This is a genomic window from Neoroseomonas soli (assembly GCF_018129065.1).
In the GTDB taxonomy this organism is placed as follows: domain Bacteria; phylum Pseudomonadota; class Alphaproteobacteria; order Acetobacterales; family Acetobacteraceae; genus Neoroseomonas; species Neoroseomonas soli.
In genome coordinates this window covers 1-108305 of record NZ_JAAEDM010000006.1, presented here as the reverse complement: position 1 = coordinate 108305, position 108305 = coordinate 1, and the positions used below count along the sequence as shown (strand labels likewise).

General features: G+C 70.7%; 117 protein-coding genes and 3 tRNA genes (1 of these 120 running past the window's edge). 46 read left to right on the top strand and 74 right to left on the bottom strand.

The genetic code is table 11. The annotated features are described in order from the left end of the window. The 22 genes from rplX to rplK all read right to left on the bottom strand — a co-directional run. Positions 1 to 133, bottom strand: the start of a protein-coding gene (gene rplX / locus GXW76_RS04135) for a 50S ribosomal protein L24 (protein ID WP_211846706.1). 188 nt of this gene lie to the left of the window's left edge; 133 of the gene's 321 nt are visible here — the first part of the coding sequence; the start codon lies at positions 131 to 133; its stop codon lies beyond the left edge, outside the window. Between the two features lie 2 nt (positions 134 to 135). Continuing rightward, positions 136 to 504 (bottom strand): 50S ribosomal protein L14, encoded by a 369-nt coding sequence (gene rplN, locus GXW76_RS04130; RefSeq protein ID WP_211860717.1) that lies wholly within the window; start codon positions 502 to 504, stop codon positions 136 to 138. A 3-nt stretch (positions 505 to 507) separates the two neighbouring features. After that, positions 508 to 786, bottom strand: a complete 279-nt coding sequence (rpsQ, locus tag GXW76_RS04125) for a 30S ribosomal protein S17 (RefSeq protein ID WP_211860716.1) — start codon at positions 784 to 786, stop codon at positions 508 to 510. A gap of 16 nt (positions 787 to 802) precedes the next feature. Next, the gene (gene rpmC / locus GXW76_RS04120) at positions 803 to 1018 is read right to left on the bottom strand and encodes a 50S ribosomal protein L29 (RefSeq protein WP_211860715.1); all 216 of its coding nucleotides are present in this window, start codon (positions 1016 to 1018) and stop codon (positions 803 to 805) included. 1 nt (position 1019) lies between these two features. Next, on the bottom strand, positions 1020 to 1439 hold the full coding sequence (gene rplP / locus GXW76_RS04115; RefSeq protein WP_211860714.1) for a 50S ribosomal protein L16: 420 nt from the start codon (positions 1437 to 1439) through the stop codon (positions 1020 to 1022). A 12-nt stretch (positions 1440 to 1451) separates the two neighbouring features. After that, the gene (rpsC, locus tag GXW76_RS04110) at positions 1452 to 2129 is read right to left on the bottom strand and encodes a 30S ribosomal protein S3 (RefSeq protein WP_211860713.1); all 678 of its coding nucleotides are present in this window, start codon (positions 2127 to 2129) and stop codon (positions 1452 to 1454) included. A gap of 1 nt (position 2130) precedes the next feature. Beyond that, the gene (gene rplV / locus GXW76_RS04105) at positions 2131 to 2532 is read right to left on the bottom strand and encodes a 50S ribosomal protein L22 (protein WP_211860712.1); all 402 of its coding nucleotides are present in this window, start codon (positions 2530 to 2532) and stop codon (positions 2131 to 2133) included. A gap of 4 nt (positions 2533 to 2536) precedes the next feature. Continuing rightward, positions 2537 to 2815: a 30S ribosomal protein S19 gene (gene rpsS / locus GXW76_RS04100; RefSeq protein ID WP_198370885.1), complete on the bottom strand. Its 279-nt coding sequence runs from the start codon at positions 2813 to 2815 to the stop codon at positions 2537 to 2539. 5 nt (positions 2816 to 2820) lie between these two features. Beyond that, entirely contained in the window at positions 2821 to 3657 is an 837-nt protein-coding gene (gene rplB, locus GXW76_RS04095; RefSeq protein WP_211860711.1) for a 50S ribosomal protein L2, read from the bottom strand. Positions 3658 to 3660: 3 nt separating this feature from the next. Further along, on the bottom strand, positions 3661 to 3957 hold the full coding sequence (locus tag GXW76_RS04090) for a 50S ribosomal protein L23 (RefSeq protein ID WP_211860751.1): 297 nt from the start codon (positions 3955 to 3957) through the stop codon (positions 3661 to 3663). A gap of 32 nt (positions 3958 to 3989) precedes the next feature. After that, complete coding sequence (rplD, locus tag GXW76_RS04085) at positions 3990 to 4610, bottom strand: 50S ribosomal protein L4 (RefSeq protein ID WP_211860710.1); 621 nt, start codon at positions 4608 to 4610, stop codon at positions 3990 to 3992. An 11-nt stretch (positions 4611 to 4621) separates the two neighbouring features. Beyond that, on the bottom strand, positions 4622 to 5308 hold the full coding sequence (gene rplC / locus GXW76_RS04080; RefSeq protein ID WP_211860709.1) for a 50S ribosomal protein L3: 687 nt from the start codon (positions 5306 to 5308) through the stop codon (positions 4622 to 4624). Positions 5309 to 5336: 28 nt separating this feature from the next. Then, complete coding sequence (gene rpsJ, locus GXW76_RS04075; RefSeq protein WP_137127378.1) at positions 5337 to 5645, bottom strand: 30S ribosomal protein S10; 309 nt, start codon at positions 5643 to 5645, stop codon at positions 5337 to 5339. 23 nt (positions 5646 to 5668) lie between these two features. After that, on the bottom strand, positions 5669 to 6856 hold the full coding sequence (tuf, locus tag GXW76_RS04070) for an elongation factor Tu (protein WP_211860697.1): 1188 nt from the start codon (positions 6854 to 6856) through the stop codon (positions 5669 to 5671). Positions 6857 to 6880: 24 nt separating this feature from the next. Continuing rightward, the gene (rpsG, locus tag GXW76_RS04065) at positions 6881 to 7357 is read right to left on the bottom strand and encodes a 30S ribosomal protein S7 (RefSeq protein WP_211846695.1); all 477 of its coding nucleotides are present in this window, start codon (positions 7355 to 7357) and stop codon (positions 6881 to 6883) included. Between the two features lie 11 nt (positions 7358 to 7368). Beyond that, on the bottom strand, positions 7369 to 7740 hold the full coding sequence (gene rpsL, locus GXW76_RS04060; RefSeq protein ID WP_137127375.1) for a 30S ribosomal protein S12: 372 nt from the start codon (positions 7738 to 7740) through the stop codon (positions 7369 to 7371). Between the two features lie 326 nt (positions 7741 to 8066). After that, on the bottom strand, positions 8067 to 12326 hold the full coding sequence (gene rpoC, locus GXW76_RS04055) for a DNA-directed RNA polymerase subunit beta' (protein WP_211860708.1): 4260 nt from the start codon (positions 12324 to 12326) through the stop codon (positions 8067 to 8069). Positions 12327 to 12405: 79 nt separating this feature from the next. Beyond that, the gene (gene rpoB, locus GXW76_RS04050; protein ID WP_211860707.1) at positions 12406 to 16590 is read right to left on the bottom strand and encodes a DNA-directed RNA polymerase subunit beta; all 4185 of its coding nucleotides are present in this window, start codon (positions 16588 to 16590) and stop codon (positions 12406 to 12408) included. A 191-nt stretch (positions 16591 to 16781) separates the two neighbouring features. Further along, a complete protein-coding gene (gene rplL / locus GXW76_RS04045; RefSeq protein WP_211860706.1) occupies positions 16782 to 17162 on the bottom strand; it encodes a 50S ribosomal protein L7/L12 in 381 nt (126 codons plus the stop codon). Positions 17163 to 17274: 112 nt separating this feature from the next. After that, positions 17275 to 17799: a 50S ribosomal protein L10 gene (gene rplJ, locus GXW76_RS04040; RefSeq protein ID WP_211860705.1), complete on the bottom strand. Its 525-nt coding sequence runs from the start codon at positions 17797 to 17799 to the stop codon at positions 17275 to 17277. A gap of 286 nt (positions 17800 to 18085) precedes the next feature. Beyond that, positions 18086 to 18787, bottom strand: a complete 702-nt coding sequence (gene rplA / locus GXW76_RS04035) for a 50S ribosomal protein L1 (protein ID WP_211860704.1) — start codon at positions 18785 to 18787, stop codon at positions 18086 to 18088. 4 nt (positions 18788 to 18791) lie between these two features. Beyond that, positions 18792 to 19226 (bottom strand): 50S ribosomal protein L11, encoded by a 435-nt coding sequence (gene rplK, locus GXW76_RS04030; protein WP_211860703.1) that lies wholly within the window; start codon positions 19224 to 19226, stop codon positions 18792 to 18794. A gap of 218 nt (positions 19227 to 19444) precedes the next feature. Between rplK and GXW76_RS04025 the strand changes: the two genes are divergently transcribed. Next, positions 19445 to 20284, top strand: coding sequence for a protein-methionine-sulfoxide reductase heme-binding subunit MsrQ (locus GXW76_RS04025; protein WP_211860702.1), 840 nt, complete (start codon positions 19445 to 19447; stop codon positions 20282 to 20284). A gap of 531 nt (positions 20285 to 20815) precedes the next feature. Beyond that, positions 20816 to 21025, top strand: a complete 210-nt coding sequence (locus tag GXW76_RS04015; RefSeq protein ID WP_211860700.1) for a hypothetical protein — start codon at positions 20816 to 20818, stop codon at positions 21023 to 21025. Positions 21026 to 21156: 131 nt separating this feature from the next. Here GXW76_RS04015 and nusG read toward each other — a convergent pair whose 3' ends face one another. From nusG to GXW76_RS03985, 6 genes are all read right to left on the bottom strand, one after another. After that, positions 21157 to 21693: a transcription termination/antitermination protein NusG gene (gene nusG, locus GXW76_RS04010; RefSeq protein WP_211860699.1), complete on the bottom strand. Its 537-nt coding sequence runs from the start codon at positions 21691 to 21693 to the stop codon at positions 21157 to 21159. Positions 21694 to 21706: 13 nt separating this feature from the next. Then, positions 21707 to 21901 carry a preprotein translocase subunit SecE gene (secE, locus tag GXW76_RS04005; protein WP_211860698.1) on the bottom strand — a complete coding sequence of 65 codons (195 nt, stop codon included), beginning with the start codon at positions 21899 to 21901 and terminating at the stop codon, positions 21707 to 21709. Positions 21902 to 21981: 80 nt separating this feature from the next. After that, positions 21982 to 22058 (bottom strand) — tRNA-Trp (locus GXW76_RS04000). Positions 22059 to 22117: 59 nt separating this feature from the next. Further along, a complete protein-coding gene (tuf, locus tag GXW76_RS03995) occupies positions 22118 to 23305 on the bottom strand; it encodes an elongation factor Tu (protein ID WP_211860697.1) in 1188 nt (395 codons plus the stop codon). Between the two features lie 159 nt (positions 23306 to 23464). Further along, positions 23465 to 23538 (bottom strand) — tRNA-Gly (locus tag GXW76_RS03990). Positions 23539 to 23617: 79 nt separating this feature from the next. Next, positions 23618 to 23700 (bottom strand) — tRNA-Tyr (locus tag GXW76_RS03985). Positions 23701 to 24076: 376 nt separating this feature from the next. Here GXW76_RS03985 and rlmB point away from each other — a divergent pair. After that, a complete protein-coding gene (gene rlmB, locus GXW76_RS03980) occupies positions 24077 to 24775 on the top strand; it encodes a 23S rRNA (guanosine(2251)-2'-O)-methyltransferase RlmB (protein WP_338150881.1) in 699 nt (232 codons plus the stop codon). Between the two features lie 240 nt (positions 24776 to 25015). Here rlmB and GXW76_RS03975 read toward each other — a convergent pair whose 3' ends face one another. After that, positions 25016 to 25312: a hypothetical protein gene (locus GXW76_RS03975; protein WP_211860695.1), complete on the bottom strand. Its 297-nt coding sequence runs from the start codon at positions 25310 to 25312 to the stop codon at positions 25016 to 25018. Positions 25313 to 25397: 85 nt separating this feature from the next. Between GXW76_RS03975 and GXW76_RS03970 the strand changes: the two genes are divergently transcribed. Then, a complete protein-coding gene (locus GXW76_RS03970; RefSeq protein ID WP_211860694.1) occupies positions 25398 to 26165 on the top strand; it encodes a 2-keto-4-pentenoate hydratase in 768 nt (255 codons plus the stop codon). A gap of 73 nt (positions 26166 to 26238) precedes the next feature. On the opposite strand, the gene GXW76_RS03965 is transcribed toward GXW76_RS03970, so the two are convergent. The 4 genes from GXW76_RS03965 to GXW76_RS03950 all read right to left on the bottom strand — a co-directional run bounded on the left by GXW76_RS03965 (position 26239) and on the right by GXW76_RS03950 (position 31277). After that, positions 26239 to 26478 carry a hypothetical protein gene (locus GXW76_RS03965; protein WP_211860693.1) on the bottom strand — a complete coding sequence of 80 codons (240 nt, stop codon included), beginning with the start codon at positions 26476 to 26478 and terminating at the stop codon, positions 26239 to 26241. A 105-nt stretch (positions 26479 to 26583) separates the two neighbouring features. Then, on the bottom strand, positions 26584 to 28773 hold the full coding sequence (gene uvrB / locus GXW76_RS03960) for an excinuclease ABC subunit UvrB (protein WP_211860692.1): 2190 nt from the start codon (positions 28771 to 28773) through the stop codon (positions 26584 to 26586). 24 nt (positions 28774 to 28797) lie between these two features. Continuing rightward, positions 28798 to 29685, bottom strand: a complete 888-nt coding sequence (locus GXW76_RS03955; RefSeq protein WP_211860750.1) for an alpha/beta hydrolase — start codon at positions 29683 to 29685, stop codon at positions 28798 to 28800. Next, on the bottom strand, positions 29685 to 31277 hold the full coding sequence (locus tag GXW76_RS03950; RefSeq protein ID WP_211860691.1) for an ABC transporter substrate-binding protein: 1593 nt from the start codon (positions 31275 to 31277) through the stop codon (positions 29685 to 29687). The genes GXW76_RS03955 and GXW76_RS03950 overlap by 1 nt, the downstream gene beginning before the upstream one ends. Before the next feature lie 130 nt (positions 31278 to 31407). Between GXW76_RS03950 and GXW76_RS03945 the strand changes: the two genes are divergently transcribed. Beyond that, positions 31408 to 31755 (top strand): DUF4087 domain-containing protein, encoded by a 348-nt coding sequence (locus GXW76_RS03945; RefSeq protein WP_211860690.1) that lies wholly within the window; start codon positions 31408 to 31410, stop codon positions 31753 to 31755. Positions 31756 to 32179: 424 nt separating this feature from the next. Here GXW76_RS03945 and GXW76_RS03940 read toward each other — a convergent pair whose 3' ends face one another. Further along, a complete protein-coding gene (locus GXW76_RS03940; RefSeq protein ID WP_211860689.1) occupies positions 32180 to 32620 on the bottom strand; it encodes a PaaI family thioesterase in 441 nt (146 codons plus the stop codon). 163 nt (positions 32621 to 32783) lie between these two features. Between GXW76_RS03940 and GXW76_RS03935 the strand changes: the two genes are divergently transcribed. After that, entirely contained in the window at positions 32784 to 34280 is a 1497-nt protein-coding gene (locus GXW76_RS03935; protein ID WP_211860688.1) for a M81 family metallopeptidase, read from the top strand. On the opposite strand, the gene GXW76_RS03930 is transcribed toward GXW76_RS03935, so the two are convergent. Genes GXW76_RS03930 through modA form a run of 5 tightly spaced genes read right to left on the bottom strand, consistent with a single transcriptional unit; the run spans position 34250 to position 38247 of the window. Beyond that, complete coding sequence (locus GXW76_RS03930) at positions 34250 to 35278, bottom strand: MBL fold metallo-hydrolase (RefSeq protein WP_211860687.1); 1029 nt, start codon at positions 35276 to 35278, stop codon at positions 34250 to 34252. The genes GXW76_RS03935 and GXW76_RS03930 overlap by 31 nt on opposite strands. Before the next feature lie 41 nt (positions 35279 to 35319). Next, positions 35320 to 35676 carry a winged helix-turn-helix domain-containing protein gene (locus tag GXW76_RS03925; RefSeq protein ID WP_211860686.1) on the bottom strand — a complete coding sequence of 119 codons (357 nt, stop codon included), beginning with the start codon at positions 35674 to 35676 and terminating at the stop codon, positions 35320 to 35322. Then, positions 35673 to 36779 (bottom strand): molybdenum ABC transporter ATP-binding protein, encoded by a 1107-nt coding sequence (modC, locus tag GXW76_RS03920; protein ID WP_211860685.1) that lies wholly within the window; start codon positions 36777 to 36779, stop codon positions 35673 to 35675. Before modC ends, GXW76_RS03925 begins: the two co-directional genes overlap by 4 nt. Next, the gene (gene modB, locus GXW76_RS03915) at positions 36779 to 37477 is read right to left on the bottom strand and encodes a molybdate ABC transporter permease subunit (RefSeq protein WP_211860684.1); all 699 of its coding nucleotides are present in this window, start codon (positions 37475 to 37477) and stop codon (positions 36779 to 36781) included. Before modB ends, modC begins: the two co-directional genes overlap by 1 nt. Further along, positions 37474 to 38247: a molybdate ABC transporter substrate-binding protein gene (modA, locus tag GXW76_RS03910; RefSeq protein WP_211860683.1), complete on the bottom strand. Its 774-nt coding sequence runs from the start codon at positions 38245 to 38247 to the stop codon at positions 37474 to 37476. The genes modB and modA overlap by 4 nt, the downstream gene beginning before the upstream one ends. Positions 38248 to 38380: 133 nt before the next feature. Here modA and GXW76_RS03905 point away from each other — a divergent pair, with 133 nt between their 5' ends. From GXW76_RS03905 to GXW76_RS03895, 3 genes are all read left to right on the top strand, one after another. After that, on the top strand, positions 38381 to 38836 hold the full coding sequence (locus tag GXW76_RS03905) for an SAM-dependent methyltransferase (protein WP_211860682.1): 456 nt from the start codon (positions 38381 to 38383) through the stop codon (positions 38834 to 38836). Positions 38837 to 38966: 130 nt separating this feature from the next. Next, entirely contained in the window at positions 38967 to 40115 is a 1149-nt protein-coding gene (locus tag GXW76_RS03900; RefSeq protein ID WP_211860681.1) for a molybdopterin-binding protein, read from the top strand. 8 nt (positions 40116 to 40123) lie between these two features. Next, positions 40124 to 42097: a molybdopterin biosynthesis protein gene (locus GXW76_RS03895; protein WP_211860680.1), complete on the top strand. Its 1974-nt coding sequence runs from the start codon at positions 40124 to 40126 to the stop codon at positions 42095 to 42097. Positions 42098 to 42101: 4 nt separating this feature from the next. Here the strand turns inward: GXW76_RS03895 and GXW76_RS03890 are convergent, their stop codons facing one another. From GXW76_RS03890 to GXW76_RS03865, 6 genes are all read right to left on the bottom strand, one after another. Beyond that, complete coding sequence (locus tag GXW76_RS03890) at positions 42102 to 42680, bottom strand: DUF2585 domain-containing protein (protein WP_211860679.1); 579 nt, start codon at positions 42678 to 42680, stop codon at positions 42102 to 42104. Then, entirely contained in the window at positions 42677 to 43810 is a 1134-nt protein-coding gene (locus GXW76_RS03885) for a benzoate/H(+) symporter BenE family transporter (RefSeq protein ID WP_211860678.1), read from the bottom strand. Before GXW76_RS03885 ends, GXW76_RS03890 begins: the two co-directional genes overlap by 4 nt. Further along, positions 43810 to 44178 (bottom strand): helix-turn-helix domain-containing protein, encoded by a 369-nt coding sequence (locus tag GXW76_RS03880; protein ID WP_211860677.1) that lies wholly within the window; start codon positions 44176 to 44178, stop codon positions 43810 to 43812. The genes GXW76_RS03885 and GXW76_RS03880 overlap by 1 nt, the downstream gene beginning before the upstream one ends. 67 nt (positions 44179 to 44245) lie before the next feature. Beyond that, entirely contained in the window at positions 44246 to 44776 is a 531-nt protein-coding gene (locus GXW76_RS03875; protein ID WP_211860676.1) for a Smr/MutS family protein, read from the bottom strand. Between the two features lie 3 nt (positions 44777 to 44779). Further along, entirely contained in the window at positions 44780 to 45535 is a 756-nt protein-coding gene (locus GXW76_RS03870; RefSeq protein ID WP_211860675.1) for a LutC/YkgG family protein, read from the bottom strand. Positions 45536 to 45539: 4 nt separating this feature from the next. After that, complete coding sequence (locus GXW76_RS03865; RefSeq protein ID WP_211860674.1) at positions 45540 to 46967, bottom strand: LutB/LldF family L-lactate oxidation iron-sulfur protein; 1428 nt, start codon at positions 46965 to 46967, stop codon at positions 45540 to 45542. Positions 46968 to 47094: 127 nt separating this feature from the next. Between GXW76_RS03865 and GXW76_RS03860 the strand changes: the two genes are divergently transcribed. From GXW76_RS03860 to GXW76_RS03845, 4 genes are all read left to right on the top strand, one after another. Beyond that, a complete protein-coding gene (locus tag GXW76_RS03860; protein ID WP_211860673.1) occupies positions 47095 to 48330 on the top strand; it encodes an ABC transporter substrate-binding protein in 1236 nt (411 codons plus the stop codon). Further along, positions 48327 to 48692 (top strand): hypothetical protein, encoded by a 366-nt coding sequence (locus GXW76_RS26105; protein ID WP_211860672.1) that lies wholly within the window; start codon positions 48327 to 48329, stop codon positions 48690 to 48692. The genes GXW76_RS03860 and GXW76_RS26105 overlap by 4 nt, the downstream gene beginning before the upstream one ends. Continuing rightward, positions 48689 to 49531 carry an alpha/beta fold hydrolase gene (locus tag GXW76_RS25935; protein ID WP_211860671.1) on the top strand — a complete coding sequence of 281 codons (843 nt, stop codon included), beginning with the start codon at positions 48689 to 48691 and terminating at the stop codon, positions 49529 to 49531. The genes GXW76_RS26105 and GXW76_RS25935 overlap by 4 nt, the downstream gene beginning before the upstream one ends. A 98-nt stretch (positions 49532 to 49629) precedes the next feature. After that, entirely contained in the window at positions 49630 to 50136 is a 507-nt protein-coding gene (locus GXW76_RS03845) for a fasciclin domain-containing protein (protein ID WP_211860670.1), read from the top strand. Between the two features lie 51 nt (positions 50137 to 50187). On the opposite strand, the gene GXW76_RS03840 is transcribed toward GXW76_RS03845, so the two are convergent. Further along, a complete protein-coding gene (locus GXW76_RS03840) occupies positions 50188 to 50784 on the bottom strand; it encodes a hypothetical protein (protein WP_211860669.1) in 597 nt (198 codons plus the stop codon). A gap of 249 nt (positions 50785 to 51033) precedes the next feature. Between GXW76_RS03840 and GXW76_RS03835 the strand changes: the two genes are divergently transcribed. The 4 genes from GXW76_RS03835 to GXW76_RS03820 all read left to right on the top strand — a co-directional run bounded on the left by GXW76_RS03835 (position 51034) and on the right by GXW76_RS03820 (position 54592). Further along, on the top strand, positions 51034 to 51885 hold the full coding sequence (locus tag GXW76_RS03835; protein ID WP_211860668.1) for a SirB1 family protein: 852 nt from the start codon (positions 51034 to 51036) through the stop codon (positions 51883 to 51885). Positions 51886 to 52063: 178 nt separating this feature from the next. Beyond that, positions 52064 to 53032, top strand: a complete 969-nt coding sequence (locus GXW76_RS03830) for a Bug family tripartite tricarboxylate transporter substrate binding protein (RefSeq protein ID WP_211860667.1) — start codon at positions 52064 to 52066, stop codon at positions 53030 to 53032. Positions 53033 to 53090: 58 nt separating this feature from the next. Next, positions 53091 to 53864, top strand: a complete 774-nt coding sequence (locus tag GXW76_RS03825) for a (Fe-S)-binding protein (RefSeq protein WP_211860666.1) — start codon at positions 53091 to 53093, stop codon at positions 53862 to 53864. Beyond that, complete coding sequence (locus GXW76_RS03820) at positions 53861 to 54592, top strand: 2OG-Fe dioxygenase family protein (RefSeq protein ID WP_211860665.1); 732 nt, start codon at positions 53861 to 53863, stop codon at positions 54590 to 54592. The genes GXW76_RS03825 and GXW76_RS03820 overlap by 4 nt, the downstream gene beginning before the upstream one ends. An 89-nt stretch (positions 54593 to 54681) precedes the next feature. On the opposite strand, the gene GXW76_RS03815 is transcribed toward GXW76_RS03820, so the two are convergent. Continuing rightward, complete coding sequence (locus GXW76_RS03815; RefSeq protein ID WP_211860664.1) at positions 54682 to 55464, bottom strand: enoyl-CoA hydratase; 783 nt, start codon at positions 55462 to 55464, stop codon at positions 54682 to 54684. Between the two features lie 294 nt (positions 55465 to 55758). On the opposite strand from GXW76_RS03815, the gene GXW76_RS03810 reads away from it, so the two are divergent. From GXW76_RS03810 to GXW76_RS03775, 8 genes are all read left to right on the top strand, one after another. Continuing rightward, positions 55759 to 57396: a TIGR04028 family ABC transporter substrate-binding protein gene (locus tag GXW76_RS03810; protein ID WP_211860663.1), complete on the top strand. Its 1638-nt coding sequence runs from the start codon at positions 55759 to 55761 to the stop codon at positions 57394 to 57396. Next, a complete protein-coding gene (locus tag GXW76_RS03805) occupies positions 57393 to 58334 on the top strand; it encodes an ABC transporter permease (protein WP_211860662.1) in 942 nt (313 codons plus the stop codon). Before GXW76_RS03810 ends, GXW76_RS03805 begins: the two co-directional genes overlap by 4 nt. Beyond that, entirely contained in the window at positions 58331 to 59164 is an 834-nt protein-coding gene (locus GXW76_RS03800; RefSeq protein WP_211860661.1) for an ABC transporter permease, read from the top strand. Before GXW76_RS03805 ends, GXW76_RS03800 begins: the two co-directional genes overlap by 4 nt. Beyond that, on the top strand, positions 59161 to 60828 hold the full coding sequence (locus GXW76_RS03795; protein WP_211860660.1) for a dipeptide ABC transporter ATP-binding protein: 1668 nt from the start codon (positions 59161 to 59163) through the stop codon (positions 60826 to 60828). The genes GXW76_RS03800 and GXW76_RS03795 overlap by 4 nt, the downstream gene beginning before the upstream one ends. After that, positions 60825 to 61862 carry a putative FMN-dependent luciferase-like monooxygenase gene (locus GXW76_RS03790; protein ID WP_211860659.1) on the top strand — a complete coding sequence of 346 codons (1038 nt, stop codon included), beginning with the start codon at positions 60825 to 60827 and terminating at the stop codon, positions 61860 to 61862. Before GXW76_RS03795 ends, GXW76_RS03790 begins: the two co-directional genes overlap by 4 nt. A 31-nt stretch (positions 61863 to 61893) precedes the next feature. After that, entirely contained in the window at positions 61894 to 62481 is a 588-nt protein-coding gene (locus GXW76_RS03785) for a CMD domain protein (RefSeq protein WP_211860658.1), read from the top strand. 16 nt (positions 62482 to 62497) lie between these two features. Beyond that, positions 62498 to 63091, top strand: a complete 594-nt coding sequence (locus tag GXW76_RS03780) for an alkylhydroperoxidase domain protein (protein ID WP_211860657.1) — start codon at positions 62498 to 62500, stop codon at positions 63089 to 63091. Between the two features lie 61 nt (positions 63092 to 63152). Beyond that, positions 63153 to 63563, top strand: a complete 411-nt coding sequence (locus GXW76_RS03775) for a carboxymuconolactone decarboxylase family protein (protein ID WP_211860656.1) — start codon at positions 63153 to 63155, stop codon at positions 63561 to 63563. A 147-nt stretch (positions 63564 to 63710) separates the two neighbouring features. On the opposite strand, the gene GXW76_RS03770 is transcribed toward GXW76_RS03775, so the two are convergent. Beyond that, the gene (locus GXW76_RS03770) at positions 63711 to 65078 is read right to left on the bottom strand and encodes an ammonium transporter (RefSeq protein ID WP_408904301.1); all 1368 of its coding nucleotides are present in this window, start codon (positions 65076 to 65078) and stop codon (positions 63711 to 63713) included. 11 nt (positions 65079 to 65089) lie between these two features. Further along, entirely contained in the window at positions 65090 to 65428 is a 339-nt protein-coding gene (locus tag GXW76_RS03765) for a P-II family nitrogen regulator (protein ID WP_137125843.1), read from the bottom strand. 183 nt (positions 65429 to 65611) lie between these two features. On the opposite strand from GXW76_RS03765, the gene GXW76_RS03760 reads away from it, so the two are divergent. Continuing rightward, positions 65612 to 66868 (top strand): UbiH/UbiF/VisC/COQ6 family ubiquinone biosynthesis hydroxylase, encoded by a 1257-nt coding sequence (locus GXW76_RS03760; protein WP_211860655.1) that lies wholly within the window; start codon positions 65612 to 65614, stop codon positions 66866 to 66868. 36 nt (positions 66869 to 66904) lie between these two features. Then, on the top strand, positions 66905 to 67318 hold the full coding sequence (locus tag GXW76_RS03755) for a hypothetical protein (protein WP_211860654.1): 414 nt from the start codon (positions 66905 to 66907) through the stop codon (positions 67316 to 67318). Positions 67319 to 67544: 226 nt separating this feature from the next. On the opposite strand, the gene GXW76_RS03750 is transcribed toward GXW76_RS03755, so the two are convergent. The 3 genes from GXW76_RS03750 to GXW76_RS03740 all read right to left on the bottom strand — a co-directional run bounded on the left by GXW76_RS03750 (position 67545) and on the right by GXW76_RS03740 (position 70829). Next, positions 67545 to 68522 (bottom strand): Bug family tripartite tricarboxylate transporter substrate binding protein, encoded by a 978-nt coding sequence (locus GXW76_RS03750; protein ID WP_211860653.1) that lies wholly within the window; start codon positions 68520 to 68522, stop codon positions 67545 to 67547. Between the two features lie 209 nt (positions 68523 to 68731). After that, positions 68732 to 69205: a hypothetical protein gene (locus GXW76_RS03745; RefSeq protein ID WP_211860652.1), complete on the bottom strand. Its 474-nt coding sequence runs from the start codon at positions 69203 to 69205 to the stop codon at positions 68732 to 68734. Between the two features lie 100 nt (positions 69206 to 69305). Next, the gene (locus GXW76_RS03740; protein WP_211860651.1) at positions 69306 to 70829 is read right to left on the bottom strand and encodes a class I adenylate-forming enzyme family protein; all 1524 of its coding nucleotides are present in this window, start codon (positions 70827 to 70829) and stop codon (positions 69306 to 69308) included. Positions 70830 to 70930: 101 nt separating this feature from the next. Between GXW76_RS03740 and GXW76_RS03735 the strand changes: the two genes are divergently transcribed. Beyond that, positions 70931 to 72040, top strand: a complete 1110-nt coding sequence (locus GXW76_RS03735) for an alpha/beta fold hydrolase (protein ID WP_211860650.1) — start codon at positions 70931 to 70933, stop codon at positions 72038 to 72040. 165 nt (positions 72041 to 72205) lie between these two features. Here GXW76_RS03735 and GXW76_RS03730 read toward each other — a convergent pair whose 3' ends face one another. Both GXW76_RS03730 and GXW76_RS03725 read right to left on the bottom strand, forming a co-directional pair. Next, complete coding sequence (locus GXW76_RS03730) at positions 72206 to 72856, bottom strand: trimeric intracellular cation channel family protein (RefSeq protein ID WP_211860649.1); 651 nt, start codon at positions 72854 to 72856, stop codon at positions 72206 to 72208. Positions 72857 to 72870: 14 nt separating this feature from the next. Further along, complete coding sequence (locus GXW76_RS03725; RefSeq protein ID WP_211860648.1) at positions 72871 to 74160, bottom strand: amidohydrolase; 1290 nt, start codon at positions 74158 to 74160, stop codon at positions 72871 to 72873. A gap of 694 nt (positions 74161 to 74854) precedes the next feature. Here GXW76_RS03725 and GXW76_RS03720 point away from each other — a divergent pair. From GXW76_RS03720 to GXW76_RS03710, 3 genes are read left to right on the top strand one after another with little or no spacing between them, the layout of a single operon-like run. Continuing rightward, the gene (locus tag GXW76_RS03720; RefSeq protein ID WP_211860647.1) at positions 74855 to 75205 is read left to right on the top strand and encodes a DMT family protein; all 351 of its coding nucleotides are present in this window, start codon (positions 74855 to 74857) and stop codon (positions 75203 to 75205) included. Positions 75206 to 75220: 15 nt separating this feature from the next. Further along, positions 75221 to 76327, top strand: a complete 1107-nt coding sequence (ald, locus tag GXW76_RS03715) for an alanine dehydrogenase (protein ID WP_211860646.1) — start codon at positions 75221 to 75223, stop codon at positions 76325 to 76327. After that, entirely contained in the window at positions 76324 to 76890 is a 567-nt protein-coding gene (locus GXW76_RS03710; protein WP_211860645.1) for a hypothetical protein, read from the top strand. Before ald ends, GXW76_RS03710 begins: the two co-directional genes overlap by 4 nt. On the opposite strand, the gene GXW76_RS03705 is transcribed toward GXW76_RS03710, so the two are convergent. Then, on the bottom strand, positions 76863 to 77261 hold the full coding sequence (locus tag GXW76_RS03705; RefSeq protein ID WP_211860644.1) for a nuclear transport factor 2 family protein: 399 nt from the start codon (positions 77259 to 77261) through the stop codon (positions 76863 to 76865). The two genes, GXW76_RS03710 and GXW76_RS03705, sit on opposite strands and share 28 nt — an antisense overlap. 72 nt (positions 77262 to 77333) lie before the next feature. On the opposite strand from GXW76_RS03705, the gene GXW76_RS03700 reads away from it, so the two are divergent. After that, positions 77334 to 77795 carry a MarR family winged helix-turn-helix transcriptional regulator gene (locus GXW76_RS03700; protein WP_211860643.1) on the top strand — a complete coding sequence of 154 codons (462 nt, stop codon included), beginning with the start codon at positions 77334 to 77336 and terminating at the stop codon, positions 77793 to 77795. On the opposite strand, the gene GXW76_RS03695 is transcribed toward GXW76_RS03700, so the two are convergent. The 3 genes from GXW76_RS03695 to GXW76_RS03685 all read right to left on the bottom strand — a co-directional run bounded on the left by GXW76_RS03695 (position 77796) and on the right by GXW76_RS03685 (position 80574). After that, on the bottom strand, positions 77796 to 79244 hold the full coding sequence (locus GXW76_RS03695) for an amidohydrolase family protein (protein ID WP_211860642.1): 1449 nt from the start codon (positions 79242 to 79244) through the stop codon (positions 77796 to 77798). 13 nt (positions 79245 to 79257) lie between these two features. Then, a complete protein-coding gene (locus GXW76_RS03690) occupies positions 79258 to 79806 on the bottom strand; it encodes a cytochrome P460 family protein (RefSeq protein ID WP_211860641.1) in 549 nt (182 codons plus the stop codon). A gap of 69 nt (positions 79807 to 79875) precedes the next feature. Then, positions 79876 to 80574 (bottom strand): glutathione S-transferase family protein, encoded by a 699-nt coding sequence (locus tag GXW76_RS03685; protein WP_211860640.1) that lies wholly within the window; start codon positions 80572 to 80574, stop codon positions 79876 to 79878. A 52-nt stretch (positions 80575 to 80626) separates the two neighbouring features. Between GXW76_RS03685 and glpK the strand changes: the two genes are divergently transcribed. The 5 genes from glpK to GXW76_RS03660 are packed head-to-tail and all read left to right on the top strand — an operon-like array spanning position 80627 to position 86705. Then, positions 80627 to 82120 carry a glycerol kinase GlpK gene (gene glpK, locus GXW76_RS03680; RefSeq protein ID WP_211860639.1) on the top strand — a complete coding sequence of 498 codons (1494 nt, stop codon included), beginning with the start codon at positions 80627 to 80629 and terminating at the stop codon, positions 82118 to 82120. 19 nt (positions 82121 to 82139) lie between these two features. Continuing rightward, positions 82140 to 83804, top strand: a complete 1665-nt coding sequence (locus tag GXW76_RS03675) for a Na/Pi cotransporter family protein (protein WP_211860638.1) — start codon at positions 82140 to 82142, stop codon at positions 83802 to 83804. Next, the gene (locus GXW76_RS03670) at positions 83801 to 84979 is read left to right on the top strand and encodes an aminotransferase class V-fold PLP-dependent enzyme (RefSeq protein WP_211860637.1); all 1179 of its coding nucleotides are present in this window, start codon (positions 83801 to 83803) and stop codon (positions 84977 to 84979) included. Before GXW76_RS03675 ends, GXW76_RS03670 begins: the two co-directional genes overlap by 4 nt. Then, the gene (locus GXW76_RS03665; RefSeq protein ID WP_211860636.1) at positions 84976 to 86355 is read left to right on the top strand and encodes an acyclic terpene utilization AtuA family protein; all 1380 of its coding nucleotides are present in this window, start codon (positions 84976 to 84978) and stop codon (positions 86353 to 86355) included. The genes GXW76_RS03670 and GXW76_RS03665 overlap by 4 nt, the downstream gene beginning before the upstream one ends. Further along, complete coding sequence (locus tag GXW76_RS03660; RefSeq protein WP_338150880.1) at positions 86346 to 86705, top strand: AtuA-related protein; 360 nt, start codon at positions 86346 to 86348, stop codon at positions 86703 to 86705. The genes GXW76_RS03665 and GXW76_RS03660 overlap by 10 nt, the downstream gene beginning before the upstream one ends. A gap of 9 nt (positions 86706 to 86714) precedes the next feature. Here the strand turns inward: GXW76_RS03660 and GXW76_RS03655 are convergent, their stop codons facing one another. Next, on the bottom strand, positions 86715 to 87665 hold the full coding sequence (locus GXW76_RS03655; RefSeq protein WP_211860635.1) for an SMP-30/gluconolactonase/LRE family protein: 951 nt from the start codon (positions 87663 to 87665) through the stop codon (positions 86715 to 86717). 305 nt (positions 87666 to 87970) lie between these two features. On the opposite strand from GXW76_RS03655, the gene GXW76_RS03650 reads away from it, so the two are divergent. Beyond that, positions 87971 to 89218 carry an MFS transporter gene (locus GXW76_RS03650; protein WP_211860634.1) on the top strand — a complete coding sequence of 416 codons (1248 nt, stop codon included), beginning with the start codon at positions 87971 to 87973 and terminating at the stop codon, positions 89216 to 89218. Between the two features lie 109 nt (positions 89219 to 89327). Here GXW76_RS03650 and GXW76_RS03645 read toward each other — a convergent pair whose 3' ends face one another. From GXW76_RS03645 to GXW76_RS03635, 3 genes are all read right to left on the bottom strand, one after another. Next, complete coding sequence (locus tag GXW76_RS03645) at positions 89328 to 90284, bottom strand: mechanosensitive ion channel family protein (protein ID WP_211860633.1); 957 nt, start codon at positions 90282 to 90284, stop codon at positions 89328 to 89330. Between the two features lie 599 nt (positions 90285 to 90883). After that, positions 90884 to 91060 carry a hypothetical protein gene (locus GXW76_RS03640; protein WP_211860632.1) on the bottom strand — a complete coding sequence of 59 codons (177 nt, stop codon included), beginning with the start codon at positions 91058 to 91060 and terminating at the stop codon, positions 90884 to 90886. Then, positions 91057 to 91245 (bottom strand): hypothetical protein, encoded by a 189-nt coding sequence (locus tag GXW76_RS03635; protein WP_211860631.1) that lies wholly within the window; start codon positions 91243 to 91245, stop codon positions 91057 to 91059. Before GXW76_RS03635 ends, GXW76_RS03640 begins: the two co-directional genes overlap by 4 nt. Before the next feature lie 273 nt (positions 91246 to 91518). Here GXW76_RS03635 and GXW76_RS03630 point away from each other — a divergent pair, with 273 nt between their 5' ends. Beyond that, complete coding sequence (locus GXW76_RS03630) at positions 91519 to 91683, top strand: hypothetical protein (protein ID WP_211860630.1); 165 nt, start codon at positions 91519 to 91521, stop codon at positions 91681 to 91683. Between the two features lie 364 nt (positions 91684 to 92047). Further along, on the top strand, positions 92048 to 92719 hold the full coding sequence (locus GXW76_RS03625) for a tyrosine-protein phosphatase (RefSeq protein WP_211860629.1): 672 nt from the start codon (positions 92048 to 92050) through the stop codon (positions 92717 to 92719). Here GXW76_RS03625 and GXW76_RS03620 read toward each other — a convergent pair. Next, on the bottom strand, positions 92706 to 93359 hold the full coding sequence (locus GXW76_RS03620) for a CatB-related O-acetyltransferase (protein ID WP_211860628.1): 654 nt from the start codon (positions 93357 to 93359) through the stop codon (positions 92706 to 92708). The two genes, GXW76_RS03625 and GXW76_RS03620, sit on opposite strands and share 14 nt — an antisense overlap. Beyond that, positions 93356 to 94519 (bottom strand): MFS transporter, encoded by a 1164-nt coding sequence (locus GXW76_RS03615; RefSeq protein WP_211860627.1) that lies wholly within the window; start codon positions 94517 to 94519, stop codon positions 93356 to 93358. Before GXW76_RS03615 ends, GXW76_RS03620 begins: the two co-directional genes overlap by 4 nt. A 106-nt stretch (positions 94520 to 94625) precedes the next feature. Here GXW76_RS03615 and GXW76_RS03610 point away from each other — a divergent pair, with 106 nt between their 5' ends. After that, positions 94626 to 95759, top strand: a complete 1134-nt coding sequence (locus GXW76_RS03610; RefSeq protein ID WP_211860626.1) for a CaiB/BaiF CoA transferase family protein — start codon at positions 94626 to 94628, stop codon at positions 95757 to 95759. Positions 95760 to 96203: 444 nt separating this feature from the next. Here the strand turns inward: GXW76_RS03610 and GXW76_RS03605 are convergent, their stop codons facing one another. The 3 genes from GXW76_RS03605 to GXW76_RS03595 form a co-directional block, all read right to left on the bottom strand. Then, a complete protein-coding gene (locus tag GXW76_RS03605) occupies positions 96204 to 97133 on the bottom strand; it encodes a DUF808 domain-containing protein (protein ID WP_211860625.1) in 930 nt (309 codons plus the stop codon). An 86-nt stretch (positions 97134 to 97219) separates the two neighbouring features. After that, positions 97220 to 97888: an iron-sulfur cluster repair protein YtfE gene (ytfE, locus tag GXW76_RS03600; RefSeq protein WP_211860624.1), complete on the bottom strand. Its 669-nt coding sequence runs from the start codon at positions 97886 to 97888 to the stop codon at positions 97220 to 97222. Continuing rightward, a complete protein-coding gene (locus tag GXW76_RS03595; protein ID WP_246513895.1) occupies positions 97885 to 98373 on the bottom strand; it encodes a group III truncated hemoglobin in 489 nt (162 codons plus the stop codon). Before GXW76_RS03595 ends, ytfE begins: the two co-directional genes overlap by 4 nt. A gap of 72 nt (positions 98374 to 98445) precedes the next feature. Here GXW76_RS03595 and GXW76_RS03590 point away from each other — a divergent pair, with 72 nt between their 5' ends. Next, positions 98446 to 98880 carry an RrF2 family transcriptional regulator gene (locus GXW76_RS03590; RefSeq protein WP_211860623.1) on the top strand — a complete coding sequence of 145 codons (435 nt, stop codon included), beginning with the start codon at positions 98446 to 98448 and terminating at the stop codon, positions 98878 to 98880. A 228-nt stretch (positions 98881 to 99108) separates the two neighbouring features. Here GXW76_RS03590 and GXW76_RS03585 read toward each other — a convergent pair whose 3' ends face one another. The 5 genes from GXW76_RS03585 to GXW76_RS03565 all read right to left on the bottom strand — a co-directional run bounded on the left by GXW76_RS03585 (position 99109) and on the right by GXW76_RS03565 (position 103813). Continuing rightward, complete coding sequence (locus GXW76_RS03585) at positions 99109 to 99741, bottom strand: flavin reductase family protein (protein WP_211860622.1); 633 nt, start codon at positions 99739 to 99741, stop codon at positions 99109 to 99111. Positions 99742 to 99792: 51 nt separating this feature from the next. Continuing rightward, positions 99793 to 101286 carry a tripartite tricarboxylate transporter permease gene (locus GXW76_RS03580; RefSeq protein WP_211860621.1) on the bottom strand — a complete coding sequence of 498 codons (1494 nt, stop codon included), beginning with the start codon at positions 101284 to 101286 and terminating at the stop codon, positions 99793 to 99795. Between the two features lie 157 nt (positions 101287 to 101443). Further along, positions 101444 to 102337 (bottom strand): PhzF family phenazine biosynthesis protein, encoded by an 894-nt coding sequence (locus GXW76_RS03575; protein ID WP_211860620.1) that lies wholly within the window; start codon positions 102335 to 102337, stop codon positions 101444 to 101446. Continuing rightward, a complete protein-coding gene (locus GXW76_RS03570) occupies positions 102337 to 102849 on the bottom strand; it encodes a tripartite tricarboxylate transporter TctB family protein (protein WP_211860619.1) in 513 nt (170 codons plus the stop codon). Before GXW76_RS03570 ends, GXW76_RS03575 begins: the two co-directional genes overlap by 1 nt. A gap of 1 nt (position 102850) precedes the next feature. Then, on the bottom strand, positions 102851 to 103813 hold the full coding sequence (locus GXW76_RS03565) for a Bug family tripartite tricarboxylate transporter substrate binding protein (RefSeq protein ID WP_211860618.1): 963 nt from the start codon (positions 103811 to 103813) through the stop codon (positions 102851 to 102853). Positions 103814 to 103958: 145 nt separating this feature from the next. On the opposite strand from GXW76_RS03565, the gene GXW76_RS03560 reads away from it, so the two are divergent. From GXW76_RS03560 to GXW76_RS03545, 4 genes are all read left to right on the top strand, one after another. Further along, on the top strand, positions 103959 to 104450 hold the full coding sequence (locus tag GXW76_RS03560) for a hypothetical protein (RefSeq protein ID WP_211860617.1): 492 nt from the start codon (positions 103959 to 103961) through the stop codon (positions 104448 to 104450). A gap of 110 nt (positions 104451 to 104560) precedes the next feature. Beyond that, positions 104561 to 105130, top strand: a complete 570-nt coding sequence (locus GXW76_RS03555; RefSeq protein WP_211860616.1) for a hypothetical protein — start codon at positions 104561 to 104563, stop codon at positions 105128 to 105130. Between the two features lie 25 nt (positions 105131 to 105155). Further along, on the top strand, positions 105156 to 105590 hold the full coding sequence (locus GXW76_RS03550; protein WP_211860615.1) for a hypothetical protein: 435 nt from the start codon (positions 105156 to 105158) through the stop codon (positions 105588 to 105590). Further along, entirely contained in the window at positions 105587 to 106765 is a 1179-nt protein-coding gene (locus GXW76_RS03545) for a cupin domain-containing protein (RefSeq protein ID WP_211860614.1), read from the top strand. The genes GXW76_RS03550 and GXW76_RS03545 overlap by 4 nt, the downstream gene beginning before the upstream one ends. 83 nt (positions 106766 to 106848) lie before the next feature. Here GXW76_RS03545 and GXW76_RS03540 read toward each other — a convergent pair whose 3' ends face one another. Further along, positions 106849 to 108117 (bottom strand): DNA polymerase IV, encoded by a 1269-nt coding sequence (locus GXW76_RS03540; protein WP_211860613.1) that lies wholly within the window; start codon positions 108115 to 108117, stop codon positions 106849 to 106851. Positions 108118 to 108121: 4 nt separating this feature from the next. Further along, positions 108122 to 108305, bottom strand: a 184-nt coding sequence (locus tag GXW76_RS03535) for a hypothetical protein (protein WP_211860612.1), incomplete at its 5' end; no start/stop codon positions are given.

Here is a 108305-nt window from a genome sequence, read left to right as displayed (position 1 = left end):
GCTTCGCCAGGTTCACGCCCTGCACGAAGGCGCGGCCTTCGGCGGGAACAACCCGGATCACTTCGCCCTGGCGGCCCTTGTCCTTGCCGGTCAGGACCTGGACGCGATCGCCCTTACGGATCTTCGCAGCCATGGTTACAGCACCTCCGGAGCCAGGGAGATGATCTTCATGAACTTCTTGGCGCGCAGCTCGCGGACCACCGGTCCGAAGATGCGGGTGCCGATCGGCTCATTCTGCTTGTTGATCAGCACGGCCGCGTTGCGGTCGAAGCGGATCACCGTGCCGTCCTGGCGGCGAACGGGGAACGCCGTGCGCACGATCACCGCGCGCTCCACCGTACCCTTCTTCACCTTGCCGCGGGGAATCGCTTCCTTCACGGAGACGACGATGATGTCGCCCACGCCCGCGGTCTTCCGCTTCGAGCCGCCCAGCACCTTGATGCACTGGACGCGGCGCGCACCGGAATTGTCCGCGACTTCGAGGTTGGATTCGACCTGGATCATGGATCAGGCCTCCGCAGCGCCGAGGAAGGCCGGGCGCTCGACCGTGGCGCCGTTGCGCTCGATCACCACCCAGGACTTCGACTTCGAGATCGGACGACACTCCTCGATCTGCACCACGTCGCCTTCCTTGCACAGGTTGGCGTCGTCATGCGCGGCATACTTCTTGGAGCGCCGGATGAACTTCTTATAGAGCGGGTGCATGACTCGACGCTCGACAAGAACCGTAATGGTCTTGTCCGTCTTGTCGCTGACGACCCGCCCGGTGAGGACGCGCTTCGGCATCGCCGTCGGTCTCCTCTCAGGCCTTGGGGGCGGCGCTCTGCGCGCGCTCGCCGATGATGGTCTTCACCCGCGCGATGTCGCGACGGACCTGCTTGATGCGCGAAAGCGCCTCAAGCTGGCCGGTCGCGCGCTGGAAGCGCAGGTTGAACTGCTCCTTGCGCAGGTCGAGCAGCATGGTGTTCAGCTCATCCGGCGTCTTGGCGCGGATGTCGCCGATCTTGGTGGCAGCCATGTCAGGCCTCCGCACCCAGGCGGGTGACGAACTTGGTCTTGATCGGCAGCTTGGCCGCACCGAGGGTCAGCGCCTCACGCGCCGTCTCGACCGGCACGCCGTCGATCTCGAACATCACACGGCCCGGCTTCACGCGGCACACCCAGTATTCGGGGGCGCCCTTGCCGGAACCCATGCGGACTTCCGCCGGCTTGGTCGAAACCGGCACGTCCGGGAAGATGCGGATCCACACGCGGCCCTGACGCTTCATCGCGCGAGTGATCGCACGGCGCGCTGCCTCGATCTGGCGCGCAGTCACGCGCTCCGGCTCGAGGGCCTTGAGGCCGAACCCGCCGAAGGACAGCGTGAAGCCGCCCTTCGCCAGGCCATGGATACGGCCCTTGTGGGCCTTTCGGAACTTGGTGCGCTTAGGCTGCAGCATTGTCCTTCACCTTCAGCGCTGCGGCGCTTGCTCGGCGGCGCGCTTGTCCTGCGCCATCGGGTCGTGCGCCATGATCTCGCCCTTGAAGATCCACACCTTCACACCGCAGGTGCCGTAGGTGGTCTTCGCGGTCGCCACGCCGAAGTCGATGTCGGCGCGGAGGGTGTGCAGGGGCACGCGGCCCTCGCGGTACCACTCCATGCGCGCGATCTCGGCCCCGCCGAGGCGGCCGGAGCAGTTGATGCGGATGCCGCCGGCGCCGAGGCGCATGGCGGACTGCACCGCGCGCTTCATCGCGCGACGGAAAGCCACGCGGCGCTCCAGCTGCTGGGCGATGTTCTCGGCCACCAGCGTCGCGTCGATCTCGGGCTTGCGGATCTCGACGATGTTCAGCGCCACCTCGGCACCGGCCATCTTCATGAGGTCCTTGCGCAGCACCTCGATGTCCGCACCCTTCTTGCCGATCACGACGCCCGGACGGGCGGCGTGGATCGTCACGCGGGGCTTCTTCGCCGGGCGCTCGATCACCACGCGGGACACGCCGGCGCCCTTCAGGCGCTTGTGCAGCGTCTCGCGCAGCTTGAAGTCCTCATGCAGCAGCTTGGCGTAGTCCGCGCCCGCGAACCAGCGGCTGTCCCAGGTGCGGTTGATGCCGAGCCGCAGCCCGATCGGATTGACTTTCTGGCCCATCTTACGCGGCCTCCTGCTCGGCCGTGGCGGCCAGCTGCTGCTCCGCCACCACGATCTTGAGGTGGCTGAACCACTTCTCGACAGTGGACGCGCGACCGCGACCACGCGCGTGGAAGCGCTTCATCACCATCGCGCGGCCAACCTCGGCCTTCGAGACGACCAGGCGGTCGACGTCGAGGCTGTGGTTGTTCTCGGCGTTCGCGATCGCGGACTCGAGCGTCTTCTTCACCGTCACGGCGATGCGGCGCTTGCTGAAGGTCAGCTGCGCGACCGCGTCCTGCGCCGGCTTGCCGCGGATCATCGCGGCAACCAGGTTCAGCTTGCGCGGGGAGACGCGGATATTCCACGTCACCGCCTGCGCCTCGGTGTCCTCGAGACCCCGGGGATGCTTCGGCTTGCTCATCGGATCAGCCCCGCTTCGCCTTCTTGTCGGCCGCATGGCCGGTGAAGGTGCGCGTCGGCGAGAACTCGCCGAACTTGTGGCCCACCATGTTCTCCGTCACCTGCACCGGCAGAAACTTCTTGCCGTTGTAGACGCCGAAGGTCAGGCCGACGAACTGCGGCAGGATCGTGCTGCGGCGCGACCAGATCTTGATGATCTCGTTGCGCGTCGAAGCCCGTGCGGCCTCCGCCTTGTTGAGCAGGTAGCCGTCGACGAACGGCCCCTTCCAAACACTGCGCGACATCTGCGTCAGCCCTTCGTCGCGTTGCGGCGGCGGACAATGAGCCCGTCGGTCCGCTTGTTGTTACGGGTCTTCGCACCCTTCGTGGGCTTGCCCCACGGGGTGACCGGATGCCGGCCACCCGAGGTACGGCCTTCACCACCGCCATGCGGATGGTCAACCGGGTTCATCACCACGCCGCGCTGATGCGGCTTCCTGCCGAGCCACCGGCTGCGACCGGCCTTGCCCAGTTCCTGGTTGCTGTTGTCCGGGTTGGACACGGCGCCGATCGACGCCATGCACTCCGAACGGATCAGCCGCAGCTCGCCCGACATGAGCTTCACCTGGGCGTAGCCCTGGTCCTTGCCGACCAGCTGCGCGAAGGTGCCGGCGGAGCGCGCGAGCTTGCCGCCCGCACCCGCCTTCAGCTCGATGTTGTGGATGATCGTGCCGACCGGGATCGCCGCCATCGGCATGGCGTTGCCCGGCTTGATGTCGGCCTTCTCGCTCGCGATCACCGCGTCGCCGGCCTTCAGGCGCTGCGGCGCCAGGATGTAGGAAAGCTCCCCATCCTGGTACTTCACCAGCGCGATGAACGCCGTGCGGTTCGGATCGTACTCGAGGCGCTCGATGACGCCCGGCACGCCGAACTTCGCGCGACGCTTGAAGTCCACGAGACGATAGGCGCGCTTATGTCCGCCGCCACGGAAGCGGACGGTGATGCGGCCGTGCTGGTTGCGCCCGCCCGAGGAATGCTTGCCCTCGGTCAGACCCTTCACCGGGGCACCCTTCCACAGTTCGGAACGATCGATGAGGATCGTGCCGCGCAGCGAAGGCGTGACCGGGTTGAAATTCTTCAGAGCCATGGCTTACGCGAGCCCCGTCGTGAGGTCGATGCTCTGGCCTTCGGCCAGGCGCACCATTGCCTTCTTCCAATCAGGGCGTTGACCGGGACGGTTTTTGAACCGCTTGGCCTTGCCCTTCACCACGATCGTGTTGACCGTGAGGACCTTGACGCCGAACAGGCCTTCCACCGCAGCCTTGATCTGCGGCTTCGTCGCGTCCGGGGCGACCTTGAAGGTCACCTGACCGCGCTCGCTGTTCAGCGTCGCCTTCTCGGTCACGAGAGGCGAGAGGATGGTCTGGTACATCCGCTCGCGCCCGATCACCGGGCGCTTCGGCTTCGCCGGCGTCTCGCTCATGCCAGCCGCTCCTTCAGCGCCTCCACGCCGGCGCGCGTCACCGCGAGCACGTCGTGGTTGAGGATGTCGTACACATTGGCGCCGATGGTCGGAAGCACCTGCACCTTCGGCAGGTTGCGCACGACGCGGGCGAAGTTCTCGTCCGCCGCAGCGTCCACCACCAGCGCGCTCTTCCAGCCAAGCGCCTTCAGCTTCGCCGCGACCTGGCCGGTCTTGGCATCGGCCGCCAGCGCCGCAGTGTCGAGCACCACGAGCTTGCCTTCCGCGGCCTTCTGGCTCAGCGCCGAGATCAGGCCGAGGCGACGCACCTTCTTGTTCAGGCTGTAGCCATGGTCGCGCACGACCGGGCCGTGCACCACGCCGCCCTTGCGGTACTGCGGAGCGCGCAGCGAGCCCTGGCGGGCATTGCCGGTGCCCTTCTGGCGATAGGGCTTCTTCGTGGTCCCGGAGACCTCGCCCATGCCCTTGGTCTTGTGCGTGCCGGCCCGACGCTTCGCGAGCTGCCAGTGAACGACGCGCGCCATGATGTCGGCGCGCGGGGCGGCGCCGAACACCTCGACGGGCAGCTCGATCTCGCCAGCCGGGGCGTTGTCGAGGGTGATGACGGAAATCTGCATCTTCGCCTCGCTCAGGCCACGGCTGCCGGGAAGGGCGCATCCGCATGACGCGCGCGCTTCTCTGCGTCGCGGATCATCACGTAGCCGCCCTTGGAACCAGGCACGGCGCCCTTGATCAGCAGCAGGCCCTTCTCCGCGTCCACGCCGGCCACTTCCAGGTTCTGGGTGGTCACACGCTCGACGCCGAGATGGCCGGCCATCTTCTTGTTCTTGAAGGTCCTGCCCGGATCCTGCCGCTGCCCGGTCGAACCGTGCGAGCGGTGGCTGACGGACACGCCGTGCGTCGCCTCGAGTCCGGCGAAGTTCCAGCGCTTCATCGGACCCGCAAAGCCCTTGCCGACCGTCACGCCCGTGACGTCGACCTTCTGGCCCTTCACGAAATGCGCGGGCGAGAGGACGGCGCCGGGCTCGAGCGACGCATCGGCGCCGACCCGGAACTCCACCACCTTCTTCGGCGCTTCCACACCGGCCTTCGCGAAGTGACCCTTGTTCGCCTTGGAGACGTTCTTGGGCTTCGCAGCACCGATGCCGAGCTGGATGGCTTCGTAGCCATCCTTCTCGACGGTGCGCTTCGCGACCACGCGGACATTGTCCACATGCAACAGCGTCACGGGAACGGTGGAACCGTCCTCGTTGAACAGCCGGGACATTCCCAGCTTTTTCGCGATCAGGCCGGTGCGGCCCGTCTTCGCGGCCATGGCTCTATTTCCCTCTGGCCTTAAGATCTTAGATCTTGATCTCGACATCCACGCCCGCGGCGAGGTCGAGCTTCATCAGCGCGTCCACGGTCTGCGGGGTGGGATCGACGATATCGAGCAGCCGGCGATGTGTCCGGATCTCAAACTGCTCGCGCGACTTCTTGTCCACGTGCGGGGAGCGGTTCACGGTGAACCGCTCGATATGCGTCGGCAGGGGAATCGGCCCCCGCACACGCGCGCCCGTCCGCTTCGCGGTGTTCACGATCTCCCGCGTGCTGCCATCCAGCACGCGGTGATCGAACGCCTTGAGGCGGATGCGGATGTTCTGGTTGTCCATTGTGGGGACCCGAGTTCCTACCGTTACGCCACGATCTTCGCGACGACGCCGGCGCCGACGGTGCGGCCGCCCTCGCGGATCGCGAAGCGCAGCCCCTCGTCCATCGCGATCGGCGCGATCAACTCGACGTCCATCGACACGTTGTCGCCCGGCATCACCATCTCGACGCCTTCCGGCAGCGAGACAACGCCCGTGACATCCGTCGTGCGGAAGTAGAACTGCGGACGATAGTTCGTGAAGAACGGCGTATGACGGCCACCCTCCTCCTTCGTCAGCACATACGCTTCCGCCTTGAACTTCGTGTGCGGCGTGATCGAACCCGGAGCCGCCAGAACCTGGCCACGCTCCACATCCTCTCGCTTCGTGCCGCGCAGCAGCGCACCGATGTTGTCGCCCGCCTGGCCCTGGTCCAGCAGCTTGCGGAACATCTCGACGCCCGTGACCGTCGTCTTCACCGTCGGCTTCAGCCCAACGATCTCGACTTCCTCGCCCACCTTGACGATCCCGCGCTCAACGCGACCCGTCACCACCGTGCCGCGACCCGAAATCGAGAACACGTCCTCGACCGGCATCAGGAACGGCTTGTCCACCTCGCGCGCAGGCTGCGGAATGTAGGCGTCCACCGCCTCCATCAGCTTCAGCACCGCCTGCTCGCCCAGTTCCGGCTCACGGTCCTCCAGCGCGCACAGCGCCGAGCCCTTGATGATCGGAATGTCGTCGCCCGGGAACTGGTAGCTGCTCAGCAGCTCGCGCACTTCCATCTCGACCAGCTCGAGCAGGTCGGGGTCCGCCATGTCGCACTTGTTCAGGAACACCACCAGCGCCGGGACGCCAACCTGGCGCGCCAGCAGGATGTGCTCGCGCGTCTGCGGCATCGGGCCGTCGGCCGCCGACACCACCAGGATCGCGCCGTCCATCTGCGCCGCACCCGTGATCATGTTCTTCACGTAGTCGGCGTGGCCCGGGCAGTCCACGTGCGCGTAGTGCCGGTTCGGCGTCTCGTATTCCACATGCGACGTCGAGATCGTGATCCCGCGCGCCTTCTCCTCCGGCGCACGGTCAATCTGGTCATACGCCGTGAACGTCGCACCACCAGCCTTGGCAAGCACCTTCGTGATCGCCGCCGTCAGCGACGTCTTGCCATGGTCCACGTGCCCGATCGTGCCAATGTTGCAGTGCGGCTTCGTCCGCTCGAATTTCGCCTTCGCCATGTCCGTGCTTCCCGATCGGGGTTCTTACCAGCGGTAGTGGCTGAAGGCCTTGTTGGCCTCTGCCATCCGGTGCGTATCTTCGCGCTTCTTGACGGCCGAGCCGCGGTTGTTCGCCGCGTCCATCAGCTCGCCGGAGAGGCGCTCTTCCATCGTGTGCTCGCCGCGCTTGCGGGCGGACTCGATCAGCCAGCGGATCGCCAGCGCCTGGCGCCGCTCCGGGCGGACCTCGACCGGCACCTGGTAGGTCGCGCCGCCGACGCGGCGGCTGCGGACCTCAACGGCCGGCTTCACGTTGTCCATCGCCTCATGGAACAGGCGCAGCGGATCGCTGTTCGGCCCGCCACGCTTCTTCAGCGTGTCCATGGCGGCATAGACGATGTGCTCGGCCGTGCTCTTCTTGCCGTCATACATGAGCACGTTCATGAAACGGCTCAGCACGACGTCGCCGAACTTCGGATCGGGCAGGACCTCGCGCTTTTCTGCGCGGTGACGACGGGACATCTCTCAGATCCTCACTTCGGACGCTTCGCGCCGTAGAGCGAGCGGCGCTGGCGACGCTTGGCGATGCCCTGGGTATCGAGCACGCCGCGCAGGATGTGGTAGCGGACACCCGGAAGGTCCTTCACGCGGCCACCGCGGATGAGGACAACCGAGTGCTCCTGAAGGTTGTGGCCTTCGCCCGGGATGTAGCTCACTACCTCGAAGCCGTTCGTCAGGCGCACCTTGGCGACCTTACGAAGAGCCGAGTTCGGCTTCTTCGGCGTGGTCGTGTAGACGCGCGTGCAGACGCCACGCTTCTGCGGGCTGCCCTTCAGTGCCGGAACCTTGTTCCGGGCCGGCTTCGTCTCACGCCCCTTGGCGATGAGCTGGTTGATCGTCGGCATGACGCCCCTTCGTAACCATCCCGTCCGCATCGCTGCCCTGCCAAACAGCAAGACCCGGTACGGCACGCGTAAGCGCGCCCTCCGGGCGTCCGTCCTGCTACCGGCCTCAGCCCCCATTTGCGGGGCGGCGCCGGCGGCGCAGCGATTTGGACCAAAACCTGACACGGCTCCGTCTCCGGAGCCCTGCCGAGGGGCCGCTATCTACGCGGCCCCCCTGAATGAGTCAAGCGGATCAAGCCCCGATTCCTCGGAAAGCGTGACCCGCAACGAAAAGGGGCCGGCCCCTGTGAGAAGACCGGCCCCCAAGCGCTTGCGCAGACTGCGCCTTACTCGGCCGCGTGCGGCTCCGGCAGGGCTGGGGCGGCGGCCGGCAGGCGGCCACGGTCGCGCTGGGCCGCCAGCGCCCGCAGGCGGTTCATCACCGAGCCCGTGCCCGCCGGGATCAGGCGCCCGACGATCACGTTCTCCTTGAGGCCGGCCAGGTAGTCCACCTTGCCCGCCGTGGCGGCCTCCGTGAGCACCCTGGTCGTCTCCTGGAAGGAGGCGGCGGAGATGAACGAGGTCGTCTGCAACGAGGCCTTGGTGATGCCCTGCAGCACCGGCTCGGCGACCGCGGGGCGTTCCTTGGCCTCGACCCGCTTCTCGTTCTCGATCTCGAACTCGATGCGGTCGACCTGCTCGCCGATCAGGTAGGTGGTGTCGCCCGGATCGGTGACCTCCACCTTCTGCAGCATCTGCCGGACGATGACCTCGATGTGCTTGTCGTTGATCTTCACGCCCTGGAGTCGATAGACCTCCTGGATCTGCTCAACGAGGTAGTCGGCCAGCTTCTCGACGCCAAGGACGCGCAGGATGTCGTGCGGCACGCGCGGCCCGTCGACCAGCGGGTCGCCGCGCTTCACGTAGTCGCCTTCCTGCACCGAGACGTGCTTGCCCTTGGGCACCAGGTATTCGCGCGCGACCGGGGTCTCGTCGCCCACCTGCTCCGGCACCACCAGGATGCGACGCTTCGCCTTGTAGTCCTTGCCGAACTCCACGCGCCCGTCGATCTCGCTGATGATCGCGTGGTCCTTCGGGCGCCGCGCCTCGAACAGTTCCGCGACTCGCGGCAGACCGCCGGTGATGTCGCGGGTCTTCGAGGATTCACGCGGCAGGCGGGCCAGCACGTCGCCGGCGGCGACCTGCGCCCCGTTGTCGATCGAGAGAATCGTGCCGGGGGTGAGGAAGTAGATGGCCTCGGTCCCGTTGTCGCGCTTCACGACGTTGTTCTTCTCGTCGCGCAGGATCAGGCGCGGGCGCAGGTCGGCCGCTTTGCCGGGGGCCTTGTACTCGACCACCTCCTTGAAGGAGAGGCCGGTGACCTCGTCCTGCCGGTCGACCAGCGTGACGTTCTCGATGAGGTCGGCGAACTCCACCCGGCCGAGCTTCTCGGTGATGATCGGCAGGGTGAACGGGTCCCACTCGGCCAGCTTCAGACCGCGCGTAACCTGCATCCCGTCCTCGGCCAGCAGGCGAGCACCGTAGGGCACGCGCTGGCGCGCGCGCTCGCGGCCCTGCGCATCGACCAGCACGATCTCGCAGTTACGCGACATCACGATCGGCTGGTTCTGGCTGTTCGCCACCACCACGCGGTTCAGCACCTTGATGGTGCCGTCGCCCGAGGCCTCCACCGCCGACTGCTCGGCGCCACGCTGCGCCGCGCCGCCGATGTGGAAGGTGCGCATCGTCAGCTGCGTGCCCGGCTCGCCGATCGACTGCGCGGCGATGACGCCCACCGCTTCGCCGATGTTGACCGGGGTGCCGCGCGCGAGGTCACGGCCATAGCAGCGGCCGCAGACGCCTTGGCGGGCGTCGCAGGTCAGCACGGAGCGGATCTTCACCTGCTCCACGCCGGCCTTCTCGATGCGCTCCGCCCCGACCTCGTCGATCAGGTCGTTACGCGAGACGATTGCCTCGCCCGTCGCCGGATCGAGCACATTCTCCTGCGCCGTGCGGCCCAGGATGCGCTCGGACAGGGAGGAGACGACCTCCGCCCCGTCCATCGCCGCACCCACGGTCAGGCCGCGCTCGGTGCCGCAATCCTGTTCGACGATGATGCAGTCCTGCGCCACGTCGACGAGACGACGCGTCAGGTAGCCCGAGTTCGCGGTCTTCAGCGCCGTGTCCGCGAGGCCCTTGCGGGCGCCGTGGGTGGAGTTGAAGTACTCGAGAACCGAGAGGCCTTCCTTGAAGTTCGCGATGATCGGCTGCTCGATGATCTCGCCGCTCGGCTTGGCCATCAGGCCGCGCATGCCGGCAAGCTGACGCATCTGCGCGGGCGAACCACGCGCACCGGAATGCGACATCATCCAGACGGAGTTGGTCGGCCGGCCGACTTCCTGCTTCTGGATCTCCTTCATCATCGCGCCGGCGACTTCGTCGGTGCAGCGCGACCAGGCGTCGACCACCTTGTTGTAACGCTCGCCGGCGGTGATGAGGCCGTCGAGATACTGCTGCTCGAACTCCTTCACCTCGTCCTTCGTCTTGGCGATCAGGGCGGTCTTGGTGTCGGGGACCACCATGTCGTCCTTGCCGAAGGAAATCCCGGCCTTCGCCGCCTGGCGGAAGCCGAGGCCCATCAGCCGGTCGGCGAAGATCACGCTCTCCTTCTGGCCGCAGTGGCGATACACCGCGTCGATCACGTCGGAGACGTTCTTCTTCGTCAGCATCCGGTTGACGAGGGCGAAGGGCAGGTTCGGATGCAGCGGCAGCAGCGCGCCGATCATCATGCGGCCGGCAGTGGTCACGACCGTCTCGCTCGCCACACTGCCATCCGCCTTCATCGCCTGCCGGCGCGAGTGGATGAGGCTGTGCAGCGTGATGGTGCCGCTCTCGATCGCCTGCTCGACCTCGCCGAGGCCTGCATAGATCTGCGGGCGCCATGCGAGAGCCGTGCGGTCATCGGCGGTCAGCGCCGATTCGGCCTTGCCCGCCGCACCGGCGATCAGCGCCTTGTAACGCTCGACCTGCTCCGTCGCCGCGCGGAATTCCGGCGTCTCCAGGCTCAGGTAGTAGAGGCCGAGGACGATGTCCTGCGACGGCACGATGATGGGCTTGCCGTTCGCGGGGCTGAGGATGTTGTTGGTCGACATCATCAGCACGCGCGCCTCCAGCTGGGCCTCGAGGCTCAGCGGGACGTGCACGGCCATCTGGTCGCCGTCGAAATCCGCGTTGAAGGCGGTGCAGACCAGAGGGTGCAGCTGGATCGCCTTGCCTTCGATCAGCACGGGCTCGAAGGCCTGGATGCCGAGTCGGTGCAGCGTCGGCGCCCGGTTCAGCATGACCGGGTGCTCGCGGATCACCTCCTCGAGGATGTCCCACACCTCGGGACGCTCCTTCTCCACCATCCGCTTCGCGGCCTTGATGGTGGTGGCGTGGCCGTACTTCTCGAGCTTGCTGTAGATGAACGGCTTGAACAGCTCGAGCGCCATCTTCTTCGGCAGGCCGCACTGGTGGAGCTTCAGCTCCGGCCCGACGACGATCACCGAACGGCCCGAATAGTCCACGCGCTTGCCGAGCAGGTTCTGGCGGAACCGGCCCTGCTTGCCCTTCAGCATGTCGGACAGCGACTTCAGCGGGCGCTTGTTGGCACCCGTGATGGCGCGGCCGCGGCGGCCGTTGTCGAACAGCGCGTCAACCGCTTCCTGCAGCATGCGCTTCTCGTTGCGCACGATGATGTCGGGCGCGCGGAGCTCGATCAGCCGCTTCAGGCGGTTGTTGCGGTTGATGACGCGACGATAGAGGTCGTTCAGGTCCGAAGTCGCGAAGCGGCCGCCGTCCAGCGGCACCAGCGGGCGCAGCTCGGGCGGGATCACCGGCACGACATCGAGGATCATCCACTGCGGATGCGCACCCGATTCAGCGAAGGACTCGATCAGCTTCAGGCGCTTCACGAGCTTCTTGCGCTTCGCCTCGGAGGTCGTCTCCTTCAGCTCGCCACGCAGCTTCACGGCCTCGGCCTGCAGGTCGTTGCCGCCGAGCATCTGCTTCACGGCTTCCGCGCCGATGCCGACCGAGAAGGCGTCCTCGCCGAACTCGTCCATCTTCTGCTGGTACTGGTCCTCGTTCAGCAGCTGATGGAGCTTCAAGTCGGTCAGGCCGGGTTCGAGAACCACGTAGTTCTCGAAGTACAGGACCTTCTCCAGCTCCTTCAGCGACATGTCGACCATCAGGCCAACGCGCGAGGGCAGCGACTTCAGGAACCAGATGTGCGCGACCGGAGAGGCGAGCTCGATATGGCCCATGCGCTCGCGGCGCACCTTGGCCAGCGTCACCTCGACGCCGCACTTCTCGCAGATGATTCCGCGGAACTTCATCCGCTTGTACTTGCCGCACAGGCACTCGTAGTCCTTGATCGGACCGAAGATGCGCGCGCAGAACAGCCCGTCCCGCTCCGGCTTGAAGGTGCGGTAGTTGATGGTCTCGGGCTTCTTGATCTCGCCATAGGACCAGGACCGGATCTGCTCGGGGGAAGCGATCGTGATCTTGATCTGGTCGAAGGTCATCGCCTGGCCGGTCTGGCCCAGGATCTTCATCAGCTCGTTCATGCGGTCCTCGTGGATGAGGCCGCCGCCGCGGAATGCCCGCGGCGGCTGAGCGTTACGAAAGAGGCGGAGCGCCGGCGCATCACGCCGGGCGGTTCTCCAGATCGACGTTGAGGCCCAGCGACTTCAGTTCCTTCACCAGCACGTTGAAGGATTCCGGAATGCCGGCCTCGAAGTTGTCCTGGTCCCGGACGATGGCCTCGTAGACCTTGGTGCGGCCAGAGACGTCGTCCGACTTGACCGTCAGCATCTCCTGCAGCGTGTAGGCCGCGCCATAGGCTTCGAGCGCCCACACCTCCATTTCGCCGAAGCGCTGGCCACCGAACTGCGCCTTGCCGCCCAGCGGCTGCTGGGTAACGAGCGAGTAGGGGCCGATCGATCGCGCGTGGATCTTGTCGTCGACCAGGTGGTGCAGCTTCAGCATGTAGATGTAGCCAACCGTCACCTTGCGCTCGAACTTCTCGCCGGTGCGGCCGTCATGCAGCCACACTTGGCCGGAGGTATCGAGGCCAGCCTTGGTCAGCATGCCCTCGATATCCGCCATGCGTGCACCGTCGAAGACCGGCGTCGCGATGGGGATGCCCTTGCGCAGGTTCTCGCCCAGTTCGACGAGTTGCTCGTCACTCATCGGCGCGATGTCGCGGGCGAAGATCTCCTCGCCGTAGACATCCTTGAGCTTCGTCTCGAGGTCCGTGCGGCGGGCGCCGCGATGGCGGTATTCCTCCACCATCTCGCCGACCTGCTTGCCGAGGCTCGCGCAGGCCCAGCCGAGATGCGTCTCGAGGATCTGCCCGACGTTCATGCGCGACGGCACGCCCAGCGGGTTCAGCACCAGGTCCACATGGCTGCCATCCTCGAGGAACGGCATGTCCTCGATCGGCACCACGCGGGAAACGACACCCTTGTTGCCGTGCCGGCCGGCCATCTTGTCGCCCGGCTGCAGCTTGCGCTTCACCGCGACGAAGACCTTGACCATCTTCATCACGCCGGGCGGCAGCTCATCGCCACGCTGCAGCTTCTCGACCTTGGACTCGAAGCGCTTCTGCAGCTTCTCGACCGCGGCGTCGAATTCGCGCTTCAGCGCCTCGATCTCGGCCATCGAAGCGTCATCGGCCACGCCGATCTGGCGCCAGGTCGCCTTCGCGAACTGGTCCAGCACCTCGTCGGTGATGACCGTGCCGGACTTCACGCCCTTGAAGCCGCCGGAAGCCTTCTTGTTCAGCATGCGCTCGCGCAGCCGGCTGTAGAAGGAACGCTCCTGGATCGCCTTCTCGTCGTCGCGGTCCTTGGCCAGCCGCTCGATCTCGGCGCGCTCGATCGCCATCGCGCGCTCGTCCTTGTCCACGCCGCGGCGGGAGAAGACGCGAACGTCCACGACGGTGCCGGCCACGCCCGGCGGCAGCTTCAGCGAGGTGTCGCGGACGTCGGAAGCCTTCTCGCCGAAGATGGCGCGAAGAAGCTTCTCCTCCGGCGTCATCGGGCTTTCGCCCTTCGGCGTCACCTTGCCGACCAGGATGTCGCCCGGCTGCACCTCGGCGCCGATGTAGACGATGCCGGCCTCGTCGAGGTTCCGCAGCGCCTCCTCACCGACATTCGGGATGTCGCGGGTGATCTCCTCCTGGCCCAGCTTGGTGTCGCGGGCCATCACCTCGAACTCCTCGATGTGGATCGAGGTGAAGACGTCGTCCTTCGCGATGCGCTCGCTGATGAGGATCGAGTCCTCGAAGTTGTAGCCGTTCCACGGCATGAACGCGACGAGCACGTTCCGGCCGAGGGCGAGTTCACCCAGTTCCGTCGACGGGCCGTCGGCGATGATGTCGCCGGCCTGCATCCTGTCTCCCACCTTCACCAGCGGACGCTGGTTGATGCAGGTCGACTGGTTGGAGCGCATGAACTTGCGCAGCCGGTAGATGTCGACGCCACGGGTCGTGCCGTCATCGCCCGTCGCACGCACCACGATGCGCGCGCCGTCGATGCTGTCGATCACGCCGTCGCGCTTGGCGACGATGGTCGCGCCCGAGTCACGCGCCACCGCAGCTTCCATGCCGGTGCCCACGAGCGGGGCATCGGCACGGATCAGCGGCACCGCCTGACGCTGCATGTTCGAACCCATCAGCGCGCGGTTGGCGTCGTCGTTCTCGAGGAACGGGATCAGCGCCGCGGCGACGGAGACGAGCTGCTTCGGGGAAACGTCGATCGCCGTCACTTCTTCCGGCTTCACCAGGCGGAAGTCGCCGCCCTGGCGCACGGAAACGAGCTCATCCTTGAAGGACCCGTCGTCATCCACGTTCGCGTCGGCCTGCGCGACGACCAGCCGCTCCTCTTCCATCGCGGAGAGGTAGCGCGGGTCGCCGACGATCTTGCCATCCTTCACGAGGCGATACGGCGTCTCGATGAAGCCGTACTTGTTCACCTTCGCGAAGGTCGCGAGCGAGTTGATCAGGCCGATGTTCGGCCCTTCCGGCGTCTCGATCGGGCAGATGCGGCCATAATGCGTCGGGTGCACGTCGCGCACCTCGAAGCCGGCGCGCTCGCGCGTCAGGCCGCCCGGGCCAAGCGCCGAGAGACGACGCTTGTGCGTCACCTCCGACAGCGGATTGGTCTGGTCCATGAACTGCGACAGCTGGGACGACCCGAAGAACTCGCGCACCGCGGCGGCGGCCGGCTTCGCGTTGATCAGGTCATGCGGCATGACGGTGTCGATATCGACCGACCCCATGCGCTCCTTGATCGCGCGCTCCATGCGCAGCAGGCCGACGCGGTACTGGTTCTCCATCAGTTCGCCGACCGAACGCACACGGCGATTGCCGAGGTTGTCGATGTCGTCGATCTGGCCGCGCCCGTCCTTCAGGTCGAGCAGCACGCGCAGCGTGGCGACGATGTCCTGCTTGCGCAGCGTGCGGATGTGATCGGGCACTTCCTCGGTCGAGAAGCCGAGGCGCATGTTCATCTTCACGCGGCCGACGGCGGAGAGGTCGTAGCGCTCGGCGTCGAAGAACAGGCCCTTGAACAGGGCTTCCGCGGTTTCGGGCGTCGGCGGCTCACCCGGGCGCATGACCCGGTAGATGTCCATCAGCGCTTCGTCACGGTTGGTGTTCTTGTCCACCGAGAGCGTGTTGCGCATCCAGGGGCCGACGGACTGGTCGACGGCCAGCGTCGGCAGGTGATCCAGGCCGGCCTGCTCGATGGCGGCGAGGCGCGGTTCGGTCAGCTCGTCGCCGGCCTCGGCCCAGATCTCGCCGGTCTGCAGGTCGACCAGGTCCTCGGCGACGAAGCGCCCGAGCAGGTCGGCGCGGCCGACCAGCACCTCGGTCGTGCCGGCCTCGGCGATCTTGCGCGCGGTGCGCGGGGTCAGCTTGGCGTCCTTCTCGGCCACCACCAGGCCGGTCTTGGCGTCGACCAGCGGCTCCACGAGCTTCACGCCGCGGAAGGCCTCGGGGTCGAAGGGGCGGCTCCAGCCCTTGGGGCCGCGGCTGAACGCGACCTGGCCATAGAAGGAGTTGAGGATCTCCTCGGCGTCCATGCCGCGGATCTCGTTCGGGTCGAGGTCGCGGCCTTCGGCGGCGGCCTGCGCGCGCAGCCCCTCGGTCCGCTGGGAATCGAGCGCGAGCAGCAGCGTCGTCGTCGGCAGCTTACGCTTCCGGTCGATGCGGACGTAGCAGATATCCTTGGCGTCGAACTCGAAGTCGAGCCAGGAACCGCGATAGGGGATGACGCGCGCGGCAAACAGGTACTTGCCGGACGAGTGGGTCTTGCCCTTGTCGTGGTCGAAGAACACGCCCGGGGAGCGGTGCATCTGCGAGACGATGACGCGCTCGGTGCCGTTGATGATGAAGGTGCCGTTGTCTGTCATGAGCGGCATGTCGCCCATGTAGACGTCCTGCTCCTTGATATCGCGGACGGAGCGGGACCCGGTGTCCTCATCCACGTCCCACACGATCAGGCGCAGGCGCACCTTCAGCGGCGCGGCGAAGGTCAGCCCGCGCTGGATGCATTCCTCGACGTCATACTTCGGCTCTTCGAGCTCGTATTGCACGAACTCCAGGCGGCCACGCCCGGCGAAATCGTCGATCGGGAAAACGGATTTGAACACCTCCTGCAGCCCGGCATGGAACCGGCTGTCCGGGCTCACCTCCATCTGCAGGAAGGCCTCGTAGGAAGCCCGCTGCACGTCGATGAGGTTCGGCATCGGCGCCACTTCGGGGAGACGCCCGAAGCTCTTGCGGATCCGCTTGCGCCCCGTGAACGACTTCGTGATAGCGTTCATGCCTGTCCTGCTTCCCTTCATCCCCGGCCCGTACTTCCCGGCCAGCTGGGAACCTACCGAACCACCGACCCCCGGACCGGCGGAACGCAGGAACGGGCGGCGTTACCGGACCCTTCCGGCAACCCCACCCGCACCCGATTCAACTTTTTCCCCCATCCCCGCCCGTCGCCGGACGGGGACGGAGGGCGAGATCACTTGATCTCGACCTTGGCGCCGTTGTCTTCCAGCACCTTCTTGATCTTGTCCGCCTCGTCCTTGGACACGCCTTCCTTGACGGTCTTCGGGGCGCCCTCGACCAGGTCCTTGGCTTCCTTGAGGCCGAGGCCGGTGATGGTGCGGATCTCCTTGATCACGTTGATCTTCTTGTCGCCGGAAGCGGCAAGGATCACGGTGAACTCGGTCTGGGCCTCGGCGGCCGGGGCGGCAGCCGCGCCAGCAGCCGGCGCCGCCGCAACGGCGACCGGCGCCGCGGCGGAAACGCCCCACTTCTCCTCGAGCATCTTGGAGAGCTCGGCGGCCTCCAGAACGGTCAGGGACGACAGCTCGTCCACCAGCTTCGCGAGATCGGCCATGTCTGAATGCTCCTCGATCTAATGGCTTGACATCGGTTGTGCAACTCCCCCGCCGCCGATTTACGCCTCAACCATGAGGCGAACCGGTTTCGGGGGACGGTTCCTGCGGCCCTCAGGCCGCCTGGGCCTCGTCCTTCTTGGCGTAAGCCGAAAGGACCCGCGCCACCTGCCCACCAGGGGCCTGGAGGATGCCCGCGATGCGCGTCGCCGGGGTCTGGATGAGACCCAGCAACTGCGCACGCAGCGTCTCCAGGGACGGCAGCTCGGCCAGAGCCTTCACGCCTTCGGCGCTGAGCGTCTGGGTACCGAGCGCGCCGCCCAGGACCACGAACTTGTCGTTCGTCCTGGCGAACTCGACCGCGGTCTTCGCCACCGCCACGGGATCCGTCGACCATGCAATGGCCGTCGGACCCTTCAGCAGCGGCTTGACGCCGTCGAAACGGGTGCCTTCGAGGGCGAGGGTGGCCAGGCGGTTCTTCGCGACCTTGTACGTCGCGCCCGCCGCGCGCATCCGGCGACGCAGTTCGCTCACATCCGTGACCGTGAGACCCTTGTTCTGGGCCACGAGCACGAAGGAGGTCTCTGCGAAGACGGCCGCGAGGGAGGCGACGAACTCACGCTTCTCCGTACGGTCCACTCCACGTCTCCGTCGGTGGCCGGGGCCTTGTGGAAGGGCACCGGCCGGTTCACACGGGGGCGCCCGGCGCAAACGCCGCACACCCCGGTTCGCCTGTCAGGCCGGAACACCTAGCCAAGCCGCCCCGGGACGGATCCCGGGGTCGTCAAAGGTTCGGCACCCCGTCTCTCCCCTGCCCGGCTTCCGCCGAATCAAGGCCCCGAAGGGCCGCAGGAGGTCTCCGACAGGTTCGGGCGGGACCGGAGCCCCGCCCTGCCCGCCCGCCCCGAAGGGCAGGCGTATCTCGTCAGGCCGTCGCCGAGAGGCTGGCGACGTCCACGCGGACGCCGGGGCCCATCGTCGAGGACACGGCGACCTTCTTCACGTAGGTCCCCTTGGCGCCCGTCGGCTTCGCGCGCTGGATCGCGTCCACGAAGGCGCGGGCATTGGCCAGCAGCGCGTCCTCGCCGAAGGAGGCCTTGCCGATGCCGGCATGGATGATGCCCGCCTTCTCGGCACGGAACTCGACCTGGCCGGCCTTTGCCGCCGTCACGGCGCCCTTCACGTCCATGGTCACGGTGCCGAGCTTCGGGTTCGGCATCAGGCCACGCGGGCCGAGAACCTTACCGAGGCGCCCCACCAGGGCCATCATGTCCGGGGTCGCGATGCAGCGATCGAACTCGATCTTGCCTTCCTGCACCAGCGCGGCGAGGTCGTCCGCACCGACCACGTCGGCGCCGGCGGCCTTCGCTTCCTCGGCCTTCGGGCCGCGGGCGAAGACGCCCACGCGGACCGTCTTGCCGGTGCCGTGCGGCAGGCCGACCACGCCGCGGACCATCTGGTCGGCGTGGCGCGGGTCGATGCCGAGGTTCATCGAGATCTCGATCGTCTCGTCGAACTTCGCCTTGGCGTTGGACTTGGCGAGCTTCACGGCCTCCTCCAGCGCATAGGCCTTCTCGCGGTCGAACGCGGAATAGATCGCCTTCAGGCGCTTGCCCTGCTTGGCCATGGGATCAGCCCTCCACCACGGTGAGACCCATGGAGCGCGCGGAGCCCGCGAGCATCCGCACGGCCGCGTCCACGTCGTTCGCGTTCATGTGCACCATCTTGGTCTTCGCGATCTCGACCAGCTGGGACTTGGTCACACGGCCGACGGACGCACCCTTGCCCGGCGCGGTGGAGCCCTTCTCGAGCTTCGCGGCCTTGAGCAGGAAGTAGGTGTTCGGCGGCGTCTTGGTGATGAAGGAGAAGGTGCGGTCCGTGTACGCCGTGATCACGACGGGCGTCGGCGTGCCCGGCTCGATCTGCTGCGTCGCCGCGTTGAATTCCTTCACGAACTGCATGATGTTCAGGCCGCGCTGACCGAGCGCGGGCCCGACGGGCGGCGACGGGTTCGCCTTGCCGGCCGGGATCTGCAGCTTGATGTAGCCTGCGATCTTCTTCGCCACTGTGGCAGTCCTCTGTTGCTGTCAGAGGCCCGCGGTCCATGCGACCCCGAAGGGTCTCCCGCGTTCCCTGAAACGCCGAAGGCCGGGGAAAGAGCCCCCGGTCGGTCGGCGAGGTCGGGCATCTAGCCCGGGACGGTGGATGAGTCCAGTGCCATTCGCGGGTGCTAACCGCCGCTGCCGTCCCGACGTATAGGAGGAAAGCAGGAGATCCCGCACGCATGCCCTGGCGCGACCGTTCCGGCGCCTTCTCGCCGCTCAAGGCCCTGGTCTTCGCGGGGCTGTTCGTCCCTGCCCTTCTGCTCGCGGCCGAGGCCTGGCAGGCGGCGCTCGGGCCAAAGCCGTGGCAGGCGGCGACGCATGAAAGCGGCACCTGGGCGATCCGCTTCCTGCTGCTCTCCCTCGCGGTGACCCCCGCGCGGCAGGTGCTGCGCCAGGCGCGGATCGCCGAGCTGCGGCGGATGATCGGGGTCGCCTGCTTCGCGTATGCGGCGTTGCACCTGGTGCTCTACGCCGGCGACCTCGCCTTCGACTGGGCCAGGGTTGCGAGCGAGATCCTCCGTCGCATCTACCTGACGATCGGCTTCGTGGCGCTGATCGGGCTGTCGGCCCTAGCCGTCACATCCACCGACGGCGCGGTGCGATGGATGGGCGGGGCTGGCTGGCGAAGACTGCACCGGCTGGCCTACCCGATCGGGGCGCTGGCGCTGGTCCATTTCACCTTGCAGTCCAAGGCGGATGTGACCGAGCCGATGCTGATGGCCGGCCTCTATGCATGGCTGATGGGATACCGGGCGGGCGCGCCGGAAGGCGGAGCGCCCTCGCTGCCGAGGATGTTCGGGCTCGCCTTGGGGGCGGGCGTCGCCACCGCCGGGATCGAGTTCACCTGGTACGGGCTTGCCACCGGTATCGACCCTTGGCGGGTGCTGGAGGCCAATCTGGTCATCGAGTTCGGGCCACGGCCGGCGGTCTGGGTGCTGGTCGCGGGGCTGGCGGCGATGGCGCTGCGGGCGGTCCCGCGCATGCATCGCCGCCGGTCACGCCGCGCCGCGCCGGCATGAGGCGCTTGACGACGGGCCGGCGGCGGTGGCGCACTTGGCCCGCCACCCGCTGGAACGCGCCGGCGGGGAGGAGGTGGCCGTGGCGTCCCATCCTCTTGTCGGAGCCTGGAGGTCGGACTCCCGGGAGGTCATTGCGAACAGCGTTCCGCGGGAGATCTTCGGAGCGCGGCCCGAACGCTGGCTGATCCTGACGCTGGAGGGCCGCACCATGGCGTTGACCGCCGCCGAGGACCGCGCGCCCGGCGAGAGCGAGGCGGAGCGCGCCGCGCTGCACAGATCCATGCTCGCCAGCACCGGCCGCTACCGCGTCGAGGGCGACCGCTTCGCGACGACCCTCAAGGCCTCCCTGACTGCGGCCTGGAACGGAACAGTGGCGGCGCTTCGGCATCGAGGCGACGGGCTTTCCATCCGCCCCGGCGCCGAGCACCCTCTTCCCCGGCCGCACCGATCTCCGGCTGATCGTCTCGGAGCGGGAGGCATGACGCCACAACGACCTCGGGCCGCCGCTGGCCGCAGCACAAGGAGGAAACGATGTCAGAGACACTCAGGCCGCTGATCCTCGACCTTGTCGCCTTCGTCGCGCAACGGCCGCGCCCCTATGCGGAGGTCCTGGACGCCTGGCGGACGTCCTGCCCGCGGCTGACGGTGTGGGAGGATGCGGTGGAGGCGGGCTTCGTCACGCTGCGCGACGGCATGGTGCAGGCCACCGAGGCCGGACGACAGGCGCTGGCGCGGCAGTAGAAGGCAGGGGCTCTGCCCCTGGCCCCGCCAAAGGCCGAAAGGCCTTTGGAAACCGATACTCCGGGCGGGGTCCGGGGTGGCTCGGCCACCCCGGCGGGGGTCGAGGGGGCAGCGCCCCCTCGGTCACGCGATCAGAGCTTCTCGACCTGACCGTATTCGAGATCGACCGGCGTCGAGCGGCCGAAGATGGAGACGGACACCTTCACGCGGCCCTTCTCCTCGTCGACTTCCTCGACCACGCCGTTGAAGGAGGTGAAGGGGCCATCGGCCACGCGCACCTGCTCGCCCACCTCGAAGATCACGGCGGGCTTGCGCGGCTTCTCCACGCCTTCCTGCACCTGGCGCAGCAGGCGCTCGGCCTCGCTGGCGGGTACGGGTTGCGGCTTGTTGCGCGCACCGAGGAAGCCGGTGACCTTCGGCGTGTCCTTCACCAGGTGCCACGCGTCGTCTGTCATCTCCATCTTCACCAGCACATAGCCGGGGAAGAACTTCCGGTCGGTGTCGACCTTGTGCCCGCGGCGGACCTCGGTCACCTGCTCGGTCGGAACCAGGACCTCGTCGAACTTGTCGGCGAGACCCTTCTGCGCGGCCTGCTGCTTGATCTGCTCGGCGATCTTCTTCTCGAAGCCCGAGTAGACATGAACCACGTACCACTTCTTCTCGGCCACGGTGCCGTCTCCCTCAGCCGATTCCGAACACGAGGCGCATGGCCACCTGGATCAACTGGTCCACCACCAGGAAGAACACCGCGGCAAGCGCCGACATCGCCAGCACCAGGCCGGTGGTGACGAGCGTCTCCTTGCGCGAGGGCCAGGTCACGCGACCCACTTCCTGGCGGACTTCCCGGACGAACTGCGCCGGATCGAGTTTGGCCAAGTGACTACCTCTGGAACGATTGCGGGCGGCAGCCCTTACGGGTCGCCACCCACGGTGAATTGCCTCGGGCCTGGCGGCGATGGCAGGGGCGGAGGGTCTCGAACCCCCAACCTCCGGTTTTGGAGACCGGCGCTCTAGCCAATTGAGCTACGCCCCTAATGTCCGCCGCCGCCACAGTAAGCGACGATGGCGGATACGCAAACGCCTGCCGCGGAGTTACGCCACGATCTTCGCGACGACGCCGGCGCCGACGGTGCGGCCGCCCTCGCGGATCGCGAAGCGCAGCCCCTCGTCCATCGCGATCGGCGCGATCAACTCGACGTCCATCGACACGTTGTCGCCCGGCATCACCATCTCGACGCCTTCCGGCAGCGAGACAACGCCCGTGACATCCGTCGTGCGGAAGTAGAACTGCGGACGATAGTTCGTGAAGAACGGCGTATGACGGCCACCCTCCTCCTTCGTCAGCACATACGCTTCCGCCTTGAACTTCGTGTGCGGCGTGATCGAACCCGGAGCCGCCAGAACCTGGCCACGCTCCACATCCTCTCGCTTCGTGCCGCGCAGCAGCGCACCGATGTTGTCGCCCGCCTGGCCCTGGTCCAGCAGCTTGCGGAACATCTCGACGCCCGTGACCGTCGTCTTCACCGTCGGCTTCAGCCCAACGATCTCGACTTCCTCGCCCACCTTGACGATCCCGCGCTCAACGCGACCCGTCACCACCGTGCCGCGACCCGAAATCGAGAACACGTCCTCGACCGGCATCAGGAACGGCTTGTCCACCTCGCGCGCAGGCTGCGGAATGTAGGCGTCCACCGCCTCCATCAGCTTCAGCACCGCCTGCTCGCCCAGTTCCGGCTCACGGTCCTCCAGCGCGCACAGCGCCGAGCCCTTGATGATCGGAATGTCGTCGCCCGGGAACTGGTAGCTGCTCAGCAGCTCGCGCACTTCCATCTCGACCAGCTCGAGCAGGTCGGGGTCCGCCATGTCGCACTTGTTCAGGAACACCACCAGCGCCGGGACGCCAACCTGGCGCGCCAGCAGGATGTGCTCGCGCGTCTGCGGCATCGGGCCGTCGGCCGCCGACACCACCAGGATCGCGCCGTCCATCTGCGCCGCACCCGTGATCATGTTCTTCACGTAGTCGGCGTGGCCCGGGCAGTCCACGTGCGCGTAGTGCCGGTTCGGCGTCTCGTATTCCACATGCGACGTCGAGATCGTGATCCCGCGCGCCTTCTCCTCCGGCGCACGGTCAATCTGGTCATACGCCGTGAACGTCGCACCACCAGCCTTGGCAAGCACCTTCGTGATCGCCGCCGTCAGCGACGTCTTGCCATGGTCCACGTGCCCGATCGTGCCAATGTTGCAGTGCGGCTTCGTCCGCTCGAATTTCGCCTTCGCCATGGCCCTGTCCCGCGTCCTCGTTCCGATCCGTTACCGCCAACACAGTCCCGTGCTCCTCGTGGAGCACACACGTCCCGCGCTCCTGGCGGAGCACACACCGCGCTCCTGGCGGAGCAAACTTGTCCCGCGCTCCTGGCGGAGCGGCCACCCGCGCTTCGCTGGAGCGGGTGACGGGAATCGAACCCGCACAACCAGCTTGGAAGGCTGGGGCTCTACCATTGAGCTACACCCGCGCCGCGAGGCGCCGCGCACCCATCCAAGTTCCCGCCGCCCGGTCCGGGGAATTCGTCCCGTCGTCACGGGCGGGCGATATGGAGGGGGTTGGATTCGAACCAACGTAGGCGCAAGCCAACGGATTTACAGTCCGTCCCCTTTAGCCACTCGGGCACCCCTCCGCAGCCGCTCGCCCAATAACTGGGGCTGGCGGGAGCGCGGGGGGTTAACCGCATGCAGCGCGTGCTGTCAACGGAGCGTCTCGCGGGCGCAGTGCACCGATGATGCCGGGCGGTTTCCTTCCCCTCGCCGCGCAGGCAGGATGGGCGCATGCGACGCCCCCCTAAGCGGCCCGAAAACCGTTCCCCTGCACGCCCCGCCGGCGGCCCGCCCCAGCGCGGCCGCACTTCCCGCCCCGAGGCCGAGCGCCCCGCGCGGAATGAGCCCGCTCCCGGTCGGAAGGCGCGCCAAGGCGCGCGCCCGGGCCGCGACGCACCGGCGGAACCTGTAGCCGAACCGCCCCGCCCCGGTGCCGGAGCGGGCTCCGGCGCCTTCTGGATCTACGGTCAGCATGCGGTTCTCGCAGCCCTGTCCAACCCTCGCCGCAAGCCTCGCCGTCTGCTGGTGACGACAGAGGCCGAAGCCGCCCTGCGCGAGCGATTCGCGGGCCCCTGGCGCGTCACGCCAGAGCGCGCCGACCGCGCCCGCTTCGCCACCTTCCTGCCCGAGGATTCGGTCCATCAGGGCATCGCCCTGCTCGCCGAGCCCCTCGAGCCCGTGGCGCTCGAGGACGCCATCGCCGCCTCGGACGGGCCGGTGCTGCTGCTCGACCAGGTCACGGACCCGCGCAATGTCGGCGCCGTGCTGCGTGCCGCCGCGGCCTTCGGCGCCGCCTGCGTGGTGCTGCAGGACCGCCATGCCCCGCCCGAGACCGGCGCGCTGGCCCGCGCCGCCTCCGGCACGCTCGACGTTGTGCCGGTGGTGCGGGAGGTAAACCTCTCGCGCGCCATCGCCGCGCTTCAGAAGGCCGGATTCTGGGTGCTGGGCCTGGCAGGCGAGGGAAAGCGCACCATCGCCGAAGCCGCCCCGCGCGACCGCCGCGCGGCCCTCGTGCTCGGTGCCGAGGATTCCGGCCTGCGGCGCCTGCAGCGCGAGACCTGCGACGAACTGGTGCGCCTGCCGATGGCTGAGGGGGTCGAAAGCCTCAACGTCGCCGCTGCGGCGGCGGTAGCGCTCTACGAGATTGTGCGGCGGTAGCAGCGCGGACACGGGGGACGGGGCGGCCTGCCTGGAGCCGCCTCCGTTCGCCTCGGATTACGGACACCGCTCCAGGCGCTTGTTTCTGCGAGCATCGTCACCCGATCAGGCAATTCCACCTGATCGGGATCTGCATCTAGAGCGGTTTCCGTTCGCCTCGGCTCACGAACACCGCTCCAGGCCTTTGTTTTAGCGAGCATCTTCACCCGATCAGGTGATTCCACCTGATCGGGATCTGCTCTAGGCCCCGCCAAGCCACAGGACGCGAAGGCAGAAGGCGGCGACCAGCGCGGCGAGGATCGCCCCGCCGACGCCCGCCTTCTCCCCCCACCGGCGCGGGAAGAAGACCGAAGTCGCGTAGAGCGCCGCGACCAGACCCACCAGCGCGACCATGCCGTTGATGGCCAGCGTGCCGATTCGGTCGAAGAAGCCCGTGCGCGTCTCGAAGGCGTCGACGTCGCCGGCCAGCAGTTCCAGCACGCCCGCGATCGCCGTGAGCACGGCCACCAGCAGCAGCACGCGGTAACGGATCCTCACGGTCCCCCCGGCCCTCCCCCATGCGCCGGCTTGCCCCGGCACGGCGCTGCGGACAGCATGCCCGCCTTCGAGGAGGAAACCCACCATGGCATCCGAGGCCGCCGAAGCGATCATCGAGGCTCGCCGCGCCAGGCGCATCCTGGCCCCGCTGGGCGCCCTTGCGCCCGCCACGCCGGAAGCCGGCTACGCCCTGCAGAAGGAGGTCGCGCTCCGCCTCGGCGGCTTGCCGCCGGCGGGCTTCAAGATCGGCGCCACCACGAAGCAGATGCAGTCCATCCTGGGCCTCGCCGGCCCGGCAGCGGGTTTCGTGCCGAAATCCGGCCTGCGCGCCACGCCCGCGACCGCCCGCCACGCCGATTTCGTGAACCCCGGCCTGGAATGCGAGGTCGGGCTGCGTCTCGCCCGCGACATCGCGCCCGGCCCCTGCACGCGGGACCAGGCGGCAGCGGCCGTGGGCGAGGTCTTCGCGGCCATGGAGATCGTCGAGAAGCGCTACGACGACCTGGCGAAGCTCGGCACGCCGACGCTGATCGCGGACCAGGTCTTCCATGCTGGCGGCGTGCTCGGCGCGGCCGTCGCGGACTGGCGCAGCCTCGATCTCGGCGCGACCCGGGGGCGGCTCACGGTGAACGGGGAGGTGCGCGGGGAAGGCGTCGGCGCGGACCTGCTCGGGCACCCCTTCGAGGCGCTGGCATGGCTCGCCTCCTCCGCCTGCGCGACGGAATTCGGCGGGCTGCGCACGGGGCAGGTGGTGTTCCTGGGGTCGGTGACGCCGCCGATCTGGGTCGATGGACCCTGCAAGGTGGTCGTGGAGTTCGATACGCTGGGGAAGGTCGAACTGACCCTCACCTGACAGAAAAGGCGCGAGGGAGGAGAACCTCCCCCGCGACCCCCTCCCTTCTTTGGGAGTCCGCCCTCGCTGGCGGTCAGTAATAGTAGCCGCGGGGCTGGCGGGGGGCGGTCAGGGCGCCGATGGCGGCACCGCCGGCGCCGCCGATCGCCGCACCGGCCAGGGGCGAGCCCCCGGTCAGGGCACCGACCGCGGCACCGGCCCCGGCACCGATGCCGCCGCCGATCAGCGCACGCCGGCCCACCGGGTCCGAACAGGCGGCAAGGGCCAGCGCGACCAGCGACACGGCAAGAATACGAATTTGGGAAATGGCCATGGCCTGCCTCCTGCAGTGGTAATCCATGGCCGCCAACACAATCGCAACGTGTGGCGTTGATCGGGCAGAACCGGGGCGAAGGCAGCCCCGGACATCACATCCGCGTCAGGACGCGCGACGCTTCCGCCCGCCCGTCTTTGCTCCCTTGGGCTCATAGCCGCCACCGCCAGGCCCCATCGGCTTCGGCTTCCAATCCGCCTTTGGCGTGGCCTCCCGCAGGGAGCGGCCGGCGAGGTTGGGTTCCAGGCCAAGGTCCAGGGATTCGAGCCGCTTGATCTCGTCGCGCAGCCGGGCGGCGGTCTCGAATTCCAGTTCCGCGGCGGCGGCGCGCATCTTGCGTTCGAGTTCCGCGATGGTGGCGCGCAGGTCCTTGCCGACGAAGTGCTGCTCCTCCTCGCCTTCCACTGCATCGACGGTGACATAGTCGCCCTGGCTGACGTCCCTGAGCACGTCGGCGATCTCGCGGCGGATGGTCTGCGGGGTGATGCCGTGCTCGGTGTTCCAGGCCTGCTGCTTGGCGCGGCGGCGCTCGGTTTCCTCGAGCGCGTTGCGCAGGCTCCTCGTCATGGTGTCGGCGTAGAGAACCACGCGGCCTTCGGCATTGCGCGCGGCGCGGCCGATGGTCTGGATGAGCGACGTCGTCGAACGCAGGAATCCTTCCTTGTCGGCATCCAGGATCGCGACCAGCGCGCATTCGGGAATGTCGAGGCCCTCGCGCAGCAGATTGATGCCGACCAGCACATCGAAGACGCCCTTGCGCAGGTCGCGGATGATCTCGATCCGCTCCAGCGTGTCCACGTCGGAATGCAGGTAGCGCACGCGGATGCCCGCTTCCGTCATGTATTCCGTGAGATCCTCGGCCATGCGCTTGGTCAGCGTCGTGACCAGCACGCGGCCGCCCTTCTGGGCGACGGCGCGGCATTCTGCCAGAAGGTCGTCCACTTGGCCTTCAACGGGGCGAATCTCGCAGACGGGGTCCACCAGGCCGGTCGGGCGGATCACCTGCTCGGCGAAGGCGCCGCCGGTGCGTTCCATCTCCCAGGGACCGGGCGTCGCGCTGACGAAGACCGTCTGCGGGCGATAGGCGTCCCACTCCTCGAACTTCAGCGGCCGGTTGTCGGTGCAGGAGGGCAGGCGGAAGCCGAATTCGGAGAGGATCGACTTGCGCGCATAGTCTCCGCGATACATGCCGCCGATCTGCGGCACGGTCACGTGGCTCTCGTCCACGATCAGCACGGCGTTGTCGGGCAGATATTCGAAGAGGGTCGGCGGTGGCTCGCCCGGGTTGCGGCCGGTCAGGTAGCGCGAATAGTTCTCGATCCCTTTGCAGGACCCGGTCGTCTCCATCATCTCGATGTCGAAGATAGTGCGCTGTTCCAGGCGCTGGCGCTCCAGCAGCTTGCCTTCCGCTTCCAGTTGCGCGAGCCGTTCCTTCAGCTCGACCTTGATCTGCGAAATCGCCTGGGTGAGCGTCGGGCGCGGCGTTACGTAGTGGCTGTTGGCGTAGATCGCGACGCGTTCCATCTCGCCGGTGATCTCGCCGGTCAACGGATCGAATTCCCGGATGCCGTCGATCTCGTCGCCGAAGAGGGAGACGCGCCAGGCGCGGTCATCCAGGTGCGAGGGCCAAATATCGACGCTCTCGCCGCGCACGCGGAAGGTGCCGCGGGCGAAGAAGGCGTCGTTGCGACGATACTGCTGTTCGACCAGGCCCTTCACCAGCGCGTCGCGATCGATCCGCCCGCCGCGTTCGAGCTTCACGACCATGCGCGAATAGGTCTCGACCGACCCGATGCCGTAGATGCAGGAGACGGAGGCGACGATCACCACGTCGTTGCGTTCGAGCAGCGCCTGCGTCGCCGAATGCCGCATGCGGTCGATCTGCTCGTTGATCTGCGAATCCTTCTCGATGTAGGTGTCCGTGCGCGGGACGTAGGCTTCCGGCTGGAAGTAATCATAGTAGGAAACGAAGTATTCTACCGCATTGTCGGGGAAGAAGGATTTCATCTCCCCGTAGAGTTGCGCCGCCAGCGTCTTGTTCGGCGCGAGCACGAGCGCCGGGCGCTGAAGCTGCTCGATCACCTTGGCCATGGTGAACGTCTTGCCGGAGCCGGTGACGCCGAGCAGCACCTGGTCGCGTTCGCCCTGCTCCAGCCCGCCGGCCAATTCCCTGATGGCCTGGGGCTGGTCGCCGTTCGGCTCGAACGGGGAGACCACGGACAGGCGGCGCTGCGGCGCAGGGGCCGGGCGCTTCTGGGGCATGAACAGGACGGGGCCGGGGGCGATCAGGTTCATCGCCGGAACATGGGCCCGCCGGGGCTAGAGCGCCACCTTCCCGGCGAGTTCCGCCATGCGCGCGGCCTCGGGCTGGCGGCCCTCGAACCAGATGGCGGCGCAGACCTTGGACATGGCGTTGCCGTCGTGGCCGATGCCGGGCACCATCTCCATTCGCCAGTGGCAGGGCACGCCGCGGCGGGCAGCCTCGGAGCGGGCGAAGGCCAGGAAGTTGTGGGCGCGGGCGAAGCGGTGCGGGCCCTGGACGACTGCCTCGGGGTTGGACGGCAGGGACGGCCCGCTCGTCTCGGTATCCGCGTCGCCGGCGAGGATCAGCAGGGGGTAGGCGAGCCAGGCCTCCAGATCGGCATCGGCGAGGCCGAGGCCCCCCAGTCCTTCCGGAAAGCGGCGGTCCAGCGTCGGCAGGGAATACCAGCCCGCATTGCCGCAGCCGATGGCGCAGAAGGGCGAGCGGTCGGTAAGCGACGCCATGCGATGCGCGAACTGCGACCCTGCCGAATGGCCGAAGAGGAAAGCCTGTGTCCGGCGCGTGACGCCGGCTTCCCGCAGCAGCGCGAAGATCCGCGCCGGGATGTGGTAGGCCCAGCCCTGCGCGGGCGTGATGGCGCCGGCGTCATCCAGCACGCCGCCATTATTGTAGGTCTCGGCCCCCGGATGGGTTTCCGCCGAGAAGGTCGGTGCCAGGATCAGCAGCCCGTGGCGGTCCGCGGCCTCGATCCAGAAGTCGCGGTATTCGTCCCCGTTCCGGCCCATGCCGTGCTGGACGAAGACCACCGGGCTGTCGGGCGTGAACCCGGCCGGGCGATAGGCATGCAGCACCAGCGGCTTGCCCGCGCCGTGCATCTCGTCGGTGAAGGGGTGGGCGTTGCGGCCCGGCGCCGATAGAGCGCGGGCGAGATCCTGGGCATTCATCACGGGGCGGGCTTCACGTCCTGGGCGGGGGTGGTCTGGTCCATGCGGCCTTCGAAGGCGAGGCCCCGGCGGAAGGCCCAGGCCGCATTCTCGAAGTGGATGGGGATGACGGGCAGGCGCTCGATCACCAGGCGGCTCGCGGCCTGCATCAGGCGCTCGCGCTCGGCCTCGTCCATGGTGGCGAAGGCGGCGCGGGCCAGGCGGTCGATCTCGGCGTCGGAGAACTCGCCGTAATTGCTCATGCCGAAACCGCGCTCGCGATCCGTGGTGGTGATCCAGGCGCGGAGGAAGAGCTGCGTCTCCTCCGCCGTGGCAGCCCACCCGCCCATCGGCACCGAGAATTCCTTCCGCCCGCGGCGGGGGAAGAAGACGTTCGACGGCATGGCGTCCACCGTGACGGTGACGCCGGCGCGCTGGAAGTACTGCGCCAGTGCCTGCGCTACGCGTGCGTCGTTGACGTAGCGGTTGTTGGTGGCGTGCAGCGTGAAGGTGAAGCCGCTGGCCACCCCTGCCTCGGCCAGCAGTGCGCGGGCACGGGAGGGGTCGTAGGGCAGCATGCCGGCGCCCTGGACGGTGCCGCGCATCCCGTCCGGCAGAAGCTGGCCAGCCGGCGTGGCGAGGCCGTCCATGATGCGTTCCGCGATCGCTCGCCGGTCGATGGCGAGCGAGAGCGCCTGGCGCACCCGCACGTCGCGCAGCGGATTCGAACCGTTCGGGCCCTGCGCGAAGGGCGCGTTCTCCCGCTGGTCCATCTGCAGGAAGATGAGCCGCGTGGTGGGGGAGACCGCCAGCGCAAACGCGGCGTTCTGGCGGATGCGCGGCACGTCGGCCGTGGCCGGCGCCTCGATCACGTCGAGGTCGCCCGCCAGCAGGCCGGCGAGGCGCGGGCCGGCATTTGTCACCGGGCGCAGGCGGACCTCGGCCCAGTGCGGCTTCTCACCCCAATAGGCGTCATTGCGGGCGAGTTCGATGACGCCGCCGCGGCTATAGGTCCGCAGGCGGTACGGCCCGGTGCCGATGACGGCACGGCCCTCGTTGAAGTCGGCCACCGTTGGCCATGGGCCCTCGCGCCCGCACCCTTCGGCCGAATAGGTCAGGCCGCCACGCGCGCCGCGCGGGATGATGGCGACCGAGGCCAGGTCGGAAACCAGCAGGGGCTCCGGTTCCCTGGTGCGGATCACCAGACGGTGCGGGTTCTCCACCTGCATCGCCTCGATGCGGCGGATCTCGCGGGAGAAGGAGCCGACCACCTCGCTCTCGTTGTTGAGCGTGCGGCAATAGGAGAAGACCACGTCCTCGGCGGTGAAGGGCTGGCCGTTGTGGAAGGTCACGCCCTGGCGGAGTTCGAAGACCCAGGTCAGGTCGTCGCGCCGCGACCAGGAGGTCGCCAGCGCCGGCTTCGGCCGCAGCCGGGCATCGAGCGCCGTCAGCCCGTCGAAGATGTGGTCACGGAAGGTGGAATTCGGCGCGGCGGCGTAGTTGTGCGGGTCGGCCGCGGTGGTTTCGGCGGCCATGCCGATGCGCAGGGTCTGCGCCGCGAGGGGCGCGGCGAGCGCGGTCGTGAAGGCGAGCGCAAGGGCAAGGCGGCGCATGGCGAATCATCCCGGCAAGAGGTCTCGGACGGGCCGCACCCTACCGCCGCGCCGTCCCGCTGTCGTCCTGCGCGCTGCGGCATGGCAGGATAGGCATGCGCAGAATCGGAATGAGGATGTCGCGATGCGCATGGCCGCCCTGCTCCTCCTGGCCCTGGGTTCGACAACGCCGGCTTGGGCCGCCCCGGAACGCCGCTGCGGCTGGCTGCACAATCCAACGCCGGCGAACTGGTGGCTGCAGGACCGAGACGGGCCGTGGGTGCTCTCCGTCCAGGGCGGGCCGGAGGTGGCCGGCATGGACGGCATCCCGGACATGACCACGCGCGGCTGGGTCGCGACCAATGGATCCTACGGCTACGGCTGCGCCTGCTTCGTGCTGGAGACCGAGGCGGCGTCGCGGCGCGTGCTGCGCGTGATCGCCGCCGAGTCGTTGCCGCTCGGCCGCTGCCGCGGGGACCGGGCGTTGCCTGCGCCCTGAGGGCAGCGGTTTGCCCGCAGGATATTCGGGTTCCCGCCCGGACCGACAGAACCCCGGACGTGCCGGCCGGTGTCCTGGACAGCAGGCGAGCAATACGGCGGCGGCTGCCCGCGGCCGGGGCGAAGAGGACGACGCAACCCGTTGGAGCATCCTGTGTTTGCGAAGAATCGGGATGTCCGAGACGGGGTAACGAGACCGGTGCGCGGTTGCCTTGTGTCGGGCTGGTATGGGTGCTTCGCCGTGCCGCATAGCCTTGGGGTGCCGGCGTGTCGCATCGCGTGATCGGCCAGGAGGGCCCGGGCGTGGACCCGGCCGCACGCAGCGGCGCGACGTTCGATCGACCGGCTTCGCGGCATCGAAGGCGTGTGCGTGCGCGAGTCGTACAAGGGCGCGGCGGGCTCCACCCGGAGGGGCGGCGCCCCTCTCAACGCGGCCCGAGCACCGCCATCACCGCGCTGACCCGCGCGACGCGCTTGCCGTCCGCCAGCATCACGCCCTCGGTGAAGGAGAGGTTGCGGCCAAGGCGGGACACCTCCGCCTGCACTTCCAGCCAGCAGCCTTCGGGTGCGGGTGCGAGGTAGTCCACCGTCAGGTTCACGGTCGTCAGGAAATGGCGCGGCCGGCCTTCGCGTTCGCGCATCACCGCCACCGCGTGGATCAGCCCGAGGTCGGCGAGCGTCGCGATGAAGCCGCCATGCGCGGCGCCGGCGGAATTGCAGTGGCGGCGCTCGACCCGAAGGCCGAGCGAGACATGCGTTTCGCCCGGCTTCGACCAGAAGGGCCCCAGTTCCGCTGCATAAGGCCCGCCATGCGTGGCGGGCACGAAACCTTCGGGCACCGCATCGGGATGCGCCGCTCGCGCCATGTTGTCCGCTCCCTCGTGACCGGCGCGGGCACGAGGCCACCAGGCGCCACCGTCGGATCCGCCGCACCATGGCGGCGGGGCGCGATGCCCGCAAGGCGACGCCCCTGGGCAGCGCCGGCGGTCTCGCGCAGGATGCGGCGCCCGCGCGGCACGAGGAAACGAGATGCGCATCGCCGTCCTGCAATTCGCCCATGAGACCGTGACCTTCCTCCCGTTCGACACGACGGAGGAGGATTTCCGCTATCCCGGCTCGCCCGCTTCGGGGGAGGCGCTGCTCGCCACCGACCCCAAGGGTTACATGGGCGGCTTCGTGCAGGTCGCGCGCGAATATGACGGCGTCGAACTCGTCGGCATCGAATCCCCGCTCTGGCCCAAGACCGGCACCGGATCGGGCTGGATCACCAACGACGCCTTCGAGACCTTCCTCGGCCGCCAGATCGAGGAACTGAAGGCACAGGGCCCCTTCGACGGCGCGTATCTCGCGCTGCATGGCGCCATGGGCGTGCGCGGCGTGCCGCGGCCGGAAGCCGAGATCGCGCGCCGCGTGCGCGAAGCGCTCGGCCCCAAGGCGCGCATCGTCGGCACCTTCGACCCGCACGGCAACGAGGACGCGGAATTCCTCCGCCACGCGGACATGGCCTTCTGCGTGAAGTACTTCCCGCACTACGACATGCACCTGCAGGGCGAGCGCGCGGCGCGCAAGCTGGTGCGCTCCATCCGCGGCGACTTCGTGCCCGCGCGTGTCACGCTGAAGCTGCCGATCCTGGCGCCGACGGTGGTGATGTGGACCGGCGCCTCGCCCTGGTCGGACCTGGTGCAGCGCGCGCTGGTCTGGGAGGCACGCGAGCCCGACGTCTTCATCAACGTCTTCTTCGGCTTCCCCTGGAGCGACGTGCCCGACGCCGGCATGACGTTCCAGGTGCTGACCAACGGCAAGCCGGACCTCGCGCAGCGCATCGCGCGCGACATGGCGGAATGGACCTGGCGGCGGCGGGCGGAACTGGTCGGCACGACGAAGGTGCTGCGCATCGCCGACGGCGTCGCGCAGGCGAAGCAGGCCGCCGCCGAAGGCCGCGCGCCGGTCGTGCTCGCAGACCACAGCGACCGCTCCGGCTACGCCACATGGCTGCTGCAGGAGATCATCGCCCAAGGCCTGAAGCGCACGCTGGTCGCGACCATCGCGGCGCCGGAGGCGATCCGGGCCGTGCTCGCGGCCGGCGCGAAGCCAGGCGACGCGGTCGAGGTGGAGATCGGCGGCCGCGTGGATGTCTCCGCCGGCGATCCGGTGCGCGTCACCGGCAGGCTGCTCGGCATCGCCGACGCGACCTCGATGCGTGCCAGGGGGCGCGGGCAGGAATGGCTCTGCATCGGCTTCGGGGACGGCAACGTCGTCGTCCTCAGCCCCTTCCTGGTGCAGATCATGGAACCGGATGAACTCTGGGGCCTGGGTCTGCGGGCAGAGGATTTCGACGTCATCGCCATCAAGTCCCGCGTGCATTTCCGCCGCGGCTTCGACGACAGCGGCTTCGCGAAGACCATCCTTCTGGTCGAGCCGGACGAGCCCTTCCTCGGCACCGTACGGCTCGAGGCACTGCCCTACGAGCACCTGAACCCACGCGACTTCTACCCCTATGGCGGGCCGGCCAATCCGTTCACCTGAGCGGCGGTGGCGACCTCGGCCATCAGGCGGGCCTCCTGACCGACATAGCGCGGGGAGAAGTGGAAGGGCTCGATGCGCCGCGCGCGAGCAGCGGCGGCGATCTCCCCGGCGGCGCGCGTGGTGAGGTGGCCGCGCTCCGCCGCCGCGGCGGCGTCCTCGGCGGCGAAGGTCGCCTCGATGAACAGAATGTCGGCCCCGCGCGCGAGGGCGATCGCGGCCGCGCGGTTCGCCGGCGTATCGCGCAGGTCCGTCAGGTAGGCGAGCCGCTGGCCGGGCGTGATCTCCACCAGGTCGCGCAGCGCGCCGAGCGGCAGCACCGGCGCCTCCCGCGCCGCCGCGGCGCGGGCGAAGACCGGCACCGGCGTCTCGTCCGGCAGCCCTTCCACCACTGCCGCCTTCAACCCCGCCAGCCACGGCCCCTTCGGCAGGCCGCGCTCCTCAAGCCTTGTGCGCCAGACATTGACGTGCCGCGGTTCCTCCAGCGCGAAGCCGAGGCAGGGGGTGAAGTGGTCCAGCACCGCCGCGCGCAGCCGCAGCGCGCCGACATGCAGTACCGCCCCGTCCTCGGTGGCGGGCAGCGGATCCAGCGCCTGCGGCCGGAAGCCGCCGTGCAGGCTGAGCCGGCTGCGCGGCCAGGCGCGGGCGCCTGTCACCTCCGTCACCTCGAAGACGAGGTCGGCCGGGATGCGGTCCGCCAGGTTCCAGGTATAGGATTGCAGGCGATGGTGCAGCCGCTCGGTGAAGCCCTGGGGCCCGACCAGCGGCAGGCGCTTGCCTCGCCCGATCAGCACCCGCAGCAGCCGGTCGAAGCCCGCCCAGTGGTCCATGTGCGCGTGGGAGACGGCGAGCGCGCCCACGCGCAGCAGGTGCCGCGGCGCGAGCGCCGTGACGTCGCCGCAGTCGAACAGCACCGCCTCGGGCGCGTGCAGTGCTTCGACATAGAGCGCCGGGTCGCCGAAGCGGCCGTTCAGCAGGCGCGGATGCAGGGTCGGCCGCATCGGACTGGAGTGCCACGCCGGCGCCGCCGGGTCGAGGCGCTTCAGCCCCCCGTGCGCCGCAGCAGCGCGGCGAGGCGCGGTTCCGCCGCGCGCTGGGCGGCGCGCTCGATGGCGCGGTAGTCGGCGACCAGGTTCCGTCCGGCATCGGTCAGCGTGGCACCGCCGCCGCGGTAGCCGCCGGGGCTCGCGGCCACCACCGGCGTGCCGAGCAACCGGTTCGTCTCGTCCACCAGGTCCCAGGCGCGCTTGTAGCTCATGCCGATCGCGCGACCGGCGGCGGAGATCGACCCTTCCCGGTCGATCGCCTCGAGCAGTGCGATCTTGCCCGGCCCGATCCGCCCCTGCGGCAGGTCGATGCGCAGGCTGAGCACGCCTCGACCGGACGGCGCGTCGGTCATGGGGCATGCTCCGGCGGCGCCGCGACGCGGTGGTCGAAGGTGACGGCCTTGAGCAGCGCCCAGACCGGCATGCCCGGCCGCAGCGCCAGGCGTTCCAGGCTGTCGCGGGTGATGCGCGCCAGCACCGTGCTCGGCCCGACGGCGAGGCGCAGGAAGACCTCCTGCGGTTCGCCGGCCGGGCGGATCTCCGCGAGCGTCGCGGGCAGCACGTTCTGCGTCGAGATGCCCTGCGGTTCCTGCACCGCCACGGCGACGTCGCGCGCGCGCAACCGCACGCGCAGCCGCGTGCCCACCGCGCCGGGGTGCAGCGTCGTCAGCAACTCCCCGCCGGCGAAGCCGAGCCGCGCGAGCCCACCCTCCGGCGCCGCCAGCACCGTGCAGTCGAGCAGCACGCCGGCATCGCGCCGCGCCGCGAGCGGCAGGTCGGTGCGCAAGGCGATCTCCGCGACCGGGCCTTCCGCCAGCACGCGGCCATGGTCGAGCACCACGAGATGGTCGGCGAGCGCGTCCACTTCCTCCAGCGCGTGCGTCACGTAGAGGATCGGCATCCTTGCCGCGTCGCGCAGGCGGGCGAGGAAGGGCAGCACCTCCGTTCGCCTTGCGGCGTCGAGGGCTGCGAGCGGCTCATCCATCAGCAGCATGCGCGGGCGCGACAGCAGCGCGCGGCCGAGGGCGACGCGCTGCCGCTCCCCACCCGAAAGCCCCGCCGGGCGGCGTGCGAGCAGATGGCCGATGCCGAGCAGCGCGACCACCTCCTCGAAGCCCGGGCCTTCCGCCTCGCGCGGCGCGCGGCGCAGGCCGTAGCGCAGGTTGGTCTCCACGCTGAGGTGCGGGAACAGCCGCGCATCCTGAAACACCACGCCGCAGCGCCGGCGTTCCGGTGCGACGAAGATGCCTGCCGCCGTGTCGAGCAGCACCATCCCGTCCAGCGCCACCCGGCCCTGCCGCGGCCGCAGCAGCCCGGCGACGGCGGCGAGGATGGTGCTCTTGCCGCAGCCGGACGGACCGAACAGCGTCGTCACGCCCCGCGGCGGTGCAGCGAAGGCGGCCTCCAGGGCGAAACCGTCCCGGTCGTAACGGTGATGCAGGGCGACCTCGACCATCAGGCGCGGCCCAGCCAGCGATGCATGCGCCGCGCGAGCAGTTCCGCCAGCAGCAGCCCAGCCACCGCGAGCGCGAAGGCGATGGCGGCGAGCCGCGCGGCGGTCGCGTCCCCGCCTGCCGTCTGCGTCGCGCTGTAGATCGCGAGCGGCAGCGTCTGCGTCTCGCCGGGGATGTTGGAGACGAAGGTGATGACCGCGCCGAACTCCCCGAGGCCCGCCGCGAAGGCGGTCACGGCGCCGGCCAGGATGCCGGGCGACATCAGCGGCAGCGTCACGGTGACGAAGCGGTCCATCGGCCCGGCGCCAAGGGTGCGCGCCGCCGCCTCCAGCCCCGGATCGACGCTCTCGATGCCGAGCCGCACGGACCGCACGATCAGCGGGAAGGACATCACCGCCGTCGCCAGCGCCGCGCCCTCGGTGGTGAAGACCAGGCGGATGCCGAACCAGTCGTGCAGCGGCCCGCCGATCGGGCCGCGGATGCCGAACAGCATCAGCAGCCCCCAGCCCACCACGACCGGCGGCACCACCAGCGGCAGGTGCACCAGCGCGTCGAGCAGCATCCGCCCGGGGAAGCGCCCGCGCGCCAGCAGCCAGGCGATCCCGACCGCCGGCACCAGGGATACGGCGACGGAGCGGGTGGCGACTTCCAGGCTCAGCCGGACCGCCTGCCACTCCTCCGGCGTCAGCGCGAGGCTCACCGCGCCAGCGCGAAGCCGAAGCGCTGCCAGATGGGCACGGCCTCCGGCCCTGCCAGGAAGGCGAGCAGCGCGCGGGCCTGGGCATTGCCCTCGGCGCGGCGGGTGAGCGCGAAGGGATAGGTGATCGGCGGGTGGCTCCCGGCCGGGAAGGTGCCGGCGACGCGCACGCCGGGGCTCGCCGCGGCGTCGGTGGCATAGACGATGCCGAAGGGCGCCTCGCCTCGCTCGACCAGCAGCAGCGCGGCGCGGACATTGTCGGCGCGGGCGAGGCGCGGCGAGATCGCATCCCATTGCCCCATCCAGGTCAGCGCCGCCTGGGCGTAGCGGCCGACCGGCACATGCGCGGGGTCCCCCGTCGCGATGCGGCCATTGGGGCCGAGCAGTATCAGCAAGTCGGTGCCGCGCTCCACCGCGACGGCGCGCGCCGCATTCGCCGGCGCGACGAGCACCAGCGCATTGCCGATCGGGCTCTCCCGCGTCGCGTTCACGATCAGGTTGCGTTGCTCGACGTAGTCCATCCAGGGCTCGTCGGCCGACATGAAGAGATCCGCCGGCGCGCCCTGCTCGATCTGGCGCGCGAGCGCCGAGGAGGCAGCGAAGGAGAAGCGCGGCGCCGGATGGCCGCGCGAAGCCCATTCCTGGCCGAGCGCGCGCAGCGCATCCGTCAGGCTGGCGGCGGCGAAGACGGTGGCGCCCTCCTGCGCGCGGGCCGCGGGCATCGTCGCCAGCGACACCGCGGCGGCCGCGACGAGAACGAGACGACGGAGCATGGGAGAGCTTCCTCGGTCCGCTATATTCTACTGGAAATAACCCTGCGATGGCCGGCCTGTCCATCTTGGCTTGGAACTGCGCAGATCCGTGGCAGGATCCGTCCCGCGAAGGGCGTGGAGGACAGGACGCGATATGGACTGGAACGCAACGAGGTCAGGCGAGGTGGAAGGCGGCGCGCCGGATCGGACCGATGCCGCCCTCGCCTTCATCGGCCGCATCCGCACCCCTTTCGCCACGCGCGCGGAATGCCCCCATCGCGGCACGCCCGAAGGCCCGGTCTGCCGCATCGAGGTGGACGCAGCCTGGCAACCCGCGCTGCACGGCATCGCCATCGGGCAGTGGGTGGAGGCGCTCTACTGGATGCACCTCGCGCGGCGCGACCTGCTCGTGCAGGCGCCGAAGGGCCGGCCGGCGCCGCTCGGCACCTTTGCGCTGCGCTCGCCCAACCGGCCGAACCCGATCGCCATCTCGGAGGTCGAGGTGGTGGGCGTCGAGCCGGGCGCGCTGCTGGTGCGGGGGCTGGATTGCGTGGACGGGACGCCGCTTGTGGACATCAAGCCGGCGCGGCGGCCGCGCGCCCACGGCTGATATCGGCTCCGACCCGGTGTCGGCGCCCCTGCCTTGCGCTCGGCCGCCCCGCCTGGCCCTGCCGATGGCGCCATCGACAAGAAGGAGGCGGGGTCTGGCCAAGCCCGCCCGCATGGCCGAGATGAGGGTGATGGACTCCCCCCTGCGCGCCCCTGCCCCCTTGCGCCTCGCGCCGCTGGAGGATGCGCTCTCCGCCTGGCTGGCCCTGCTGCCCGCGCCGGTCGCGCCGCGCCGCATCCCGGCCGCGGCGGCGGTGGGCCGCGTGCTGGCGGAGAGCGTGCAGGCGGCGACGCCCGTCCCCGCCATGCCGGTGGCGCTGCGCGACGGCTGGGCGGTCGCCGCCGCCGATACGCTCGGCGCAGGTCCGTATTCTCCGGTCGTGCTGGCCGGCCCGCCGTTGCGGGTCCGGCCGGGGGATGGCCTGCCGCCCGGCACGGATGCCGTCCTGCCGCCCTTCGACCTGGAGATGACCGGCCCCTTCGCGCAGGCCGTGCAGCCCGTCGCCCCCGGCGAGGGCGTCAGGCGGCCCGGCGAGGACATCGCGGCGGGAACGGTGCTGCGCGCTGCCGGCGAAAGGCTGCGGGCCCGAGACCTGCCGGCGCTGGCCGCGCTCGGCTCGGCGGAGGCCGCGGTCCGCGTTCCGCGCCTCGCCTGGATCGCGACAGGGGCGGAGATCGCCACCGATCCGGCGCGCGACACCAACGGCCCCCTGCTGGCGCTCCTCGCCGCGGCCGAGGGCGCGGACTGGTCGGCCCTGCCGCCGCGGCCAGGTACGCCGGAGAATACGGCCGCCGCACTGCGCGCCGCCGCGCCGGACCATGATCTGATCCTGCTCGGCGGCGGCAGCGGAGAGGGGGCGGAGGATCGCAGCGCCGAAGGGCTCGCCGCGGCGGGACGGGTGGCCCTGCACGGCATCGGTGCCCGGCCGGGCACCACGGCCGGGTTCGGCGCGGTGGGCGGAACCCCCGTGCTGATCCTGCCGGGGCGGACGGAGGATGCGCTCGCCGCCTGGCTGCTGCTCGCGCGGCCGGCCCTGGCGGCATTGTCCGGCCTGCGCGGCGCGGCGCCCGCGCATGCGCGGCTGGCGCGCAAGGTGGCCTCCGGCATCGGCTTCGCCGAACTCGTGCCCCTGCGCGTGGATGCGCGGGGCCTCGCGGAACCCCTGGCCATCGGCGCCCTGCCCCCGGGCGCCTTCGCCGCCGCCGATGCCGTGCTGGTGGTGCCGCCCGGATCGGAAGGCTACGAGCCCGGCGCCGATGTCCCCGTCATGCCGCTGTGACCGAAGCCATGAAGCATGCCCCCGCTGACCTCCTCGATCGCCTGCGTCGCGCCGCGCGGCAGGAGCAGTTCCTCGAGGTCGTCTCCGCCGAGGAGGCGACCCGGCGCTTCCGCGCTGCCCTCGACCTGCGCCCGCTGCCGGCCGAGCGCCTCGGCCTTGCCGCGAGCCTCGGCCGCGTGGTGGCTGAAACCGTCACGGCGGCGGCGGATGCGCCACCCTTCGACCGTTCCTCGGTGGACGGCTTCGCGCTGCGCGCGGCGGATGCGGCGATGGCCTCCGAGGCCGCGCCGGTGCGGCTGCGGCTGAACGCGGAACTCCTCGCCTGCGGCGTCGCGCCGGGCATCGAGGTCGCGCCCGGCACCGTCACCGCCATCGCCACCGGCGGCGTGATCCCGCGCGGCGCCGATGCGGTGGCGATGATCGAGTGGACGGAACTCGATGATGCGCCGGACGGCCCGGTGGTGGTGCTGAAGCGCGCCGTCGGGCCGGGCCAGTTCATCGGCTTCGCCGGCAGCGACATCGCACGCGGGGAGGCGCTGCTGCGCGCCGGCACGGTGGTGACGAGCCGCGAGATCGGGATGCTCGCCGCCGCTGGCCTGGCGGAGGTGCCGGTGGTGCGCCGGCCGCGCGTCGCGGTGATCTCGACCGGCGACGAGCTGGTGCCGCCGGGCGCGCCGCTGCCGCCGGGCGGCATCACCGACAGCAATGCCGCGATCCTCTGCGCCGCCGTCGCCGAGAATGGCGGCGAACCGGTGCCGATGGGCATCTTCCGCGACGACGAGGCCGTCCTGGAGGCTGCGGTGCGGGAGGCGCTGGACCGCGCCGACCTCGTCGTGATGTCGGGCGGCACCAGCAAGGGCGCGGGGGATGTGTCGCATCGCATTCTCTCGCGGCTGGGTGCGCCGGGCGTGATCGTGCACGGGGTGGCGCTGAAGCCGGGCAAGCCGCTGTGCCTCGCGGCCGTCGGGCAGGTGCCGCTGGTGGTGCTGCCGGGCTTCCCGACCAGCGCGGTCTTCACCTTCCACGAATTCGTCGTGCCGGTGATCCGCGCGCTGGCCGGGCTGCCGCCGCGGGAGGAAACGCAGGTGGCGGCGACCCTCGCCGTGCGCACGCCGAGCGAACTCGGCCGCACGGAATACGTGATGGTCTCGCTGGCCGAGGCGCCGGAAGGTGGGCTGCACGCCTTCCCGCTCGGCAAGGGTTCGGGCAGCGTCACGGCCTTTTCCCAGGCGGATGGGTTCTTCGCCATCCCGGCGCTGGATGCCGGGGCGGAGGCGGCGGCGCAGGTCAGCGTGCGGCTGATCGGCAAGGCGGCGCGGCCGCCGGACCTCGTCATCATCGGCAGCCACTGCATCGGGCTGGATGCGGTGCTGGATGCTCTCGCGGCGCGGGGATTGCGGGCGCGCACGCTCGCCGTCGGCAGCCTGGGCGGGCTGGCGGCGGCGAAGCGCGGGGAATGCGACCTGGCGCCGGCGCATCTGCTCGACCCGGGGAGCAGCACCTACAACACGCCCTTCCTCGCGCCCGGCCTGCGGCTGGTGCCGGGCTGGCGGCGGCTGCAGGGCGTGGTGTTCCGCCCCGGCGATGCACGCTTCGAGGGGCTAGACGGACGCGAAGCGGTGCGCCGCGCCGCACCCGACCCCGCCTGCCTGCTGGTGAACCGCAATGCGGGCTCGGGCACGCGGATGTTGCTCGATGGGCTGCTCGGCGGCGTGCGACCGGCGGGATATGCGAACCAGCCGAAGTCGCACAATGCGGTCGCGGCGGCAGTGGCGCAGGGGCGCGCGGACTGGGGTGTCGCGATCGCCAGCGTGGCGCGCGCCTATGGTCTCGGCTTCCTGCCGCTGGCCGACGAGGTCTACGACTTCTTCCTGCCCGAAGCCCGCGCGTCGCGGCCGGCGGTCGAGGCCTTCCTCGATGCGCTGCGCTCGGCGCCGGTGCGCGACAGGCTCTCGGCGCTGGGCTTCGTGCCGGCCGGCTGACGGTTCAGCGCGTCCCGGTCGGCGCGCCCTGCATCTGCCATTCGCGCACCGCCTCGACGGGCCAGAGCAGCATCAGGACATTGAGCGCGAGATTGTCGCGGATCATCCAGACCGCGAGCCCTTCCATCGCCAGCACGATGACGACCGAGGCCGTCACCGGCAGCCGCGCCGCCAGGAAGAAGCCCGCCAGCATCGCCACGCCGTCGCCGAAGGAATTCACGATGCTGTCGCCGTAGTAGTCGAGCGAGGCCGTCACCTCCCGATACCGGTCGATGACGAGGGATGTGTTCTCCGCCACCTCCCATGCGCCTTCCACCAGCAGCGCGGCGACGGCGCGCCAGGCGAGGCTCCAGCCCGGCCGCAGCCAGCGCAGCACGGCGTAGAAAATGAAGCCGTGCGCGAGGTGCGACAGCGTGTACCAGTCCGTCAGGTGCTGCGAGTTCTCCGACGACCAGACATCGCCGTGCCAGAACTTCACGTAGCCGCAGGCGCAGATCGGCAGCCGCCCGATGGCGAACTGGATCGCGGCGACGGCGGCGAGGATCCCCGCCATCGCCGCCCAGGGCAGCCAGCGCGCGCTCATGCCCGCCAGCGCGCCAGCAGCATCACTGCCCCGCCCGCCAGCAGCCCCCAGAACGCCCCCCCGATACCGAGGAACGCGACACCCGAGGCGGTGACGACGAAGCAGACCAGCGCCGCCTCCCGCCCGTCCGGCGCATAGACGGCGCCGAGCATCGCGCCCCCGAAGGGCCCGAGCAGCGCCAGCCCCGCCACCGCCTGGATCAGCACCGGCGGCGCCGCCGAGACGAAGACCGTGACCGCCCCGGCGAGCAGCCCGAAGAGGATGTAGGTCGCGCCGGCCACCACCGCCGCGATCCACCTCCGCGCCGGATCGGGCCCCGCCCCTTCCCCGGCGCAGAGCGCCGCCGTGATCGCCGCGAGGTTGACCGCGTGCCCGCCCAGCGGCGCGCCGGCCAGGCTGAACAGGCCGGTGGTGGCGAACAGCGGCCCCGCCTCCGGCCGGTAGCCATTGGCCGCGAGCACCGCGAGGCCGGGGATGTTCTGCGAGGCCATGGTCACGATGAACAACGGCAGCGCGATGCCCGTCAGGGCCTCGACGGAGAAGCCAGGCAGCACGAATTCCGGCTGCGGCATCCAGCCCGTCGCCGGCAACGGCGCCGAGGTGGCGATCACGCCGACCGCCACCACCACCGCCGCCGGCACCGCCAGCAGCCGGTTGATGCGCGCCATCACCGCCCAGGTGACGACGATGGCGAGGCCCGCCATCGGCTGCTCCGCCACCGCGCGCACAGGCGCGAGGCAGAGCGTGAACAGGATCCCCGCCAACATGGCGTTCGCCAGCGGTGCCGGGATCGCCGCCACGGCGCGCCCGAGCGGCTTCCACAGCCCCGCCGCCGTCAGCAGCACGCCGCAGACCAGGAACGCACCCACGGCCTCCGCGAAGCCGCCGGCCGGCGCCGCGGTCGCCGCCAGCAGCGCCCCGCCCGGCGTGGACCACGCGACGCTGATCGGCAGCCGCAGCTTCAACGACAGCACGATGCCCGCGAGCCCCATGGCGATCGACAGCGCCATCAGGCCGGAGGCCGCCTGGGACGGGCTCGCGCCCACCGCATGCAATCCTTGCAGCACCACGGCGAAGGAGGAGGCGAAGCCGACGAACCCCGCCAGCAGCCCGGCCGAGATCGCATGCATCAGCGCTTCGCCTTCGGGCGGCTGTCGAGCACCGCGTTCAGCCGCGCCACCGTTTCCGGCGTCAGGCTGCGCACGTCCTTCGCCAGGCGGTTGGCGAAGTCCGTGATCTCCGGTGCCAGGCCCGAGGTGTCGAGCACCACGCGCGGATGGGATTGCCGGGCGAGACGGGCGAGTTCCTCCGCATCGTCCCAGATCAGGCCGAAAAACTCGTTCACCTGGTGCACGAGGCCCGGCGAAGGGCGGCCGCGGCGGCCGTGCTCGAGCGCGGAAAGATAGGCGGTGGAAACCTGCAAGGCGGTCGCGAGCTCCTTCAGCGTGACGCCGCGCTGGGCGCGGAGTTCGCGCAGGCGGGCGCCGAACGGGGTCATGGGGCGGAAGGTCGGGGGGAGGGAACTCCCCCCGAATCCCCCCTCCTTCCTTGTGAACCTGGGATGTTCATCGGCGGCGGCGCAACAGCAGGTGAACGGCGCCGGTGTTCGCGCTGTGGGGGTGCGCGGCGCCGAGCAGGATGCGGCGCAAGTCCGGGGCGTTCAGCCAGTGTGGCAGTTCACGCCGCAGCACGCCGCCCTCGGGCGAGGAACCCCGGCCGGTGATGACGGCGACGCAGCGCAATCCGTCCGCGAAGGCACCGGCGAGGAAGGCATGGACAGCCGCATGCGCGTCCTGCGCGCGGCGGCCGTGCAGGTCCAGCGTGCGCTCGGGCTTGAGCTTCCCGCGACGCAGGTCGCGCCAGCGGCGGTCGTCCAGCCCAGCGGGCGGCGCGTTCACCGCGATGGGGGGCGGCGCCCAACGCGCCGGCGGCAGGGGCGGCGCGGATGGCGCGGCCAGGGTGGACGCGGCGACGACCGGCATGGGCGGCGCGGGTTCCGGCGCCAACTCGTGCCCCGGCAGCGGCACGATCTCGGCGGCATAGGCACGCCAGAGGGCGCGATCGGCCTCCGACAGGCCGCGGAGGCGGCGGGGCATGGTTCAGGGGGTCGGCGGCGCGGCGGGGTCGTTGGCGCTCCGCGCCGTGGGATCGTCCGCGCTCCGCGCGGCGGGATCATCATCCAGCAGCACGATGTGCAATCGCCGCGGGCCGTGCGCGCCGAGTTCGAGCGTCTGCTCGATGTCGGCGCTGCGGGATGGGCCGGTCACCAGCATGACGTTGCGCGGCATGAAGCCGCCGGTCACCGCGTCGGTGCGTTCCGCGCGCAGCAGGTCCCAGGCTTCCTCGTACGCGCCGGCGATGCGGGAAGCGCGGAGCACGACAATCTCCGTCTCCGCCAGGATGTTCAGCGTGGTCGGCCGCGCAGGATCGGAGGGCAGCATCAGCGTGCCGGTCTCGGCGATGGCGGCATAGCCGTGCTGGACGGAGACGGCGTCGCTCGGCTGCGCGCGCCGCGCCTCGAATTCCAGCATCGGCTTGTCGGACCAGGGCAGTTCCTGGAGTTCCGGGTTCGGCGCCAGCACGAAGCGTGGCGCGAGATTCTGTGCCGCCAGGTAGTCCGCCACCGCGCCCGGGATGTCCTTCGCATCGGCCACGCGCGTGACCGAGCCGAACTCCTTCTCGACGTTGCGGACGAACAGCGCGACCTGCTCCGGCCGCGACACGCGCGAACGCTGTGGGATCAGGTGGCGCGGATGGGTGGCGAGGCGCCCGTCCAGCATGGCGCGCTGGTCGGCGGGTAGCGGCCCGCGCTTCAGCCCACGACGGATGGCGCCGAGGATCGCGTCCTTGCTCATGCCCTCACCGCCCCCGCTGCATCTTGGCGTAGCGGGCCATGAAGGTACCGCCCGGCTCCGGCGCCGGCAGGTCGCGCCCCTTGGTCCAGCCGCCGGCGAGCGGCAGGGACCGGAAGGCGCCCTTGCCGCGCGCGAGCAGCGACAGCGCGCCGATCGCCGTCTTCGTCGCCAGCCGATAGGCGCCGGGCCGCTTCGCGAACCAGGCCCAGACGCCGAGTCCGCGGCGCACCCCAGCGGGCGTCAGGTGCCGTTCGAATTCCCGCTCGCGCCAGTGGCGCATCATCTTGGGCAGCGGGATCTTCACCGGGCAGACGCTCTCGCACTTGCCGCAGAAGGTGGAGGCATTCGGCAGGTGCCCCGCCTTGTCCACGCCGATCAAGGAGGGCGTCAGCACCGCGCCCATCGGCCCCGGATAGACCCAGCCATAGGCATGCCCGCCGGTCACGCCGTAGACCGGGCAGTGGTTCATGCAGGCGGCGCAGCGGATGCAGCGCAGCATCTCCTGGAACTCGGACCCGATCATGTTGGTCCGGCCGTTGTCGAGCAGGACGACGTGGTATTCCTCCGGCCCGTCGAGATCACCCGGCCGCCGCGCCCCCGTGCTGAAGGTCGTATAGACGGAGAAATCCTGCCCGGTCGCCGACCGCGCCAGCAGCCGCAGCAGGGAAGTCGCGTCTTCCAGCGTCGGCACCACCTTCTCGATGGATGCGAGCGCGATGTGCACGCGCGGCAGCGTCTGCGTCAGGTCGCCATTGCCCTCGTTCGTCACGATCACGGACGACCCGGTTTCCGCGATCAGGAAGTTCGCACCGGTGATGCCGACATCGGCGGCGATGAAGCGCTGGCGCAGCTTGGTGCGCGCCTCGGCCAGGATGTCGCGCCGCTCGTTGAACACGCGGTCCGCCGGCAGGTCCGTGTGCATGCGGCGGAAATCGGCCTCCCAGTCCTCGCGGTTGAGGTGGAAGGCGGGCGCGATGATGTGGGACGGATGCTCCTTGCGGAGCTGGATGATGTATTCGCCGAGGTCGGTCTCGACCGGCGTGATGCCGTGCTTCTCCAGGTGGTCGTTGATCCCGATCTCCTCGGAGATCATCGACTTGCCCTTGGTGACGGTCCTCGCGCCCGCCTGGCGGCAGATCTCCAGCACGGCGGCGCGGGCGTCCTCGGCCGTCGAGCACCAGTGCACCTTACCCCCGGCGCGTTCCACGTTCGCCGCGAAGGTCTCGAGGTAGAAGTCGAGGTTCGCCAGCGTGTGGTTCTTGATGTCGCGCCCGATGTCGCGGAGCTGCTCGAACTCCGGCAGGCGCGCGACGGCCTCGGCGCGGCGTTGCAGGAAGGCGCCCTTCGCCTTGCCGAGCGCCTTCTGCAACCCGGCATCGGCGAGCGCGCGCGCGGCGTTCTGTTTGAAGGCAGGGGAGGTGATCTGAACCAAGGGACATCCTCAGCGTGGTCGGGCCGGTCGGCGGCCAATGTAGCCGGAACGCGCCGCCGGCACAGCGGCGGGGTTGCGGGATGCGATGACCCGTCTAGGCTTAATCCAGATAAGGAAGGAATCGTCCATGGCCAACCTGCTGTCCCGCCGCGCGGCGCTCGCCGCCGGTGGCGCCCTGTCCGTTGCAGGCCTGCGCCCGGCCCGCGCCCAGGCGCCCTCCATCAAGCTCGGGGTCCTGTCGGACATGTCGGGCCCCTATTCCGACAATACCGGACAGGGTTCCGTGACCGCCGCCCGCATGGCCATCGAGGACTTCACCCGCACCCGCCCCGGCATCCGCGTCGAGCTGATTTCCGCCGACAACCAGAACCGTGCCGATGTCGGCATGTCCATCGCGCGGTCCTGGTACGACCGGGAAGGCGTGGATTGCATCCTCGACGTGCCGCTCTCGGCGCTGGCCCTGGCGATGGGCGAGGTGGTGCGGGAGAAGAACAAGGTCGCGCTCTATACGGGCCCTGCCGCCTCCGACCTCACGGGCCGCGCCTGCGGGCCGAACCACATCCACTGGACCTACGACACCTGGGCGCTGGCCCACGGCACCGGCACGGCGCTGGTGCAGGAAGGCGGGGACAGCTGGTTCTTCCTGACCGCCGACTACGCCTTCGGCCATGCGCTGGAACGCGACACGGGCGGCTTCGTGACCGCGGCCGGCGGGCGGGTGCTCGGCCAGGCGCGCTATCCCTTCCCGGGCACCACCGACTTCTCCTCCTTCCTGCTGCAGGCGCAGGCGAGCCGGGCGAAGGTGCTCGGCCTCGCCAATGCGGGGTCGGACACCATCAACTGCATCAAGCAGGCGGCGGAATTCGGCCTGACGCGGCGCGGCATGCGCCTCGCGGGCCTGCTGTTGCAGATCCCGGACGTGCATGGCGTGGGCCTCCAGGCGGGCCAGGGCCTGGTGATGACCGACAGCTTCTACTGGGACCTGACGGACGGCACCCGCGCCTTCACGGAGCGCTTCCACCCGCAGAACCGCGGCATCCGCCCGACGCAGATCCATGCCGGCACCTATTCCGCCGTGCTGCACTACCTCAAGGCGGTGGAAAGCCTCGGCGTGGCGGAAGCCAAGGCGAACGGCGCGGCGGCGGTGCGGCGGATGAAGGAGATGCCGACCGACGACCCGCTTTTCGGCCGCGGGGAAGTGCGCGCGGATGGCCGCAAGATCCACGACATGCACCTGTTCCAGGTGAAGGCGCCGGAGGAAAGCCGCGGCCCCTGGGATTACTACAAGCGCCTGCGCTCCATCCCCGCCGCCCAGGCCTTCCGCCCGATGGCCGATGGCGGCTGCGCGATGGTGCGCACGTGAACCTCGCCGCCCTGCCGGCGCGCGTCGCCGCCACGCCCGGCCTCGCGCGCTGGGGGCGGCACCTGACCGCCGAGGTCCTGGTCGAGGCCGGGGAACGCCGCTGGATCCTGTCGGTCCGCGACGGTGCGCTGGTCCGCGCCGAGGCCGCGCCCGCCATCATGCCGCGCTACGACCTGGCACTGCGCTTCGACCCGGCGGGGCTGGAAAAGTTCCTGCAATCGCCGCCGCCGCCCGGCTGGCACGACCTGATGGCGCTGATGCGCCAGGGCGCGCTGCAGGTGGAAGGCGACGTCCAGCCCTTCATGGCGCATCTGTTCTGGTTCAAGGGCGTCTTCGCCCTGCTGCGGGAGTCCGCCGCGTGATCGAGCCCGTCATCGGCCGCTACCTGCGGCTCGACCTCGAAACCCGCCCGCACCGGGTCTATTTCGAGGAAACCGGTCAGGGCGTGCCCCTGCTGCTGCTGCACACCGCCGGCAGCGACGGCCGCCAGTGGCGGCACCTGATGAACGACGCGGCGGTGACCTCCCGCTTCCGCTGCATCGCCTTCGACATGCCCTGGCACGGCAAGTCTTCCCCGCCCGAGGGCTGGCAGGGGGGCGAGTACCGCCTGACCACCGCCGCCTACACAGGCATGGCGCTGGCGGTGTCCAGTGCGCTGGGCCTGGATCGCCCGGTGGTGATGGGGTGCTCGATCGGCGGGCGCATCGTGCTCGACCTCGCCGCGGACCATGCGGATGCCGTCCGCGCCGTGGTCGGCCTGCAATCCTCGGCCTTCGTCGCGCCCTATTACGATACGGAATGGCTGCACCACCCGCACACCCAGGGCGGGGAGGTCTGCGCCGCCGTGGTCTCCGGCCTGATCGCCCCCACCGCCCCCGATGCCGACCGCTGGGAGACGCTGTGGCACTACATGCAGGGCGGCCCCGGCGTCTTCCGCGGCGACCTGCACTTCTACAAGGGAGAGGGCGACCTGCGCCCGAAACTGGCCCGCATCGACACGGCCCGGTGCCCCGTCGCGCTGCTCACCGGCGAATACGACTATTCCTGCCGGCCGGAGGACACGCTCGCCACCGCCGCCGCCATTCCGGGGGCGGAGGCCGTCATCATGCCGGGCCTCGGCCATTTTCCGATGAGCGAGGACTACGCCGCCCTGCGCCCGCACCTGCTGCCGGTGCTGGAACGCTTCGCCGCCCTTCCGTGACGGGACCGTCTCGGGGCTTGCGGTACGCCGTCCGGGGCGCGAAAAGGCCGCGCCCCTCCTTCGGGGCCCGATTCGCACCCTTACAAGGAGAAGCGCCGGTGATCACGCGTCGTTCCCTCTTCGCCGCCGGCGGCGGTGCCCTGTTGCTGTCCGCCTGCGAAAGCCCCGTGACCCTGGACGGCCGCTTCCCGATCATGGACGTGCTCGGCACGCAGCCGGACGTCTCGGATTTCCGCAGCGCGCTGCGCCGCGCCGAGCTGGCCGATCTCCTGAACGGCCCCGGGCCCTACACCGTCTTCGCCCCGACCAACCTGGCCTGGGCCGCGACCTCCGAGCAGTTCCGCAATGGCGGCGCGGCGAGCCTGCGGAACTTCATCGCCGGCGGCCGACTGCGCACGCCGGACATCCAGGCCCGCGGCAACCGCGTGCGGATGCTCAGCGGCATCGACGTGGTGATGGTCGGCGGCTCCGCGACCGAGCCGCGCGTCCAGGCGGCCCGCGCGGGGGCGGCGCCGTCAGGTGCCTCGGCCAGCATCGTCCGGCCGAACCTGCTGTGCAGCAACGGCGTGATCCACATCCTGCAGGGCGCGCTCATCCCCGGCTGAGGCCCGCCCCACGGGGCCTGCGGCGGGGGAGGTCGTCCCCCGCCCGTCACCTCACCGGCGCCGCGGCGGCACAGGCTGGCGCTGCGGCTCGACGATCGGCGCCTCGATGGTCGCCGCGGCCTTCTGCTGTCCGAGCCGCGCCAGATCCTCGGCCAGGTAGCGTTCCAGCTCCTCGGCCGTGTCGATCGTGGCATTCGAGGCGCGGCGCGCGCGGGCGATGGCGGGTGCCGCCTCGCGGCGCATCGCGTCGGCGCGCTCGGCAAACCAGGCGTCGCGCGCCTCGGCCGAGGCGAAGGGCACCGGCGGCAGGTGGACGGTCACGTCGTTGTAGCGGCGGGTGGACCCCGTGCGGACCACGACCGCGTTCTGCACCGCGCCGGTGCCGACCGGCTGCGGATGGTGAACCCCCGCCGCGAAATCGCGTACCGGTCGAATGACGGCAGTCGTGTCCATGCGGGCAGGGCCGGAGCAGCGCGCCTCGACAATCGCGGTGCTGCGCGGCAGGGGGACCTGGCCCGGGGTGGCGATCTCGGCCACCTGGGCGCCGTCCGCGGCCTTGGTCACCACGCAGCGCGCGCCGGGTGGCTCCGAGGATACGGTGATCACCCCCGCATAGGGATTCGGGCGCGGATCCCCTCCGAGGGCCATGCTGTCCGAAAGGGCGCTCCCGCAGCCGGCCAACACCAGCAAGCCGAGCAGGGCCGCGACAGGCGATGCCTGACGCGGCAGTTTGGACCTGGACGGCATGATTCCCTCGCTGGTTGTCCCTGGGCAGGACGGCGCACCCGGACGGGACGTTAAGGCTTCGGAAGGTTCTCGAAAACGGAAAAATGTTTCGCGGAACAAGACGCCACCCAACGCCTTGATGCCGCCCGCTTGCCCCGCGAGACTATGGCCATGCCGCCCGCCCCCCAGGACGAGGCCCGCGCCGCGCTCGATGCCGCAGGCCAGTTGCCGGATGCCGAACTCGACCTCGCGGCCATCGCGCTGCAATTCGCCCGCGTGGACGCGCCCGACGCCGATTGGCGGGAGGCCGCCGCCCTGCTGACCGCCGTCGCCCGCGGCGCGGTGGAGGCCGCGGCCGGCGACCCCGTGGCCGATGGCGGCGACCCCGAGGCCCGGCGCGCCGCGCTCGCCCACCTGCTGCATGGGCGCTTCGGCCTCGCGGGCGATGCCGAGACCTATGACGACCTGGCGAACGCCAACCTGATCCGCGTGCTCGAGCGCGGGCGCGGCCTGCCGGTCGCACTTGGCATCCTCTGGCTGCATGCCGCCGAGGCGGCCGGCTGGGGCGCGCATGGCGTCGACTTCCCGGGGCATTTCCTGCTGGCCCTCGAAGGCCCCCGCGGGCAGGTGCTGGTGGACGTCTTCGCCGGCGGCCAGTCGCTCGAAGCGCCGGTGCTGCGCGCCCTGCTGAAGCGCATGGAGGGGGAGGCGGCGGAACTCCGCCCCGGCCTGCTGCGCCCCATGTCGAAGCGCGAGGTGCTGCTGCGCCTGCAGAACAACATCAAGCTGCGGCGGCTGAAGGCGGGCGACCTCAAGGGGGCGCTCGCCTGCACGGAGGACATGCTGCGCCTCGCGCCCGACGCGGCGGTGTTGTGGCGCGAGGCCGGGCTGATGAACCAGCGACTCGAACGCATCGGCGCGGCGCTGGCCAGCCTCGACCGCTTCCTGGAACTGGTGCCGGAGGGCGAGGCGGCAGCCCGCATCCGGGCGCTGACGGCAGAACTGCGCCAGCGGCTGAACTGAGCCGCCCGGCATCACCGCGCGCGGGCTGCCGGGGCAGCCGCGCGCCGGCCAAGGGGACCAGCGCCCGCAGCAACCTTCGACAGCCATTCCGCGATCGCCGCTGCCCGCCGCGTCGCGCCGCCTTGCCGAGCGGCGGTGGATACGTAGTCTGCGCCCCAACCATTGCCGGAGGAACTCCATGCATCGCCGCATCCTGCTCGCGGCCGGCCTCGCCGCGCCCTTCGCCCGCGCCCATGCGCAGGCCGCCTGGGCGCCCAACCGCCCGATCCGCTTCATCGTGCCCTTCGTCGCCGGCGGCAGCACCGACGTCGCCGCGCGCATCATCGCCGACCGCATGGGCGAGACGCTGGGCCAGCCGGTGATCGTCGAGAACCGTGGCGGTTCGGGCGGCAACATCGGCGGGGATCTCGTCGCCAAGGCGCCGCCCGACGGGCACACCATCCTGATGGGCGTGACCGGGCTGCTGTCCACCAACAAGCACATCTACCGCCAGATGGCCTTCGACCCGGACCGCGACCTCGCGCCCGTCTCGATGGCCTATACGGCGGACATGGTCATCGTCGTGACCAACAGGCTGAACGTGCGCACGCTCGCGGACTTCGTCGCGCTGGCGAAGGCCAATCCGGGGAAGTTCTCCTTCGGCTCCTCGGGCCATGGCGCATCGACCCATACGGCGGCGGAGCTGTTCCGCCAGCAGGCGGGGCTCGACATGGTGCACGTGCCCTATCGCGGCTCGGGCGCCGCGGTGAACGACCTGGTGGCCGGCAATATCGAGATGATGCTGATGCAGATCGCCGGCGCGGCGGGCAGCATCACCGCGGGGCAGGTCACGGCGCTCGCCGCCACCGGCCCGCGGCGCCATCCGCTGATCCCGAACGTCCCGTCCATCGCCGAATCCGGCTATCCGCAGGCGGAGGCGACCTCCTGGGGCTGCGTCATGGCGCCTGCCGGCACGCCGGCGCCGGTGGTGCAGCGCCTGTCCCAGTCGGTGCGGGAAGCGATCGCCCATCGCCCGGTGGCCCAGCGCCTGGAAGGCGCGGGGGTGGACGGCGCCGCCTCCAGCCCGGAGGAACTCGCCGCCTTCATCCGCGCGGAAGGCGAGAAATGGGGCCGGGTGGTGCGCCAGGCGGGCATCCGCGTCGAATAGCAGGGCCGCGCGCGGCGGGGGCTGTCCGCGGGCAAGGGGCCTGCCTATTCTCCTTCCCATGTCCCAGGCCAAGCCGCGCGTCGCGCTGTTCGTCACCTGCCTCGTCGACCTTTACCGGCCGAGCGTGGGCTTCGCCGCGCTCCGCCTGCTCGAGCAGGCGGGATGCCAGGTGGAGGTGCCGGCGACGCAGACCTGCTGCGGCCAGCCGGCCTACAATTCCGGCGACCGCGCCACCGCGAAGGACCTGGCGCGCGCCGTGGTCGATGCCTTCCAGGGCTTCGACCACGTGGTCGCGCCCTCGGGTTCCTGCGCGGGGATGATCGCGCACCACTACCCGTCCCTGTTCGAGGACGACCCGCAATACCGCGCCAAGGCCGAGGCGCTGGCGGAGCGGACGCATGAGCTGGTGTCGTTCCTGACCGACGTGATGGGCGTGGCGAAGGTGGACGCGCGCTACCAGGGCAGCGTGACCTATCACGATTCCTGCTCCGGCCTGCGGGAGATGGGCGTGAAGGCGCAGCCGCGCGCGCTGCTCGCCACCGTCGAGGGGCTGACCCTGGCCGAGATGGCCGACCCCGAGATCTGCTGCGGCTTCGGCGGCACCTTCTGCGTGAAGTATCCGGACATCTCGACGCGCATGGTCACCGACAAGTGCCGCGACGTGCAGGCGACGGGTGCGGCCACGCTGCTCGCCGGCGACCTGGGCTGCCTGCTGAACATGGCCGGCCGCCTGAAGCGCGAAGGCAGCCCGGTGCGCGTGCGCCACGTGGCGGAGGTGCTGGCAGGCATGACGAACGAAGTCGCGCCGATCGGCGAGGGAGGAGGCACATGACCGTTCCCGCAGGTCCCCTGGCGGAACTCGCTGCGCGCGGCTTCGCCCGCGTGCCGGGCACGACCATGACGGCGCTGATGGGCGAGGCGGGGCGCGTGGCGGCGCTCGCGCCCTTCTTCGCCTCCTGGAACCGGCTGGAGACGGACGCCTTCATGGCCGATGGCGGCCGCTACCGGCGCCGGCGCATCGCCAATTTCTCCGCCGAGCCCGGCGTGCCGGGCCATCGGCGCGGCGAGCACCGCCCGCATTTCCAGGCGGTGGTGCACAACACGTTGAACGGCGGCCTGGACCGCTGGTTCGCGCCGATGGAAGACGAGATCGGCGCTTCCGCGCCGCTGGTGGCGCTGCTCGACCTCGGCCGGTCGATGGCCGATGCGCTGCACGGCCCGCAATCCTGGTTCGTCGAGGCGCACCAGTTCCGCATCGAGGCCGCCGCCGGCGCCCCCGGCTATCCCACGCCGGAAGGCGTGCACCATGACGGCGTGGATTTCGTGCTGATCGGCATGATCGCGCGCACCAACCTGGTCGGCGGCGAGACGGTGATCGAGGACGATGCCGGCAACCGCCTCGCGCAGTTCGTGCTGCAGGACCCGCTGGACGCCGCGCTGGTGGATGACCCGCGGGTGAAGCACGGCGTATCCCCGGTGGCGCCGGCCGATCCGGCGCTGCCGTCCTGCCGCGACGTGCTGGTGCTGACCTGGAAGCGCGGGGGCGTGCCCGGCGCCTAGAGCGCCTCGGCTCACGGACACCGCCCCAGGCCTTTGTTTCTGCGAGCATCTTCACTCGATCAGGCGATTCCACCTGATCGGGATCTGCTCTAACGGCGCCGGAACACGGGCGCGCGCTTTTCGACAAAGGCGCGCGTCGCTTCCTTGTGGTCCTCGGTGGCGGAAAGGCGTGCCTGGTGCGTCGCCTCGAGGTCCAGCACGTCCTGCAGCGTGCCCGCCTCGGCAGCGAGGAAATTCCGCTTCATGTAGGCATGCGCGAGGCCGGGCAGCGCCGAAAGCCGGCGCGCGAAGTCGAGTGTCGCGGCTTCCAGTTCCTCGTCCGGCACGACGCGCGTCACGGCGCCCCAGGCCAGCGCCTCCTGCGCCGTGAACTGTTCGCCGAGCATGTAGAGTTCCCGCGCCTTGCCCGCGCCGACCAGCTTCTGCAGCAAATAGGACCCGCCGAAGTCGCCGGCGAAGCCGATCTTCACGAAGGCGGTGCCGAAGCGCGCGGAGGCGGCCGCGATGCGGAAGTCGCAGGCGAGCGCGAGGTTCAGCCCGGCGCCGAAGGCCGGCCCGTTCACCATGGCGATGATGACCTTGGGCGAGCGGCGGATCGTCGTGACCAGGCGGTGCTTGTGGCCCAGCACCTCGATCCGGTGTTCGGGGCCGCGCGTCGCGCGCCCTTCCATCGACTTCACGTCGCCACCCGCGCAGAAGGCGCGCCCCGCGCCGGTCAGGATGACGGCGCCGACATCGGGATCGGTGGCGACATCGGCGAGCGCCTGCTGCAACCCGTCGAGCATCGCGTCGGAGAAAGCGTTCAGCCGATCGGGCCGATTGAGGCGCAGCGTCACGATGCCGTCGGCGCGGCTCTGCTCGATGTCTGACATGGAGGCGGCGTTTCCCCGTGGTGGTTTCCGGGGGCAGGCTAGCGGAGAGACGACGCCGCTCCCACAGGCGGCGTGAACGGGTCGGAAGCCGCCTCGACTCGCCTCGTCCCCGCCGGATTGCTGCGCGGGCACGCAGGCGCCTGCACAAATTTCAACCATGCTTCACGAGTATTGGAGAAACGCTGATCCACGGCTGGTGATTGCTTTGGAAAAAGTCATCTCGCAGTTGCGAAGAGATTTGGCTGCTGCCTAGGCTCGGGTGTTACGACCTCGCCACGAGCGCCAGGAGCCAGGATGTCCACCACCCGTCGCAACCTTCTCGCCGCACCCGCCATCCTGTCGGTTCTCGGCGCGATGTGCGCGCGGGATGCCTTCGCGCAGGCCGCGCCGGTGCGCGGCGGCACGCTGATCTACCTGGAGCAGCAGACCTACACGAACCTGTATCCGCCCGCCGGCGGCTTCTACCCGAATGGCGGCGTGCTGAATCAGATCACGGACAAGCTGACCTACCAGAACCCGCAGACGCTCGAGATCGAGCCCTGGATCGCGGAAAGCTGGACGGTCAGCGCCGACGCCACGGAATACGTGTTCCGCATCCGCCCCGGCGTCACCTTCTCCGACGGCACACCGCTGAACGCGGAGGCCGTGGCGAGGAACTTCGACACCTTCGGTCTCGGCAATCGCGAACTGCGGCACCCGGTCTCGGAGGTCATCACCAACTACCTGCGCAGCGAGGTCATCGACCCGCTGACGGTGCGCTTCCACTTCCGCGCGCCCTCGCCTGGGTTCCTGCAAGGGACCTCGGTGATCGGCTCCGGCCTCGTCTCCCTGCGCACGCTGGCGCTGCCCTTCGACCAGCTCGGCGATGCGACGAAGATCATCGGCTCCGGCCCCTTCGTGGTGGCGCGGCAGGTGCTGGGGCGGGAACTCGTGCTGAACGCGCGGCAGGACTACGCCTGGGGGCCGAAGCAGCACCCGCACCAGGGGCGCGCGCTGCTCGACACCATCCGCATCATCGTCAGCGGCGAGGACAGCGTGCGCATCGGCGCGCTGCTCTCCGGCCAGGCGCATGTCATCCGCCAGATCCAGGCCTATGACGAAGGCCGTGTGCAGTCGCGCGGCTTCCAGATCTTCGCGCCGTCCACGCGCGGCGTGAACAACAGCGTCGTCTTCCGCCCCGACAACCCGCTGGTCGCCGACATCCGCGTGCGCCAGGCCCTGCGCTACGCGACCAATGCGCAGGAGATCGTGGACACGCTGTTCTCGCCCAACTACCCGCGGGCCACGTCGATCATCGCGTCCACCGCGCAGGGTCACGTGAACCTCGCGGACCGGTTGACCTACGACCCGCGGCAGGCGGTGCGGCTGCTCGAGGAAGCAGGCTGGACCCTCGGCCCGCAGGGCGTGCGGCAGAAGGATGGGCGGGAGCTGGTGCTCACCGCCTATGAATCGCCGCCCCAGCCGCGCAACAAGGACACGCTGCAACTCGTCGCGCAGCAATGGGCGCGCGTCGGCGTGCGACTGAATGTGCTCGCGGGCGATGCCGGCAGCCGCGTGGTGGACAGCCTCGATCCCGCGAAGACGCCGGTCGCGCCGGCCATGGTCGGCCGCGCGGACCCGGACGTGATCCGCAGCCAGTACCACCCGCTGACGCGCAACGCGCTGCTGCAGACCGGCGGCGTCAGCCAGCGCGTGCAGTCGTTCAACGACGCGCGGCTGAACGGCCTGCTCGACGCCATTGCCTCCGAACCCGACCGGGCGAAGCGCCTCGCGCTGGTGGGGGATGTGCAGCGCTACGTCCTCGACCAGGCCTATGTGATCCCGATCTTCGAGGAGCCGCAGGTCTTCGCCGCCGCCCCACGCCTGCGTGGCTTCGGCTTCGAGGCGGTCGGCCGGCCGAGCTTCTACGGCGCCTGGCTCGCCGCGCGATGAGCCGGCATCTCGCGCAGCGCCTCGGCCAGTCGCTGCTGGTGCTGCTGGCCGCCTTCACCGTCGCCTTCGCGCTGTTGCAGGCGCTGCCGGGCGATGCGGTGCTGATCAAGTTCCTCGATTCCACGATGGGGCTGACGGCGGACCAGATCGCGGAGCTGCGCATCGCCTACGGCGCCGATGCGCCGCTCTGGCAGCAATACCTGCACACGCTGGGCAATTTCCTCTCCGGCGAATTCGGGTATTCGATCCGCGCCGGGGTGCCCGTGGCCAGGCTGCTGGCGGAGAACATCCCGCCGACACTGCTGCTCGCCTCGCTGGCCTTTGGCGTGGCGAGCCTGCTCGCGATCTTGCTTGCGGTGCTGAGCCAGCTCGGCTTCGGCTGGGTGCGCGGCTTCGCGCGCTCGATGCCGCCCTTCTTCGTGGCGGTGCCGGTCTTCTGGCTCGGCATCATGCTGATCCAGGTGTTTTCCTTCCAGCTCGGCCTGGTCTCGGTGATCGCGCCGGAACCGTGGGAGGAACTGATCCTTCCGGTGCTGACGCTGGCCGTGCCGATCTCCGCCCCGCTGGCGCAGGTGCTGATCCGCAACATCGACACGGTGCTCAACGAGCCCTTCGTCGCCGTCGCGCGCGCCAAGGGGGCAACCCATGCCTGGGTGCTGTGGCGCCACGTCGCGCGCAATGCGCTGCCATCGACCCTGACCATGGCCGGCGTGCTGTTCGGCGAGTTGCTGGGCGGCGCGGTGGTGACCGAGACCGTCTTCGGCCTGAGCGGCCTCGGCGGACTGACGCAGCAGGCGGTCGCGAACCAGGACGTGGCGGTGCTGCAGGCGATCGTGGTGCTCTCGGCCGTCGCCTTCGTGGCGATCAGCCTGGCGGTGGACCTGCTGCTGCCGCTGCTCGACCCGCGGCTGGCCGTGCGCCCGGCAGGTGCGGCATGAGCGGCGCGAACCCCGTGGCCGGCGTCGTGCCGGTGCGCCTGCCGCCGCTCGGGCTGACGCTGGCCTGGGCCGTGGTCGGGCTGGTGCTTGCCTGGGCGGTCGTGCCCGGCCTCTTCGCCTGGCAGGATCCCCTGCAGGGCATCGCCGGTCGCCAGCTTGAAGCGCCGAGCCTGGAGCATCCGCTGGGCACGGACGGGCTGGGGCGCGACATGCTCGCGCGCGTGATCCATGGCGCACGGGAATCGCTGCTCGGCGCCTTTCTCGCGGTCAGCGTCGGGCTGGTGTTCGGCACGACGCTCGGCCTGCTGGCGGGTGCGCGCGGTGGCATCGTCGACGCGGCTGTGATGCGGCTGGTCGATACGCTGCTGGCGATCCCGTCGTTGCTGCTCTCGCTGTCCGTCATCATCCTGCTCGGCTTCGGGTCGATCAACGCGGCGATCGCGGTGGGCTTCGTCTCCGTGGCGCATTTCGCCCGCCTGTCGCGGTCCGAGGTGCTGCGCGTGCGCCGCGCGGAATATGTCGAGGCCGCCTTCGGCAGCGGCGGGCGCTTCCTCGCGGTGCTGTGGCGGCATGTGCTGCCGAACGCGTTGACCTCGGTGCTGGCGCTGGCGGCTTTGCAGTTCGGTTCGGCGATCCTCGCGCTCTCGACGCTCGGCTTCCTTGGCTACGGGGCGCCGCCGCCGACGCCGGAATGGGGGCTGCTGATCGCGGAGGGGCGGGACTTCCTCGCCACCGCCTGGTGGCTGACCTGCACGCCGGGCGTCGTCGTGCTGGCCGTTGTGCTTTCCGCCGAACGCATCAGCCGCAGCCTGGGGGCGCGCCGGACATGAAAATCGATATCGCGCCGCGCCTCGCGCCGGCACCCGCGACCACCGTCGCGCCGCTGCTCGAGGTGGAGGACCTCGCCGTCCGCTATGCGAGCGGCGGGAGCGTCCGTCGCGTCGTGGACGGCGTGTCGTTCTCGATCGCGCCGGGAGAAGTGCTGGCGCTGGTGGGTGAATCCGGTTCCGGCAAGACGACCACGGCGCAGGCGGTGCTCGGCCTTCTGCCGGCCAACGGTGCCATCGAACGTGGCGCCATCCGGCTGGACGGGGCCGGCATCTCCCGCTGGCCGGAGAAGCGCCTCACCGCGCTGCGCGGCGCGCGCATCAGCCTGATCCCGCAGGACCCGACCACCTCGCTGAACCCCGTGCGCACCATCGGCGCGCAGATCGCCGAGATCCTCGAGATCCACGGCGAACGCGATCGCAGCCTCATCCGCGAGCGCGTGCTGGACCTGCTGAGCCGCGTCGGCCTCGAGCCCGCGGAGATGCGCGCGGGGCAGTATCCGCACCAGCTGTCCGGCGGCATGCGCCAGCGCGTGCTGATCGCCATCGCCGTCGCGCTTCGCCCCGGGCTGATCGTGGCGGACGAGCCGACCAGCGCGCTTGACGTGACCGTGCAGCGCCGCATCCTCGACCTGATCGATGAATTGCGGCGGGAGGACGGGACCTCCGTCCTGCTGGTGACGCACGATCTCGGCGTCGCGACTGACCGCGCCGACCGCGTGGTGGTGCTGCGCAACGGTGCGGTGCAGGAAGCCGGCCCGGTGCGCCAGGTGCTGGCCGCCCCGCGCAGCGCCTATACCCGGCAACTGCTGCAGGATGCGCCGTCGCTCGCCACGCCGCGCGCGCGGCCACCGGTCTCGGGCGCCACCGGCATCGCCTTGAAGGTCGAGACGCTGGTGCAGGAGTATCCCGTGCCGGGCGAGCGCGGCCGCCTCTTCCGCGCCGTGGACGATGTCGGGTTCGAGGTGCGCGCCGGCACCACCCACGCGCTGGTCGGCGAATCCGGTTCGGGCAAGACGACGACGGCGCGTTGCATCGCCGGCTTCCTGCGCCCGACCGCGGGCCGAGTGCTGGTTGGCGAAACCGACGTCGCATGCCTGTCCGGCGAGCCGCTGCGCCAGTTCCGCCGTCAGGTGCAGCTGGTGTTCCAGAATCCCTTCGCCTCGCTCGACCCGCGCCAGACCATCGCCGGGATCGTCGAGGAACCGCTGCGCAACTTCGAGCCCATCCCGAAGGCGGAGCGCGAACGCCAGGTGCGCGCCATCATCGAACGGGTCGGCCTGCCGGATTCCGTGCTGACACGGCCGCCGGCGGCGCTCTCGGGCGGGCAGCGCCAGCGCGTGGCCATCGCCCGCGCCCTGGTGCTGCGCCCGCGCGTCGTAGTGCTGGACGAGGCGGTCTCCGCCCTCGACGTCACGGTGCAGGCGCGCATCCTGGAACTGCTCGACGAGTTGCAGCAGGACCTGGGCCTCACCTACGTCTTCGTCTCGCACGACCTCGCGGTGGTGCGGCTGATCGCCGACACCGTCTCGGTCATGCGCGACGGGCGCGTGGTGGAATCCGGCGCGACGGAGCAGGTGTTCCAGGCGCCCGAATCCAACTACGCTCGCGAGCTGATCGCGGCGATCCCGGGCATGACGGACGAGGCAAGGAAGGCAGCGGAATGACGATGGCACGCGGGCTGCGGCTCGGCTTCTTCACCCGGCTTCTCGACGAGGGCGGCGCCGCGGAGCGTTACCGTCTCGCGCTCGCGCAGATCCGCCACGCCGAAGCGCAGGGCTTCGAGAGCGCCTGGATCGCCCAGCACCACTTTCACGAAGCCGAGGGCGGACTCCCCTCCCCCTTCGTCTTCCTCGCCCAGGTCGCGGCGTTGACGTCGCGCATCCGGCTTGGCACCGGCATCGTCACCCTGCCGATGGAAATGCCGATCCGCGTTGCGGAGGATGCGACGGTGCTCGATCTGATCTCGGGCGGGCGGCTCGAACTCGGTGTCGGCTCCGGCGGCAATCCGGAGGCCTTCGCGGCCTTCGGCCTCAAGGATGCCGACCGGCGCACGATCTTCGCCGACAAGCTCGCGGAACTGACCGGCGCGCTCGCCGGCGAAGCGCTGAAGGGCGGGGATCGTGTCTATCCGGCGCATCCCGCGCTGCTCGACCGGCTGTGGTACGCGACCTTCTCGGTGGATGGCGCACGCGCGGCAGGGCGCCTGGGCGCGGGGCTGCTGCTCTCGCGTACGCAGCCGCGGCCGAAGGAGGCGCCGGATGCGGCGCTCTCCGACATCCAGGACCCTATGGTGGATGCCTATCTCGCCGCGCTGCCGGCCGGCGTGGCGCCGCGCATCCTTGCCTCGCGCTCGGTCTTCGTTGCCGACCGGCATGAGGATGCCTTGCGCTTCGCCGCGACCGGCCTGCGCCGCCACCATGCGCGGCTTGCCTCGCTCGGCCGCGCGCCCGCCGAATGTCCGCCGGTCGAGGAAATGATCCGCCGGCAGGACGTGCATCTCGGAACGGTGGAGGAGGTGATCGCCTCGCTGCGCACCGACCGCATCCTGGACCGCGCGACGGAGCTCGCCGTGCAGGTGCATTCGGTGGATCCGCCGCATCCGCATATCCTGCGCTCGATCGAGCTGATGGCCGAGGGCGTCGCACCCGCCTTCGGCTGGCGGCGCGAACCGGCCGAGGCGGCGCGTCGCGTCGCCTGACAACGACATCATCCGAGGGAACACCGTACCCGTGACGGACCTGATCGACACCCTGGCCAGCATCGTGCCCGGCTCCGCGCTGGACGCCGCGCGCGCGCGACGCCCGGCGGCGCGCACCCATGCCGAGGCCAGCTACCAATCGCTGCTGCTGCCCGCCGAACCCGGCGATGTCAGCATCGCCGAGCGCTTCGCCGTCGCCGCCTATGTCACCGGGCTGCACCGCGCGGAGGCGACGCACCCGCACTACGCCGCGGGGCTTGCCCAGCATGGCGGCACGGCGCTGGTCAAGGCCGTCGCGCTGGCGGTGGTCGAAACCCTCGCGGAAGGCCCCAAGGGCCATTTCCCGCCCGGCCCACTGAACGCGGAGGACACGCCCGCGCCGACCTTCGCGCTGTCCGCCCCCGTCGCCGCCGCGCTCGGCAAGCGGCTGGAGGCGGCCTTCGCGCATGCCCATTTCCTCGTCTTCCACCCGCGCGACGCAGCGGCGGACCGCTTCCGCCCGCTGGCCGAGGCAGGCTGGACGACGGATGCCATCGTCACGCTGTCGCAGCTCGTCTCCTTCCTCGCCTTCCAGATCCGCGTCGTCGCCGGCCTGCGCGTGCTGGCCGCGACGCCCTGACCCCGGGACCCACGCCATGCCCGACACCATCCAGCCCCGCACCGCGCCGAACGTCTTCACCCGCGACCATCTCGACTGGCTGCCCTGGCTCGAGCCGCTCGCCGAGGCCGAGCTGACCGAGAAGCACATCGCCGCGCTGGTTGATCCGGCGCGCGCGAAGTCCGATTATTTCCGGCTGCTGGCGCGCGATCCCGATGCGCTCGAGCACCGCACGCGCACCGACAAGGACATCTTCTACAACACCGATGCCGGCGCGCCGCGCGCGGATCGCGAACTCGCCGCCGCCGCGGTGTCGCGCTTCAACGGCTGCATCTACTGCGCCTCGGTCCATGCGCGCTTCGCCTCGACCTATGCGAAGCGCGAGGCGGATGTGGACCGGCTGCTGGCGGAAGGCGTCGGCGCCGATCTCGGCGAGCGCTGGAACGCCATCGTCGCCGCTTCCGTCGCGCTGACCGCGATCCCCATGACCTTCGGGCCGGAGCATGTGCAGCGGCTGCGCGCGACGGGCATGGACGACCTGGCGATCTCCGACATCATCCAGGGCGCGGCCTTCTTCAACTGGGCGAACCGGCTGATGCTCTCGCTCGGGGAACCGGCGACGAAAGCCTGACGTTTCCCCTCCCGTCCGGCCGGGCCTAGGCTCGCGCCGGGACGGAACAGGGGGAACGGACATGCCCAAGAGCGAACTCTGGCAGCGCGGCGACGCGATGCGGCGCCGCCTGATGGGCGCGGCCACGGTCGAACGCATGGCGAAGGGCGTCTATGACGACCCGCTCATGGAGAAGTTCGGCGACTACGCGCGCGAAGCGGTCTTCGCGATGCTGTGGGACCGCCCGGGCCTCGACCTGAAGACGCGGACGCTGATCTGCGTGGTCTCGGACACCGCCACCCATGCCTGGCCGGAACTGGCCATCCACCTGCGCATGGCGCGCCGCGCGGGCTGGACGGAGGACGAACTGTCCGAGGCGCTGCTGCACCTCAGCGGATATATCGGCCTGCCGGCGGTGCGCGAGGCGATGATCACCGCAAGGACGGTCTTCACCGAGATGCGCGGCGAGCCGGACGGCGGCCTCGGGATGTAGCATCGGCTCGAACCGACCGCTGTGCCCGGAGGACATCCGGGTCATGGCGAAGGTGTTCGCGCTCGCCCTTGCGACAGAAGGCGGAAATGCTTCGGGCGCGGAGGTCGCCCTCCGCGCCCGTCGCCGTCCCCCGCCTTCAGGCCGACATCAGTTGATGCGTTCCCCGTGCAGCGTCACGTCGAGACCCTCGCGCTCCTCTTCCTCGCTCACGCGCAGGCCGACGATGGCGTCCACGATCTTGAGCAGGATGAACGTGCCCACCGCCGTGAAGGCGAGCGTCGCACCGACCGCATAGAGCTGCTTGATGAACTGCTCCATGCCGCCGGCCGAACCCTCCGGCGCCGCGGTGGTCGCCGAGAGCGGACCATAGGCCAGGAAGCCCACCAGCAGCGCCCCGACGATGCCGCAGATGCCGTGCACGCCGAAGGCGTCGAGGCTGTCGTCGTAGCCGAGCGCGTGCTTGAGCGCCGTCGCGCCCCACAGGCCCGCGAGACCCGCCGCCAGGCCGATGATCAGCGCCGAGCCCGGCAGCACGAAACCCGCCGCGGGGGTGATGGCGACCAGCCCCGCCACCGCACCCGAGATGGCGCCGAGCACCGAGGGCTTCCCCTTGATCACCCATTCCGCGACGGTCCAGGAGAGCACCGCGCTGCCGGCGGCGATCTGCGTCACCAGCATGGCCATGCCCGCGCGGCCGCCGCCCGAGGAGCCCGCCGAGCCGGCATTGAAGCCGAACCAGCCCACCCAGAGCAGGGCGGCGCCGACAACTGCCAGGCCGAGGTTGAACGGCGCCATGTTCTCGCTGCCGTAGCCCACGCGCTTGCCGAGCACGAGCGCGGCCACCAGGCCCGCGACACCCGCATTGATGTGCACCACCGTGCCACCCGCGAAGTCGAGCGCGCCGAGGCCGAAGAGCCAGCCATTCGGATGCCACACCCAATGCGCGATCGGGGAGTAGATCAGCAGCGTCCACAACGAGACGAAGAGCACCAGCGCCGAGAACTTCATGCGGTCCGCCACCGCGCCGGTGATCAGCGCCGCGGTGATGATCGCGAAGGTCATCTGGAAGGTCAGGAAGACGCTCTCGGGGATGGTGAAGGCGACCGCCCCGTCGCCGGTGCCCAGGGTGAAGGGCTTGTCCCAGTTCTCCGAGAGGCCGGCGAGCAGGAACTTCGAGAAGTCCCCCACATAGGCGCCGTAGGTGCCGCCGTCGCCGAAGGCGATCGAATAGCCCGCCACCATCCACAGCACCGTCACCAGCGCGCAGATGAAGAAGGACTGCATCATCGTCGCCAGCACGTTCTTCTTGCGGACCATGCCCGCATAGAAGAGCGCCACGCCGGGGATGGTCATCATCAGCACGAGCGCGGTGGAGGTCAGCATCCAGGCCGCGTCGCCGGTGTCCACCTTGGCGTCCTGCGCGAAGGCCGGCGCCGCGGCCAGCATCAGGGTGGCCGCGGCCAGGCCGCAGCGCGCGAGCATGCGCTTCACAGTCGTCTCTTCCTTTCCGGTCATGGGACGCCGCCTCACAGGGCCGAGCCGTCGGTCTCGCCCGTGCGGATGCGCAGCGCGCGCTCCACATCGAGGACAAAGATCTTCCCGTCGCCGATCTTGCCGGTGCGGGCGGTGGTGGCGATCGCCTCGACCACCGCATCCGCCAGTTCGTCCGGCACGGTGACCTCGATCTTCACCTTGGGCAGGAAGCTCACGTGGTATTCGGCACCGCGGTAGATCTCGGTCTGGCCCTTCTGCCGGCCGAAACCCTTCACCTCGGTCACCGTCAGCCCCTGCACGCCGAGGGGCGTGAGCGCCTCGCGTACCTCGTCGAGCTTGAAGGGCTTGATCACAGCCATCACCAGTTTCATGGCCCGTGCTGTTCCTTTCTGGGGCGGACTGGTGGGTTCTGCTTCCAAGAGCCGTGCCAGAGCGCGGCGACACGGCAAGGCGCGGGATTCGCCGCGCTCGCCCGGCCGGCTGCCTGCGAAAAAGGCAGGCGCCCAATTCAACGGCAGGCTGGCGCTGCGGCACCGGGCGCCTAGATTGCCGGCATGAGCACTCCCTTCGAGGTCGAGATCTGCGTTGTCGGCGCCGGTCCCGTCGGCGCCACCCTGGCCGCGACCCTCGCCGCCGCCGGCATCCGGACGGCGGTGATCGACGCCGCCCCCCTGCCGCCCATGGAACTGCCGGCCTTCGACGGCCGCGCCTATGCCATCGCCCTGAGTTCCAAGCGCCTGCTGGCCGCGGCCGGGGTGTGGGACCGGCTGCCCGAGGCGCCCTGCCCGATCCTCGGCATCCGTGTCGCGGACGGCCGTCCGGGCGAGCCCGCCTCACCGCTCTCCCTCCACTTCGACCATGCCGATGTGGGAGAGGAGCCCTTCGGCTGGCTGGTCGAGGCCCGTGCCCTGCGCGTCGCCCTCAATGCCCACCTGGCGCATCTGCCGGGGCTGCACGTCTTCGCCCCCGCCCAGGCCGAGGTGACGCGCGGCGTGGAGGGCGTGGCGGTGCGCCTTTCGACCGGGCAGGAGATCCGCGCGCGGCTCGTGGTGGGCGCCGAGGGCCGCAATTCCGCGCTGCGCCGCCAGGCGGGCATTCCGGTGTCGCGGCTCGACTACCACTGCATGGGCATCGTCGGTGCCGTCGCGCATGAAAAGCCGCACAACAACGTGGCGCTCGAGCAGTTCCTGCCGCATGGGCCCTTCGCCCAATTGCCCATGACCGGCATCCCGGGCCACCCCAATGTCAGCGCCATCGTCTGGACGGAGCGCACCGCGATCGCCAGGGCGGTGCTGGCCATGGACGACGTCGCCTATGGCCGGCAGATCGCGGCGCGGATGGGCGGGCATCTCGGCGCGGTGACGCCGATCGGGCGGCGCTGGTCCTATCCGCTCACCGCGATGCACGCCGCCCGCTACACGGCCGAGCGGCTGGCCCTGGTGGGCGATGCCGCGCACGGCATCCACCCGATCGCGGGCCAGGGGCTGAACCTCGGCTTCCGCGACGTGGCGGCGCTGGCCGAGATGGTGATCGAGGCGGTGAACGCCGGCGCCGATCCCGGGGCGCCGGCCGTGCTCGCGCGCTACCAGGCGGCGCGGCGGCCCGACAGCCTGGTGATGCTCGGCGCCACCCACGCGCTGGAGCGGCTCTTCACCTCCCGCCTGCCGCCGCTGCGGCTCGCGCGGCGGCTTGGCATCGCGGCGGTGGACCGGCTGCCGGGGCTGAAGCGCTTCTTCGCGACGCGAGCGATGGGTCTCGGCGGCGGGACGGCCGGGCTGCTTGGCGGGCAGGGGCTGGCGCGGCGCGGATGAGCCGCTGCGGACTCGCGCAATACGCGAAATTTATGTATGGACCGTCATGTTCCGGGCTCGTTATCCTGCTTCGAGGCCAAGATTCCCGGGCATCCACGGCTGATGCACGTGCCGGATGCGCAAGAATCGTGGATTGCGAGCTTTTTTATGCTCGCCCCACGCGAAACCATTCGGGATAACGTACCCGTGAGAAATCTGCGCAAGGGGGCTATGAGCAGCAGCAAGAGGGGCGTCACCACGCCTGAGATGGCATCGCCGCCGACCTGCCCCCCCGCCACCGTCGTCGCGGCCGATGCGGAGCAGGCCGGTGTCTCCCTCACCGCCTCGTTGTGGGCCCGGTTCGGGACTTGGCCGCCGGCGGCGCGGCTGGTGATCGCCGTCCTGCTGTCCCTGATGCTCTGGGTGCCGATCTGGTTCGGCGTGCGGGCGGGTCTGCGCGCCTTCGGCTGACGCGCCGGCCGCCCGGTCCTGGAGCGGTTTTCGTTCGCACGGGGCTACGGCGCCCCCTCCAGGCTTTTGGTGCCGCAGGCATCCCGAGCTGCGTTCGGGAGATCCGGCCCGGCCGGGATCTCCTGGATCGGTTTCCATGCGCCCGGGCTCACGGAACTCGATCCCGGGTATTGTTTTCGCGGGCATCTCCACCCGATCAGGTGATTCGACCTGATCGGGACCTGCTCTAATCGAGCCGGATGTTCGCGCTGCGGATGATGTTCTGGAACAGCTCGCGCTGCCCGCGCAGATAGGCCGCGAAATCATCCGACCCGCGGGCGATCGGCTCGACGCTGATGCTCTCGATGCGGCCGCGCACGGCGGGGTCGGCGACGCCCGTCGCCACCTCGGCCGCCAGGCGATCGACGATCGGGCGCGGCGTGCCGCCCGGCACCATGACGCCAAGCCAGGCGCCGGCGTCGAAGCCTTCCAGCCCCGGCACCCGCGCGAAGGGCTCCACGCCCGGCGCCAGCGAACTGCCGCCGGCCAGCGAGATGCCGAGCGCGCGCAGGTTGCCCTGGCGCACCAGCGGGTTGGTCGCCGCCAGGGTCTCGATGCTGTAGTGGATCTGCCCGCCCATCAGCGCCGTCATCGAAGGCGAACTGCCCTGGAAGGGGACGTGCAGCGCCTCGACCCGGGCGCGGGCGTTGAAGGCCTCGGCGATCAGGTGCGCCGTCGCCGCGGTGCCGGAGGAGCCGAAGGTGTAATGCCCCGGCCGGGCCCGCAGCAGGGCGATGAATTCCTGCGTCGTGCGCGCCGGGAAGTCCGGCTTCACCACCAGCAGGTAGGGCGAGATGCCCATCATAGCGACCGGCGCGAGGTCCTTCTCGGCATCGAAGGGCACGCGCTGCAGCAGCGGTGCGATGGTCACCGGCCCGGAGGAAGCGGCAAGGATGGTGTAGCCGTCCGGCGCCGCCTTCGCGACCGCGTCGGTGCCGATGGTGCCGCCGGCCCCGGCGCGGTTCTCCGGCACCACCGGCACGCCGAGCCGGTCCTGCAGGTGCTGCGCCATGACGCGGCCCGCGAGGTCGGTCGCCTGCCCCGGCGGCCAGGGAATGACCATGCGGATCGGACGGTTGGGCCAGGGCGCCTGCGCCGCGGCGATACCGGGCAGCGAGAGCGTCGAGGCGGCCAGAGCGAGCGCGTGGCGGCGGGCAATCTTCATGCTGACATTCCCTTCCCGGCAGCGGGGTGATCCCCCGCGATCAATTGTGCGTCACTCAGCACGCCGCGCGACGCGCCGCAAGGGCATGCCGCGCGCCGCGAGGCGACCCGGGCAGGGCTCGCGATGCGCGCCGCCGCAGCATTCGCGGCGGCCACATTGCAGGCCGGGGTGCGGCAGGCGCGGCACCTCCGCGGCTGCCGCGCCTGCCGTCAGCGCGGCGGCACTTCCGAGATGATGAGCTGCGCCGGCACGCCGCGGCCGCGGTCGTAATGGCCGATCCAGATGTCGTACTGGCCGGACAGGGGCTGGCTGAAGACCATGCCCGCATGGGTGCCGATGAAGTCGTCGTTGCAGACCCATTGCCCGTTCGGCAGGTTGACCACCAGCGTGACGTCGAAGCGCGATTGCGCCGCGATGTAGAGCGGCAGCCCGCCGCCCGCCTGGTAGTTCAGCCGCACGTCGGGCGCCTGGGCGATCGCGCCCACGCAGCCCGGCCCGCCGATGCGCTCGGCGGCGATGTTCCCGCCGGCGGTCACGTTCACCACGAAGGGGTCGGGCTGGAAGTTGAAGCGCAGGTTCGCCGTCCCGAAGGATGGCGGCATGTTGTAGTTCTGCGCCGCCACGCCGCCGGCGCCGAGTGCCGCGACCACCGCCGCGCCGGCAAGCAAACGTCTAGAAAACATATCGAATCCTCCGGATTTGGGCTGGCCGGATCATTCCGCCTGATGCGCGGCGGGACAAGCGCGATACCGCCGCTCGCCGCGCACGAAGGCGCCATTGCGGCTATCGCGCCACAATCCGTGGGTGCGGTCCGTCCTCCAGCACATGGGCGGCGAGGACGGCCTCCCGCACCCGGGCGCGCACCACCTTGCCTTGCGCGTTGCGCGGCAGTTCCGGCAGGGCGAGCCAGGCACGCGGGCGCTTGTGGCGGGCCAGCGCGGCGATTCGCGTCTCGGCCTCGGTGACCCAGTCCTCGGGCGGGGCCTCGGCGACGGCGACGATCACCTCCCCCCAATAGTCGGAGGGCAGGCCAAGCACGCAGATGACGCGGCCGCCCGCGGCGCCGTCCAGCACCGCCTCGATCTCCCCCGGATGGACGCGGTAGCCGCCGGATTTCATCAGGTCCGCCGCGCGGCCCGAGAGGCGCAACCGCCCGCGCGCGTCGATGACGCCGAGATCCCCCGTGCGGTGCCATCCGCCGGGCGGGCGCGCGGCGAAGCCCGCGCCGGTGATGGTGCCCGCGGCCATGTGGCGGGCACGGAGATGGATCTCGCCCGGTTCGCCCGGCGGCAGGGGGGTGCCGTCCTCGGCGCGGATGGCGATCTCGACGCCGGGGGCGGGCCAGCCCAGGTTCGCGCCGAGGCCGTCATCCGCCTCGGCCATCGCCTCGGCGACCTCCGGCGGCTCGAGCACGCAGATGGGGTTGAAGCACTCGCTCATGCCGTAGGTGATGCGGACCACCGGGCCGAAGGCCTCCGCCGCGCGGCGCCAGAGTTCGCGCGAGAGCGTCGAGGTGCCGGTGAAGATGCAGCGCACGCCCTCGAACCGCCGGCCCGGGAACAGCGAGAGGATCTTCGCCAGCACCGTCGGCGGGGCGAAGATCGCGGAGGGCCCGGCGTCCAGGATCGGCGCCACGCGATCGGCGCGCACGCCATCCTGCAGCACCACCTCGCCGCCCTGTTCGAGCCAGGCGGCGGCGATGAGCGAGGCACCGTGGACGAAGGGCGTCATCAGGAGCACGCGGTCGCCGGGACCAGGCGTGAAGGGCAGCACGGCGCGTTGCAGCAGATGCGCGGTCCAGCGCCCGCCATGGGTGTGCACGATGGCCTTGGGCCGGCCCGTGGTGCCGGAGGTGAAGAGGATGCGGCCCCAGGCCTCGGCCGGGACCGGCGGCAACGGCGCGGGTGCGGGGTCCGGCGCGATGTCCTCGATCGCCCAGGGTTCGAAGCCGAGCGCGGCGAGCCGCCCCGCCTGCGCGCGGTGCGCGAGGATGCGCCGGAACCCCGTGAGTTCCGCGAACCAGCCGAGTTCCGCATCGGTCGATGCGGCGTTGATCGGGACCTCCGCCACGCCGGCGATGGTCAGGCCGGCGCTGACCCAGGGCGCGTCGCAGCCGTTCGGCACCAGCGAGGCGACCGGCGCACCGGGCGCGACACCCGCCGCGCGCAGCCGATGGCCCAGCGCATGGGCACGCTCCGCGAGCGCGCGATAGGACAAGGTCGCCGCGCCATCGGTGACCGCGATACGGTCCCCGAAGCGCGCGGCGAGGGTGAGAAGGTCGTTCGACCAGGCGATTCCATCCCGCATGGCGCGGAGATTCGTCGCAGCGGCGCGGCGCGTCAAACGCGCGGGGGCTTGATCGCGCCGCGCTTCGCGGGCCGGATGGCGGCAACGGAGGAGAGAACGCCATGGACCCGCTGCGCCACGCCACGCTGCCCGCCGGCATCCGCTCGCGGATGGTCGAGGGCATCAACGGTCTGACGATGCACGTGCTGGAGGCCGGCGAGGCCGGGCGCCCGGCGCTGCTGCTGCTGCACGGCTTCCCCGAACTCGCCTATTCCTGGCGCAAGGTGATGCTGCCGCTGGCGGCGGCCGGCTTCCACGTCGTCGCGCCGGACCAGCGCGGCTATGGCCGCACCATGGGCTGGAACGACGCCTATGACGCGGAACTGCGGCCCTTCGCACTGCTCAACCTGATCCGCGACCAGTTGGCGTTGCTCGGCGCGCTCGGCATCGAGCGGCTGCATGCGGTGATCGGGCATGATTTCGGCTCGCCCGTCGCGGCGCATTGCGCATTGGTGCGGCCCGACGTGTTCCGTCGCGTCGCGTTGATGAGCGCGCCCTTCGCCGGGCCGCCATCGATCGGCGCCGCGCATCGCGCGCCGGTGGCGGACATCGCGCAGGACCTCGCGGCGCTGGCCCGGCCGCGCAAGCATTACCACTGGTACTATGCGACGCGCCCGGCCAATGGGGACCTGATGGCCGCGCCGCAGGGCCTGCCGGCCTTCTTCCGCGCCTACTACCACCACAAGAGCGGCGACTGGGCCGGCAACGACGTCTTCCCGCTGAAGGGCTGGACCGCGGAGGAACTCGCGAAGCTGCCGACCTACTACGTGATGGACCTGCACGAGACCATGCCGCAGACGGTGGCGCACGAGATGCCTGCTACCGCCAGCGCCTGGCTGACGGACGACGAGGTCGCGATCTACGCGCAGGAATACGGCCGCAGCGGCTTCCAGGGCGGGCTGAACTGGTACCGCACACGCTTCACCGGCACGAACATGGAGATGGAAGCCTTCGCCGGAAAGCGCATCGAGGTGCCGGCCTGCTTCATCGGCGGCGCGCGCGACTGGGGCGTGCAGCAGGCTCCCGGCGCGCTGCGGAAGATGGAGACGGAGGCCTCCGCGGACTGGCGCGGGACGCATCTCGTGCCCGGCGCGGGGCACTGGGTGCAGCAGGAGAAGCCGGCGGAGACGGTCGCGCTGCTGCTGGATTTCCTGAAGGTCGCGGGGAGTTAGAGCAGATCCCGATCAGGTGGAATCACCTGAGCGGATGAAGATGCTCGCAAGACAACGGCCTGGAGCGGTGTTCGTGAACCGGGGCGAACGGAAACCGCTCTGCCCCCCCTACCCGCCTTCGTCGAACCTGGCGCCACGACGAGGCTGCGGGGCCGCCGGCCGTTCCTAATCGTGGTCCCCGCCCCATCGCGCGACAGGCGCACGCCATCCCCGGAAGATCGCCAGGAGGCGGAGGAGGATGCACGCGGCCGCGCCCAGCAGCATGGAAATGGACGGCGAGATGGCCATGACATGGCCGATCGAGACGACCGCGCCGCCGGTCAGCGCGGCCAGCGCGTAGATGTCCCCTTTCAGCACGAAGGGGACCTCGCCGGCGAGAAGGTCGCGCAGCATCCCGCCGCCGATCCCCGTGAGCATGCCCAGTATGCCGGCCATCAGCGGGTTGATGCCGAAGTCGATCGCCTTCTGCGCCCCGATCACCGCGAAGAGCCCCAGCCCGACCGCGTCCAGGACGAGGATCTTGCGCTGAAGCAGCGTCAGGCTGGGATACCACCAGAAGGTCACGAGGCCGCCGACGATCGCGATCAGGAAGTAATGGATCTCGGTGATCGCCGCGGGGGGCACGGCGCCGATCAGGAGGTCGCGGGTGATCCCGCCGACGACGGCGACCACGAAGGACAGGAACAGGACGCCGAACAGGTCGAACCTCTTCTTCACGCCGAGCAGCCCGCCGCTCAGGGCGAAGATGAAGGTCCCCCCCCAGTCGAGGACCGTGATCAGGTCCTTCACGAAGGGGCTGTGCGCGGTCTCGACCATCTGATCCGCAGCCGTCAGTGCGCGTGCGCGTCGGAGGAGGGCGGACAGATCCAGGCGCCGGCCGCCGCGAGCATCGCCTCGATTCCCGTGCGCAGCGTCGGGTCGATGACCGGCGCGAAGTCGGGCGCGTGGTTCGCCGGAAGCTCGTCGAGCCGTCCTGCTTCCGCTGCCTTCGCGTAGATGGCCGGATCGATGCCGCCGATCATCCAGAAGACCACCGGCACGTTCCAGGCGGCGCCGAACAGTCCGAAATCCTCGCTCGCCGTCGCGGGACCGATTTCCGCCAGCCTATCCGCACCGAACCGGCGCTCGAGCGCGGCGACGACCTTCCGGGTGGCGGCCTCGTCGTTGCGTGTCGGCGGGAACTCGCTCAGCACGGAGAACTCGGGCGGCCTGGGGGCGCCCGAGGCGGCCGCTTCCGCTTCCAGGATGCGCCTGATCGCCGACAGGACGCGGTTGCGCACCTGGTCCTTGAAGGTGCGGACGTTGAGGCGCAGCAGCGCCCGGTCGGGAATGACGTTCTCGTTCATGCCCGCGCTCAGCGTGCCGACGGTCACCACGGCGGAATCCGTCATCGCCACTTCCCGCGACACCACCGTCTGCAGCCGCATCACCGCCGATGCGGCCATGACCACCGGATCGATGCTCTTCTGCGGCATCGAACCATGGGCGCCGCGCCCGAATAGCGTGACTTCCCAACTGTCCCCGGCCGAGAGCACCGTCCCGGTCCGCCAGCCGATCCGGCCGGCGGATAGCGGCATCACATGCTGGCCGAGGGTGACGTCGGGCTTCGGGAAGCGCTTGACCATGCCGTCCTCGATCATCGCGCGGGCACCCTGGCCGGTTTCCTCGCCCGGCTGGAAGACGGCCATGACCGTGCCGTGCCAGTTCCCTCGACTTTCCGAGAGGATGCGTGTCGCGCCCATCAGCCAGGCGACATGCATGTCATGCCCGCAGGAATGCGCGATCGACGTGGCCTGCCCGAAGCGGTCCGTGCCCGTCTCGCTGCTGGCGTAGGGGAGACCCGTGCTCTCCCGGATCGGCAGGGCGTCCATGTCGGCGCGCAAGAGCACCGTGGGCCCGTCGCCGTTGCGGAGCAGGCCGACGACACCGGTGCCGCCGACGCCTTCCGTCACCTCGTAGCCCGCGTCGCGAAGCCAGGAAGCCGCGATGCCCGCGGTGCGGAGCTCCTGCATGGACAGTTCAGGATGCGCGTGAATGTCCCGGTAGATGCCTTCGAGCTGTGCGAGCAGTTCATCGGACGGCTCGGGCAAGACGAGGGCGGGCGCAGTGCTCACATTCATGACTGCCTCCTTCGTAGGTCAATGCCGGTTCCGGACTCGGGCGCGGCCGGAAGATCACACCGAAACCCCGCTTCATGCGGCCGTGTCAGCACGAGAAGGTCCTGGCCGATGCGCAAGGCCGCATCTGCCGGAAGCGCATCTGGGTGCTCGATGAGGGCCAACAACTGCAGGATCCGTTCGCGCTGGATTGGTCCGTCGCCTTGGCCACGCGCGCATCGCATGCACATCTGCTTATTTCCTCCTGCGCGATGCCCTGAGGGGCGTTGCAGAAGTCGAGGACGCGAGCATATCCCGGATGGATACGACTATTGGCCCGGCGACCCCGGATCGCGAAGCCGTTTCGCCGATCGTGAGCATTTCCGGGGCGGTCGCCCCGACCATGAGCACTACGTCGCGCGCCTCGAACCGATGAGACCGGTCGCGCGTGGACTGCCGGGCTGTCTTCATGACGGTCACCTCGGGCTATTTCGGCGGCAGCGGCAGCAGGGTGATGTTGGACGGCAGGGGTCACCTCGCCCGACAGGTGGCATCCGGCCCGGCCCTGTGGAAGGGCGGCGGGTGATTTCTCGTGCCGCGACCGTTCGACATGTCATGCCCTCGCAAGCCGGCGCCGCCGAGGCGGATTTCCCCCGCTGGCGCGCCGCGGCGGCCCTGGCAGGATGGCACCCGATCACCGCCGAAAAGGACGCGGGCCATGTCGCCCTGGCTGCTGACGCCCCTGCTGCTGCTCTTCTCCAACGTGCTGATGACCTTTGCCTGGTATGGGCACCTCAAGGCGCCGCACTGGCCGCTCTGGCTCGCCATCCTCGTGTCCTGGGGCATCGCGCTGTTGGAATACTGCCTCGCGGTGCCGGCCAACCGGATCGGGTTCACGGCAGGCGCCTTCACGGGCCAGCAGCTCAAGGTGATGCAGGAAGCGATCACGCTGCTCGTCTTCGCCGTGTTCAGCGTCACCTTCCTGGGGGAGACGCTGCGTTGGAACTTCCTCGCAGCCGGAGCGTGCCTTGTGGCTGCCGTCGTGTTCATCTTCCTGCCGGCCAGGTAACGAACGGAGGGATCGATGCGAATCGGTGTGCCGAAGGAAGTGAAGGTCCACGAGTACCGCGTGGGCCTGGTGCCCGGATCGGTCCGCGAACTGACGCTGCACGGCCATGAGGTGGTGGTCGAGACCAATGCCGGTGCGGCCATCGGCTTCCCGGACGAGGCCTATATCGCCGCCGGCGCCCGCATCGCGCCCGACGCCGCCACGATCTTCGCCGAGGCCGAACTCATCGTGAAGGTGAAGGAGCCGCAGCCCCATGAATGGGCGCGGCTGAAGCCCGGCCAGGTGCTTTTCACCTACCTCCACCTCGCCCCGGACCCGGCGCAGACGAAGGGCCTGATGGCATCCGGCTGCACCGCCATCGCCTATGAGACAGTCACCGACCCGCAGGGCGGCCTGCCGCTGCTCGCGCCGATGAGCGAGGTCGCCGGCCGCATGGCCGTGCAGGTCGGCGCCCGTTGCCTGGAGAAGGAGGCCGGCGGCGCGGGCATCCTGCTCTCCGGCGTGCCGGGCGTTCCTTCGGGGCGCGTGGCGATCATCGGCGGCGGGATGGTGGGATCGAACGCGGCGCGGATCGCCGCCGGCATGCGTGCGCATGTCACGGTGCTCGACAGCAACCCGCGCGTGCTGCACGCGCTCGATGTCGAGTTCAACGGCATGGTCGACACGCTCTTCGCCACGCGCGACGCGGTCGAGGGCACGGTGCTCGAGGCCGACCTGGTGATCGGCGCCGTGCTGGTGCCCGGTGCCGCCGCGCCGCGGCTGGTCTCACGCCAGACCGTCGCGCGCATGCGCCCCGGCAGCGTCATGGTGGATGTCGCCATCGACCAGGGCGGCTGCTTCGAGACCTCCCGCCCCACCACGCATGCCGAGCCGACCTATGTCGTCGACGGCGTGGTGCATTACTGCGTGACGAACATGCCCGGCGCGGTGGCGCGCACATCCGCGGTGGCGCTGAACAACGCGACGCTGCCCTTCACCCTGCAGATTGCCGACAAGGGGTGGCAGCGGGCCGCGGCGGACAACCCGCACCTCGCCGCCGGGGTGAACGTGCATGCAGGCGCGGTGACGCATCCGGCGGTGGCGGGCGCGCTGGGCCTGCCGGTCGCCTCGCTGCCAGGATGAGCGGGGCGGCAAGCATCGAGTTGCGGCTTTCAACCGCGGCGCAGCTCTTCAACACGCTCGACCCGGCTCCCTTCCGGGAGGGCGACCTGGCGCCGGATGCCGAGCAATATATCCTCGACTGGGTGGAGGACCTTCCCGCGCATGCGCCGCTGGCGATCCTGGTTCACCTGCCGGCCGCGGAAGCCGCCACTCCGGCCGCCGCTTCCATCCCGGACTCGCTCCGCGCCTTCTTCGCCCACCGTGCCGATGCCGCCGCACGCCAGATTCGGGAGAACTTCCGCTCAGGCCGGCACGCGCTGGTGATCGGGCTGGCCATCCTTTCCGCCTGCCTGGCGCTCGCCGTCACGCTCGCACCGGAAGGGGAAGCGATCGGGGCCGCGCGCATCGCGCAGGAAAGCCTTGTGATTCTCGGCTGGGTCGCATTGTGGCGCCCGGCCGAGATCTTCCTCTACGACTGGCTGCCCATTGCGCGACGCCGCGCACGCTTTCGCCGGCTCGCCGGGGCGACGCTCACGGTGCTGGGCGACACCCCGGTTCAGCCGATGCGCCGCCAGCCTTCATAGACCGTCTCCCTGGCGATGCGCCCGTCCCGCATGGCGAAGAGGTGGAGCAGGCGCAACTCCACCCGGCTGCCGACCGGGAGCGGCGCATTCGCCATGCCTTCGCCCACCAGGCGGAAGCGCACGGTGCAGTCGTCCACGACATGGTCCTCGGTGGCGAAGCGGGTGCCCGGGGCGATCTCGACCTCCGCGATGGCGCCGAACATCGCGCGGTAATTGGCCTCGATCGCCGGCTTGCTGGTCAGCGTCAGGCCGCGTGTCGGCATCTCCAGCACGATGTCGTCGGTGTAGAGGTCCATCACCAGGGAGGGATCGCGCGCCTCGTCGCGGATATGGGCGTCGACCACGGCGAGATTGCGGGCGATGGCGTCCATGGGGGGCGTCCTTTTCGTCATATTGACTGACAATTTATTGACAGAACGACTGACCATCTGTCAACAAGAGCCATGGATTCCCGTCCCGTCACCGAGCAGCGCCGCACCCTGGGTGCCCTGCTCCGCCTGTCCTACGAGGCCCTTCAGCGGGAGGTCTACGGCGGCCTCGCCGCTCGCGGCTATCCCGAGATCCGTCCGGCCCATTCCGCTGTGTTCCGCCACATCGGGCCGGATGGTTCCCGCCTGACCACGCTCGCCGAGCGCGCCGGCATGACCAAGCAATCCATGGCCTACCTGGTCGATGGCCTCGCCGCCGCCGGGCATCTGACGAGTACCCCCGATCCGGCCGACGGGCGCGCGCGCATCGTGCGCCTGACGGCGAAGGGGCAAGGCGTGCTCGCGGCCCTGCTCGCGCTCAGCGCCGAGGCCGAGGCACGCGTCGCCGGGCGCATCGGGGAGCGCCGCGCTGGCAAGCTGCGGCGCTACCTGGAGCAACTGGCCGCCGCGCTCGAGGCTGAGCGCGCCGCCCGCTGATCAGTGCAGCGGCAGCGACAGGGGCGCGATCTCGTCCCCGCTGCGGCCGCGATAATCCCGCCCGCGGGCGTCCCGCAGCATCCTCGCCTGGCTCTCCGCCAGGATTCCGGCGGCCTCCGCGACGTCGAGCCGCGTCGTGCGGCCATCCGCGAAGACCGTCTCCCCCGCCACCACCACCCGCTTCACCGCGCGGTCCGCGGCATGGAACACCAGCGCGCGCAGCGGGTCGCGCGGCGGGTTCATCAGCGGGTGCGCGAGGTCCACCAGCACCACATCGGCCGCCGCCCCCTTCTCGAGCCGCCCGAGATCGGGCCGCCCCAATGCCTCCGCCCCGCCCACCGTCGCGGCGTGGAACACGCTGCCGGTGTCCGCCGCCGCCACGTCCCGCACCGCGTTGCGCGCGAGCAGGATCGCGAGCCGCATCTCCTCGATCAGGTTGTGCGGTGCACAGTCGGTGCCGAAGCCCATGTTCACGCCACGCGCGCGGTACTTGCCGAAATGCTTCAGGTGCTCGCCGTAGCGCGCGAAGGGGGACGGGCAATGCGCCACCGTCGCGCCGTGTTCCGCCACCAGGCCGATGTCCTTCGCGGTGTGCCAGCCGATGGAGGCATGCTCGTCCACGAAGATCGCATGGCCGAGGATCGAGCGCGGCGTCAGCAGCCCGATCGAGGCCGCCCATTGGATCGGCGTGACGCCGTGGCGGCGGATCATCTCCCGCACCTCCACCACGGCCTGGGCGATGTGGGTGGTGAAGGGGCGGCCCGTCTCGCCGGCATAGGCGACGGATTCGCGCAGCATGTCCTCCTCGACCGTGTCGATCTGGGCAGGGAAGACGATGCCGTGCAGCCGGCCGGAATTGTCGGCCTCGGCCTCCTTCATCACGCGCTTGGCGGCCTCGAACTGCGTGCGTGCGTTCTCCCGGTTCCACATCCAGGTGACGGTCTGCGGTGCCGACATGCCCCAGTGCGCGGCGGCATAGCCCGGGCCGGCCCAGACGCGCAGGCCGCTCTCGCGCATGATGCCGAGCCATTCGGGGAACGGCGGCGAGAGGTCCACCACGCTCGTCACCCCGGCCGACATCAGCTCGGCATAGGCCAGGCGCATCGCCGCCGCCTGCCCCTGCTGGTCGAGGCGGAAAGCCTGCAATCGCTCGAACAACCCGGTCATCTGCTGTTCGGGCACGCCGTGGTCCTCGCGCACGCCGCGGCCGGCGGGCTCGGTCGTCGGGTGGGTGTGGATGTTCACCAGGCCCGGCATCACCAGCAGGCGGCGGCCATCCACCACCTCGGCGCCCGGTGGCAGCGGCGCGTCGGGGTCGTGGTGGGCGATGGCGGCGATGCGGCCATCCCGCAGCAGCACATCCATGCCGTGCGCATAGGCGTGCCGCCGCGCCGGCCCATCCCACACCACGGCCCAGGCGGCGTCGCGGATCAGCAGCGGTGCGGGCATGGCGTCGGTCCTCTCAGCGGCTGCGGTTGGCGTAGTCCCAGGTGGTGAAGGTGAAGTCCTGCTGCGCGCGGTTCTGCAGGTGGCAGGTGAAGCAGGCGTTCAGCGGGCCGGACAGGCGGCTGCCGTCGGCGGGGCTGAAGCGGGCGTATTCCCATTCGCCGTTGCGCAGGTCGGGGCCGTAGCCCTCGCCCCAGCCGCGTTCCTTCTGCTGCACGTTGATGCCGATGAAGGCGGGCTCCGGGATGAAGCGGCCATTGGCGTCGAGCAGCGGAGTGCCCTGCGCGTCCAGCCGCGCGCGCTGGTCCGCGAGGATCACCAGCGACCCGTAGGGCATCGGCTGGCCGGGCTGCAGCGCGGCGAAGGCCTCCGGATTGATGTAGATGTTGCGGATGATCTTGCGGTTCCGGTTGTCGATCGTGGAGTAGCGGACGAAGCGGGCATGCCAGTCGGCCGGCAGTTCGATGTTCTGCGGCCCGGGCGTATACGCCCGCGGCTGGGCCAGCGCGGCGGGGACGAGTACGGCCAGGCCGCCGAGTGCGGCGAAAAGGGCATGACGGCGCACGGGAGCCTCCCTGTCTGTGCGCCATCGGGCCCCGTTTCGTCGTCGCGATGCAAGCGTCGCGTGCGCCCCTCACGCCTCCGCGAAGGCCGGCGCGGCGCGCGCGATGCCGCCATAGGCGTCGAGCATCCGCTCCCGCCAGGCATGCACGGGGTCGGAAGGCTCGAGCACCGGGAAGGGGCTGACGCAGCGCGCCCACTGGAAGGGGCCGAAGACGACGGCGTCGCCGTAGCCCGGCGCGTCGCCGTGCAGGAAGGGCGCGCGGCGCAGTGCCAGGCGCAGCGGCACCAATGTCTCGCGGAAGGCGGCGACCGTCGTCTCCCGCCCGGCCGTCACCTCGGGGAGCGTCCGGGCGTAGCGTGCCTCCCGGCTCTCGATGAAATAGGCGGCGTCCTCCGGGTCGAGCAGCGCCGGGATGTCGGAGACGACGAGCCGCGCCATGCCGCCCACCAGCGCCGCATCCGCCCAGCCGTTCAGGAACCGCGCCAGCGCCCGCCCGCCCTCGCCGCCGAAGAGGGAGGGCCGCTCCGGGTAGGTGTCCTCGAGGTATTCGGCGATGCGCCAGGAATCCGATACGGCGCGGCCGCCGTCGAGGATCACCGGCACCTTCTCCGCCCCGTGCGCGGTGATCGTGGCGCGCTCGCGGAAGCGCCAGGGGATGGTCTCCACCTCGAACCCCTTGTGCGCGAGCGCGAGCCGCGTCCGCCAGCAATAGGGGCTGAAGCGCCGCGCCGGGTCGGCGCCGCACAGGTCGTAGAGCGTGACGGGCATGTCATTCCTCCGAAGCGCGACTATCCTGCGTCCCGGAGAGGAACGCCACCGCATGACCGACGACCTGTTGCTGGCGCTGGACCAGGGCACGACCTCGACCCGGACCATCGCCTTCGACGCCGCGCTCGCGCCGCGCGCCACGGCGCAGGAGGAGCTGCCGCAGCACTTCCCCGCGCCCGGCTGGGTGGAGCACGAACCGGAGGACATCTGGCGCGGCGCGCTGGCCACCCTGCGCGGGGCGCTCGATCGTGCGGGCGGGGAGGCGCGGCGCGTCGCCGGCATCGGCATCACCAACCAGCGCGAGACGACGCTGCTGTGGGACCGCGCCACCGGGCGGTGCCTGCATCGCGCCATCGTCTGGCAGGACCGCCGCACCGCGGGACATTGCGCTCGGCTACGAGAGGACGGCGTCGAGGCGCTGCTGACGGAACGGACCGGGCTGCTCGCCGACCCGTATTTTTCGGCGACGAAGCTGGCTTGGCTGCTCGCGGAGGTGCCCGGCGTGCGCGAAGCGGCGGAACGCGGCGACCTGGCCTTCGGCACGGTTGACACCTTCCTGCTCTGGCGCCTGACCGGCGGGCGCGTGCATGCGACGGATGCGACCAATGCCGCGCGCACCATGCTGTTCGACATCCACCGCGGCAGCTGGGACGAGGAGTTGCTGCGGCTGTTCCGCATCCCCGCCGCCGTCCTGCCGGAGGTGCGCGACTGCGCCGCCGAGTTCGGCGCCACCGATGCCGCGCTGCTCGGCGTGCCCGTGCCGGTCCGGGGCATGGCTGGCGACCAGCAGGCGGCGACGATCGGCCAGGCGTGCTTCGCGCCGGGCATGGTGAAGTCGACCTACGGCACCGGCTGCTTCGCGCTGTTGAACACGGGGGCGACGCCGGTCGCCTCGCGGTCCCGCCTGCTGACGACGATCGCCTACCAGCTCGAGGGGAAAAGAACCTATGCGCTGGAAGGTGCGATCTTCGCCGCCGGCGCGGCGGTGCAATGGCTGCGCGACGGGCTCGGCATCATCTCGAACGCCGCCGAGGCCGGCATGCTGGCGGCGCAGGCCGACCCGACGCAGGCAGTGGTGCTGGTGCCGGCATTCACCGGCCTCGGCGCGCCGCACTGGGACGCGGAGGCACGGGCGGCGATCTTCGGCCTGACGCGCGGCTCGGGACGCGCAGAACTGTGCCGCGCCGCGCTGGAAAGCGTGGCCTTCCAGACCCACGACCTGCTCGAGGCCATGCGCGCGGACTGGCCCGCGGGCGCCGAGACGGTGCTGCGCGTGGACGGCGGCATGGTCGCCTCCGACTGGACGATGCAGTTCCTCGCCGACCTGCTCGGCGCACCGGTGGACCGGCCTACGCTGAAGGAGACGACGGCGCTGGGCGCCGCCTGGTTGGCCGGATTGCAGGCGGGACTCTGCGCGCCGCCCGGCGCGGCGGGAAGCACGCATTGGCGGCTCGATCGCCGCTTCCAGCCGACGATGGGCCGTGACGAGGCGGCGCACCGCTACGCCCTGTGGCAGGATGCCGTGCGGCGCACGCTGACGCATTGAGCCAGGACGGGACACGGGCATGGCTGGCATCTGGACGCTGATCGAAGTGGCGGGGGAGGCCGCGCTGCTCCTCTGGGGCCTGCACATGGTGCAGTCGGGCATCATGCGCGCCTACGGCACCCGGTTGCGGCAGAGACTCGGCACCGCGCTGTCGAACCGCCGGCGCGGCTTCGCGGCGGGGCTGCTGGTGACATCGCTTCTTCAGAGCAGCACGGCCACCGCCTTCATGGTCGCGTCGTTCTGCGCCGCCGGTGCGGTGGCGCTGGTGCCGGGGCTCGCGGCGATGCTCGGCGCCAATGTCGGCACGGCGCTGATCGTGCAGCTCTTCTCCTTCGACGTCTCGGCGGTGGCGCCGTTGCTGATCCTGCTGGGCGTCGTCGCCTTCCGCGGCGGGGAGCAGTCGCGCCGGCGCGACCTGGGCCGGGCGTCGATCGGGCTCGGGCTGATGCTGCTCGCGCTGGAACTGATGCAGACCACGGTCGCGCCGGTCGAGCATTCGCCGGCGCTGCGCGCGGTGCTGGCGGCGCTCTCCGAAAATCCCTTGGCGAACCTTCTGATCGCGGCCGTGCTCGCCTGGGCGATGCATGCCTCGGTGGCAGCGGTGCTGTTCGTCGCCTCGCTGCATGCGGGCGGCGTCATCGGGGCGGATGCGGCGATCGCGATGGTGGTCGGGGCGAATATCGGCAGCGCCTTCAATCCGCTGCTTGGCGGGGATCGCTCGGATCCGGCGCGGCTGCGTGTGCCGCTTGGCAATGTGGTGAACCGGCTGATCGGCGCCGTCATGGTGATGGCAGCATTGCCTTGGGTTGCCGCTGCGCTGGCCGCCGTCGATCCGTCGCCCGCGCGGCTGGTGGCCAATGCGCATCTGGCCTTCAACCTGGTGCTGGCGCTTGCGGCGATGCCGCTGCTGCCCGGCTTCGCGCGGCTGCTGGAACGCGTCCTGCCGGACCGGGCGGCCGGCAGCGACCCCGCGGCGCCGCGCTACCTCGACGATGCGGCGCTCGGCACGCCGCCCGTCGCGCTGGCGAATGCGGAACGGGAGGCGCTGCGGCAGGCTGATGCGCTGGAGGAGATGTTGCGCGCCATCGCCGCCGGCTTCCGCTCCGAGGACCGCGACCTCGGCCGCCGCGTCGCGCGGCTGAACGAGGTGGTGGACCGGCTGAACCGCGGCGTGCAGGCCTATCTCGCGGCGCTCGGGCCGGAGACCCTCGGCGACGAGGAGCGTCGCCGCGTCGCCGAGATCCAGACCTTCGCCATCAACCTCGAAAGCGCGGGGGATGTGCTGGAACGCAGCCTGGCCCGCGTCGCGGCGAAATGGGCGAAGGCGGGGGTGGCGCTCGATCCGGAGATGATGGCCTCGATCGAGGCGGTGCATGCCCGCGGGCTGGAGCAGCTTCAGCTCGCTGTCGCCGCCTTCATGCGGGAAGACGTCGCGGCGGCCCGGCGCCTGATCGAGGAGAAGGAACGCATGCGCGTGGAGGAGGCCGAAACGGCACGCCGCTTCGCCCTCGCCGCCGAGCCGGCCGCCGTGGCGAGCGCGGGGCTGCTGCTGGAAGTGGTGCGGGACCTCAAGCGCGTCGGCGGGCATCTCGCGGCAACGGCGCATCCACTGCTCGAACGCATCGGCGCGCTGCGCCCGACGCGGCTGACCGAGCCACCGGAGGAAGGGCTGCATCCGGCATGAGCGATATCTACGTGCGCCTCGGGGTGAGGCGGATCATCAACGCATATGGCACGAACACGCGGTTGTCCGGCGGGCTGATGGCGCCGGACGTGCTCGCCGCCATGGCCGAGGCATCCCGCGCCTGCGTGGAGATGCATGACCTCCAGGCCGCTGCCTCCCGCGCCATCGCGACGGCGACCGGGGCAGAGGCCGGCATCGTCACCGGGGGCGCGGCGGCGGCGCTGCTGCTCGGCGCAGCGGCCTGCATGGCGCGGCTCGACCCCGCGGCGATGAACCGGCTGCCGGACAGCGCCGGTCTCCCCAACGAGTTCGTCGTCGTGCGCAGCCAGCGCAACATGTACGACCGCGCCCTGCGCGCCGCCGGCGGGCATGTCGTCGAGGTCGGCATCCCCGACCGCTTCTCCGGCCCCGGCGTGCGAGATGCGAGCGCGGGCGAGGTCGCGGAGGCCATCACCGACCGCACCGCCGCCGTCTTCCACCTGGCCGGCGAGAATGCGGAACCTTCGCTGCCCGATGTCGTGCGCGTGGCGCATGCGCGCGGCGTTCCGGTGCTGGTGGATGCCGCGGCGCAGTTGCCGCCCGCGGCGAATCTGCGGCGCTTCATCGCGGAAGGCGCCGACTTGGTGTGCTTCTCCGGCGGCAAGGCGCTCGGCGGCCCGCAGGCATCGGGCATTCTCGCCGGCCGGCGCGACCTGGTGGCCTCCGCGCTAGTGCAGATGCTCGACCTCGACCTGCCGGAGGCGCAGTTCGTCGCGCCGGCGGAATTCGCCGCGCTCAACCAGTTGCGGTTCCTGCCGCACCACGGCATCGGCCGGGCGGCGAAGGCGGGGAAGGAGGAGATCGTCGGCCTGATCGTCGCGCTGTTGCGCTTCGCAGCAGAGGACCCCGCAGCGCGCACTGCGCGCTGGACGGCGCGGCTGGAGGCACTGCGCGCCGCCGTACCCGGCGCGGTCCTGGTGCACGATGGCGCCAAGCCCGGCCTGCCTTTGCTGGAACTGCGCCTCCCCGACCGCGCCGCTGCCGTGCGCGCCGAAGCCGCCTTGCGCGCGCGCGACCCGGCGGTGCATCTGGATGCCTCGCGCATCCGCCGCGGCGTGCTGGCGGTGAACCCGATCGCGCTCGATGATGACGACCTGCCGCTGCTCGCCGCGGTGCTGAAGGAATGCTGCGCATGAGCGACCTGTTTCTCGTCGGCAATGCGTCCGGCTTCTCGGGCGACCGCATCGACGCGGCCCCGCCCGTGGTGCGCACGCTGGTGCGCCGCGGCCTGCCCGCCGCGCTGTTCTTCGAATGCCTGGCCGAGCGCACCATCGCGCTGGCGCAGATCGAGAAGCGCCGCGACCCCGATGCGGGCTACGAGCCGATGCTCGAACGCCTGCTGGAACCGATCCTGGCGGATTGCGCGCGCGCCGGCATTCCGATCCTCGGCAATTTCGGCGCCGCCAACCCCATGGCGGCAGCGCGCTGCGTGGCACGGCTGGCACGGCGGCTCGGCCTGCCGGAACTGCGCATCGGGGTCGTCACCGGGGATGATGTCTCGGGCAGCGTCGATCTGAACGCCTTGCCGGTGCATGAGGCGGATGCCGGCCTCGACATGTCGGCGTGGACGCTGGTGTCCGCCAACGCCTACATCGGCGCGGCGCCGCTGGCACGGGCGCTGGCGCAGGGCGCGCAGGTGGTGGTAGCCGGGCGCACCTCCGATCCTTCGCTCGCCATCGCCCCGCTGATGCATCACTTCGGCTGGCCGGAGGATGACTGGCGGAACCTCGCCGTCGGTGCGGCTTGCGGGCATTTGCTGGAGTGTGGGTCGCAACTGACGGGCGGCGTCTTCTGGGATCCCGGATTCAAGGACATCCCCGACCCCGCCAATATCGGCTTCCCCATCGCCGAGGTCGGCCGTGACGGATCCCTGCTGGTGACCAAGGCGGAGGACACCGGCGGCCTCGTGGACCTGCGCAGCGTCAAGGAGCAGTTGCTCTATGAACTGCACGATCCCGCCGCCTACCTGACGCCGGACGTGGTCATGGACATCACCGGCGTGACCATGGAACAGGCCGGCAAGGACCGCGTCGCGCTGCGCGGCGTGCAGGGCCATGCACGGCCGGAGCGCCTGAAGGTGACCGCCTGCTACGAGGGCTCCTGGCTCGGCGAGGGCGAGGTCTCCGTCGCCGGCCCCAACGCCCTGGCCCGCGCCCGCGCCACGGCGGATGTGCTGTTGCAGCGCGTGAAGCAACGCGGCCTTGCGCGGCGCGCGCGGGCGGACCTGATCGGCGTTTCCGCCGTGCATGATTCCGACGACGGCGCGCTGTGGCGCTCCTACGACGGGCCGGAACCACCCGATATCCGCATCCGCCTCGCGGTGGAGGCGACGACGCGCGACGATGCCGACCAGGCATCGCGGGAGGTTCTGGCGATGCTCTGCTGCGGCACGGCGGGAACGTCCGGCGCGCGCTGGCGCGTGACACCGCGCATCCTGACGCGGTCCTTCCTCGTGCCGCGGGAGATGGTGCCGACCGAGGTCACGGTGCGGGAGGCACGGCTGTGGAACTGAACAACACGATGGTCGAGGTTCCCCTGCACCGCGTCGCGCACAGCCGCGCGGGGGACAAGGGCAACCGGGTGAACCTCTCGCTCATGCCCTATGATCCGGTGCTGTATCCGCTGCTCGCGGAACAGGTCACGGAGGAACGCGTGCTCGCCCTGTTCCGCCATCGCGGCGCGACGCGGTGCCGGCGCTACGACCTGCCGCTGATCCACGCCTTCAACTTCATCGTGGACGATGCGCTGGAAGGCGGGGTGAACGGCGCGCTGAACCTCGACGGGCACGGCAAGAGCCATTCCTTTCGCCTGCTCGGCATGACGGTGCGCGTGCCCGCGGCGAGCCTTCCCGCCGCGGGCTGACGGCGCAGCTCAGCCGCCTGCCACCCCCTGCGTATTCACGTAGAGGCTGTAGAGCGACTGCGCCGCCGCCATGAACAGGCGGTTCCGGTGCCTTCCGCCGAAGCAGAGATTGGCGCAGCGTTCCGGCAGGTGGATGTGCCCGATCGGCGCGCCGGCGCTGTTGAACACACGCACGCCATCCAGTGCCGCCGACATTCCCCAGCCGCACCAGAGGTTGCCGTCCACGTCCACGCGGAAGCCGTCCGGCGTCTCCCCCGCCTGGCCGGAGATGAAGATGCGGCGGTTGCGCAGCGTCGCGTCGTCCACGTCATAGGCGAGGATGTTGCGCGGCTCGGCGCGGCTCTCGACGACGTAGAGGATGCTCTCGTCCGGGCTGAAGGCGAGGCCGTTCGGGTGGTTGATGTCGTCGGCGACGCAGGTGATCTCCCCCGTCGCGCCATCCACGCGATAGACGTTGGTGGGCGGCAGTTCGGGCGCGTGCCTCTCGCCCTCATAAAAGCCGAGGATGCCGAAGGGCGGGTCGGTGAACCAGATCGAGCCGTCGGACTTCACCACCACGTCGTTCGGGCTGTTCAGCCGCTTGCCCTGGTAGTGGTTGGCGATGACGGTGATGGAACCGTCGTGCTCGAAGCGCACCACGCGGCGCCCGCCGTGCTCGCAGGCGACGATGCGGCCCTGGCGGTCGCGGGTGTGGCCATTGGCATTGCCGGACGGCTTGCGCCAGGCGGAGACGGCGCCGGTCTCCTCCTCCCATTTCAGAACGCGGTTGTTGGGGATGTCCGACCACAGCAGGCAGCGCGCGTCGCCGAGCCAGACCGGGCCCTCCCCCCAGCGCGTGCCATGGTAGAGACGTTCCACGGCCGACAGCGGCAGGTGGTACTTCCGGAAGGAAGGGTCGAGCGCGACGATCGCAGGGTCGGGATAGCGCAGGCTCGGCTGCCAGCGCGGGTCGTCGGTCATGGCGTGCTGCCTCCGGTGTGGCCCGCGGCACGCTAGAACAGATCGCATACGGCTGGAATCAGCCGTATGCGTGCAGATGCTCGCTCAGGCATGGCGAGAGCGGTCATCCGGCGGATGCAAGCGCCGCGCCGCCCCATGCCGGCATGCGACGATCGCGGGCACCCGATGCCGGCTCCCGCGGACCGCGGGCGGACCATCCGCTTCGCGACAAGGCGGGTGCCGAAGGGCAACTTCTTCCCGGGTCCCGCCTCCTTCCCCGCGATTCCGCCTTGCGCGATGCCGGCGCTTGCGGCACCGGAGGCGACATGAACCGCAAGGCGATCGCCTGGGCCACCTTCGACTGGGCGAACAGCGCCTTCCCGACCGTCGTATCGACCTTCGTGATCGCGGCCTATTTCTCCCAGGGCATCGCACCGGACCCGGCCACGGGGCAGGCGCAATGGGGGTGGATGCAAACCGCCTCCGCCCTCGCCATCGCCATCCTCTCCCCGCTGCTGGGCGCCATCGCGGATCGCGGCGGGCACCGGCGCTCGCTGCTCGCGGCCTGCACCTTCTGCACCGCCGTCTTCACCGGCCTGACCTGGTACGCCGAGCCCGACCCGTCCTGGACCCTCTGGGCCCTGGTCTGCGTCGGGCTCGCCACCATCGCCTTCGAGCTCGGGACCGTATTCTACAACTCGATGCTGCCGGAGGTGACGACGCCGGAGCACATGGGGCGCGTCTCGGGCCTCGCCTGGGGGCTGGGCTATGCGGGCGGGCTCGCCTGCCTGGGCGTCGCGCTGGTGCTGCTCGTGCAGCCGAACCCCGCCCTCTTCGGCCTCGACCGCGGCGCGTCGGAGCATGTGCGCGCCACCGCCCTGCTGGTCGCGGCCTGGACGGTGGTCTTCGCCTGGCCGGTGCTGCTCGCGGTGCCGGACCCGCCGGGCGAGCGCCTGCCCATGCAGCAGGCCGTCGCCACCTGCGTCGCCGAGACGCGCCACCTGGTGCGCGGCCTGCCCGCCCGGCCCGACATGCTGCGCTTCCTGATCGCGCGGCTCTTCTACACGGATGGGCTGAACACCCTGTTCGCCTTCGGCGCCATCTACGCCGCCGGCGTCCACGGGATGGCGTTCGAGGAGATCCTGCTTTTCGGCATCGCCCTGAACGTCACCGCCGGTACCGGTGCGGCCGGTTTCGGGCTGCTCGAGGACCGGCTGGGCTCGAAACCCACGGTGATGGTGGCGCTGGTCGCGATGGTCGTGCTCGGCGCAGCACTGCTGATGGCCGACACCAAGGCCTGGTTCTGGGGCCTGGCGATGGCGCTCGGCATCTTCATGGGGCCGGCGCAGGCGGCGTCCCGCACGCTGATGGCACGCATGGCGCCGGAGGGGGAGGTCACGTTGCATTTCGGCCTCTTCGCACTGTCCGGCCGCATCACCGGCTTCCTGGGCCCGGCGGTGCTGGCCGGCGTCACCGCGGCGACGGGCAGCCAGCGCGCCGGCATGGCGACGGTGCTGGTCTTCCTCGGTGTCGGTGCCGCCATCCTGGCGACGGTGCGGCCGGTACGGGGCTAGAGCGGATCGCATACGGCTGGTTCCAGCCGTATGCGTGAAGATGCCCGCTCAAACGTGGCTGGAGCGGTTTCCGTTCGCCCGGGCTCACGGAAGCCGCCCCGGTTCCTCGTCACGACGCCGATCCCGGGCCCGGCCGCAGCATCGTCAGCGCGTCCACGGTCGCCCTGCCGTCCGGCTGCTCGAGGCGCAGCCGGTGCCGCTGGTGCGGCGCCGGCACCGCCCGTCGCCGGAGGGCGCCATCCACCGCGGTCAGTACCGCGTCGCGGCAGTCGATCTCGTCGGCGAAGCTCGGCACCCAGTAGCGCACCACGTAGACCAGGCCATCGGGTTCGTGGGCAACCAGCCGTGCATCGGGTGCGGGCGTGGGCAGCACCTGGGGCGTCGCGGCCGCGGCCTCGGCGAGCAGCCGCTTGGCCTCCACTGCGGGCAGCGCGTGGTCGAGCGTGAGGCGCACCTGCTGGCGGTAGTGCGGGCGCGGGGCGCTGTAGTTGGTGACGCGCTGCTGCGCGATCCGCCCGTTCGGCACGACGGCCTGGATCCTGTCGAGCGTCTCGATGCGCGTCGCGCGCCAGTTGATCTCGACCACCCGCCCGCTCGGCCCGCCCTCGATCCCGACCCAGTCGCCGATGCGATACGCCCGCTCGAGGCCCAAGGCGATGCCGGCGAAGACGTCGGCCATGACCCCGCGCAGCGAGAAGCCGAGCACGGCGACGATGACGCCGGAGGTGGCGGCCGCGCCGAGAACCGACCCCTCGAACACCAGCGCGATCGTCGCCAGCGCGGCGGCAGCGAAGACGGCCGCGGCGAGCAGATCCTGCAGCAGCCTCGGTGACCGCTGCCGACGGCCCCGGCCGCCCCCGGACAGGACGAGCCCGGCGAGCCGCGTGGCAAGCCAGGCGGCGCCGAAATAGGCCGACGTGCCGAGCAGCAGCCGGAGCACGTGCAGCCCGTCCGGCCCGGGTTCCGGGACGCCGAGGGCGCTCATGGCAAGGGGGCGGCCGACCAGCAGGCCCACGCTCGCCAGCGTCACCGCCAGGGGCGAGGCGATCCGGCCTAGCGTCGTCACCGCCCCGGCGCCCGCACGCGACCGCGCCTCGTCAGCGCGCCGTTCGGTACGAACGCCATCCGATTGCCCGCCAGGGCGCGGCCGATGAATATCTCCGCGACGCGGAACCCGATCTCCAATCGTCACACCTCCTCTCCTTGCCTTGCCACCATCGCCCCGGGCGAACCGCCCTGCGCTTCCCGGCTGCCTGCCGGCGACGGGCCGACGAGCCTTCCGAAAGGCGGGAATCCGAAGGCCCCTGCTGACCCACTGGCCTCGCATGCGGATACGCCCGGCAATGATGCCGGGCGTATCACTCGATCACTTTCGGAAAGCGTCCCCGGGGCGCGGGGGGCGCGCGTCATCTGACCCGGGACCAGGCGCGCGCACGGGGCGCGCCGTCCGGGTTCAGTGGAATGCGTTACCGTCTCCTCGCCCTGCCCTCTCCGGAAACGAGGCTAAGGAGCGCAACGCCGCCAGAGCGGTTTCCGTTCGCCTGGGCTCACGGACACCGCTCCAGGTCCTCATTCCTGGGAGCAACTTCACCCGATCAGGTGATTCCACCTGATCGGGATCTGCTCAAGCAGTGCGTCGCGCAGATCGTCTGCCGCCGCGCCGGCTCAGCCAGGCTGGCCCGCCAATGGCGGCCACCATCGCAGCAATACGTGCGCGGCGAGCCCCGCCAGCAGCAGCACGCCGACGATCAGCCCGCGCATCCAGCGTGCCTCCGCCGCCGCGCCGTCTCCGAAGCCGCCATGCGGCGGGCTGGAGACGGCGCGCCCGGTATCCCCGGTCATCGGGGGCTCCGGGCGGCGCGCGACGCGCTGCCAGGCTCGCGCCGGGGCGGCTCGCTCACCGTGATCGCCACCGGATCGCTGGCGGGAAAGGTATCCGCCAGCGCCGCGTCCAATCGTGCTTCCGCCGCGAGCGCGGTCTCCGCTGCGTCCGAGCTGGTGTGCTCCGTGAACTTGTTCATCGTCATGTATGGTTGTCCTCCATGCAGAACGCACGGCGCCGTGTTTCGCGGCGACCGCACACTTGTTTCGTTTCTGCTGGGTGTCCCCGGGCCCGCGCGGCAGATACGCGTGCGATAAGACCCGGGGCTAGACGCCCGCGATCAAGGTGCCCGCGTGACGCGGGCGACGGCAATGAATCACAGCTGACCACATGGCAGCCCTGATATGGGGCCGCACCGTGGCGGCTTCAACTTCAGGTGCCATTTCCGCCCGCCTCGTGATCCTCAACCCTTCCTTCCATGCCGCTGTTCCCGGTCAGCCCCGACGAGCGCGATCGCCGCATCACATCGATGCGCGAGCGGCAGGTGGACTTCGTGGACGACAGCCCCGGCACGGTGGCAGGCATCGCGCGCCACACCAGCCGTCGCCAGATTGCAGCCTTCATTTCACGGATCACGCGATGAAGGTCGTCGGCGGCGGGAACGTCCGATCGCCAAGTGCATGGCAAGGGCGAGATCGAGTGGCGGGACGGGACGCCGTTCATCGGCCAGGCGCCGTGGACGAGCCGCTCGGGCTGCTGGCGTTGCCAAGCGGCGATGGCCGGCCCGGTTCATGGCGATCGACCTCGCGCGGGGGGCCGATCGCCGCCGCAAGCGCTTCCTGCCCCCCCCCGCAACGGCCCGGCACGGCCACCGCGGAGGACAGGAACACGACCCGGAGACTGTCAGCCATGCCGCCCGCTCCGGAGCGTCAGGCATGACGGCGGTCGGACAGCCTTCTCCCGCGCCCTTTCTCCGTCGCCCCCGAGCAGGCATAACCCCACCCCTCATGTCCGTGCGCGACCTCACCGCGCCTGGTGCCCGTCGGGCCGCCTGGCTCAATTCCCTCTTCATCGACCATGCCCTGCTCCGCCTCGGCTGGCGCAACTGGGGCGTGGTCGAAAGCGGCCGCCTCTATCGTTCGAACCACCCGACGCCCTGGCAGCTGGAGCAGGCGGTGCGGCGCCACGGCATCCGCACTGTCATCAACCTGCGCGGCCACCGGGAGGCCTGCGGCTCCGACGCGCTCGGGCGCCAGGCGGCGGCGGATCTCGGCCTCGAGCACATCGACGCGCCGCTCGAGAGCCGCGGGGCGCCGCACAAGGACCGTGTGCTGCGCCTCGCGGGCATCTTCGCGCGCATGGAGGAGCCGGCACTGATCCACTGCAAGTCGGGCGCCGACCGCACCGGGCTCGCCGCGGGGATCTGGCTGCTGGCGCAGGGCCGCCCGGTCGAGGCAGCCTGCGACCAGCTCTCGTTGCGCTACGGCCATGTGGCGGCGGCGCGCACCGGCATCCTGGACGCCTTCTTCCGCGCCTATGCGGCCTTCGTCCGGGAAAAGGGACCGAAGCCCTTCCTCGACTGGGTACGGGAAGACTATTCGGAGGACGCGCTGCGCGCCGAATTCCGCAGCAAGGCCTGGGCCGACCGCCTGGTTGACGGGGTGCTCAGGCGGGAATGAAGGCTTCGAGCGCCGCGACGTCGCCCTTCACCAGGGCGGGCACGGCGCGCGCGACCTGCTCGGCCGGCCAATCCCACCACGCGAGGCGGAGCAGGCGTTTGACCGCTGCCTCGTCGTAGCGCATGCGGACCACGCGGGCCGGATTGCCGGCCACTACGGCATAAGGCGGCACATCCCGCGTCACCACCGCGCGGGCGGCGACGACCGCGCCGTGGCCGATGGTCACGCCCGGCAGCACCAAGCATTCCGTGCCCAGCCAGACATCGTGTCCGACCATGATCGGCCCGCCGCCACGCCAGGGGTACTCCGCGAGCGGCAACGCCTCCCCGAAGGATCCACCGAGGATGCCGAAGGGGAAGGTGGAGGGTCCGGCCATGGCGTGGTTCGCGCCCGGCATCAGGAAGGTCGCACGGTGCGCGATGGCGCAGTAGCGCCCGATCGAGAGGCTGCCGAAGCCGAAATTGTACCTCACGCAGCGCTCGAGGAAGCGCAGCGGGTCCTCATGGTCGTGATAGTAGGAATACGCGCCCGCGCTGACGTTGGTGACCTGCTGATGCCTCGCGAGCAGTGGCCGCAGGAACACCGTGCCGGTGTCGCCGGGAACGGGATGCAGCGTGTCCGGGTCGGGCGGCGCGGTCATCCGGCGGTCCTCGGTGCAATGCGCAGATACATGGCCAGCGCCCCAAGCGCGATACCGAGGAAGCCCACCCCCGCCCACAGCGGCGCGGCAGGTGCGCCGCTGACGTCCCGCGCGAGCCCCGCGAGCGGCGGCAGCAGGGCGAGCGCCCCGTAGAACAGCGTGTAATGCACCCCCATGCCGAAGGCCCGGCTGGCGGGGGAGAGCGCACGCCCGACCATCGCCATCACCAAGGAGGCCGGCGGCGCCGTCAGCACGCCGAACAGGGTCAGGAAGACCCAAGGGGAAAGCCCCGCGACCACCGCGAGCAGGCACCCTGCCATGCCGAGCATGCAGGCGACGGTCACCGCCACCGGTCGCCCGGCGCGCTCGGCCAGGGCGCCGCCCATCGGCAACAGCGGCAGGATGGCGAAGCCGATGAGGGAGGTGGCGGCCCCCGCCTGTTCCGCGGGCCAGCCGCGCGCCACCAGGAACGCCGGCGCGAAGCCCAGCGCGACGACATAGGCCGCGTTGTAGAAGCCCCAGACCGTGCCGGCCGAGAGCAACGGCGCCCATTCGCCCGCGAGCAGCCCCCCGCGCCGCGGCGGCGTCGCGCCCGCCCCGTCACCGCGCGGCAGCGCCCACCACAGCGGCAGGAAGGACGCCGCGCAGGCGGCAGCGGATAGCCACAGCCCCGCGCGCCAGTCCCCGGCCAGCAGCGGCAGCACCAGCAGGGCGAAGCCGATGCCGCAAGGCCAGGCCATGAGCATCAGCCCGAGCGCCGGCGCGAGCGAAGCGCCCGAGAACCGGTCCAGCACCATCTTGGCGCAGGCGATGGCGAGCAGCGCACCGCCGATGCCGGAAACCAGCCGTCCCGCCAGCGCCACCGCGAACCCCGGCGCGAGCGCCAGCACCACGCCGCCCACCGCCATCAACCCGACCCCCGCGAGCAGCACCCGCCGGTCCCCGAGCCGCGCCATCACCCAGCCCGCCGGAAGGGCCACCGCGACGCCGGCCAGCGAATAGGCACCGATCAGCGTGCCGAGCTCCGTCCAGTCCGCTGCGAGTGCCCCGATCAGCAAGGGGCCGAGCGCGCCGACCACCTGGAACTGCGCGCCCATGGCAACGCGGGATGCTGCGAGTATGCCGAGTTCGGCCCAGCGATTCCGGGAAGCGGAGATCATGCCCGATATGGCCGGGGATCCCGCGGACGCGCCAGCCCCCTGCCCGTCTCGCCGCCTTCGGCGCGGCGCCCTATCGTGGCGCGCGAAGCAGATGGGGGGAGACTGGATGCTGCCGCTTGAAGGGGTGCGCGTGATCGAGGTGGGCCAGGCGCTGGCCGGGCCGCTCGCCGGCGTCATCATGGCCGACATGGGCGCGGACGTGATCAAGGTGGAGAAGCCCGAGGGCGGCGACGACGCGCGCGGCTGGGGCCCGCCCTTCGCGGCGGACGGCGTCACTTCGCTCTATTTCCACGGGCAGAACCGCAACAAGCGGTCCATCACGCTGGACCTCAAGCAGGCCGAGGACGTCGAGGCGCTGCACCGCCTCTGCGAGACCGCCGACATCCTGGTCCAGAACCTGCGCCCCGGCGTGGTGGAGGAGATCGGCATCGGGCCGGATGCGATGCTCGCGAGGCATCCGCGGCTGGTCTACTGCTCGATCTGGGCATTCGGCGACCGCGGGCCGATGAGGATGAGGCCCGGCTTCGACCCGCTGCTGCAGGCCTATGGCGGGATGATGAGCGTGACCGGCCGCCCGGATGACCCGCCGACCTTCTGCGGCGCGTCGATCAACGACAAGGCGACGGGGATGTTCACCGTGATCGGTGCGCTCGGCGCGCTGCGGCGGCGGGAGATCACGGGGCGCGGCGGGCTGGTGGACACCTCTCTGTTCGAGACGGCGGTGCACTGGGTCGAAGGCCAGGTGAACAACCACCTGGCCACCGGGGACATCCCGAAGCGCCACGGCACGGGTGGCGCGGTGATCGTGCCCTACCAAGTGTTCGACTGCGCTGACCGGCCGCTGTGCCTGGCCGCCGGGAACGACCGGCTGTGGACGCGCTGCGCGGCGGTGCTCGGCCACCCCGAATGGGCGACGGACGACCGCTTCGCCAAGGGCGCCGCCCGCGTGCGCAACAAGCCGGTGCTGATCCCGCTGATCGCCGAGGTGCTGAAGACGCGCCCGCGCGACGAATGGATCGCGGCGCTGGAGAAGGCGGGCGTGCCGTGCTCGCCAGTGAACGACATCCGGGAAGTGGTGGCGAGCGAGCAGTTCGCCGCGGTGGAGATCGTGCAGGACCTGCCCGGGGGCGGGCCGCGCGTGGTGGGGCTGCCGATCAGCTTCGACCGCCAGCGGCCGCGCCCGGCGCGAGGCGCGCCGGGGCTCGGGGAGCACAATGAGGAGGTGCTCGGTCCGCGCTGACACCATCCTGGCATCAGGTGTGCTGCGCTGGTCGATTTCGGGTTCCATCGGCCTGCGCCGCAGGATGCCGACCGGCGATGCGCTTGGGCCTGCGCCGCGCGATGCTGACCGGCGATTCGCTTCGGCATGCCCTGGGGGCACTGCTGGCGCCGGCGGCGGGCGCGGCGCTGATGTCGCTCTCCACGGTGGTGGTGGCGCCGAACGCGGCTGCCTCAGCGGCAGGGGGAGGACCGACTGGCGATGCTGCGCCAGGACATCGCGCGGCGGAATGGCGCCGAACGCAGGGCGCAGGGTCCTTGTCCCTGCGCCAGGCCTGCCCGGTCCATGAGGCAGCCGCCCCTCATCCTGGGCCACGCCCGGCCGCAACGACAGGCCGAACCGGTTGCTCCACCATGCAACCGGTTCTCCGGCGCACAGGCCGGTCTTCGCCGACCCTTTCCGGCGTCAGTGCCCCTTGCCCATCATCGGCAGCACGAGGCGCGTCATCAGGGGAATGGCCAGCGCGCCGATCACGAGCCCCGCCATTCCCGCGAACGCCGCATTCACCACCCAGGCCGCGAAGCCGTCCCCCGCCATCGCCGCGATGTCGTGCACCAGATGCGGCAGCGCGCCGAGGCCGAAGGCTTCCAGCCCATGCAGGATGATGCCGCCGCCAACCCAGATCATCGCGGCCGTGCCGACGATGGAGAGCACCTTCAGCAGCACCGGCATCCCGCGCACCAGCAAGCGCCCGATCGCCTGCGCCGCGCCGTTGTCGCGCCGCGCCAGCGCCACGCCGGCGTCGTCCGCCTTCACGATGATCGCGACGACGCCATAGACGAGGAAGGTGATCACCACGCCGACCAGCGCCAGCACCACGGCCTGCGTCCAGATGCCGGCATCGGGCACCGAGGCGAGCGTGATGGCCATGATCTCGGCCGAGAGGATGAAGTCCGTCTTGATCGCGCCGGCGACGCGCGTGTCCTCGAGGTGCTGGGCGCTCGCCGCCGCGGCGGGTGCCTCGTCGTGCGCGGCGTGGGGGAAGAGCCATTCGGCGACCTTCTCCGTGCCCTCGAAGCAGAGGTAGATGCCGCCGAGCACGAGCAGCGGCGTGATCGCCCAGGGCGCGAAGGCCGAAAGGGCGAGGGCCGCCGGCAGCAGGACCAGGATCTTGTTGCGCAGCGACCCGACGGCGATGCGCCCGATGATCGGCAGTTCACGGGAGGCATCGAAGCCGACGACGTAGCGCGGCGTGACGGCCGCGTCGTCGATCACCACGCCGGCCGCCTTCGCCCCCGCCTTGCCGGCATGCGCCGCGATGTCGTCGATCGACGCCGCCGCCACCTTGGCGATGGCGGCGACATCGTCCAGCAGGGCGATCAGTCCTGTGCTCATGCGAGGATTCCCGGGCGGTGCGGCGCGGGCACCCTCGCAGAAGGCGGCGCCGGCTTCAATCCGGCGCCGGAGTGTTCACCGTGCCGTCATGCGAAGCGCGGGAAGAGCACGTTGTTCTCGAGGTGGACGTGCTCCGTGAGGTCCTCGGCGAACTTGCGGAGGCCGGCGTAGAGAGCGCGCCACGTGGTGCAGGCACCCTCGGGAGGGGTGGCGTCGTCGGTCAGCGCCATGATCTGCGCGAGCTGCGCGCCGTGGTCGTCGTGTTCGTGGCGCATCATGGCGATCGGGGCGCTGGCGCTGCCGCCGTGCCCGGCCAGGATCAGCGGGAAGAGGACGCGCTCCTCCTTCATCATGTGGCTGGACAGCTCGTGCTCCATCTCCTCGAGCAGGTCGGCGAGGCCGGCGGGGACGTGGGCGTTCTGCCGATGGACGGCCTCGACGCGACGGGCGAGGCGGGCGAGTTCGGGCAGTTCGCGCCGGTGCACGGCGTGGTAGCGCTCGAGGATGCGCCCGATCAGCGCCTCGGTGGACAGCTCGGCATCGGCAGGGGCGGCACGGCTGTCGAGGGCGTCCAGCTCCGCCTCCAGGGAGGCCAGGTCGAGGCCCTTGGCGGCCGCCGCCTCGGCGAGCGGCACCCCGCCGCCACAGCAGAAATCCATCTTCCGCTTGCGGAAGACAGCGGTGGCGCCCGGGAGGTTGGCGGCGATGTCGGACAGGGTGCGTCCGGCGAAGCCCTCGGTGGCGGTGGTGCTCATGCTTCGGCTCCTGCCCCGCCCGATGCGGGGCGCTGGGAAGTCGGATGGCGCGCGGGCAGTTCGCCCTCTGCGACGGCGATGCCCATTTCGAGGCTGCTGGCGATGGTGCGGGCGCGCGTGACGAGCAGCGCGGCGCCGGCCTCGGTGCAGTGCTCGGCGGCGGTGGCCGCGAACAGCGCGAGCCAGCGGGCGAAATGCGCCGGCGTGATGCCGATCCCGAAATGCGCGCGCATCGGCTGGCCGTGGTAACGCCCTGTCATCAAGGCCACCGAGGACCAGAAGTCGCTGACCCTGCCGATGTGGTGGTCCCAGTCCGTGACACGGGCGAAGACCGGGCCGAGCAGGTCATCGGCGCGGGCACGGGCGTAGAAGTCGCGCAGCAGGGCGGCGATGCCTTCCTCGGTCAGGCCGGTCGCGGCCGCGATCTCGGCAGCCAGGGCTGCGCGGCGGGCCGGTCCTTCGGGGATGGGGGCGCTGGGCTGCATACTGGTATCTCCAATACCAATTAACGTGGCGCGGAATTCTGGTATCGTCAATACCAATTCAGGACAACCCCAATGCGCCTCCTCGCCGCCACCGACTTCGCCTTGCGGGCATTGATGCGCCTGGCCGCCGAGCCGGAACGCTGCCTCTCGACCGAGCTGCTGGCACGTGAGCTCGGCCTGTCGCGCAATCACCTGCACAAGGTGATGCAGTCGCTGTCCGCGGCGGGGCTGGTGCGCACGATGCGTGGTGCGCAGGGGGGCGTGACTCTCGCCCTGCCGCCCGAGCGGATCAGCATCGGCGCGGTGGTGCGCCGGATGGAGCACGGCCAGGCGATCGTCGAATGCTTCCGGGACGATGGCGGCCATTGCAGCCTGACGCCGCACTGCCGGCTGAAGGGCGTTCTGGCGGGGGCCGAGGTGGCCTTCTACCGGGCACTGGAGTCCGTGACCCTGGCCGATTGCGTGCCATCGATCGCTGCCCTCGTACCGGCCGGACCGCCTGGCTGACGCTGTCACGCCGTCAGGGGCGGGCGAGCGCCCCGCCAGACGCAGGCAAGGCTCTTACCGTCGCACCAGGCACGCCAATCAGCGCGGCATCGGGCTTTCCTCCGCAGCGTGCCAGGGCATATCCCGATCAGGTGGAATCACCTGATTGGGTGAAGGTGCCCGCGACAGCAAACGCCCGGAGCGGTCGCCGTCAGCCGGCGCGAACGAAAACCGCTCGCGGCGCCGCGCTCAGCGGTCCCGCTGGCCCGCGACGTAGGTTCCGCCATCGGTCGGCCGCAGCGCCTCGAACATCTCCGTCACCGCAGCGTAGTCGCGGTAGCCGCAACGGGCCACCGGCTGCGCGGCCGCCGTGTCGAAGCGGCCATCGCGAATGAACGCCTCGTCGATGTGCACGCCCATCACCTGGCCGATGATGATCCAGCCCTCGAGCGCGTGGCCCTCCACATCGTGGAACTGCATCGAATGCACCACGCGGCATTCGAACGAGGCCGGCGAGGCCGCGATGCGCGGCACCTTCACGATCCGGCAGGGCGCCGTCGCGAGCCCGGCGGCCTCGAACTCGTTCACCCCTTCGGCGTGCGCGCCGGAGGAGATGTTCATCGCATCGAACAGCGGGCGCGTGCAGAGGTTGAACACGAATTCCCCGGTCGCGATCGCGTTCGCCGCGCTGTGCTTCATCGATTCGCTGGTGAAGGCGACCATGGGCGGGCGCGAATGCACCGCGTTGAAGAAGCTGTAGGGCGCGAGGTTCGCCCGCCCCTGCGCGTCCACCGTCGAGATCCAGCCGATCGGCCGCGGCGCGACGATGGCCTTGAACGGGTCGTAGGGCAGGCCGTGGCCGAGGCGGGGTTCGTAGAACATGTGCTCTCCAATGCTCGCGCGGCGGACCGTGGCCCGTCGTCGATCGGCAGGTCAGCGCCGCGACGCCACCGCCGCCCAGATCCGCGGCCCCGCCAGCGCCAGCACCGCCAGCGCCAGGATGAGCGCGCTGCCCGGCCGCGTGACGAAGGTGGTCCAGTCGCCCTGGCTGATGGTCAATGCCTGGCGCAGCGCCTGTTCGGCCATCGGCCCCAGGATCATGCCGATCACCACCGGCGCCACAGGGAAGTCGAAGCGCCGCATGAACATCGCCACCACGCCGAGCGCATAGAGGATCACCAGGTCCATCACGCTGTTCGAGATGCCGTAGGTGCCGATGGTCGCGAAGACCAGGATGCCGCCATAGAGCTGCGGCACCGGGACCTTGAGGATGCGCACCCAGAGCCCGACCAGCGGCAGGTTCAGCACCACCAGCATGACGTTGGCGATGAACAGCGAGGCAATCAGCGTCCACACCAGCTCCGCCTGCTGCGTGAACAGCATCGGCCCGGGATTGATGCCATAGGACTGGAAGGCCGAGAGCATGATCGCCGCCGTCGCGCTGGTCGGCAGGCCTAGCGTCAGCATCGGCACGAGAACGCCCGCCGCCGCCGCGTTGTTGGCGGCTTCCGGCCCGGCCACGCCCTCGATCGCGCCGGTCGTGCCGAATTCGTGCCGGTGTTCCGGCTTCACCAGCTTCCGCTCAGCGTAATAGGACAGCATGGTCGGCATCTCGGTCCCGCCCGCCGGCAAGACGCCGAAGGGGAAGCCGAGGCCCGCGCCGCGCATCCAGGGCCAGAAGGACCGCTTCAGGTCCTCCTTCGACAGCATCAGGCGCCCGACCTCGAGCACCTCGACCTTCCCCTCATGGTGGCGCCAGGCCATGTGCAGCGCCTCCCCCACAGCGAACAGCGCGACGGCGACCAGCACCACGTTCACGCCGTCCAGCAGTTCCGTCACGCCGAAGGTCAGGCGCGGCTGGCCGGTCTGCAGGTCGATCCCCACCAGCCCGAGCAGCAGCCCCAGGAACAGCGACGTCATGCCCCGCAGCGCCGAGGAGCCCAGCACCGCGGACACCGTCACGAAGCACAGCACCATCAGGGAGAAGTATTCCGCCGGCCCCAGCACCAGCGCCCATTCGACGATCACCGGCCCGAGGAAGGCGATGCCGAGCGTGCCCACCGTGCCGGCGACGAAGGACCCGATCGCGGATGTCGCCAGCGCCGGCCCCGCGCGCCCGTTGCGCGCCATCTTCGCCCCTTCGAGCGCGGTGATGATCGACCCGCTCTCGCCCGGCGTGTTCAACAGGATCGACGTCGTGCTGCCGCCATACATCGCGCCGTAGAAGACGCCGCAGAACAGGATGAAGGCACCCGTCGCGCTGACCGTGAAGGTGATGGGCAGCAGCAGCGCGATGGTCAGCGCCGGGCCGATGCCGGGGAGCACGCCGACCGCGGTGCCGAGGAAGCAGCCGAGCAGGGCCCAGGCGAGGTTCGCCAGGGAGAAGGCATTGCCGAAGCCGAGGGCCAGGCCCGAGATCGAGTCCATCCGAAACCCTTCGCGAGGAAGATAAGGTCGGGGGAGGAGAACCTCCCCCGAGCCCCCTCCCTTCTCTGTCAGGGCGGACCGCCTGCGGCGATCCGCAAAGTATCGAAAGAAGGAGGGGGGATACGGGGGGAGTTCGCTCCCCCCGACCTTGTCGCCCTCACAGCACCGCCTCGCCCCGCAGCACGGGCACGCAGCGCCCGCCCACCGCCGCGCGATAACCGTCCGCGAGCCGCCTCGCCCGCGCCAGCAGCAGGCTCGGCCGCCCCATCTCCGCGCCCTGGATGATCTCCCACGCGCCCTCCGAGCCGCCGCCGAGCCGCAGCAGGAAGCCCGCGAGCGGTGTCGCCGCGCTGCCGGTCGCCGCGTCCTCCCAGGTGCCGGTCAGCGGCGAGAACATCCGCGCCCGGACCTTCGCCCCGTCCCGGCAGTAGATGTAGAGCGAGAGGAAGCCGCGCGTCTCCGACGGGAAATCCGCGACCGCCCGCCGGAATGCGCCGAGGTCCGGCGCCGCGGCGGCGAGCCCGGCGGGCGTCACCTCCGTCAGCAGTCGATGGTTGCCACCATCCGAGGCAAGCGTCGGCGCGTGGCGCAGGGTGAGCACCTCCGCCTCGGGAATGCCGGCGCAGGCGGCGGCGATACGGGCCGGCAGCTCGGCGCCGACCCTGAGCGGCTGCGGCGCCGCCACCTCCGCACCGATGACCCGCCCCTCCGCGTCGCGTTCGAGGGCCACCTCAACGAGCCCCGCGGGCTCCTCGAAACGGTAGGCGCGGTGCGCCTCCTCGTCCTCCCGCCCCAGCACGTAGGCGGCGCCGACGTTGGGGTGGCCGGCGAAGGGCATCTCGGCAACGCGGTTGAAGATGCGCACGCGCGCGGTGTTGTGCGGGTCGGACGGCGGCAGGACGAAGGTGGTCTCGCTGAGGTTGAACTCGGCGGCGAGCGCCTGCATCTCGGCGTCGCTCAGCCCGCGCGCATCGGGAAAGACGGCGAGTTGATTGCCGCCGAAGCGCTGCTCGGTGAACACGTCCACCGTCACGAACCGGAAGGCCCGCATCAGATCACCTCGCGCCCGATGGCGCGCAGGATGGCAGCTTCCAGGACACCCGCACCGATGTTCACGCCAAGCGCCTCCACGAACAGGAAGAAGGCGGCGAGCGAGACCGCCAGCGCGATCGCCGCGTCCCGCCCCGGCGTCGTGCTGCCGAAGGCCCGCGCAGTGCAGACGAACTGCGCCGCCGCCGAGAGGGAAAAGCCCAGCGGCCCGATCAGCAGCAGGTTCATGACCAGCCCGCCGCCGAGCCAGCCGAGCGCGCGCGGATTGGGCGGCCCGGCTTCGGCCACCTCGGGCAGGTCCGCGCTCCAGCCTCCGCGCAGCGCGGCGGCGACGAGCAGCACGCCGAGCCCGGCGAGCCCGCCCCCCACGACATAGGGCACCGCCTTCGGCCCGACCTGCGCGTAGAGCGGCGTGGTCGGGATGACGCCCGCGGCCCAGACCGCGACGCCGCCGAGCAGCAGGACGAAGACGCCCGCGGCGAGGTCGGCCGCGTCCGCCCCGCGCCGCGTCACGTCACGTCACCAGGCCGATGTCGCGGAGTACCGCCTCGGTCTCGCGCTGGTCGCGCGCGAGGAATTCCTCGAAGGCGGTGCCGGTCAGGAAGGCGTCGTCCCAGCCGCGCGTCTTCATCAGGTCCCGCCACGCCGGCAGGGCGTGCAGCGCGGTGGTGAAGTCCACCAGCGCCTGGCGCTGCGCGGCGTTGATGCCCGGCGCGCCGAACAGCCCGCGCCAGTTGCCGATGACGATGTCGAGGCCGCTTTCCTTCAGCGTCGGCACGCCTGTCAGGCTGCGGGTGTCGCCGGTGGTCGCCAGCGCGCGCATCCGCCCCGCGGCGATCTGCTCGGAGAATTCCGACACGCCGGAGATGCCCGCCTTGACCTGCGCGCCGAGGATCGCGGCCTGGGCCGGACCGCCGCCGGCGAAGGCGACATAGGATCCCTCGCGCGCGTTGCGCCCCTGCGCCTTCAGCATCAGCCCGAGGGTGATGTGGTCGATGCCGCCGGCGCTGCCGCCGCCGACCGAGACCGCGCCGGGATTGGCCTTCAGCGCATCGAGGAAGCCGCGCAGGTTCTGGAACTCGGAATTCGCCGGCACGACGATGACGCCGGGTTCGGTCGTCATGCGCGCGATCGGCGTCACGTCCTTGATGCCCACGGGCGTGCGGTTGGTCAGCACCGCGCCGACCATCACCGCGCCGCCGACCATCAGCGCGTCGCCGCGGCCGCGGCGCTGGGCGACGAAGCGCGGCAGGCCCACGGTGCCGCCGGCGCCGCCCACGTTCTCGAACTGGAAGCTGCCGACCAGGCCGGCGCCGCGCGCCACCTGCTCGACCGCGCGGCCGAGGCCGTCCCATCCGCCGCCGGGACCGGCGGGGATGAACATGTACATGCTGGCGAAGCGCTGCTGCGCGCGCGCCAGTCCGGGCGTGAGGCCGAGCGCAGCGGTCGCGGCGAGAAGGGTGCGGCGTTGTGTCATGTTCGGTGGTCCGGCGTTGTCCTCGTGGTGGGGTGGAGTCTGCGCTCGGGCCATGGCGGCCGCCAAGGGCAAAACCGCCTGTTTGCCGCCGCGGCACGCCCGGCACTTGCCCCGACGGGCGTGCCCCGCGAGGATGCCGTGAATCGTGAGGAAGGCCGCACTGATGGAAGACGACAAGGACAGACCGCGACTTGGGCGCCGCATGCTGGTGCTGCGCATCGCCGGCGTTGGGGTCGCGGGCTCGGCCCTGGCCGGCTGCGTGATGCCGCCGCCGGGGGGGGCGGTCTATGCCCCGGGGCCGGCACGCACCGGCTACACCGACGCCGACCCGAATGACGGCCCGGGCTTTGGGCGCGGCGGCTATCGCCGCGGCACCGGCCTCACGGATGCCGACCCGAACGACGGGGCCGGACAGGGCCGTGGCGGCTATCGCGGCAACCGCGTCTACACCGGCGTGAACGATTCCGACCCCGGCGACGGCGCGGGCTATGGCCGCGGCGGCTACCGCGGCCGCGCACGCACCGGCTACACCGACGCCGATCCCGGCGACGGCGCGGGCTATGGCCGCGGAGGCTATCGCCGGCAGATATCGGATAGCGACCCGCGCGATGCGCCGGGGCGCGGCCGCGGCTGGTGAAACGCTTCGGCGCCATTGTGCGCCGGCGCACTTAGCATTCCCTCACGACTCTTGCGGAAACCGCCGCGGAGAGCCGATGATTGCCGTGGGGAAATGGAGTGCACGAGGCCATGACGGAGAAGGACGTCGCGAAGGCAGCGCCTGGCGATACGGAACGGGATGAGGGACGGGGCCTGGGGCGACGCCTGCTGGTCCTGCGCCTCGCCGCGGCCGGTGGCGCTGCGGCGACCGCGGCCATCGCACCGGCTGCCAAGGCGATCGAGCCGACGCCCGTCCAGTATCGCACCGGCCTTACCGATTCCGACCCGAACGACGGCGCCGGCTATGGCCGTGGCGGCTACCGTCGCGGCACCGGCATCACCGATTCCGACCCGAACGACGGCGCCGGCAATGGCCGCGGCTACCGTCGCGGCACCGGCATCACCGATTCCGACCCGAACGACGGCGCCGGCAATGGCCGCGGCTATCGCCGCGGCACTGGCATCACCGATGCCGACCCGAACGACGGCGCCGGCAATGGCCGCGGCAACCGCGCACCGCAGCGCCGCGCCTATACCGGCATCAATGACGGCGATCCCGGCGATCCGTCCGGCTACGGCAGCGGCTGGCGGCAGCGCCAGCGCGGCGTGACCGACAACGACCCCGGCGACGCGCCCGGCCGCGGCCGCGGCTGGCGCTGACGCGCAGCGGCACACCGGCGCCGCCATGAGCGACGACGAGACCACACGCCGCAGCCGCCTCGGGCGGCGGCTGCTGGTCTTCGCCGTCCCTGCCGCCGCCGCCGCGCCAGCCGCAGCCACGGCGCAGCCCCGGACCGGCTATTCCGACAGCGACCCGAGGGATGCCGCCGGGCGTGGGCGCCCCCGGACGGGATATTCCGACAGCGATCCGCGCGACGCCGCGGGCCGCGGCCGCCCCCGCACCGGCTACTCGGACAGCGACCCGCGGGATGCCGCCGGGCGCGGAAGGCCCTATACGGGCCAATCGGACAGCGATCCGCGCGACTCGGCCGGACGGGGGCGGCCCCGCACCGGCTATTCCGACAGCGACCCGCGTGACGGCGCCGGGCGCGGTCGGCCCCATACAGGCTATTCGGACAGCGACCCGCGCGACGCCGCGGGCCGCGGAAGGATCAGATGACGACGACACTTGCCGAGGGATCCTGGACCCTCGCCTTCGGTTCCCTGTCCCTCGAGGACGGCATCGCGCTCCGGGAAGGCACGGCCTGGAGGATGTTTCCGGGCAACGACCCCGATCGCTACGCCGGGCTGCTTTCCATTGCTGACCTCGACGCGTTCCTGCGCACCGACGCGGCGCGCACGCCGCGCGTCTCGATGGCCGACGGCGCGCGCACGGGCAGCGCCGCGGTGCCGCACGAGGAATACCTCGAGGATGGCAGCGACCGCGTGGACCTGCCGCGGCTGCTCGCGCGCCACGACGACGGGGCGAGCCTCGTCGTCTCCCAGTTCCACGAGATCCATCCGCCGCTCGCGCGCTTCTGCCGCGGGCTGGAAAAGGCCTTCCTGCACGGCGTTCAGGCCAACATCTACATGACGCCGCCGGGGGCGCAGGGCTTCCGCGTGCATTTCGACACCCATGACGTGCTGGTGCTGCAGGTCTCCGGCCGCAAGGCGTGGCGGGTGTGGGACGCGATCCCCTACGCCGCGCCGACGCGCCACACGCCGTGGTCCAACAACGCCGCGACCGAGGGCGAAGCGCACGAATTGGTCATGGCGCCTGGAGACGCGCTCTACCTGCCGCGCGGCGTGATGCACGAGGCGATGGTACAGGAAGGCGCCGATCCGTCCCTGCACATCACCATCGGGCTGCTCGAACCCGGACTGGGCGAGATGCTGCGCCAACTGCTCGCCGACCTGGAACCCGAGGAACCCGCCCTGCGCGCCGCCATGCCGACCTGGCGCCTGGCGGAACCCGACGGCGTCGCGGCGGTGGAGGCAAGGCTGCGCGCGGCGCTCGACGCGCTGGCGAAGCCGGGCCTGGCGGAACGGCTGGCGGTCGCGGCGCTCGACCGCGTGACGCAGGATCGGCTCTCCCTGCCCGGGCGCTCGCTGACGACGAGGCCGCCGGCGGCGATGGACAGGCTGCGCCTGTCGGAAACCATGCACCACACGCTGGTCCCGCTTCCCGAAGGCGGCGCGGCCCTGCGCTGGTATGGCGGGGTGGAGACGCTGAGCGCGCAGGAACTCGATTGGCTGCAGGCGCTGGAGGATGGCGCCACGGCGGAGGAACTCGGCGAGGGGGCGCTGAAGTTCTGCCGCAGGCTGGCCAGGGCCGGGCTGCTGGAACGGGCTTGAAGGTCGGGGGAGGAGAACCTCCCCCGAATCCCCCTCCCTTTTTTGATCCCTTGGAAACTGATGGCGAAAGGCAGGTCCAAGGATCACTCCCCGGGGCGCTTCCTCAGGCCTCGGCCCTTCACGATGGCGTCGTCCCCGAACCTGGCGCGAAGCGCCTCCACCGCCGCCCAGCGCGCGGCTCGCTTCGGCGCCTCGGGGTCCGCCAGGTCGCCGAGGTCGGCCTGATCGGCCGGGGCCAGCGGTTGCGCCCCGATCCCGATCAGCCGGAAGGCCGTCCCGTCCGCTTCCTTGGCCAGCATCGGCCTCGCGGCGGCAAACAGCACCTCCGGCAGGCGCGTGGGCTGGGGCAGGCGGGCCGCGCGGGTGCGCGTGGCGAAACCCGCGGTCTTGAGCTTGAGCGTCACGCCGGCCGCGGCGAGGTCCTTCTCCTTCAGCCGGCGGGCGAGCTTTTCGCACAGGCGCCAGAGCGGCGCCTCCAGCGCCTCGCGCGCCGCGATGTCCGTCTCGAAGGTGGTCTCGGCGCTGATGGACTTGGTCTCGCGGTCGGGGGTGACGCGGCGGGCATCCTCACCGCGCGCGCGGGCGGCCAGCGATGGGCCGTCCTCCCCGAAGCGCTGGGCCGCCTCCCGCGGCGCCAGCGAAGCGAGTTGCCCGAGGGTCGAGAACCCCGCCGCCTGCAGGCGCTTCGCCAGCGCCGGCCCGACCCCGGGCAGCACGGAAACCGGCTGCGGCGCGAGCCAGGCGGCGGCCTCGTCCGCGCCGATCACCGCGAAGCCGCGCGGCTTGTCGCGCTCCGCCGCGAGCTTCGCCATCAGCCGGTTGGCGGCAAGCCCGACCGAGACGGTGACGCCGACCTCCCGTTCCACCGCGAGGGCGAAGCGCGCCAGCACCACGGCGGGCGGGGCGCCGTGCAGCGCCTCGGTACCCGCGAGGTCGAGCACCGCCTCGTCGATCGACATGGGCTGCACAAGCGGCGTGAGCGCTTCCATCATGGTGCGGATGCGGCGGCCCTCGCGGACGTATTTCGCGATGTCCGGCTTGATGACCACGGCGTCCGGGCAGGCGGCCAGCGCCTTGAACATCGGCATGGCGCTGCGCACGCCACGGGTGCGCGCGATGTAGCAGCAGGCGGCGACGACGCCGCGCTTCCCGCCGCCGACGATGACGGGCCTGGTCAGCAGTTCCGGCCGGTCGCGCTTCTCGACGCTGGCGTAGAAGGCGTCGCAATCGACATGCGCGACGGTCAGGCGGAACAGGTCGGGGTGCGCGATCGTGCGCCGCGATCCGCAGGCGGGGCAGCGGGTGAAGGCGGTCTCGGCACGGTGCTGGCAGTCGCGGCAGAGCGCCGGCATGGCGCTAGCGTCGCACGAGGAAGGGCAGCACCGCCATCCAGGCCAGCACCGGCAGGGCGACGGCCTGCTCGACCGCGCCGCGGGGCGCGCGGGCGGCGGCGAGGCCGGTGACCGCGAAGGCGAGGCCGAGCGCGGCGTCGAGCAGGATCACCGTACCGAGGCCGATGGCGGCGACGCCGGCCCGCTGG

Coding starts and splice junctions, on each gene's coding strand:
- rplN (WP_211860717.1), bottom strand. CDS start 504: ATGATCCAGGTCGAATCCAACCTCGAAGTCGCGGACAATTCCGGTGCG.
- rpsQ (WP_211860716.1), bottom strand. CDS start 786: ATGCCGAAGCGCGTCCTCACCGGGCGGGTCGTCAGCGACAAGACGGAC.
- rpmC (WP_211860715.1), bottom strand. CDS start 1,018: ATGGCTGCCACCAAGATCGGCGACATCCGCGCCAAGACGCCGGATGAG.
- rplP (WP_211860714.1), bottom strand. CDS start 1,439: ATGCTGCAGCCTAAGCGCACCAAGTTCCGAAAGGCCCACAAGGGCCGT.
- rpsC (WP_211860713.1), bottom strand. CDS start 2,129: ATGGGCCAGAAAGTCAATCCGATCGGGCTGCGGCTCGGCATCAACCGC.
- rplV (WP_211860712.1), bottom strand. CDS start 2,532: ATGAGCAAGCCGAAGCATCCCCGGGGTCTCGAGGACACCGAGGCGCAG.
- rpsS (WP_198370885.1), bottom strand. CDS start 2,815: ATGTCGCGCAGTGTTTGGAAGGGGCCGTTCGTCGACGGCTACCTGCTC.
- rplB (WP_211860711.1), bottom strand. CDS start 3,657: ATGGCTCTGAAGAATTTCAACCCGGTCACGCCTTCGCTGCGCGGCACG.
- rplD (WP_211860710.1), bottom strand. CDS start 4,610: ATGCAGATTTCCGTCATCACCCTCGACAACGCCCCGGCTGGCGAGATC.
- rplC (WP_211860709.1), bottom strand. CDS start 5,308: ATGGCCGCGAAGACGGGCCGCACCGGCCTGATCGCGAAAAAGCTGGGA.
- rpsJ (WP_137127378.1), bottom strand. CDS start 5,645: ATGGACAACCAGAACATCCGCATCCGCCTCAAGGCGTTCGATCACCGC.
- tuf (WP_211860697.1), bottom strand. CDS start 6,856: ATGGCGAAGGCGAAATTCGAGCGGACGAAGCCGCACTGCAACATTGGC.
- rpsG (WP_211846695.1), bottom strand. CDS start 7,357: ATGTCCCGTCGTCACCGCGCAGAAAAGCGCGAGGTCCTGCCCGATCCG.
- rpsL (WP_137127375.1), bottom strand. CDS start 7,740: ATGCCGACGATCAACCAGCTCATCGCCAAGGGGCGTGAGACGAAGCCG.
- rpoC (WP_211860708.1), bottom strand. CDS start 12,326: ATGAACGAGCTGATGAAGATCCTGGGCCAGACCGGCCAGGCGATGACC.
- rpoB (WP_211860707.1), bottom strand. CDS start 16,590: ATGAACGCTATCACGAAGTCGTTCACGGGGCGCAAGCGGATCCGCAAG.
- rplL (WP_211860706.1), bottom strand. CDS start 17,162: ATGGCCGATCTCGCGAAGCTGGTGGACGAGCTGTCGTCCCTGACCGTT.
- rplA (WP_211860704.1), bottom strand. CDS start 18,787: ATGGCCAAGCAGGGCAAGCGCCTGAAGGCGATCTATTCCGCGTTCGAC.
- GXW76_RS04025 (WP_211860702.1), top strand. CDS start 19,445: ATGCCCTGGCGCGACCGTTCCGGCGCCTTCTCGCCGCTCAAGGCCCTG.
- GXW76_RS04015 (WP_211860700.1), top strand. CDS start 20,816: ATGTCAGAGACACTCAGGCCGCTGATCCTCGACCTTGTCGCCTTCGTC.
- tuf (WP_211860697.1), bottom strand. CDS start 23,305: ATGGCGAAGGCGAAATTCGAGCGGACGAAGCCGCACTGCAACATTGGC.
- GXW76_RS03970 (WP_211860694.1), top strand. CDS start 25,398: ATGGCATCCGAGGCCGCCGAAGCGATCATCGAGGCTCGCCGCGCCAGG.
- GXW76_RS03965 (WP_211860693.1), bottom strand. CDS start 26,478: ATGGCCATTTCCCAAATTCGTATTCTTGCCGTGTCGCTGGTCGCGCTG.
- uvrB (WP_211860692.1), bottom strand. CDS start 28,773: ATGAACCTGATCGCCCCCGGCCCCGTCCTGTTCATGCCCCAGAAGCGC.
- GXW76_RS03955 (WP_211860750.1), bottom strand. CDS start 29,685: ATGAATGCCCAGGATCTCGCCCGCGCTCTATCGGCGCCGGGCCGCAAC.
- GXW76_RS03950 (WP_211860691.1), bottom strand. CDS start 31,277: ATGCGCCGCCTTGCCCTTGCGCTCGCCTTCACGACCGCGCTCGCCGCG.
- GXW76_RS03945 (WP_211860690.1), top strand. CDS start 31,408: ATGGCCGCCCTGCTCCTCCTGGCCCTGGGTTCGACAACGCCGGCTTGG.
- GXW76_RS03940 (WP_211860689.1), bottom strand. CDS start 32,620: ATGGCGCGAGCGGCGCATCCCGATGCGGTGCCCGAAGGTTTCGTGCCC.
- GXW76_RS03935 (WP_211860688.1), top strand. CDS start 32,784: ATGCGCATCGCCGTCCTGCAATTCGCCCATGAGACCGTGACCTTCCTC.
- GXW76_RS03930 (WP_211860687.1), bottom strand. CDS start 35,278: ATGCGGCCGACCCTGCATCCGCGCCTGCTGAACGGCCGCTTCGGCGAC.
- GXW76_RS03925 (WP_211860686.1), bottom strand. CDS start 35,676: ATGACCGACGCGCCGTCCGGTCGAGGCGTGCTCAGCCTGCGCATCGAC.
- modC (WP_211860685.1), bottom strand. CDS start 36,779: ATGGTCGAGGTCGCCCTGCATCACCGTTACGACCGGGACGGTTTCGCC.
- modA (WP_211860683.1), bottom strand. CDS start 38,247: ATGCTCCGTCGTCTCGTTCTCGTCGCGGCCGCCGCGGTGTCGCTGGCG.
- GXW76_RS03905 (WP_211860682.1), top strand. CDS start 38,381: ATGGACTGGAACGCAACGAGGTCAGGCGAGGTGGAAGGCGGCGCGCCG.
- GXW76_RS03900 (WP_211860681.1), top strand. CDS start 38,967: ATGGACTCCCCCCTGCGCGCCCCTGCCCCCTTGCGCCTCGCGCCGCTG.
- GXW76_RS03895 (WP_211860680.1), top strand. CDS start 40,124: ATGAAGCATGCCCCCGCTGACCTCCTCGATCGCCTGCGTCGCGCCGCG.
- GXW76_RS03890 (WP_211860679.1), bottom strand. CDS start 42,680: ATGAGCGCGCGCTGGCTGCCCTGGGCGGCGATGGCGGGGATCCTCGCC.
- GXW76_RS03885 (WP_211860678.1), bottom strand. CDS start 43,810: ATGCATGCGATCTCGGCCGGGCTGCTGGCGGGGTTCGTCGGCTTCGCC.
- GXW76_RS03880 (WP_211860677.1), bottom strand. CDS start 44,178: ATGACCCCGTTCGGCGCCCGCCTGCGCGAACTCCGCGCCCAGCGCGGC.
- GXW76_RS03875 (WP_211860676.1), bottom strand. CDS start 44,776: ATGCCCCGCCGCCTCCGCGGCCTGTCGGAGGCCGATCGCGCCCTCTGG.
- GXW76_RS03870 (WP_211860675.1), bottom strand. CDS start 45,535: ATGAGCAAGGACGCGATCCTCGGCGCCATCCGTCGTGGGCTGAAGCGC.
- GXW76_RS03860 (WP_211860673.1), top strand. CDS start 47,095: ATGGCCAACCTGCTGTCCCGCCGCGCGGCGCTCGCCGCCGGTGGCGCC.
- GXW76_RS03840 (WP_211860669.1), bottom strand. CDS start 50,784: ATGGCCCTCGGAGGGGATCCGCGCCCGAATCCCTATGCGGGGGTGATC.
- GXW76_RS03835 (WP_211860668.1), top strand. CDS start 51,034: ATGCCGCCCGCCCCCCAGGACGAGGCCCGCGCCGCGCTCGATGCCGCA.
- GXW76_RS03830 (WP_211860667.1), top strand. CDS start 52,064: ATGCATCGCCGCATCCTGCTCGCGGCCGGCCTCGCCGCGCCCTTCGCC.
- GXW76_RS03825 (WP_211860666.1), top strand. CDS start 53,091: ATGTCCCAGGCCAAGCCGCGCGTCGCGCTGTTCGTCACCTGCCTCGTC.
- GXW76_RS03820 (WP_211860665.1), top strand. CDS start 53,861: ATGACCGTTCCCGCAGGTCCCCTGGCGGAACTCGCTGCGCGCGGCTTC.
- GXW76_RS03815 (WP_211860664.1), bottom strand. CDS start 55,464: ATGTCAGACATCGAGCAGAGCCGCGCCGACGGCATCGTGACGCTGCGC.
- GXW76_RS03810 (WP_211860663.1), top strand. CDS start 55,759: ATGTCCACCACCCGTCGCAACCTTCTCGCCGCACCCGCCATCCTGTCG.
- GXW76_RS03805 (WP_211860662.1), top strand. CDS start 57,393: ATGAGCCGGCATCTCGCGCAGCGCCTCGGCCAGTCGCTGCTGGTGCTG.
- GXW76_RS03800 (WP_211860661.1), top strand. CDS start 58,331: ATGAGCGGCGCGAACCCCGTGGCCGGCGTCGTGCCGGTGCGCCTGCCG.
- GXW76_RS03795 (WP_211860660.1), top strand. CDS start 59,161: ATGAAAATCGATATCGCGCCGCGCCTCGCGCCGGCACCCGCGACCACC.
- GXW76_RS03790 (WP_211860659.1), top strand. CDS start 60,825: ATGACGATGGCACGCGGGCTGCGGCTCGGCTTCTTCACCCGGCTTCTC.
- GXW76_RS03780 (WP_211860657.1), top strand. CDS start 62,498: ATGCCCGACACCATCCAGCCCCGCACCGCGCCGAACGTCTTCACCCGC.
- GXW76_RS03775 (WP_211860656.1), top strand. CDS start 63,153: ATGCCCAAGAGCGAACTCTGGCAGCGCGGCGACGCGATGCGGCGCCGC.
- GXW76_RS03770 (WP_408904301.1), bottom strand. CDS start 65,078: ATGACCGGAAAGGAAGAGACGACTGTGAAGCGCATGCTCGCGCGCTGC.
- GXW76_RS03765 (WP_137125843.1), bottom strand. CDS start 65,428: ATGAAACTGGTGATGGCTGTGATCAAGCCCTTCAAGCTCGACGAGGTA.
- GXW76_RS03760 (WP_211860655.1), top strand. CDS start 65,612: ATGAGCACTCCCTTCGAGGTCGAGATCTGCGTTGTCGGCGCCGGTCCC.
- GXW76_RS03755 (WP_211860654.1), top strand. CDS start 66,905: ATGGACCGTCATGTTCCGGGCTCGTTATCCTGCTTCGAGGCCAAGATT.
- GXW76_RS03750 (WP_211860653.1), bottom strand. CDS start 68,522: ATGAAGATTGCCCGCCGCCACGCGCTCGCTCTGGCCGCCTCGACGCTC.
- GXW76_RS03745 (WP_211860652.1), bottom strand. CDS start 69,205: ATGTTTTCTAGACGTTTGCTTGCCGGCGCGGCGGTGGTCGCGGCACTC.
- GXW76_RS03740 (WP_211860651.1), bottom strand. CDS start 70,829: ATGCGGGATGGAATCGCCTGGTCGAACGACCTTCTCACCCTCGCCGCG.
- GXW76_RS03735 (WP_211860650.1), top strand. CDS start 70,931: ATGGACCCGCTGCGCCACGCCACGCTGCCCGCCGGCATCCGCTCGCGG.
- GXW76_RS03730 (WP_211860649.1), bottom strand. CDS start 72,856: ATGGTCGAGACCGCGCACAGCCCCTTCGTGAAGGACCTGATCACGGTC.
- GXW76_RS03725 (WP_211860648.1), bottom strand. CDS start 74,160: ATGAATGTGAGCACTGCGCCCGCCCTCGTCTTGCCCGAGCCGTCCGAT.
- GXW76_RS03720 (WP_211860647.1), top strand. CDS start 74,855: ATGTCGCCCTGGCTGCTGACGCCCCTGCTGCTGCTCTTCTCCAACGTG.
- ald (WP_211860646.1), top strand. CDS start 75,221: ATGCGAATCGGTGTGCCGAAGGAAGTGAAGGTCCACGAGTACCGCGTG.
- GXW76_RS03710 (WP_211860645.1), top strand. CDS start 76,324: ATGAGCGGGGCGGCAAGCATCGAGTTGCGGCTTTCAACCGCGGCGCAG.
- GXW76_RS03705 (WP_211860644.1), bottom strand. CDS start 77,261: ATGGACGCCATCGCCCGCAATCTCGCCGTGGTCGACGCCCATATCCGC.
- GXW76_RS03700 (WP_211860643.1), top strand. CDS start 77,334: ATGGATTCCCGTCCCGTCACCGAGCAGCGCCGCACCCTGGGTGCCCTG.
- GXW76_RS03695 (WP_211860642.1), bottom strand. CDS start 79,244: ATGCCCGCACCGCTGCTGATCCGCGACGCCGCCTGGGCCGTGGTGTGG.
- GXW76_RS03685 (WP_211860640.1), bottom strand. CDS start 80,574: ATGCCCGTCACGCTCTACGACCTGTGCGGCGCCGACCCGGCGCGGCGC.
- glpK (WP_211860639.1), top strand. CDS start 80,627: ATGACCGACGACCTGTTGCTGGCGCTGGACCAGGGCACGACCTCGACC.
- GXW76_RS03675 (WP_211860638.1), top strand. CDS start 82,140: ATGGCTGGCATCTGGACGCTGATCGAAGTGGCGGGGGAGGCCGCGCTG.
- GXW76_RS03670 (WP_211860637.1), top strand. CDS start 83,801: ATGAGCGATATCTACGTGCGCCTCGGGGTGAGGCGGATCATCAACGCA.
- GXW76_RS03665 (WP_211860636.1), top strand. CDS start 84,976: ATGAGCGACCTGTTTCTCGTCGGCAATGCGTCCGGCTTCTCGGGCGAC.
- GXW76_RS03655 (WP_211860635.1), bottom strand. CDS start 87,665: ATGACCGACGACCCGCGCTGGCAGCCGAGCCTGCGCTATCCCGACCCT.
- GXW76_RS03650 (WP_211860634.1), top strand. CDS start 87,971: ATGAACCGCAAGGCGATCGCCTGGGCCACCTTCGACTGGGCGAACAGC.
- GXW76_RS03640 (WP_211860632.1), bottom strand. CDS start 91,060: ATGACCGGGGATACCGGGCGCGCCGTCTCCAGCCCGCCGCATGGCGGC.
- GXW76_RS03635 (WP_211860631.1), bottom strand. CDS start 91,245: ATGACGATGAACAAGTTCACGGAGCACACCAGCTCGGACGCAGCGGAG.
- GXW76_RS03630 (WP_211860630.1), top strand. CDS start 91,519: ATGCCGCTGTTCCCGGTCAGCCCCGACGAGCGCGATCGCCGCATCACA.
- GXW76_RS03625 (WP_211860629.1), top strand. CDS start 92,048: ATGTCCGTGCGCGACCTCACCGCGCCTGGTGCCCGTCGGGCCGCCTGG.
- GXW76_RS03620 (WP_211860628.1), bottom strand. CDS start 93,359: ATGACCGCGCCGCCCGACCCGGACACGCTGCATCCCGTTCCCGGCGAC.
- GXW76_RS03615 (WP_211860627.1), bottom strand. CDS start 94,519: ATGATCTCCGCTTCCCGGAATCGCTGGGCCGAACTCGGCATACTCGCA.
- GXW76_RS03610 (WP_211860626.1), top strand. CDS start 94,626: ATGCTGCCGCTTGAAGGGGTGCGCGTGATCGAGGTGGGCCAGGCGCTG.
- GXW76_RS03605 (WP_211860625.1), bottom strand. CDS start 97,133: ATGAGCACAGGACTGATCGCCCTGCTGGACGATGTCGCCGCCATCGCC.
- ytfE (WP_211860624.1), bottom strand. CDS start 97,888: ATGAGCACCACCGCCACCGAGGGCTTCGCCGGACGCACCCTGTCCGAC.
- GXW76_RS03595 (WP_246513895.1), bottom strand. CDS start 98,373: ATGCAGCCCAGCGCCCCCATCCCCGAAGGACCGGCCCGCCGCGCAGCC.
- GXW76_RS03590 (WP_211860623.1), top strand. CDS start 98,446: ATGCGCCTCCTCGCCGCCACCGACTTCGCCTTGCGGGCATTGATGCGC.
- GXW76_RS03585 (WP_211860622.1), bottom strand. CDS start 99,741: ATGTTCTACGAACCCCGCCTCGGCCACGGCCTGCCCTACGACCCGTTC.
- GXW76_RS03580 (WP_211860621.1), bottom strand. CDS start 101,286: ATGGACTCGATCTCGGGCCTGGCCCTCGGCTTCGGCAATGCCTTCTCC.
- GXW76_RS03575 (WP_211860620.1), bottom strand. CDS start 102,337: ATGCGGGCCTTCCGGTTCGTGACGGTGGACGTGTTCACCGAGCAGCGC.
- GXW76_RS03565 (WP_211860618.1), bottom strand. CDS start 103,813: ATGACACAACGCCGCACCCTTCTCGCCGCGACCGCTGCGCTCGGCCTC.
- GXW76_RS03555 (WP_211860616.1), top strand. CDS start 104,561: ATGACGGAGAAGGACGTCGCGAAGGCAGCGCCTGGCGATACGGAACGG.
- GXW76_RS03550 (WP_211860615.1), top strand. CDS start 105,156: ATGAGCGACGACGAGACCACACGCCGCAGCCGCCTCGGGCGGCGGCTG.
- GXW76_RS03545 (WP_211860614.1), top strand. CDS start 105,587: ATGACGACGACACTTGCCGAGGGATCCTGGACCCTCGCCTTCGGTTCC.
- GXW76_RS03540 (WP_211860613.1), bottom strand. CDS start 108,117: ATGCCGGCGCTCTGCCGCGACTGCCAGCACCGTGCCGAGACCGCCTTC.